The organism is Streptomyces sp. B6B3 (assembly GCF_039871525.1).
In the GTDB taxonomy this organism is placed as follows: domain Bacteria; phylum Actinomycetota; class Actinomycetes; order Streptomycetales; family Streptomycetaceae; genus Streptomyces.
Genome location: NZ_JBDPLU010000005.1, coordinates 57,672 through 173,014 on the forward strand (window position 1 = coordinate 57,672; position 115,343 = coordinate 173,014).

Below are 115,343 nucleotides of genomic sequence, written 5' to 3' on the forward strand. Positions count from 1 at the left end.
GCACTGGGAGCAGAAGCAGGCGGCGGTCATGGCGTACGAGCGGGTCACGCTGTACGGCATCCCCGTCGTCGCGGACCGGAAGGTCAACTACGGCCGGATCGACCCGGAGACCTGCCGCGAGCTGTTCCTCCGGCACGCCCTGGTGGAGGGCGACTGGCGCACCCAGCACCGGTTCTTCCACGACAACCGCAAGCTGCTCGCCGAGGTCGAGGAGCTGGAGCACCGCGCCAGGCGCCGCGACATCCTGGTGGACGACGAGACGCTGTACGACTTCTACGACCAGCGGATCCCCGAGGACGTCGTCTCGGGCGCGCATTTCGACGCCTGGTGGAAACGGGCCCGCCGGGACGACCCGGACCTGCTGAGCTTCGAGAAGTCGATGCTGATCAACGAGCGGGCGGCCGGCATCACCAAGGCCGACTATCCGGACGTCTGGCGGCAGGGACCGCTCCGGCTGCGGATCACGTACCAGTTCGAGCCGGGCGCGGACGCGGACGGCGTGACCGTGCACGTTCCGGTGCAGGTGCTCAACCAGGTGACGCCCGAGGGGTTCGACTGGCAGATCCCGGGTTTGCGGGAGCAGTTGGTCACGGAGCTGATCAGGTCGCTGCCGAAGCCGATCAGGCGGCACTGCGTTCCGGCGCCCGACGTGGCCCGGCGGTTCCTGGCCGAGACGGCGGAGCCGACGGACGGCGAGGGGCTGCGGACCGCGCTGGCCCGGGCGCTGACCCGGAGGACCGGACAGCGGATCGAACCCGAGGACTTCGACGTCGACCGGGTGCCCGACCACCTGACGATCACCTTCCGGGTGGTGGACGAGCGGCGCCGCCGGCTCGCCGAGGACAAGGACCTGACCACGCTGAAGCAGCGGTTGCGGCGGGACGCCCAGGCGGCCGTGGACCGGGCGTTCGCCGGCCCGCCCGCCGACGGGCGCCGCGGCGGCCGCGGCGGGGGCCGTGAGGGGGGTCGAGGGGCCGAGGGGGGCCCACGCGGCGACGGCGCGGGAGAGGCCGCCACGACCGAGCCTGCGGGCCCGCCGGCCTGGCGGGGCGAGGGGCTGACCCGCTGGACCGTCGGCGCGCTGCCGCGCACCGTGGAGACCCGGCGCGGCGGGCAGCCGGTGAAGGCGTTCCCCGCGCTGGTGGACGAGGGCGCGACGGTGGCGGTGCGGCTTTTCGACAGCGCGGCCGAGCAGGCCGTGGCCATGCGCGCCGGCACCCGCCGGCTGGTGCTGCTCAACCTGCCCTCGGATCCCGCGAAGTTCGCCCTGGACCGGCTGGACAACGTGGCGAAGCTGGCGCTGGCCAGCGGCCCGCACGCGAGCGTGCGGGAGCTCTTCGACGACTGTGTGGCGGCCGCCGCCGACCAGCTGGTCGCGGCCCGCGGCGGGCCGGTCTGGGACGAGGAGTCCTTCGGCAAGCTGCTCGACGGGGTGCGCGCCGACATCGTCGACGTGACGCTGCGGGTCGTGCGGCAGGCCCGGGAGGTGCTGAGCGCCTGGCAGGCGTGCGAGCGCCGGCTGACCACGCTGACCAGCCCGGTGCTGCGGCCCTCGGTGGCGGACGCGCGGGAGCAGATCGCGGCGCTGGTGCACCCGGGGTTCGTGACCGAGCACGGCGCCGCGAGGCTGCCCGACCTGCTGCGGTATCTGACCGCCGTGGACCGGCGGCTGCAGCAACTCCCGCAGCACGCGGAGCGGGACGCCGCCCGGATGGCGAAGGTGCGGCAGATGCGGGACGAACTGGACTGGCTGATCGAGCAGTTCCCACCCGGGCAGCCGCTGCCCGAAGGGGTCGGCGCGATTCGCTGGATGATCGAGGAGCTGCGGGTGAGCTACTTCGCGCACGCGTTGGGCACCGCGTACCCGGTCTCCGACAAGCGGATCCTGAAGGCCGTCGACGCGCAGACCCCGGCGCGCGCCAGGTGACCCCGACGCCCGTTTCCCGCCCCACGCGTGCCCGCTTCGCGCCCGCGCGCGGGCCGCGCGGGACCGGCCCGGGGGGCGATTCGCGGGAGACGGAGGCGCTGCGGTAAGGTCCCCAAGTCGCTTCGCGCGACCTGGTCCTGTGGAGCAGTTTGGAGTGCTCGCCACCCTGTCAAGGTGGAGGCCGCGGGTTCAAATCCCGTCAGGACCGCACACGAAGAGACGATGTTCGCCCGGATCCCGCTACAGGGGTCCGGGCTTCTTGTATGGGGTAGGCATCCATCGCGCGGGGTCTCGTGGGGCCCCGTCCGGGCGCTGCCCGGGCGGCACGGAGGTGGGCTCCGCGCTCCATCGACGGGCGGGTGTTTCACTACCTCAGCGCTGGTGCGAGGGGCAAGGCGCGCGAGCTGTGACGGGAGTCACGCAATCCGATTGCGGGGCGAGCTCATCTGACCCCGTAGAGACACGTGCCAATTTAATATGTGCAATTGCACGGCGCTCGGAGCGGGCCGCGAGGGCCGTCCGGGAGGGGCCGGGGGGCGCCCGGGAGCAGACGCAGATCGCGCCGGACTCGGCGGAGTCCGGCGCGATCAGTGAGCCAAGCGGGCCGGAGTGGGGGCTCCGGAGCCTGGTATTACGGGTGTTGCTCAGCTCTCGCCACGCTGCTGCGGGATGCCCGCGAGCAGCGCGCGCACCTCCGCCTCGCGATAGCGGCGATGCCCTCCGAGCGTGCGGATAGACGTGAGCTTGCCCGCCTTTGCCCAGCGTGTGACCGTTTTCGGGTCAACGCGGAACATCGTGGCAACCTCAGCCGGGGTCAGCAGCGGCTCGGCATCAGGGGTGCGAGCGGTCATGAGCGGCCTCCTCGGGAGAACCGAACCATCACGGTTCTTTCCTCTAAATTCTGCACCTTGACCCACGTTGCCCGAAATGGCGGACGCGGGCCGAGTCGGTTATAGGACGAACGGCTTGTCCTCGGCACTACAACTACACCATCCGTCCAGCCGGGTCGGCCAAACCGATGGAATTGCCCTCTCAGGTGTTCAACCTCGGCGGAAGCCGATGGACCATGCCATAGCGGACAGTCACTCGACCGTAACGATCAGTCACATCGTGATGAGTCGTCACCAGTTCCACCAAGGAGCGAAATACCGATCTATCCGCCGAGGTGGGGGCGGATAGCAGGAGCCCGGGTGGACTCCTTGTCCTATTTTGACACGAGGAGAGCGCTTGAAGGCAAGACTTCCGTAGAGTGCCATCCGTCACGCTTGGGGGTCCTTGGGGGACTTTAGTCCCTTGCCGGGATCAGTTGGCGAACTGGCGCTCGCGCACCGCCATCCAGCGATCGGTGAGCTCCTCGTACCGCCGGCTGGCGTCGTCCAGGTCTCCCCGAGCCAGCGCCGCCAGGCCCTCGGCCACCTCGGAGACCGAACGGTCCGCCGCCAGATCCTCCTCGGGAATCGTATAGACCAGTCCGCCGTAGTCCAGTTCGACCAGTGATCTGGGGTGAAACTCCTCCAGCCACCGACCCACATCGGTGAGCGCCTCGCCCAGCGGCCCCTGCGGCATCGCCCGGCGCACCGTGCGCAACCCGCGCGCCACCCGGCGCCTCGCCTCCACCATCGGCGTGCGGTAGCGCAGGCTCGGCACGGAGGGGTCCACGGCCTCCCCCCTGCGCCGCCCACCGCCCTCCGCGCGCCCCGCGCTCCGGCGCTCCCCGCCCGCTCCCTCCGTGGGCTCCTCCGTGGGCTCCTCCGTGGGTTCTGTCCCGGGCTCTCCCCCGGGCTCGCTACCTGGCTCGCTGTTTGGCTCGCCGCCTGGCTCACCCGCGGCGTCCGCGCCGGCTCCCCCGGCCGGGCCCTCGTCCTCCCGGTCCGGCTCGCCCGCCTTGCGGAAGATCCGCTCCTCCTCGGTGAAGAGCGCGAACCACCGCACCGGCACATGCCACAGCGCCGACCTGATCCACGGCCTGGCGTCCGGGTTCCGCTCCCGCCAGCGGTCGTACTCCTCGGTGGCCCGGTCGCGCTGCGCCGGCGGCAGCACCGCGTCGACCACCGGCTGGGGCATCAGCCAGTGACCCACCTCGGCCATCGCCTGCCAGGCGCGCAGCCGGGTGCGCCACGGGCAGACGCAGACCACGCCGTCCACCCGGGCGACGTAGGCGTCCCCGCTCTCGCGCACCGGCGCCGCCCGGGGCGGCATCGCCAGCAGTTCGGTCATCGCCTCACGCAGCTCGTCCTGCACGCCCGGCAGCCGCTCCCGGGCGGCGTACTCCGCCCAGTAGGACCTCTCCGGTTCGGGAAAGGCCGCCAGCGGCTCGTAGACCCTCAGGAACGCCGCGTAGGGAACCTTCGGCACACCACCCTCCCTTGCTCCCTCGCTACCCGCACCACCACGTAGAGGAGGTGAGGCTCTGCCCTGATCCTCCCGCCGATGGGGGCAGTGTGACCATCCCGAGGGCTCCTTGGCGCGCGCGTCGCCGTAGGCTCATCCCACCGACGCTCTCCACACCCATCCGGAGGGCACCGCCTCGACCTACAGGAGTCACCACCGTGACTGACGTACGTCCCGCCGCCGGCTCCGTGAGCCCGGCCGAGGCCGGCGTGCTCGACCTGCTGTACCGCTCCGACCAGGGCGGCCACGAACAGGTCGTACTGTGCCAGGACCGGCCCACCGGGCTGCGCGCCGTGATCGCCATCCACTCCACGGCACTCGGCCCCGCGCTGGGCGGCACCCGCTTCCACCCCTACCCCGCGTCCGAGTCCGGCGGCGCCCGCCCCGAGGAGGCCGCGCTGCGCGACGCGCTCAACCTGGCGCGCGGCATGAGCTACAAGAACGCGCTCGCCGGCCTGCCGCACGGCGGCGGCAAGGCCGTGATCCTCGGCCATCCCGAGCACGACAAGTCCGAGGAGCTGCTCCTCGCCTACGGCCGGTTCGTCGCCTCGCTGGGCGGCCGCTACGTCACCGCGTGCGACGTCGGCACCTACGTCCCCGACATGGACGTCATCTCCCGGGTGTGCCCGTGGACCACGGGCCGCTCACCCGAGAACGGCGGCGCCGGCGACTCCTCGGTGCTCACCGCCTACGGCGTCTTCCAGGGCATGCGCGCCAGCGCGCGGCACCGCTGGGGCTCCGCGGACCTGGCCGGGCGCACCGTGGGCGTGGCCGGCGTCGGCAAGGTCGGCCACCTGCTGGTCGACCATCTGGTGGAGGCCGGCGCCCGGGCGGTGATCACCGACGTGCGCCCCGAGGCCGTGCGCCGGGTGCTCGCCGCGCACCCCGGCGGCGAGGTCTCGGCCGTCGCGGACACCGAGGAGCTGATCCGGGTCCCGGGCCTGGACGTCTACGCGCCCTGTGCGCTGGGCGGCGCGCTGAGCGACCGCACGGTCCCGGTGCTGACCGCGGGCGTGGTCTGCGGCGCCGCCAACAACCAGCTGGACCACCCGGGGGTGGAGAAGGACCTGGCCGACCGGGAGATCCTCTACGCGCCGGACTACGTGGTGAACTCCGGCGGGGTGATCCAGGTGGCGGACGAGATCAACGGTTTCGACTTCGCTCGTGCGAAGGAAAAGGCCGGCCACATCTACGACACCACCCTGGAGATCTTCGAACGCGCGAGCGCCGACGGCGTGCCCCCGGCGGTGGCCGCCGACCGGCTCGCGGAGCAGCGGATGGCCGCGGCGGCCGGCCGATGACCACACCGATGACCAGGCCGACGACCACGCACCGCGTCGCCCCGGACGCCGCGCGTGTAACACGCGTCACTCCCCATATCGGCCGAGGCTCCTCCGGACGGACCCTCGGGGCGAGTCGGGTGACAAAAGACGGTAAAATCGGCCCTGACCAGCATGGAGAGGGCCATCGGGCGGCCGGCGAAGGGCCCGGGTCCTGTGGACGGCGTACCGCAGGCCCCCGGAAGCAGGTACGGTTGAAGCCCGATGGACCGGGCGCTCGTCGGAGGGCCCGCTCTCAATCATGAACGGATGTCAACACTCCGGGGCCGTTGCGCCCCGTCGTTGAGGGGGTCGAGCCAATGGGGCGCGGCCGGGCCAAGGCCAAGCAGACGAAGGTCGCCCGCCAGCTGAAGTACAACAGCGGCAGGACGGATCTGTCCCGTCTGGCCGAAGAGCTGGGTGCATCATCGACGCCGGACCGGCCGTCGAACGGTGAGCGGGTCGAGGAAGACGATGAGCTGGACGACGACCTGTACGCACGGTACGCGGAGATGTACGACGAGGAGGACGAGGACGAGGACGACGGCTCCTCCGACGCGTCGTCGTCTCCGAAACGGCGTGGCGCCTGACGCCTGAGGCCGCTGCTTCGGCTTCCTCCGGCATCGCTGTGCGCGGCTGACCCGGTCCGGCATCGCCGGGCCGGGCTCTGTGCTGTCGTGACGCCGTCACGCGGCGTCCGCGCTCCCTTCCGTCCCGTGCGCCGCCGCGCACGCCGGCGCGCGCCCCGGTGCGTCAGCCCTGGTAGTCGCCACGCAGCGTGACGCTTCCTCCCGCCGCGGGCCCTGCCGCGGGCGGGCCGTCGGCCTCCGCGATCTCACCCATCACCCAGGCCGGGACGCCGCGTCCGGCCAGCAGTTCCAGGGCCGGCGCCACGGACGCGGGCGGCAGCACCGCGACCATCCCCACCCCCATATTGAACGTTCGTTCGAGCTCGGCCCGTTCGACCCCGCCCAGCTCGCCGAGCAGCCCGAAGACCGGCGCCGGCGCCCAGGTTCCCCGGTCGATCCCGGCCCGCAGGCCGGCCGGCAGCACCCGGGCCAGGTTGTTGGCCAGCCCGCCGCCGGTGACGTGTGCGAAGGCGTGCACCGCGACCGCGTCCCGCAGCGCCAGGCAGTCCAGGGCGTAGATCCGGGTGGGCTCCAGCAGCTCCTCGCCCAGGGTCCGGCCGAACTCCGGCACGTGCCGCTCCAGCCGCCATCCGGCCCGCTCCAGGAAGACGTGCCGGGCCAGCGAGTACCCGTTGGAGTGCAGGCCCGAGGAGCCGAGCGCGAGCACCACGTCGCCCGCCCGCACCCGCTCCGGGCCGAGCAGCTCGTCGGCCTCCACCACGCCCGTGGCGGCGCCGGCCACGTCGTACTCGTCCTCGCCGAGCAGCCCCGGGTGCTCGGCCGTCTCGCCGCCGACCAGGGCGCAGCCGGCCAGCACGCAGCCCTCCGCGATGCCCCTGACGAGGGCGGCGACCCGCTCGGGGTGCACCTTCCCGACGCAGAGGTAGTCGGTCATGAAGAGCGGCTCGGCGCCGCACACCACCAGATCGTCGACGACCATCGCGACCAGGTCCCGGCCGATGGTGTCGTGCACGTCGAGGCGCTGGGCCACGGCCACCTTGGTGCCGACGCCGTCGGTGGCGGAGGCGAGCAGCGGACGGCGGTACCCCTTCAGCGCGGAGGCGTCGAAGAGGCCGGCGAAGCCGCCGAGGCCGCCCACGCTCTCCGGCCGCTGGGCGGTTGCCACCCACTTCCGCATCAGCTCGACGGCCGTCTCGCCGGCGGCGATGTCCACGCCGGCCGCGGCGTAGCTGGCGCCGGGCGCGGCAGGGCTGCCGCCGGGCGCCGCGCCCAGGTCGGCGCGGGGGACCTCGTTGGTCATCGGTGCTCTCTCGGGTCGTCGTGGTCCGGTCGTCGTGGTCCGGTCGTCGTGGTCCGGTCGTCGTGGTCCGGTCGTCATGGCTCGGTCGTCGTTGGCCGTCGTCTCGGCTCACGGGTGCTGGATCGGCGCTGGTTCGGGGTCCCGCCCGTGGCCCGCCGGTGTGGACCCGGCGGGCGGTGCGGAGCTACGGACGGCGCAGCGCGTCCGCGGCCCCCGGCCCCGTGGCGAGCAGCGGGAGCTGCTCCAGGACGTCCTTGCCGAGCCGGGCGGGGTCGGGCAGCTCCATCGGGTACTCGCCGTCGAAGCAGGCGCGGCACAGGTTCGGCTTCGCGATCGTGGTCGCCTCGACCATCGCGTCCAGCGAGATGTAGGCGAGCGAGTCGGCGCCCAGCGAGGCGCCGATCTCGTCCACGGACAGCCCGTTGGCGATCAGCTCGGCCCGGGTGGCGAAGTCGATGCCGAAGAAGCAGGGCCACTTGATCGGCGGGGAGCTGATCCGCACGTGCACCTCGGCGGCGCCGGCCTCGCGGAGCATGCGGACCAGGGCCCGCTGGGTGTTCCCGCGGACGATGGAGTCGTCGACGACGATCAGCCGCTTGCCGCGGATGACCTCCTTGAGCGGATTGAGCTTCAACCGGATGCCGAGCTGTCTGATGGTCTGACTCGGCTGGATGAACGTGCGGCCGACGTAGGAGTTCTTCACCAGTCCCGAGCCGTAGGGGATGCCGCTGGCCTCCGCGTATCCGATGGCCGCGGGGGTCCCGGACTCGGGCGTCGGTATCACGAGGTCGGCCTCGGCCGGGGCCTCGGCGGCCAGCCGGCGGCCCATCTCCACCCGGGAGAGGTACACGCTGCGGCCGGCGATGTGGGTGTCCGGCCGGGCGAGGTAGACGTACTCGAACGCGCAGCCCTTCGGCTTTGCTTCGGCGAAGCGTGTGGACCGCAGCCCGTGCTCGTCGACCGCGATCATCTCGCCGGGCTCCACCTCGCGGACCACGGAGGCGCCGACGATGTCCAGCGCCGCGGTCTCCGAGGCCACCACCCAGCCGCGCTCCAGCCGGCCGAGCACCAGCGGACGGATGCCCTGTGGGTCGCGCGCGGCGTAGAGCGTCTGCTCGTCCATGAAGACGAAGCAGAACGCGCCCCGCACCTGCGGCAGCACCCGGGGCGCGGCCTCCTCGACGGTCAGCGGCGCGCCGGTCTCCTCGTCCACCTGGCCGGCGAGCAGCGTGGTGACCAGGTCGGTGTCGTTGGTCACCGCGGCGCCGCCGCCGCGGCGCTGGGCGCCGCGCCCGGGGAGCGCGGCGGCCAGCTCGGCCAGCTCGGCCGTGTTGACCAGGTTCCCGTTGTGGCCCAGCGCGATCGAACCGTGCCCGGTGGCGCGGAAGGTGGGCTGGGCGTTCTCCCAGGTGGGCGCGCCGGTCGTGGAGTACCGGGTGTGCCCGACGGCGAGATGCCCGACGAGCGAGCTGAGCGAGGTCTCGTCGAAGACCTGCGAGACCAGACCCATGTCCTTGAAGACGAGGATCTTGGCGCCGTCGCTGACGGCGATGCCCGCGGACTCCTGCCCGCGGTGCTGCAGGGCGTAGAGCCCGAAGTAGGTGAGCTTGGCGACCTCCTCGCCCGGGGCCCAGACGCCGAAGACGCCGCAGGCGTCCCGCGGCCCTTGCTCTCTGGGGGAGGAGCCGGGGTCGAGGTCGTGGCTGAGTCGTCCATCACCACGTCGCACAACCACGAGTCTAGGTCAGGAGACCCGTCCGACGGGAACCCCCGGGGTTGTGACGGACCCCACCCTGCCCTTCCCGAGCCCTTCCCGAGCCCTTCCGAGCCGGCTCACGGCCCGTCAGGCGAGCACCGGCAGCTGCTCGGCGAGCGCCGAAGCCCGTTCTCCGCTGGCCCGCAACCGCCCGGTGCCGGTGACCGCCGCCCAGGTGGTGCGGCCGGTGGCCAGCCGCACCCAGGTGACCGGATCGGTCTCGACGACGCTCGGCGGGGTGCCGCGGGTGTGCCGCGGGCCCGGCAGGCACTGCACCGCGGCGAACGGCGGCACCCGCACCTCGGTCGACGCGCCCGGCGCCTTGGCGGCGAGCGCGTCCGCCAGCACCCGGACCGTGATGGCCAGCGCCTGCCGGTCCAGGCGCACCTGGGCGCCGACCGCGCGGGCCAGGTCGTCGCCGTGCACCACCAGCTCGACGACCCGGGTCACCGTGAAGTCCAACGCCCGCATGGCGCCGAGCGCGTGCGGCAGCAGCAGATCCTCGCGGATCGCGGTCTCCAGCACGGAGTCCAGCTCCTCGGCGGCCGCGTCGATCGCCGCCACCTGGTCGGGGCGCGCCGCCGCGTCCCGCCGCGCGGACTCGTCCAGCCGGTCCGCGAGGGTCTCGTTGGCCAGCGCCCAGCGGTTCAGATCGGTCTCCGGCCGGCTGGCGATCGGCGCCGGTTCGGCCAGCAGCCGGGGCAGCGCCTCCATCTGCCGGGCGATGTGCGCCAGCAGGGTGCGCACGTCCCAGCCGGGCAGCCCCGAGGGCCTCGCCTGCTGCTCCGCGGTGAGCGCCGCCGCCGCCAGCCGCACGTTCTCCACCTGGGCCAACAGGGCGTCCCTGACCCGCTCGGGGTGGTAGGCGCGAAGCTTGCGCCGGACGGCACCAGACATGTGAGGGAGCTTACGACGAACCGCCGCCCGACGAGCGCGCGGCCGACGTCAGCAGTCGCGGCGGCGGACCGCCAGGAGGCCGCCCAGCACGAGGGCGACGGTCCACGCGGCGAGTATCCCCAGCCCGTACCAGGGGCCGATGACCTCGTCGGCCCGGCCGACCGTCATCACCTGCGCGCCGGCGTGATCGGGCAGGAAACGCGCCACCTCGCGCACGCCGGGGAGCGCGTTGGCAAGCGGGGAGAGCGCGAAAAGCGCGCCGAGGAGCAGGCTCAACGTGCGCGCCGTGGTGCGCAGCAGGGCCGCGACGCCGACGGCGAGGAGGCACAGCAGGGTGACGTAGAGGGGAGCGCCGAGCACCGCGCGCCAGGACGCGCCCTCGCCGAGCGGGACCCCGTGCGGGCCGAGTATCGCCTGCGACACGGGATAGGAGACGCCGACGCTGAGCAGCGACGCCGGCAGCACGACGGCGGTGACGGCGAGCAGCTTCCCGGCGTAGAAGAGGCGACGGTCGGGCACCGCGGCGAACGAGGTGCGGATCATGCCGCTGCCGTACTCGCCCGTGACCAGCAGGGCCGCGAACGCCACCAGCGCGAGAAGGCCGATCTGCAGGCCGACGAAGCCGGAGTCCACCGGGTGGAAGTCGTCGCTGAGCCGGTCGCCGCCGTCGTCCAGCTCCGCCCGGACGCTGGCGCAGCTGACCACGGTGAGGCCGACGGTCACCAGCACGGCGAACACGGGGGTGAGCAGGGTGCTGCGCAGGGTGCGGATCTTGGTCCACTCGGCGGCGAGGACCGCCGCGGTCGCGTTACTCGCCATCGCGGGCCACCTCCGTCCCGGCGGCGGCGCCGTCGCGGTGCTCGACGGCCGTACGGGACTCCGTGCGGGGGGCGGTGCGGTGCTGGGCGGCGTCGGCGGTGATGCGGAGGAACGCGTCCTCCAGCGAGTCCTTCTCGGCGGCCAGTTCGTCCAGGGTGATGCCGTGCTCGGCCGCGAGCCGGCCGACCTCCGAGGCGGAGACCGACTCCCCCGGCACGCTCAGGCCGCCGTCCGGCAGCCGTTCGGCCGGGGTGCCGGCCGCCGCCAGCAGCGCGGCGAGCCGCTCGGGCTCGGGCGTGCGGACCCGCACGGTCGGGGCGCAGTGGCGGGCGATGAAGTCGGCCATGCTGGTGTCGGCGAGCAGCCGGCCCCGGCCGATGACGACCAGATGGTCCGCGGTGATCGCCATCTCGTTCATCAGATGGCTGGAGAGCAGCACGGTGCGGCCCTCGGCGGCCAGCTCGCGCAGCAGCGTGCGGATCCACCGCACGCCCTCCGGGTCGAGCCCGTTGACCGGCTCGTCGAGCAGCAGCGTGGCCGGGTCGCCGAGCAGCGCGGCGGCGATGCCGAGCCGCTGGCACATGCCCAGCGAGTAGCCGCGGGCCCGGCGGTCCGCCGCCGCGTCGAGGCCGACGAGCGCCAGCACCTCGTCGACCCGGCGGCGCCCCAGGCGGTTGCTGCGGGCCAGCCAGCCGAGGTGGTGGCGCGCGGTGCGGCCGCGTTGCAGTCCGCCGGACTCCAGCAGCGCGCCGACGTGCCGCAGCGGCTCGCGCAGCTCGGCGTACGGGCGGCCGTCGATCAGCGCCCGGCCGCGGTCGGGGCGGTCGAGGCCGAGCAGCAGCCGCAGGGTGGTGGACTTGCCGGCGCCGTTCGGGCCGAGGAATCCGGTCACCCGGCCGGGGCGCACGGCGAAGTCCAGCTCGTCGACCGCGAGCGTGGCGCCGTACCGCTTGCTCAGTTCGCGTACTTCGATCATGTCTCGACTCTCCTCGCCGAACGGCCTCCGCCCATCGGCCCGGACGACGAGATGCCGGGTCCGCCCGGGAGCCGAGCCGGCGGCCCCGCCGGGCCCTCCGTCCACCCGTGGGTGGACCTCCCGGGGGTGGATGTCCCCGGGCGACCCGGGGGCTAGCGTGGCGACGTGGCGGGAAGCGAACGGGCGCCGGGTGGCGCGGGGCGGGACGCGGGCCCCGGCGCGGAACCACGGCGGCTGGGGCGCGGCGAACTGCTGGCGCTCGACGCGCTCGCCGGCGTCGCGCTGACCCTGCTGTTCCTCTCCCTCGCGCCGGTCCAGGGTCCGGAACGCGTGCCGGCGCCGGTCGCGCTCGGGCTGGCGGCGGCCATGGGGCTGCCCGTGGCGGCCCGCCGCAGGTGGCCGGTGCCCGTGCTGGGCGCGGTGACCGTCGCGTCCGTGGCGGCGGCGCTGCTCGGCGTGCTCGCCGAGCCGTTCCTGGCCGTCGGCTACGCGCTCTACTGGGTCGCGGTGACCAGCGCGGAGGTGCGCTGGCTGCCCACCCGGGTGGTCGGGGCGGCCAGCGTCGCGCTGGTGGTCGGCGCGCTGGTCGCCGGCACGCCGACCCCGGCGCAGCAGCAGCTGCCGGTGTACGTGCTGGGCGTGGCGCTGGCCGGGACGGCGTGGACCGCCGGCCGGGCGGTGCGGGAGCGGCGGGCCTACGCGGCGCGTTCCGCCCGGCAGCTCGCGACCCGCGCGGTGGCGGAGGAACGGCTCCGGATCGCCCGCGAACTGCACGACGTCGTGGCGCACCACATCGGGGTGATCGCGGTGAAGGCGGGGGTGGCCAACCATGTGCTGCCGGTGCGGCCCGAGGAGGCCGGCGACGCGCTGCGGGTGATCGAGACGGCGAGCCGGGGCGCGCTGGCCGAGATGCGCCAGCTGCTCGGGGTGCTGCGCGCGGAGCCGGCGGAGCCGGCGAGCCTGGCCCGGCTGTCCGGGCTGGTGGAGCACGCGGCCGCGGCGGGGGTGGCGGTCTCACTCCGCGGTGGCCTTGCCGGCCTGAGCGGGCCCGTGGAGCGCGCGGCGTACCGGATCGTGCAGGAGGCGGTGACGAACGTGATCAAGCACGCCGCGCCGACGCGCTGCACGGTCGTCCTGGAGACGGCCGACGACGGTCTGACGATCGAGGTGACGGACGAGGGAGCGCCTGGCGGCGCGGGCCGGGACGGCGGTACGGACCCCTCCGCCGGGCCCCGCGGCGCGGGTGACCCGGCCCCGGGCGGGGACCCCGGCTCGGACGCGCCCGGTGGGAGCGGGGGGCACGGCCTGGTGGGAATGCGGGAGCGCGTGGCCCGGCTGGGCGGTGAACTCTGGACCGGCCGCCGCCCACAGGGCGGCTTCACGGTCCGAGCCCGCCTGCCGCACTCGCACCCGGCGAACCCGGAACCCGCACCCGAAGCCCGACGCGCGCAGCCGCGCAAGGGCGAACCGACGGAGGACAGGCGGAGGGCAGCACAGCCACCAGAGCCACCGGCCGGCGGCGGCGCGGAGCCGGGCGCGGGGCCGCGCGCGGAACAGGTGGTGCGGGGCGGGGGGCGCGTGTGTGGCGGAGGTGCCTTGCGGGGGCGGGGCGGCGCGGAGGAGGGGGCGCGTGAGTGAGTCGGCGATCCGCGTGCTGATCGCCGATGATCAGGCGCTGCTGCTCGGCAGCTTCCGGGTGCTGGTGGAGGCCGAGCCCGGGCTGACCGCCGTCGGCACGGCGGCGAACGGCGTGGAGGCGGTGGAGCTGGCGCTGCGTCTGCGCCCCGACGTGGTGCTGATGGACGTGCGGATGCCAGAGATGGACGGCATCGAGGCCACCCGGCACATCTGCGGTGCGCCCGGCGGCGCGGGCGTCCGGGTGCTGATGCTGACGATGTTCAACCTCGACGCCTACGTCTTCGCCGCGCTGCGGGCCGGCGCCAGCGGGTTCCTGCTGAAGGACGTCTCGCCGGCCGAACTGCTGCACGGCATCCGGGTGGTGGCCGCCGGCGAGAGCCTGCTCGCGCCCGCGGTGACCGGCCGGCTGATCACGGAGTTCTGCCGGCAGCCCGAGGGCCCCGCGGTGTCGCCGCCGGAGCTGGACGGGCTGACCGCGCGGGAGCGGGAGGTGCTGGTGCTGGTCGCCCGCGGTCTGGCGAACGCGGAGATCGCGCAGCGCCTGGGCATCGGCACGGCCACGGTGAAGACGCACCTCGGCCGGCTGCTCGACAAGCTGGGCGCCCGCGACCGGGTGCAGCTGGTGATCATCGCCTACGAGACGGGCGTCATCACGCCGCGGGACCGCGCCTGACCGGCGCGGCCCCGCCCGTCGTGCCGATCGGTCCGTCAGCCGAAGAGCTCGGGCAGGGTGAGGACGTCCGCGGCCCCGCCCGTCGTGCCGATCGGGCTGTCAGCCGAAGAGCTCCGGCAGCGTGAGGACGTCCGCGGCCCCGCCCGTCGTGCCGATCGGGCTGTCAGCCGAAGAGCTCCGGCAGCGTCCGCTCGTGGGCCTCGCGGAGCTCCGCGAGCGGCAGCGTGAGGACGTCCGCGACCTCGACCGCGTCGCCGCCCACCGTGCCGATCCGGCTGGCCGGCAGGCCGTGCGCCGCGCAGAGCTCGGCGAACGCCGCCTCCGTGGCCGGCGGCACGGCGACCACCGCGCGCCCCGCCGATTCGGAGAACAGGAAGGTGAACGCGGTCAGCCCGTCCGGCGTCCGCAGGCTGACCCCGGTGCCGCCACGCAGGCTGGACTCCACGACGGCCTGCACCAGGCCGCCGTCCGAGAGGTCGTGGGCCGCGGCGACCAGGCCGTCCCGGGAGGCGGCGACGAGGACCTCGGCCAGGGCGCGTTCCCGCTCCAGGTCCAGCCGCGGCGGCAGCCCGCCGAGGTGGCCGTGCACCACCTGGGACCAGGCGGAGCCGCCCAGCTCGTCCGCGGTCTCGCCGAGCAGGTACACCGCGTGCCCGGCCTCCCGGAACGCCATCGGGGTGCGCCGGGTGACGTCCTCGATGACGCCGAGCACGCCCACCACGGGGGTGGGGTGGATGGCGGCCTCGCCCGTCTGGTTGTACAGCGAGACGTTCCCCCCGGTGACCGGGGTGCCCAGCGTCCGGCAGGCGTCGGCGAGGCCGCGGGTGGCCTCGGCGAACTGCCACATCACGGCCGGGTCCTCGGGCGAGCCGAAGTTCAGGCAGTCGGTGACGGCCAGCGGGCGCGCGCCGGTCGCGGCGACGTTCCGGTACGCCTCGGCCAGCGCCAGCTGCGCGCCGGCGTACGGGTCGAGCTTGGCGTACCGGCCGTTGCCGTCGGTGGCGACGGCGACGCCGAGGCCCGTCTCCTCGTCGACCCGGATGACGCCGCCGTCCTCCGGCTGGGCCAGCACCGTGTTGCCCAGCACGTACCTGTCGTACTGGTCGGTCACCCAGGACTTGGCGGCCTGGTTCGGCGAGGAGACCAGGGCCAGCACCTGGGCGCGCAGTTCCGCGTCGGTCGCCGGGCGCGGCAGCCCGGCCGGATCGTCGGCCTGCAGCGCGTCCTGCCAGTCGGGTCGGGCGTACGGCCGCTCGTAGACCGGGCCCTCGTGGGCCACGGTGCGCGGCGGCACGTCCACGATCTGCTCGCCGTGCCAGTAGATCTCCAGCCGGTCGCCGTCGGTGACCTCACCGATCACGGTGGCGATCACGTCCCATTTCGCGCAGATCTCCAGGAAGCGGTCGACGTTCTCCGGGGAGACGACCGCGCACATCCGCTCCTGGGACTCGCTCATCAGGATCTCCTCCGGGGTGAGCGAGGAGTCCCGCAGCGGCACCGTGTCGAGCTCGATCCGCATGCCGCCGGAGCCGGCCGAGGCCAGCTCCGAGGTGGCGCAGGACAGGCCCGCGCCGCCGAGGTCCTGGATGCCGGTGACCAGCTTCTCGGCGAAGACCTCCAGGGTGCACTCGATGAGCAGCTTCTCCTGGAACGGGTCGCCGACCTGCACCGCGGGGCGCTTGGCGGGCCCGGTGTCCTCGAACGTCTCCGAGGCGAGCACGGAGACGCCGCCGATGCCGTCGCCGCCGGTGCGGGCGCCGTAGAGGATCACCTTGTTCCCCGTGCCCGAGGCCTTGGCCAGGTGGATGTCCTCGTGCCGCATCACGCCCACGCACAGCGCGTTGACCAGCGGGTTCCCCTGGTAGCAGGGGTCGAAGACGACCTCGCCGCCGATGGTCGGCAGGCCCAGGCAGTTCCCGTAGCCGCCGATGCCGGCGACCACGCCGGGCAGCACCCGGCGGGTGTCGGGGTGGTCGGCGGCGCCGAAGCGCAGCGGGTCGAGCACGGCGACGGGGCGGGCGCCCATGGCGAGGATGTCGCGGACGATGCCGCCGACGCCGGTGGCCGCGCCCTGATAGGGCTCGACGTACGAGGGGTGGTTGTGCGACTCGACCTTGAAGGTGACGGCGTAGCCCTGGCCGACGTCCACCACGCCGGCGTTCTCGCCGATGCCGACCAGCAGCGCGTCGCTGGCCGGCGCCTTCTCGCCGAACTGCCGCAGATGCACCTTGCTCGACTTGTACGAGCAGTGCTCGGACCACATCACCGAGTACATGGCCAGCTCGGCACCGGTCGGACGGCGGCCGAGGATGTCCCGGATCCGCTGGTACTCGTCGGGCTTCAGGCCCAGCTCGGCCCAGGGCTGGGCGGCGTCCGGGGTGTCGGTGGCGTGCTTGACGGTGTCAGCGACGCGGGGGCGCGGGGCGGGGGAACGCATCAGGCGACCAGCTTCGTGAGTGCCGAGATGACCGAGGTGAAGAAGCCGAGGCCGTCGGTGGTCGGTCCGGTAAGCGGCTCGACGGCGTGCTCCGGGTGCGGCATCAGGCCGACGACGTTGCCCGCCTCGTTGCTGATGCCGGCTATGTCGCGGCGGGAGCCGTTGGGATTCAGGTCCAGGTAGCGGAAGATCACCCGTCCGGTGGCCTCCAGCTCGTCCAGGGTGCGCTCGTCCGCGACGTACCCGCCCTCGCCGTTCTTCAACGGGACGGTGATCTCCTGGCCCGCGGTGAAGTCGCCGGTCCAGGCGGTGGCCGTGCTCTCCACCCGCAGCCGCTGGTCGCGGCAGACGAAGTGCAGGTGGTCGTTGCGGGTGAGGGCGCCGGGCAGCAGATGGGACTCGCACAGCACCTGGAAGCCGTTGCAGATGCCGAGCACGGGCAGGCCGGCCCTGGCCTGGTCGATGAGGGTCTCCATCACCGGCGAGAACCGGGCGATCGCGCCGCAGCGCAGATAGTCGCCGTAGGAGAAGCCGCCGGGCAGCACCACCGCGTCGACCTGGCGCAGGTCGCGGTCGCCGTGCCACAGCGGGACCGGCTCGGCGCCGGCCAACCGGACGGCGCGCAGGGCGTCCCGGTCGTCGAGCGATCCGGGGAAGGTGACGACTCCGACGCGGGTGCTCACCGAGCTCCCGCCCCTTCGGCGGTCTCCTCCGCGGCGTCCTCGACGACGACCCGGTAGTCCTCGATCACGGTGTTCGCCAGGAAGGTGCCGGCCAGTTCCTCGATACGGGCGAGGGTGGCGGCATCGACCGGGCCCTGGAGGTCGAGCTCGAAACGCTTGCCCTGACGGACGCCCCTCACCCCCTCGAAGCCGAGCCTCGGCAGTGCACGCTGCACCGCCTGGCCTTGGGGGTCGAGGATCTCCGGCTTCAGCATGACCTCGACGACGACGCGAGCCACAGGTACTCCTGCTAGTTCTGGTGCTGGTGCTGGGTGCTGGTGGGCGCCGCGGGACGCGACACGGCCAGCGTACCCGGCCGGGTACTCGGTCACGTTCAGGTCTCGGCGCCGAAAACCCCTCCAAGAATCGAGGAGATAAAAGTAAAGTCACGGGTAGGGGAGCAGAGACTTTGCTACGCATTCGCGAGCCACTCGCGGCACAAACACCTGCCATATAGTTTAGAGAAACAGGCATCGCAGCACGTCAACCCGCTGATTGCGGAGCCGTACGGCAGCGATCCTCCCGAAAGGACCGATATCCGTGGCACAGCGTGTAGTGGTAACCCTCTCCGACGACATCGACGGCGGCGAAGCGGCGGAAACGATTGCCTTCGGACTCGACGGGAAGACGTACGAGATCGATCTCAGCACGGACAACGCGGAGAAGCTGCGGACCGCGCTCGCGCCGTTCGTCCAGGCCGGTCGTAAGCGGGCGAGGTCCGGCCGGACCTTCCACCACACGGAGGTCGCCCCCGATCCGCGGGCGGTGCGCGCCTGGGCGGAGTCCAACGGGTTCGGGGTGCCGACCCGCGGCCGGATCCCGAAGAAGGTCTACGACGCGTTCAACGAGGCCCACCCCACCGCCCGTTGAGCCGACTTGCCAGCAACCCCGGTCGATCGGCTAGAGTCTGGAGCGCGCCACGGGGCCTCGGCCGGAAGGTTCGAGTCCCGGTAGCCGCGCGGGTGTAGTTCAGTAGCAGAACACCCTCTTTCCAAGAGGGAGGCGCAGTGTGCGATTCCTGTCACCCGCTCCAGATCACTGCACCAGGTGCGGTACAGTGAGCGTCGTGCGGACGTGGCTCAGTTGGTAGAGCATCACCTTGCCAAGGTGAGGGTCGCGAGTTCGAATCTCGTCGTCCGCTCGTGAGGAAGGGCCCGATCTCTCAGGGATCGGGCCCTTCGCGTTGTGTGCGGTGTGTCCCCCATAGCCTCCCGACGGATCGCTGACATTTGTCATCCGGACCGGTGACAGCCGGCACTGCCCCCGGCCCTTCCCGGCCGGAACGCTGGAGGCATGACTTCGGCAAGGGCGACAGAGACGGTGATCGAGGCCGCCGGACTCCGGCGGCGTTACGGACCCGCGGGCCCCGGCGGCTTCGACGCCGTGCGGGGCATGAACTTCACGGTGCGGCGCGGCGAGGTCTTCGGGCTGCTCGGCACCAACGGGGCGGGCAAGACCTCGACGGTGGAGCTGCTCGAAGGGCTGGCCGCGCCGAGCGACGGCCGGGTCCGGGTGCTGGGCCACGACCCCTTCCGGGAGCGCGCGGCGGTGCGCCCGCGCATCGGGATCATGCTCCAGGAGGGCGGCTTCCCGGCCGAGCTGACGGCGCTGGAGACCGCCCGGATGTGGGCGGGCAGCCGGGCCGCGACCGCGGACGACACCGCGGGCGCGGCCGGCGAGGCGCTCGACCTGGTCGGCCTGACCGAGCGGGCCGGCGTCCGGGTGAAGCAGCTGTCCGGCGGTGAACGGCGCCGGCTCGACCTGGCCATGGCCCTGCTCGGCCGGCCCGAGCTGCTGTTCCTCGACGAGCCGACGACCGGCCTGGACCCCCAGGCCAGGAGCACCACCTGGCGGCTGGTGCGGGAGCTGCGCGACGCGGGCACCACGGTGGTGCTGACCACGCACTACCTGGAGGAGGCCGAGGCGCTGGCGGACCGGCTGGCCATCATGCGCGCCGGCCGGGTGGTGGTCGCGGGCACCCCCGAGGAGGTGATGGCGGAGCAGCCGTCCCGCATCCGTTTCACGCTGTCCGACCCGTCGCTGGCGGAGCGGCTGCCGGCGTCCATCGTGGCGGAGGCGGCCTCCACGGCGTACGGCGGCCGGGTGGAGGTGCGGACCCGGGCGCTGCAGCGCGACCTCACCGAGCTGCTGCTGTGGGCGCGGGAGCGGGACGTGGTGCTCGACGGCCTGGACGCGCGGGCCGCCACGCTGGAGGAGGTCTTCCTGCGGATCGCCCAGGCGCCCGACGCGCTCGGACACGAACACGAACACGGTCCCGGATACGGACACGACGACGTCGAGCACGACGAGGGGGAGGCCCCGTGGGACCCGAAGCAGGTGGCGCGATGAGCTCCCTGGACGCACGAGACCACGTACGAGACGACGCGCGTTCCCCCGCCCGGTGGGTCCGCCCGCCGGGTCCTGACGCCCGCCGCCGGCTGCGGACGTTGGGCCGCACGGAGCTGACGCTGCTGCTGCGGAACCGCACGGCGCTGTTCGTCTCGCTGCTGATGCCGGTCTCCATGGTGCTGCTGTCCTACTCCTCCTCCCGCCAGCTGGACCTGGCGGGCACCGGCCTCAGCCGGCACGAGGCGGTGCTGTCCGGCGGCATCGGCATGGTGCTGATGCTCGCCGTCTACCTGAACCTCGTGCCCACCTACGTGGCGCGGCGCGAGGAGCGGGTGCTCAAGCGGCTGCGCACGGGCGAGCTCACGGACGGCGAGATCCTGGTCGGCGCCGCGCTGCCCTCGGCCGTGCTCGGCGTGGCGCAGTGCGCGGTGCTGGTGGTGACCGGGGCGGTGGTGCTGGACATCGGGGCGCCGCGGCGGCCCGACCTGCTGCTGGCGGGGCTGCTGCTGGGCGTTGTGCTGCTGGCCGCGCTGGCGGCGGTGACCTCGGCGCTGACCAGGACGGTGGAGAGCGCGCAGATCACCGGCATGCCGCTTTTCATGGTGTCGGTGATGGGTTCGGGCCTCTTCGTGCCGTCCGAGGTGCTGCCGGACGGGCTGGCGCGGGCGTTCGCGGTGCTGCCCCTGTCACCCGTGGTCGACCTGGTCAAGGCCGGCTGGCTCGGGGGCATGGACGGCCGGGAGACGGCGGTCGCGCTGGGGCTGGCCGTGCTCTGGACGGGGTACGCGGTGTTTGCTGTGCGGAAGTGGTTCCGCTGGGACCCGCGGCAGTGAGGGAGTGAGCGAGATGCGTGGGCTGGGTCGACTGGTGCGGTTCCGCCACGTCAGCCAGCGGGCCCGGGTCGAACTCTGCACCCGGTGGGCGATCTACAGCTTCACGTTGATCGAGGCGCTCGTGATCGCCATGGTGCTGGGCAACACCGCCTCCGAGAGCACCGGCTGGGCGCTCGCCGTGGTCGGCGCGACCTGCGCCGCCCACGTGGCGCTGAACCTGTGGCTGACCCAGGTGGGGCTGCGCTACTACCTGGCGGCCGGCAGGGACGACGACGAGTTCCCCCCGGTCCTCGGCCGTCGGGGAGGTGCCGTCGGAACGGCGGCCGACCGGCCCGACCGGCTGATCGCGGCGCTGACCGGCACGACGCTGGCCGGCGTCGTCGCCGTCGTCGCCCTGGCCGGCGGCGGGCGGCTGCCCGACGACACCATGGTGGTGGGCAGCTACCTGGTGGTGTACTCCACGGGAACGCTGCCGTTGGTCGCCACGGCCCGGCAGACCGCGGGGCTGCTCGCGCTCCCGACCGCGGCGGGGCTCGCCGGCGCGGCGCTCGCCGGAGTGCCGGCCGTCAGGCTGGGGGCGACGCTGGCCGTCGGCGTCGGGGCCAGCCTGCTGCTGGGCGCCGCGTGCCGGCTGTCCGCGTGGACGCTGCGGGTCATCGACAAGCTGGACGCGGCGCGCGAGACCGAGGCGCGGCTGGCGGTCGCGGAGGAACGGCTGCGGTTCGGCCGGGACCTGCACGACGTGCTGGGCCGCAACCTGTCGGTCATCGCGCTGAAGAGCGAGCTGGCCGGGCAGCTCGCGCAGCGCGGCTCGCCGGCGGCGGTGGACCAGATGGTGGAGGTGCAGCGCATCGCCCGGGAGTCGCAGCGGGAGATGCGGGAGGTGGTGCGCGGCTACCGGCGGGCCCAGCTGCACGGCGAGCTGGCCGGGGCGCGCGGCGTGCTGGAGGCGGCGGGCATCCGGTGCCGCATCGAGGACGGGGACAGCGCGGCGCTGCCCGAGCCGGTGCAGTCGGCGCTCGGCTGGGTGGTGCGCGAGGGCACCACCAACATGCTCCGGCACGCGCAGCCGAACCACTGCACGGTGCGGTTGCGCCGGGCGCCCGGCGGTCTGGTGGTGCTCGACATGGAGAACGACGGCGCGCCGCCGCTTGCCGCAGGGCCGCTTGCCGCGGCGGGGCCAGGAGAGGGCAGCGGGCTGGCCGGACTGCGCGAACGGGTGACCGCGCTGGGCGGTTCGTTGACGGTGGAACGGGGCCCCGGCGACACGTTCCGCCTCCGGGCCGCCTTGCCGGCGTCAGGTGGCCGAACCACGGTGGCCGGGACTGACGGGACGAGCAGGACCGCCGGCAGGAGACGGATGCCCGGAACGGCGGAGCCGGACGAGACGGCCGAGACCGGACAGGGGCCAGGAATGGCGGAGCCAGACGCGGCGGCCGGAGCGGACCAGACGGCCAGCACGGACGCGACAGACGAGACCGCCAGGACAGCCGGTGGACAGGAACCCGGAACGGCGGGGCCGGACGAGGCGGACGAGACCGGGGAGGGGCCCGGGGCGGCGGGGCCGGACGGGACGGGCAGCACGGACGGGATGGGCAGGATGGGCGGGTTGGATCAGGTGGAGAGGACGGACGGGCCCGGGGCGGCGGGGGCGGGGCGTGGGGGGGCGGGGCGTGAGTGACGAGATTCGGGTGCTGTTGGCCGACGACGAGCACCTGATCCGCGGGGCGTTGGCGGCGCTGCTGGCGCTGGAGGAGGACCTGCTGGTCGTCTGCGAGGCGGCGTCGGGACCCGAGGCGTTGGCCATGGCGCGGGCCCACCGGCCCGACGTGGCCGTGCTCGACCTGCAGATGCCGGGGGCCGACGGCGTGGCGGTGGCCCGCGCGTTGCGGGCCGAGCTGCCCGAGTGCACCACGATGATCGTCACCGGACACGGGCGGCCGGGGCATCTGAAGGGCGCCCTGGCGGCGGGGGTGCGGGGCTTCCTGCCGAAGACCGTGTCGGCGCAGCGGCTGGCCGAGATCATCAGGTCCGTGCACGCCGGGAACCGCTACGTGGACCCCGACCTGGCAGCGGACGCGATCAGCGCGGGCGACTCCCCGCTGACCGCCAGGGAGGCGGAGCTGCTGGAGCTGGCGGCGGACGGCGCGCCCGTCGCGGAGATCGCCGAACGCGCCGCGCTGGCCCAGGGCACGGTCCGCAACTACCTGTCGGCGGCCGCGGCCAAGCTCGGCGCGGAGAACCGCCACGCGGCGGTGCGCATCGCCCGGGAACACGGCTGGTTGTAACCGAGAACGAGCACAGCAGGGAGGACGATCTCATGAGCCCGCAGTGGGTGATCGCCGTCATCGCCATCGCCATCGTCGCCTGGCTCGCCTGGCGCGAGTGGGGCGGCCGGCGCCGCCGATGAGACGTCCGCGCCGGCCCGGCCGTCAGTCCCAGGGCAGCCCGGTCAGCAGCCGGTAGACCTCGGCGTAGCGCGCCCGGGTGTGCCGCACGACCTCGTCGGGCAGCGGGGGCGGCGGGGTCTCGCCCGTGTGGTCCCAGTCAGAGGCCGGCGAGGCCAGCCAGTCGCGGATGATCTGCTTGTCGTAGGGCTTCTGCGGCCGGCCCGGCTGCCACTCGCTCTTCCGCCAGAACCGCGAGGAGTCGGGGGTGAGCACCTCGTCGGCCAGGACCAGCGGGCCGGGAGTCCCGTCGGGGTTCTCCGCCCGGCCGAACTCGAACTTCGTGTCCGCCAGCACGATGCCCCGGTCCCGGGCGATCTCCCGGGCCCGGTTGTACGCGGCGAGGGTGGTCTGGCGCAGTTGGGCCGCGGTCTCGGGACCGACCTCGCGGGCCACGTCCTCGTAGCTGATGGCCTGGTCGTGGTCGCCGACCGCCGCCTTGGTGGTGGGGGTGAAGATGGCCGCGGGCAGTTCCGAGCCGTCCTCCAGACCCTCGGGCAGCGCGAGGCCGCAGACGGTGCGGTGCCTGCGGTACTCGGCGAGTCCGGAGCCCGTGAGGTAGCCGCGGGCCACGGCCTCGACCGGGACCATCCGCAGCGGCTGGACCGTGACGACCCGTCCGGCCCAGTCGTCGGGGGCGCCCGCCGGCGGGTCGGTGGACAGCAGGTGGTTGTCCACCAGATCGGCGAGTTGGTCGAACCACCAGAGCGAGAGCCGGGTCAGGATCCGGCCCTTGTCGGGGATCTCGGTGGGCAGCACCCAGTCGTAGGCGGAGACCCGGTCGCTGGCCACCATCACCAGCTCGCCGGCCTCGTTCCGGTAGAGATCGCGCACCTTGCCGGTGTGCAGGTGTACAAGTCCCGGTACCTGCGCGGGCTCGGGCTTGTCGACGAATCCTGGCACGGTGCCTCCCGGGGGCGTGGTGCGGGGCGAGGGCGGCCCACGCGGTGACCATTGTCCCCCAAGGGCGGGCAATCCCCGCAGCGGGCGGCCGCGTGGGGCAGGGGACCGGCAGCGGGCGGCTCAGTCCCGTTTGCAGATGCGGTCGAGCAGGTTCGCGGTGGCGCGTTGGATCCGCGGGTCGGTGTGGCCGGGGCGGGCCAGCGCCGGCGACCAGGCGAACGTGCCGGCGGCGAAGACCCAGGCACCGCTGGGCGCCTGATAGAGCGACGTCTCCTGGTGGCGGCGGGCGCCGAACGCGTCCCGGTAGGGGGAGTGGGCGAGCAGGATGCGGCTGTCGTAGTCCGGAAGCTGGGTGCGCGGGAAGTACCGGTCGGCCTCGCCGGCCACCAGCCCCGCCAGTTCGTCGCCCTCCCTGGCGCTGGTCGCCTCCCACAGCCAGTGGTCGGCGTTGCGCACCACCAGGGGATGGGGGTGCGGGACGCGTCCGGCGTACTGGACGCCGAGCAGCGTCTGCTCGGGATCGCCCTGCTCGCGCCAGAGCAACGGCCGGCCGGGGCCCTGCCGCTTCCGGCACAACAGGAGACGGTCGGGGTCGCCCGCGGGCAGCGGGGCCAGCGACACCTGCCAGTACATGGTGTTGGCGGAGAGGAAGACCAGCGAGGTGCCGCTGTCGCGCGCCCGTTCGACGGCCCGGCGCATCGGCACCGACCAGTACTCGTCGTGGCCGGGGAAGACGAACCCGCGGTAGCGCGACGGCTTCACCCGACCCGCCTGCAGGTCCCGGGCGGTGGCGTAGGCGAGGTCGTAGCCGTAGCGCTCGGCCCAGCGGATGAAGTCGTAGGCGTGCCCGGCGTGCAGCGGCAGGCCCGCGCCGGCGTAGGGGCGGTCGAAGCTCAGCGCGCAGGACGCCTCGGCCTCGTCCAGCAGCCGTCCCTCCCCGTCCCAGGCGTGGTAGAGGCTGGCGCCGCCGCGGCCGTCCTCGGGGAAGAGGTTGTACGCCTGCCAGGTGATGTCGGGCAGGCACAGCAGCAGGTCGGCCGGCCGGTGGTCGCGGACGGTGAACGGCACGTGCGAGCGGAAGCCGCCGTCCGCCGTGGTGAGCACCGCGACATGGGCGCCGGGACGCCAGTCCTCGGGGATCTGCAGGCGCCAGGAGAGCCACCAGTGGTGGCAGGAGACGGTGCGCTCGACGACCATCGGATCCGGCTGGCGGATGCCCATCAGCTTCGGGCTGCGGACCAGCAGCCGGGCGCCGTCGCCGGCGAAATACCCGATCCGGTAGACGTCGATGGTGAACTCCTGCGGCGGCGTGACCGTGACCCGGAAGTCGATGGACTCGCCGGGCGCGACCGACCCCTGCGGTGTGAATCCCTTGATCTGACAGGCCACGTCGTCGGCTATCCGGGGGCCGACGGCGCGCCGCGTGCCGCGCCGGGCCGGGCGGGGGGCGGGCAGCGCGGCGCTGGCCGCCGGGACGGCCGGACGCACGGGGCCGAGCCCCACCTGGCAGAAGTAGTGCTCGCTGCCGCGCAGCCAGGGCAACGGGCCCTGGGCGCGCGGATCGGACACGGCGTCGGTGGCGGAACCCGACTCCCAACGGTCGACGCTGCCGCGGCCCGGCGCGGCCTCCGGCACCCCGTCGGCGTCCCGGGGCCCGGGAAACTCGCGAAGCTCGGAGGGCTCGGAGGGCTCGGAGGGCTCGGAGGGCTCGGAGGGCTCAGAGGGCTCAGAGGGCTCAGAGGGCTCAGAGGGCTCGGAGGGCTCGGAGGGCTCGGAGGGCTCGGGAAACTCACCGGACCCGCCCGGCGCGCCGGGCTCGTCCGAGGCGCGGTCCGCGGGCCCCTGCTCCGAGAGGTCGGGGCACTCCGTTCGCCCGCTGTGCTCCGTGCTCACTCCGACCCCCGTCCAGTCCCACCCACGGTTGGCGCTGTCCGGCCGCCCGAGGCACGCGATCGCGTTGCCGCATCCAGGACATCACATCTCGCACGTGAACTGTCACCGTTCGTCGTGAAATGGCTGGAGATGTTTGCCCCTTGACCGCGGCTCCACTTGCCCCGACCTTGCCCCGACCTCGCCCGGACAGCGCCTAGACCAGCCGCACCGGCTTGTCCGAACGCACCCCGGCCTCGGCCAGCCAGGCGCGCAGCGGCTCCGGATCGCCGTCCTCCACCAGGCTGTGCACCGGACCCGCCAGATCGTTCCGCCGGCGACCGCCGGAGAGCAGCACCGGGCCGTCCAGCCAGTCCAGGCCCGGGGCCGCGGCCGTGGTGTCGGAGGCGGCGCAGCAGACGGCGGCCGACACGTGTTCGATCAGCAGCTCCTGCTCGGTGCACGGCGGTTGCAGCGGGAACGCCAGGGGCAGCGCCCCTCCCCCGGTCTCGGGCCTGGTGGGCCAGCCCGCCGCGCCCGTCCCGGCCTCCGGCTGGGGGGTCGCGCCCCCGGGCCGGGCGGCGTGCGCGGCCTGCGCCCGCGCCGCCTCGGCGCTGACCCGGGCGGCGAGCCGTCCGGTGCCCTCGCCGGCCGCCTCCGCGAGCCGCTGCACGGCATACGCCAGGGTCGGCGTCTCCTGCGCGTCCAGCGCGGCGAACAGCCGGGCCGCCTGGTCCCGCCAGATCCGGTCCACCACCTCGTCGGGATAGGCCGGCCAGTCCACCGGCGCCCATTCGGCCGGCGGCGACTCCGGTATCCCGTGGAACAGCCGGGCGGCCAACAGCGAGATCTCCTCGTCCACCGCGCCCGGCTCCTCCAGCAGGTCGCAGGCCGGCCGCTCGCCCAGCCGGGAGGCGAAGCCCTCGGCGAGCCGGTCCCTGCGGGACAGCTCGGTCAGTGCGGACACCACCCCGGCGTCCAGCCGGCGCGGCCAGCGGCCGGTGCGCCAGGCGGGCAGCGCCACCCGGGTCAGCAGCCGGTCCCAGCCGGCGTACGCCAGGCCCACCTGCTCCTGGGCGACGATCCGCAGCCCGTGGTCCACGGTCCGGGCGCGGGCCGCCGCGGCCGCGGCCACGCCGCGCTCCATCTCCGCCGAATGCTCCGCGGCCCCGCGCAGCAGCACCCGGCAGATCGAGCCGGCCGAGCGGAGCAGCGGGCGCCGGGCCGGCGAGGCGTCGGTGGCCAGCGCGATGGTGGCGTCCCAGGCGCGGACGCAGCGGCGGGCGGCGGCGATGTCGGGGTGAGCCGAGGGGCCGGTGCCGGCCACCACGGGCGCGAGCAGGGCGCGGAGCTCGGCCACCCGCATCCACCACAGGAACGGGGAGCCGATCACCAGCACCGGCCCGCCGGAGCCGGCGCCACCGGGGCCGCTCCGCGGCCGGAAGCCGAAGAGGAACCGGTGCCGGCGCCCCCGCGGCCGGCCGGCCGGCTCCTCCAGCCAGCTGTCGCAGTCGGGGGTGAGCGCGACGCCGCCGGGCGGCGGTACGTCGAGCCGGTCCGCCAGCTCCCGTATCAACCCGTGCAGGGCGGGGGCGGCGCGCTCCGGCACCTCGATGGTGGGCGTCACCGGGGGGCGGGCGCCCGTGACGACCGCGCCGACGGCGACGGCGAGCGCCAGCGTGAGCGCGGCGAACGCGACCACCGCCCAGCACAGCGCGGGCGGCGCCCCGGCCGCGACGAGCACCACCGCGACGGCGGCGGGCAGCAGCATGAGCGCCAGGGCTCCGTTGCGCACGCGGAGCACGGCGAGCGCGTGATCCCGCGCGGAGTACGTGCCGTTGCGCTGCGCCATGCCCCTGCCCTCCGCCGTGCCGATGCCGATGACTCCTGGTGTCCGCGATCACAGCTCAACCACTGCTCACCACTGTGACACCGGCCAATGACAGCGCAACGTCGCGCTGGGCCGTTCGCCGTAGCGGCGAGGCGGAAGACGCTGCGCCGCACCATAGTTGGGCCCGCGGGACCCGTCAGTAACTCGGCCCATCGATCACCCGATGGAGGGGCTATGGGGAAAGCTTGGCGCCGTTCTTCGGCGCTATTCGGCCAGCTGGCGGGAATCCGCCGAATCCGGCGCCGAATCCGCCCCTGACCCGGACGCCTCGCGGGTCTCCCGCGCCTCGCGCGCGGCCCGTTCGGCGATGTCCGTGCGGTGGTGCGAGCCGTCAAGACGGATCCGCGCCACCGCGCGGTACGCCAGCTCCCGGGCGGCGGTCAGGTCGGTTCCGGTCGCGGTCACCGACAGCACCCGCCCGCCGGCGCTCACCACCTCGCCGTCCGGTCCGCGCCGGGTGCCCGCGTGCAGCACGTAGGCGTCGGGGCCGTCCTCGGCCGCGACCTCGTCGAGCCCCGCCACCGGATCGCCGGTGCGCGGCTCGCTCGGGTACCCCTGGGCGGCGACCACCACCGTGACGGCCGCGCCCTCGCTCCAGCGCAGCGACGGGAAGCCGGCCAACTCGCCGGTGGCCGCGGCGTGCAGCAGCCCGCCGAGCGGGGTGCGCAGCCGGGCCAGCACCGCCTGCGTCTCCGGGTCCCCGAACCTGGCGTTGAACTCCACCACCCGCACGCCCCGGCTGGTGATCGCGAGCCCGGCGTAGACCAGCCCGGAGAACGGAGTACCGCGCCGCCGCAACTCGTCGACGGTGGGCCGGATCACCGTCTCCACCACCTCGTCGACGAGCTTGGGCTCCGCCCACGGCAGCGGCGAGTACGCGCCCATGCCCCCGGTGTTCGGGCCGCGGTCGGCGTCGTAGGCGCGCTTGAAGTCCTGCGCCGGCTGGAGCGGCACCACCGCCTGCCCGTCGGTGACCGCGAAGAGCGAGACCTCGGGCCCGTCGAGGAACTCCTCGATGACCACCCGGCCTCGCTGGTCGCCTCCCTCGTTCCCCCGGGCGCCCGCGGGAGCGGACGCCAGGCACGAGCGGGCGTGCGCGCGGGCGCGCTCCAGCTCGTCGGTGACCACGACGCCCTTGCCGGCGGCGAGCCCGTCGTCCTTCACGACGTACGGCGGCCCGAAGGCGTCGAGCGCGTCATCGGCCTCCTCGGCGGTGACGCAGACGTAGGAACGGGCGGTCGGCACGCCGGCGGCCGCCATGATCTCCTTGGCGAACGCCTTGCTGCCCTCCAGTCGGGCGGCGGCGGCGGACGGGCCGAAGACCGGGACGCCGGCCTCGCGCACCACGTCGGCGACGCCGGCCACCAGGGGTACCTCGGGGCCGATCACCACCAGGCCGGCGTCGATCCTGGTGGCCAGCGCGGCCACCGCCGCGCCGTCCCCCGCGTCGACCGGGTGAACCTCCGCCACCCCGGCGATGCCGGCGTTCCCCGGCGCGCAGTGCAGCGCGGTGACCTCGGGGTCGCGGGCGAGGGCGTGGCACAGGGCGTGTTCGCGGGCTCCGCCGCCGATGACAAGGATTCGCACACCGGCAGCGTAGGCCCTGGTGGCCCGCTAGCTGAAGACGATCATGGCGCCCTGGGCGAGGCTCCGGGTCGCCGCGGCGTGCAGGCCGAGCCAGACGTGGCGCTCGCGGGCGAACGGCCCGTCGCCGTACGCGGGGCGCGCGGCCGGCTCGTCCAGGCGCGTGGGGCGGGACGGCGGCTCGGGAGCGGGCGGCGGATTCTTCGGGTCGATGTCGAGCACCGGCGCCACCGCCTCCAGCTCGCGCAGCAGGCCGTGGCTGGAGCCGAGCGGGCCGCCGCCGGCCAGCAGCGAGTCGTTGACCAGCGGATGCGGGAAGTCGAGCGGGACGTAGCAGCCCGCGTGGTCGAAGTGCCAGACCAGATGGGCCTGCTGCGCGGCCGTCTCGAACATCTCCAGCAGCTGCTGGTAGTCGCCGTCCAACCGGTCGGCCGGGGTCACCGGCAGGCCGCTGAGCTGCAGCAGGTACGCGCGGCGCAGCAGGTGCAACGCGGCGTAGTCGAAGCCGGCCACCGGCGCGACCTCCCCCGAGGTGCCGGGCACGTAGCCGTGCACCGGCACCGGCGGCAGCCCCGCCTCGGCCAGTGCCCTGTCGTACTCGGCGAGTTCCTCGGCGAAGGGGTTGTCGGGGCTGTGGCAGAGCACGTCGACGAGCGGCACGAGCCACAGGTCACAGGCCACGTACGGGCTCACTCTCGGTCCGGCGGAGCTGGGACGGGGGAGGGGCGTGCGGCGGCGGGACGATGCACGCGGGAGACACACGCGCCGCGCGCGCCGTCGCGGGTTCAGGGACAGCGTAGAGGTCCACGAGCCGGCGCGGCCCCCCGCTGACGCGTCCCGGGCCGCCGGCTCAGGGCTCCGGCCAGGCCGCGGTCAGCTCCTCGGCCATGCTCAGCGCGTGCGCCCGGTGGCCGCGCAGCAGCCGCTCGGTCTCCGGAACGTCCCGGCGCTCCACCGCGTCGGCCAGCTCCGGGTGGGCGGCCCACAGCCGCCCGGCCAGGTCGCGCTCGCCGCCCTCCCTGGTCAGCCGACGCAGCCGCGGCACGGCGAACGCCCAGCAGCGCACCCGCAGCCGGTCCAGGAACTCGCTGATGTGCGGATTGCCGAGCAGCGCGTCGAGCTCCCGCCAGAAGCGCAGGTCGTAGGCGATGAGCACGTCCAGGTCGCCGGCCAGGGCGGACTGCCGGGCGGCGGCGGCGCGGCGGCGGATGGAGGTGAACGCCTCGGGCGCCGCGGCCGGCAGGGCGCGCGCCGGCTCGTGGTGGAGTATCCCCTTCGTCACCAGGGTCTGGGCCTCGACCAGGTCCCGGAAGTCGGCGAACGTGTAGTGCCGGATCCGGAAGCCGCGATGCTGCTCTATCTCCAGCAGCCCCTGGGCCGAGAGGTCGACCAGGGCCTCGCGCACCGGCGTCGCCGAGACGCCGTACTGCTCGGCGATCTCCCGGACGGTGAACTCACCGCCGGGCGCGAGCCGTCCGGCCAGGATCTCCTCCCGGAGGGCGTCGGCGAGTTGTTCCCGCAGGGTGCTGCGTTGAATCACGGCGGTCAGCCTACAGAGTGCCGGCTCAATTGACAGCATGTTGTCTACATGACAGGATGTTGTCATAAGCGAAGGAGAGCACCATGGCCAGCGACACGACCTCCACCACGGGCACCGACCGGAAGACCGTGCACCTCGGCGTCTACGACGGGCTGGCCGACTGGGAGCCCGGGCACGCCGTCGCGACCCTGCGCGACCGCGGGTACCGGGTGCTGACCGTCGGGGCCGACCTGACGCCGGTCACCACCAGGGGCGGCCTGCGGTTGCTGCCCGATCTGGCGCTCGACGCGCTGCGCCCGGCCGACAGCGCGCTGCTGATCCTCCCCGGCGCCGACCTGTGGCTGACCGGCGAGGGGCTGGCGCCGTTCGGCCGCGCCGCCCGCGCCTTCCTGGCCGCCGGCGTGCCGGTGGCGGCGATCTGCGGCGCGACCGCGGGGCTTGCCAAGGAGGGGCTGCTGGACGACCGGGCGCACACCAGCGCCGCGCCGGAGGTGCTGGCCATGACCGGATACGCGGGTGCCGCGCACTACCGGGAGACCGACGCGGTCACCGACGGCGACCTGATCACCGCCGGCCCCACCGACCCCGAGGCGTTCGCCCGGGAGATCCTCGCCCGCCTCGGCGCGTACGAGCCGGAGGTGCTCGACGCCTGGTTCCGCCTCTACGCGCACTCCGACGCGACCGCCTACCCGGTCGTGGCGGCCGCCGCGGAGGTCACGGAGGCCGCCAGGTGAGCGAGCGAGGCGCCCAGGGCCTGCTGTCCGGGTCCGCGCTGACCGTGTTCCGCCTCAACGGGCAGCTCCTCGCCGTGGCCGACCGGCTCGCCGCGCCGGCCGGGCTGACCGCGGCCTGGTGGCAGGTGCTCGGCGCCGTGCTGCCCGCGCCCCTGCCGGTGTCCGGGATCGCGCGCGCCATGGGCATCACCCGGCAGAGCGTGCAGCGCATCGCGGACCTGCTGGTGGAGCGCGACCTCGCGGCGTACCAGCCGAATCCGGCGCACCGCAGGGCGAAGCTGCTGGGGCCGACCGCGGCCGGCCGGGCGGCGGTCGCGCGCATCGATCCCGGCCACCGGGAGGTCGCCGAGCGGCTCGCGAAGGAGCTGGGTGGGGAGCGGGAGTTCGCGGCCGCGCTGGCCGCGCTGACCCGGCTCTCCGAGGCCCTGGAGCGGCTGGAGGTGCCCGATCGGGCAGTGTCCTCGGCCGAGTTGTGATCCGTCTGGGACACCACCGGGCTGAGTCTGCGCGCGCGGCGGCGTTATTCTCGCCTGCCAGTGCGCGCCACGTATCCGGGAGGACGACCGCAGATGGACCCGCTCAGGCCGGAGGACCCGCGGACGATCGGCTCGTACCGGCTGCTCGGCAGACTCGGCGAGGGCGGGATGGGTCAGGTGTACGCGGCCCGTTCGGCCCGCGGGCGCACGGTCGCCGTGAAGCGGGTCCAGCCCGCGCTGGCCCGCGAGCCCGAGTTCCGCACCCGTTTCGCCCAGGAGATCGCCGTCGCGCGGCGGGTCGGCGGCCGGTGGACCGCGCCGGTGCTGGACGCCGACACCGAGGCCGAGGCGCCCTGGGTGGCCACCGGCTACATCGCGGGGCCCACGCTGCACCGCGTGGTGGCGGAGGACTACGGGCCGCTGCCCGAGTCCTCGGTCCGCTTCCTGGCCGCGGGGTTGGTGCAGGCGCTGCGCGACATCCACCGGACCGGGCTGGTGCACCGCGACCTCAAACCGGGCAACGTCATGATCACCATCGACGGCCCGCGGGTCATCGACTTCGGCATCGCCCGCGCCCTGGACGTGGTCACGGGCGGCGGGCTCACCCGCACCGGGGCGGTGATCGGCTCGCCCGGCTTCATGTCCCCCGAGCAGGTGCTCGGGCAGCGGGTCACGCAGGCGGGCGACGTCTTCTGCCTCGGCTCGGTGCTGGCCTACGCCGCCACCGGGCAGCTGCCGTTCGCCCCCGGCGGGAGCGGCGCGCACGCGGTGATGTTCCACATCGTGGAGAAGGACCCCGAGCTCGACGTGGTGCCCGCGGGGCTGCGCGAGCTGATCGCCGACTGCCTGCGCAAGGCGCCGGAGGACCGACCCACCGTCGCGGAACTGCTCCAACGAACGTCCGAGGACGCGACGCCCGCCGGGCCCTGGCTGCCCGCCGAGGTGCTGGCCCAGCTGGGACAGCAGGCCATCGCCCTGCTGGACAGCGAGGACATGGAGGCAGAGGCGGAGGCGGATTCCGTGTCGGCCGGGTACCCGCCGACGGCGCGGTCCGCGTCGCCCGCGCAGGACCCGCGGCGGGCGGGGGCGTCGCCGGCGGACGAACGGGACGCGCCGGCCGGGGCAGCCGCCTCGGGTGGCGGGCGGGCCGACGCCTCCTCGGGCGAACGGGACTCGCGGTACGCCGCGACCGCGCCGGCCGTTGGCGGCCGGCAGCACGCGGGTGCCGTGCCGGCGGCGCCACACGGCCCGGGCCCGGAGGACCGGGGCGCGGCGTCCCCCACCGAGGTGGCGCGGCAGCCCACGCGGGCGGCCGGAGCACCCGGCGCCGCCACCGGGGACAGGGCGACGGCCAGCCTCCGGCCGCGTTCCGGGGCCTCCCTCGGGACGACGCCCGCCCGTGGGCTGAACGGGCTGTCGATCGCGGCCTGCCTGCTGCTGGGCGCCGCCCTGCTGTTCGCCATGATCAGTCTGGACAGGATCGCCGACCTCTACGTCCAGCTCGGCAACTGGCGGGGGACGGGCGAATGGGCCGACGGAACGGGGGAGGTGGCCGACTGGGAGAACACCACCTCCTCCCTGGCCACCTCCTACAACCTGCTGCTCCTGGTCAGCGCCCCGGTGTGGGCGGTGTGGTTCTGGCGGCTGTGCCAGAACGCCGAGCGGCTCGCCCCGGGACGCATCAGGTACGGCGCCGGCATGGGTGCCGCGTGCTGGTTCATCCCGGTCGGCCTGCTGTTCCTGCCCAAGCAGATGGCCAACGACGTCTGGCGCGCCTCGGGTGGCACGCCGGAGCCGCCGCGGCACGCGTTGAACGCCTGGTGGTGGTGCTGGCTGACGCATCTCGTCTGTCTGGTGCCCCTCTTCGTCTGCTGGGAGTACTGGGACACGACGGACTCGCTGCGGGAGGCCCGCATGGTCACCGTGGCCGGCGCCGCGCTGCACCTGCCGCTCCTGGCTGCCGCGATCACCGGCATCGTCTTCGTGCGCCGGATCACCGTGTTGCAACGCGCGGCGCTGGCCGCCGCCGGCGGCGGGGCCGGGACCCCTCCCCGGCCTGCCGTGGTCGACTGACGGGGCACCGTCCGGTCCGCACCACTCGCAACGCACGGGAGTTCGCGCACATGGAAGCCCTGAGGCCACAGGACCCGCACCGGATCGGCCCGTACCGGCTGCTGGCCAGGCTCGGCGAGGGCGGCATGGGGACCGTCTACCTGGCCCGTTCCACCCGGGCCCGTACGGTCGCCGTGAAGACCATCAAGCCGGAGCTGGCCAGCGCCCCCGACTTCCGGCGGCGCTTCTCCCGGGAGATCATCGCGGCGCGGCGGGTCGGCGGGCGGTGGACCGCGCCGGTGCTGGACGCCGACACCGAGGCCGAGACCCCCTGGGTCGCCACCGGCTACATCGCGGGGCCCTCGCTCTACCAGGTGGTGTCGCACGACCACGGCCCGCTGCCGGAGCGCAGCGTGCTGCTGCTGGCCGCCGGTATGGCCCAGGCGCTGAAGGCGATCCACGACGCGGGGCTGGTGCACCGCGACCTCAAACCGTCCAACGTGCTGATCACCGTGGACGGCCCGCGGGTCATCGACTTCGGCATCGCCCGCGCCCTGGAGGCCGCCGCCGGCGAGGGCATCACCCGGGCCGGCGCCGCGCTGGGCTCGCCGGGCTTCATGTCCCCCGAACAGGTGCGCGGCCAGCGGCTGACCCCGGCCAGCGACGTCTTCGGCCTCGGCTCGCTGCTCGCCTACGCGGCCACCGGGCGCACCCCCTACGGCAAGCTCGACACCTCCCCGCACCTGCTGTCGTACCGCACCGTCGAGGAGCCGCCCGACCTGACCGGGGTGCCCGAGGGGCTGCGCACGCTGATCTCCGACTGCATGGCCAGGAGCGCCGCGCAGCGCCCGCCGCTGGAGCGGCTGCTGGCGTACCCGCCGCCGGGCCCGGGCACCGGACCCTGGCTGCCCGCCGAGGTGCTGGCCCGGCTGGGCCGGGACGCCGCCTCGCTGCTGGACTCCGAGAACCCGCGGACCCTGGCGGCCGCGCCGGCGCGGCGGGAGCCCGCGGGCGGCCAGGAACCCGGACCGCCGGCGCCCGGGGGAGCGTCCCCGGCCGGTGGGGTGCCGGCGCTGCCCGCGCCACCCCCGTCGCCGTCTCCGTTCGCGGCCGCGCCCACGCCCGGCGCGCCCACGCACGCGCCGACCCCGCCGGCGGCGTCCGGCGGCGGTTCGGGGATGGGGACGCCGCCCAGGGTTCCCGTCCCGAAGGAGGAGCTCCCGTTCCACACGCCGTACGTGTCCCGTCCTGCCCGGTCCCGCCGCCTGCTGCTGGGGCTGGCGGCCGGGGTGGCGCTCGCGGTGCTGGGCGTCGTCGGGGCGGTGGCGCTCACCGGCGGCGACGAGGAGGAGTCCGGCGACTCCGCGAACGGCGGGCAGTCCGCCGGCGACTCGGCGGCGGACGGCGCCGCGGTAGCCGACGGCTATCTCGGCGCCTGGCAGGGCGAGTACGGCTCCCAGGGCGAGACCGGCTGGAAGGCCCTGTGGTTCGAGATCCGCCAGGGCGAGCAGGGCGGGAGCGTGGGCACGGCCGTCGTCAGCTACATGGACGCGACGTGCGTGTACGACCTGACGATGCAGTCCTTCGACGAAGGGCTGCGCTTCACCGAGGTCGCCGACTACAGCGTGCCGGAGGCCGAGATCCAGGAGCTCTGCCGCGGCGGCGGCACCGTCCAGTCCCTCATGCTGCAGGACGACGGCGACCTCCTGTGGACCAGCGCCGACCAGCAGGCGGTGCTCCAGCCGGCCGGCGAGGGCGGCCAGGACGTGGTCCCCGAGTCGCTGGTGGACTCCTGGTACGACGAATTCTCCACCGACGAGGTGGAGAACGGCATCGACGACGTCACCATCGCCCAGGGCGCGGTCGGCGACACGGTGCTGCGGTGGGACTGGGTCGAGGACGAGATGAGCTGCCTGACCGAGGCCCGGCTGGCCCAGGTGGACGGGGACCGCATCCTGCTGGCGCCCGGCGAACTGGACCCGGCGGAGAGCGACGAGGACTGCTTCGGGTGGAGCACCGCCTGGGCGTGGACCGACTCGCAGGGCGTGCTGTACATCCAGTGGACCGACGAGCCGTACGAGGACCCGTACGAGATCTTCCACGACCGGTGACGGCGCCGGTGACGGCGCCTCGGACGCATGACGTTTGAACGGTCAACTTCCTGTGCCGGTGCGGCAGACGGAGGTACAGGATCGTGACAGAGGAGAGACCGGCAACGGACTCGCGTGGTCCACTGTGGGACGCGACCCCTATCCTCGGTCACGCAAACAACGTTCGAACGGGGGAGTCAGTCCCACATGGAACCGCTAGCACCGCATGACCCGCACCGGATCGGCCCGTACCGGCTGCTGGCCAGACTCGGTGAGGGCGGCATGGGCACCGTCTACCTGGCCCGTTCGGACCGTGGGCGCACCGTCGCCGTCAAGACCATCATCGGCACGCTGGCCAGCGAGCCCGACTTCCGGCGGCGCTTCGCGCAGGAGATCACCGCCGCGCAGCGGGTCGGTGGCGAGTGGACCGCCCCGGTGCTCGACGCGGACACCCAGGCGGCCACGCCCTGGGTCGCCACCGGTTACATCGCGGGTCCCTCGCTGCACCAGGTGGTGTCGCACGACCACGGCCCGCTGCCCGAGCGCAGCGTGCTGCTGCTGGCCGGCGGCCTGGCCCAGGCGCTGAAGGCGATCCACGGCGCCGGCCTGGTGCACCGCGACCTCAAGCCGTCCAACGTGCTGATCACCATCGACGGCCCGAAGGTCATCGACTTCGGCATCGCCCGCGCCCTGGAGGCCAATCCGGGCGAGGGCCTGACCCGCACCGGTGCCACCGTCGGCTCCCCCGGTTTCATGTCGCCCGAGCAGGTGCGCGGCCAGCGGCTGACCCCGGCCAGCGACGTCTTCTGTCTGGGCTCGCTGCTGGCCTTCGCGGCCACCGGCCGGACACCGTTCGGCGCCCTCGACTCGGGCGTGCACGTGCTGATGTTCCGCATAGCCGAGGAGCTGCCCGACCTGGCGGGGGTCCCCGAGGGTTTGCAGCAGCTCATATCCAGCTGCCTGGCCAAGGAACCGACGCAGCGGCCCACGGTCGAGCAGCTGTTGCAGTTCCCCGCGCCGAGCGGCGGCGCCGGCGAGCCCTGGCTGCCCGGCGGGCTGGTGGCCCAGCTGGGCCGGGAGGCCGTCTCGCTGCTCGACTCGGAGAGCCCGGAGAGCCGCACCGACACCCCGGCGGTGCAGGCCCCGCCGTCCTACCCGAACCAGCCGAGCCACACCTCGCCGCCCACCCCCGCGCCCTCCCCGTACAACCAGCCGCCGACGGCGTCGTACCAGACCCCGCAGCCGCAGCCCCAGCCGCAGCAGGCGATGCACACCCCGGCCCCGCCGGGATTCGGCTCGCCGTCGCCGTACGGCGGCGCGCCCCAGCAGCCCACGCCGTACGGGAGCGGGCCCTACGGCACGCCGCCCCCGGGCGGCCAGCGGCCCAACAGCAAGCAGCCGATGTACATCGGGCTCGCGATCGTCGCGGTGCTCGCCGTCATCGGCGTGATCGCCGTGGTGGCGCTGTCCGGCGGCGGTGACGACGACAAGCCGTCCGACGACAACACGACTCCGGTGGCCGACGACACCCCGATCGACGACGGCTATCTCGGCACCTGGTGGGGCGAGTACGGGACCGCGGGCGAGGACGGCTGGAAGGCCCTGTGGTTCGAGGTCCGGCAGGGCCAGGAGGGCGAGTCCGTCGGCACCGCCACCGTCACCTACCACGACGCGATGTGCGTGTACGACGTGCAGCTCGACTCCTTCGAGAACAAGCTGAACTTCACCCAGGTCGCCGACCACAGCATCCCGGAGAACGAGGCTCAGGAGACCTGCCGGGACAACACCACCGTCCAGTCGCTCAAGCTCCAGGAGAACGGCGCGATGCAGTGGAGCGGCGACGGCCAGCAGGCGACGCTGCAGGCGGCCGGCGACTCCGGCCAGGACGTGGTGCCCGAGACGCTCGTCGGCGACTGGTACGACGAGTACACGATCGATGGCGAGGTCGAGTACGGGCTCGACGAGGTCACCGTGGAGCAGGCTGCGGTCGGCGAGCACGTGCTCCGCTGGTCGTGGACGAGCGATCCGGTCGGCGACGACCCGCAGATCACCTGCGTCACGGAGAACGAGTTGGCCGGGGTGGACGGGGACCGGATCCTGCTCTCCCCCGACATCCTGGTCGCGGACGAGAGCGACCCGTCCTGCGTCGCGCAGAGCAGCGTGTGGGTGTGGACGGAGACCCAGGCCGGCGACACCACGCTGAACTTCCAGTGGACGAACAACCTGGACGACGATCCGTACCTGGTCTTCGACGACCTCGGCGCCCACTGAGGGTCCCTAACGATTCGGTGTTGGCCGCGTCACGACTTCGCACGGCGGTCAACCCGAAGGCCCTGGCGGGAACCGATTACGGTTCGGCCTCTGTCCTCCCGAGTGTCTACGGGCGCCCGTATTCTCATGAGGCTTACCGGAGCGAAGAGGAGTAACACAGCATGAAACCGCTCGGGCCGACGGATCCCCAACGCGTGGGCCAATACCGGCTGCTGGGGAAACTTGGTGCCGGCGGGATGGGCAGCGTGTATCTCGCGCGCTCCGACCGCGGGCGCACCGTCGCAGTGAAGCTCGTCCAGCCGGAGCTCGCTCGCCAACCGGAGTTCCGGCGTCGCTTCCAGCAGGAGGTCGACGCCGCGCGCCGGATCGGCGGTGAGTTCACCGCCCCGGTGCTGGGCGGCGACACCGAGGCCGAGACGCCGTGGGTGGCCACCGGGTACGTGGCCGGACCCTCGCTGCACGAGGTCGTCACCACCACCTACGGCAACCTGCCGGCACGGACGTTGCGGATCCTGGCCAACGGTCTGGTCAAGGCGCTGCGCGACATCCACGGCGCCGGCGTGGTGCACCGCGACCTCAAGCCGTCCAACGTGCTGATCACCATCGACGGCCCGAAGGTCATCGACTTCGGCATCGCCCGCGCCCTGGAGGCGACCGCCGGCGAGGGCCTGACCCGGACCGGCGCGGCCGTCGGCTCCCCCGGGTTCATGTCGCCCGAGCAGTGCCGCGGCGAGACCGTGACGGCCGCCAGCGACATCTTCTGCCTCGGCTCGGTGATCACCTTCGCGGCCACCGGGCGCACCCCGTTCGGGGACGCCAACAGCCCGATGACCGCGCTGATGCTGGCCATCGTGCAGGGCGAGCAGGATCTGTCCGGGGTGCCGGAGAACCTGCGCGGCCTGGTGGAGAGCTGCCTGGCACAGGACCCGGCGCACCGGCCCTCGTTGGACCAGCTGCTGCGCTGGACCGAGGCGCCGATGGACGACGACGCCTCCGAGCCGTGGCTGCCCGGCGCGCTGATCGCCACCCTGGGCCGGCACGCCATCGAGCTGCTCGACTCCGAGGACCCGCTGCAGGCGCCGCCGTTGCCGTCGTCGCAGCCGCCGCCGGCGATGCCCGCGACCCCGCCGCCGGTCACCCCGCTGCCGGGTGCCGCGAGCCCGCCGCCGAGCGCGCCGAACTACCAGGCGACGCAGTTCGCGCCCAGCACGCCCCCGCCGGGCGCCCACGGCACCCCGCCGCCCAGTCCGGCGCCGCCCGGGAACTCCGGCGTCGACTACGCGCAGACCATGACCTCCGCGTCGCCGCCGCCCGGGTACGGCACGCCGCCGCCGGCCGGTTACGGCTACCCGCAGGGCACGCCGCAGGGCGGCTACGGCTACCCGCAGCAGGGCGCGCCCGGGACCCCGACGCCCGGCTACGGCGCGCCCAGCACGCCGCACGGCCACGCGGTGAACACGCCGTACCAGATGCACGCCCCGGTCGGCCCCGGCGGCCCCGGTCACGGCGCCCCGGGCAACAACCAGAAGAAGACCATCTACATCGTGGCCGCCGCCGCGGTGGTCGCGGTCGCGCTGATCGTCGGCCTGGTCGTCGCCCTGGGCGGCGGGGACGAGGAGGACGACCCGGAGGCCGGCAGTGGCGGCACCGGATCCTCCGGCGAGCCCACCGACGAGCCGACGGACGAGCCCACCGACGAGCCGCTGCCGACGGCGGACCCGAACGCCTCGGTGCCGTACGAGCTGGTCGGGGCCTGGGAGGCCGAGTTCACCGACAGCGAGGGCAACGCGATATTCCGCCGGATGGAGATCACCGAGGGCTCCGGGGGCCAGCCGGTCGCCACGACCTGGAACGTGTATCCCGACGCGATGTGCGTCGGCGCCGGTAACCTGCTGACCTCCGACGGCTCGACGACCATCACCATCAGCAGCGAGATCACCAGGACCGTGCCGTCCAGCGACTCGTGCGAGGCCTACGGCGAGCAGACCCTGACGCTGAGCGGCGGTTCGGTGCAGTGGAGCAACGCCGACGGCGACTCGGCCCTGCTGGCGTCGTCGCCCGCCCAGCCGGGCTCGGACGCCATGCCCTACGGGTTCGGCGAGTACACCGCCACCACCGCGGACGGCGTCGCCCTGGACATCGTGGTCGAGACCATCGCGGCCGTAGGCGAGTTGGCCGTCACCTACACGGACTCGGCGTCCGGCTGCACGTGGGAGGCCGAGATGGTCACCGGTGACGTGGCCGGCGACCGGTTCATCGCCAGTCCCGGCGAGGTGACCGTTGGCAGCTGCGATCCGCTGCCGGCCTACGAGGTGCGGAACTACTACGACGACGACTACACCGAGCGGCTGGACTTCACCCGGCTCGACGAGGACACCCCGTCGTTCACCACCGACTGATCCGCGGAGCGTGACGGGCGGCCCGGCCGCCCGTCACGCCCGACGGGTCGGCGGACGGGTCACAGGAACGGCCTGACCTGGATGGTCTCCTCGCGGCCCGGGCCCACGCCGATGGCGGAGACCGGGGCGCCGGAGAGGTCCTCGACGGCGCGGACGTACGCCTGGGCGTTGGCCGGCAGGTCCTCGAAGCGGCGGGCCTTGGAGATGTCCTCGCTCCAGCCCGGCAGGTACTCGTAGACCGGCTCGGCGTGGTGGAAGTCGCTCTGGCTGTACGGCATCTCGGTCATCTGCCGGCCCTCGACCGAATAGGCCACGCAGACCGGGACGCGTTCGAAGCCGGTCAGCACGTCCAGCTTGGTGAGGAAGAAGTCGGTCAGCCCGTTGATCCGGGTCGCGTAGCGGGCGATCACCGCGTCGAACCAGCCGCAGCGGCGGTCCCGGCCGGTGGTGACGCCCACCTCGCCGCCCACCGTGCGCAGGCGCTGGCCGTCGGCGTCGTGCAGCTCGGTCGGGAAGGGTCCCGCGCCGACCCGGGTGGTGTACGCCTTGAGGATGCCGATCACCCGGCTGATCCGGGTCGGCCCGACGCCCGAGCCGGTGCAGGCGCCGCCGGCGGTCGGGTTGGACGAGGTGACGAACGGATAGCTGCCGTGGTCCACGTCGAGCAGCGTGCCCTGGCCGCCCTCGAAGACCACCACCTTCTCCTCGTCGATGGCCTGGTTGAGCACCAGCGCGGTGTCGCAGACGAACGGCGCCAGCCGGTCCGCGAAGCCGAGCAGCTCCTCGACGACGGCCTCGGCGGCGATGGCCCGCCGGTTGTAGAGCTTGGCCAGCAGCTGGTTCTTGAGGTCGAGGGCCGCGTCGACCTTCTGCCGCAGGATCGACTCGTCGAAGAGGTCCTGCACCCTGATGCCCTGCCGGTTCACCTTGTCCGCGTAGGCGGGCCCGATGCCCCGGCCCGTGGTGCCGATGCGCCGCTTGCCGAGGAACCGCTCCGAGACCTTGTCCAGGGTCTGGTGGTAGGACGTGATGAGATGGGCGTTACCGCTGATCAGCAGCCGGGAGGTGTCGACGCCGCGCGCCTGCAGGCCGTCCAGCTCGGCGAACAGCACGGACAGGTCGACCACCACGCCGTTGCCGATGACCGGCGTGCAGGTCGGGGAGAGTATTCCGGAAGGCAAGAGGTGCAGCGCGTACTTCTGGTCGCCGACGACCACGGTGTGGCCCGCGTTGTTGCCACCCTGGTAGCGCACCACGTAGTCCACCGAACCGCCCAGCAGATCGGTGGCCTTGCCCTTGCCCTCGTCACCCCACTGGGCGCCGAGCAGCACAAGTGCGGGCACAGGCGTACACCCCTTTCGAGCGGGGAAGCTACGTGAGTGCTGCCCCGGATCGACGAAACCCCTGGCGCAATCGCGACAGGGGCTCTTGCACAGAGAGCTTACGGGACACGCAGCCGGGAGGCGAACAGGTGCTCATCGTGATCGACCCGACGGCCCGGCGCACGGACGGTGAGTCGGTTCGGATCGCCAGAGACGTACTGTGCGCGGGTGCGACCGATGCCACGGTGTGCCTACTCGACCGGCCCCAGGCGCTGGCCCAGGCGCTGCGTCGCCGGGTCGGGCGCGGCCGGCGCGTGGTGATCGTCGGGGACGACCGGGCGCTGCTGCGCGCGGTCCGGGTGCTGCATCTGCACGGCCGGCTCGCCGCGAGCCCGCTGGCGGTGGTGCCGGTGGGTCCTGGGCCCTCGGTGGCGGTGGCCAGCGCGCTGGGGGTGCCGACCGACGCGGTGGCCGCCTCGCGCGCGGTGCTGACCGGCACCGACCAACGCCTCGACCTGCTGACCGACGACACCGGCGGCGTGGTGCTCGGCGCGCTCGGCATCCCGGCCCCGCCGGCGCGGATGTGGTGGCCCACCGTGCACCGGCCGCGGCGACGGCTGCGGGTGGAGGCCGACGGCCGGGTGCTGGCCGACGTGGACCGGCCGGTCTCCGGGGTGTCGGTGCGCGCGGCGGGCGGGCTGGCCGAGGTGGTGGTGCGGCCCTGCCCGGACGACGCCGACGTGACGGCGCGGGCCACGTCGGTCACCGTCTCGGGCCCGGCGTTCAACTACCGGGCCAACGCGGTGACCCAGGGCCCGACCCGCACCCGCACCTGGACCGTGAGCCCCGACGCGCTGTGGCTCACCGTGCCCTTCGCTCCTCCGAGGTAGCGGCCTGGTGCGCGCGCCAGCGGTCCAGCAGACCGGCCAGCTCGCCGTCGAGGAACTCGATGAACTCCTCCATCTCCGCCAGCCGGTGGTGCGCGGCGGAGCCCTCGGGCACCACACCGAGGCCCGCCTGGAGGGTCTGCGACCAGCGCTTCAACATCACGTCGCGGCTCATCAGCGACTCGTACCAGGCGTTCTGGTACAGCCGGTACCGCTCCCGCCGGGAGCCGGGCTGGCGCTCCCGGCTGAGCAGGTGGACCTGCGCGAGGTAGCGCACGGCGCCGGACACCGCGGCCGGTGAGACCTGGAGGCGGCGGGCCAGCTCGGCGGCGGTGAGCGCGTCCTCCTCGGAGACCATCAGACAGGCGAAGGCTCGGGCGCCCATCCGCTGCATGCCGGCCTCCACGAGGTCGGACGCCAGCCGCTCCATGAAGGTCGCGACCTCGGGCCCGAGCTCGCCTGCCGGCTCCGCTGAGGGACGTGGATCGATCACGGAGCCATCCTCCCACTTCCCCCCGGGACCATATTCTTGGCACTATCTTAACTTCACACTTTTCTGAAAGTACAGTACGCTCGCGGCCATGACCAAGGCAACCAACGACGCCATCGCCGTCCAGGGGCTCGTGAAGACCTTCGGCCAGACCCGCGCCCTGGACGGCCTCGACCTGGAGGTGGCGGCCGGCGAGGTGCACGGGTTCCTCGGGCCCAACGGCGCCGGCAAGTCCACCACCATCCGCGTGCTGCTCGGCCTGCAGCGCGCGGACTCCGGCAGCGTGCGGATGCTCGGCGGGGACCCCTGGGCCGACGCGGTCCGGCTGCACAGACGGCTCGCGTACGTGCCGGGCGACGTCGAACTGTGGCCCAACCTCACCGGCGGCGAGGCCATCGACCTGCTCGCCCGGCTGCGCGGCGGCCTGGACCCGGCCCGCCGCGCGGAGCTCATCGAGCGGTTCGACCTCGACCCGTCCAAGAAGGGCCGCACCTACTCCAAGGGCAACCGGCAGAAGGTGGCGATCGTCGCCGCCCTCGCCTCGGACGCGGAGCTGCTGCTGCTCGACGAGCCCACCGCGGGCCTGGACCCGCTGATGGAGGTCGTCTTCCAGGACGTCATCAACCAGGCGAAGGCGGACGGCAAGACGGTGCTGCTGTCCAGCCACATCCTGGCCCAGGTGGAGAAGCTCTGCGACCGGATCAGCATCATCCGGCTCGGCCGCGTCGTGCAGTCCGGGACGTTGCAGGACATGCGCCACCTCACCCGCACCACCATCGAGGCCGAGACGAACGAGCCGGCCACCGGGCTCGCCGACCTGCCGGGCGTGCACGACGTCAGCGAGCGGCACGGCGCCGTGCACTTCACCGTCGACGGCAACCACCTCGACGGCGCGGTGCGCCACCTCACCCGCTTCGGCATCCGCAGTCTGGTCAGCCACCCGCCCACGCTGGAGGAGCTGATGCTGCGGCACTACGGCGACGAGCTCAGCGCCAACGGCCACCCCGTCGACCAGACGGCCGGAGCGACCCGATGACCACCGCCACCGCCACCCCCGTCGCGGTCTCCCGCGACACCGCCCGCGGGCGCGGCAACGCGCTCGCCGGCACCGGCACCCTCGTGCGGTTCGCGCTGCGCCGCGACCGGATCCGGCTGCCCGTCTGGCTCGCCGCCCTGGTCTTCACCACCGTCTCCTCGGTCTCCAGCTTCGAGTCCACGTACGCCGACCCCCAGGACCGCCGGGACATCGCGCGCACCATGGACAGCCCGGCCGGCCTCGCGATGACCGGACCCGAGCACTACCTCGACGGCGGATACGACTTCGGCGCGATGACGGGCCACCAGATGCTCGGCTTCATGGGCATCTTCATCGGCCTGATGAGCGTGCTCACCCTCGTCAGGCACACCAGGAACGAGGAGGAGACCGGCCGTGCCGAGCTGCTGCGCGCCGGTGTGGTCGGCCGGCACTCCCACCTGGCGTCGGCGCTCGTCGTGGTCTGCGGCGCCAACCTGCTGCTCGGCCTGCTGCTGTGGGGCAGCCTCGGCTCCATGGGCCTGGCGGGGATGGACAGCACGGGCTCGCTGCTCTACGGCGCCGCCAACGCCGCCATCGGCATCACCTTCGCCGGCATCGCGGCCGTCACCGTGCAGATCACCACGTTCTCCCGGGGCGCCTCCGGCATGGCGCTGGGCGCCATCGGCATCGCCTACGCGCTGCGCGCCACCGGCGACGTGGGCGCCGACTTCCTGTCCTGGCTGTCGCCGATCGGCTGGATCCAGCGCACCTACGTCTACCTCGACGACCGCTGGTGGCCGCTGTTGCTGAACCTCGCGCTGGCCCTGCTGACCGCCGCGGCCGGGTTCGCGCTGAGCACCCGCAGGGACGTGGGGTCCGGGCTGCGCCCGCCGCGCCCGGGGCGGCCCACGGCCACCGACGCGCTCGCCCGGCCGGTGGGCTTCGCGGTCCGGCTGCACCGCGGCGTGCTGTTCGGCTTCGCCGCCGGGCTGCTGCTGTTCGGGCTGATGTACGGCTCGATCCTGGGCGACGCCGAGGAGATGATCGAGGACATCGACTCGCTCCAGAAGAGCATCGCCGAGCTCGGCGGCTCCTCGGTCGCCGAGTCCTTCGGCTCCGTGGTGATGAGCATCCTGGCGATCATCGCCGCCTCGTACGTGGTGATGGCGACGCTGCGGCCGCGGGCCGAGGAGACCGGCGGCCGGGCCGAACCGGTGCTCGCCACCGGCGTCTCCCGGGACCGCTGGCTCGGCAGCCACGTGGTCGTGGCGCTGGTCGGTGGCACCCTGGTGATGCTGCTCGGCGGCCTCGCCTTCGGCGTCTCGGGGGCGGCCTCGGCCGGCGAGAGCGACCTGTTGTGGAAGCTGACCGGCGCCTCGCTGGCCTACGCGCCGGCGCTGTGGCTCACCGCCGGCATCGCGGTGCTGCTGTTCGGCTGGTGGCCGCGGGCCGCCGCCGCTGCCTGGGCCGTGCCCGCCTACTCGTTCCTGACGGTCTATCTGGGCGAGATCATCGAGATGCCGGACTGGCTGGCCAACCTGTCCCCCATCGGGCACGTGCCGCAGCTCCCGGCCGCGGACCTGGACCTGGTGCCGCTCGCGGTGCTGACAGTGCTGGCCGCCGGCTCGATCTGGTGCGGCCTCCTCGGCTTCCGGAGGCGGGACCTGGAGTCCAAGTAGCACCTCGGGCCCACGACCGCCCGGCCGTCCCCGGCCTCGTGCCTCGCTCACGGGACGGCCGGGCGTCGTCGTCCCGAACGGCCCAGCGAGACACCCGCTGGGACGCACTCCGGGTGCGCGCGCGGTGACGCGTTGTTGTTATGGGTGACGATCCTCCCCCAGGGCCCCGCGGCCCTGGGGGAGTGCCGCCGACGCCCCGGAGGTCATCAGTCCCATGAAGAAGTCCCCGCGCTCAAGATCTCTGTGCCGGCTGACGGCCGCCTCCGCCCTGCTCGCCCTCGGCATCGCCGGTCCCGCGACCGCGGCCCGGGCCGTGCCGGCCGACGACACGCCCGCGCCACTCGTCGTCTCGCCGAGCGCCGCGGGCGCGGGGAGCGCGGTCACCGTGCGGGCGGCCTGTCTGCCCAGCGGCCCCGCGCGCTCCGAGGCGTTCGAGGAGAACGTCGCGCTCCGGCAGCACGACGACGGGACCTGGTCGGGCGTCGGACGGCTGCGGGCCAGCGGGCTGCAGATCGGCCGGGCCTATCCGGTCACCGTGCTGTGCGCCGACGGCGTCACCCTGAGCGCCACCCTGTCCACCACCGCCGGCACCCCGGACGACTACCTCCCGGGCCACCCAGGACCAGGCGCCGCCGCGGCCGGCTTCGGCGACGACACCACGGGCGGCGACACCCAGGCGACGGCGCTGGCCGTGGGCGGCGGCGTGGCGGTGGCCGGCGCCGTCGCCTATCTCCTCCTCGCCCGGCGCCGACGCGCCCAGCACCGCTACTTCTGAGGAGGCCGGCGTGCCCGTCACCCCCCGGCGCCGCCGGGCGACCAACGGCGCGGCCACCACCGCGCCCCGGAGCCGGCAGCGGCGGCACGCGGTGCGCAGCCGCCGCCTGGAACTGGCCGCCGCCGCCGTCGCCAGCATCGCGGGCCTGTGGGTCGGCCTGTGCGGCCCGACCGACGCGGCCGACGAGCCCGGCACCGCCGTGCTGACGGGCCCTCCGGAGCATCCCTAGGTCGTGCGGGGCGTCCGGGGCATCCGGGTCGTCCGGCTCCTAGGACAGCTGCTCCGCCGCGGTCGGCGAGCTCTCCCGCAGGAAGGTGGTGCAGCGCTCGTACTCCTCCTGCTCACCGATGGCCTGGGCGGCCCTGGCCAGGGCGTGCAGCGCGCGCAGGAAGCCGCGGTTCGGCTGGTGCTCGAACGGGATCGGCCCGTGTCCGCGCCAGCCGTTCCGCCGCAGCGCGTCCAGGCCACGGTGGTACCCGGTGCGGGCGTAGGCGTACGACTCGACGGCGCGGCCCTGCGCGAACGCGTCGTCCGCCAGCTGCGCCCAGACCAGCGAGGAGGCCGGGTACTTCGCGGCCACCTCGGCCGGAGCCGTGCCGGCGTCGAGCAGCTGGCGCGGCTCCGGGTCGTCGGGCAGGTGGGTCGGGGCCGGACCCCCGAGCAGGTTCTCGTGTTGCGACATGGGGTCCAGTCTGCCGTCTCCGGCACGCCGTCCCCACGCTGCCCCACGACGGCCCACGCGGGCCGCACGAGGGTCCGGGTCAGCTCACTTGAGCCGGGTGCCGGTGGACCGCAGGTCGCCGCACGCCTGGGTGACCCGCTCGGCCATTCCGGCCTCGGCGAGCTTGCCCCAGCTGCGCGGGTCGTACGTCTTCTTGTCGCCGACCTCGCCGTCCACCTTCAGCACGCCGTCGTAGTTCCGGAACATGTGGTCGGCGACCGGCCGGGTGAACGCGTACTGGGTGTCGGTGTCCAGGTTCATCTTGACGACGCCGTTGCCCAGCGCGGTGCCGATCTCCTCGCGGGTCGAGCCGGAACCGCCGTGGAAGACGAAGTCGAACGGGTTCTGCTTGCCGTGCGCCTCGCCCACGCCGTCCTGGAGGTCCCGCAGCAGCTCGGGCCGCAGCACCACGTTGCCCGGCTTGTAGACGCCGTGCACGTTGCCGAACGAGGCGGCCAGCAGGTACCGGCCGCGCTCGCCGAGGCCCAGCGCCTCGGCCGTGCGCAGCGCGTCGTCGACCGTGGTGTACAGCTTGTCGTTGATCTCGTGGCTGACGCCGTCCTCCTCGCCGCCGGTCGGGGTGATCTCGACCTCGAGGATGATCCGGGCCGCGGCGGCCTTCTCCAGCAGCTCGCTGGCGATGTCCAGGTTGTCCTTCAGCGTCTCGGCCGAACCGTCCCACATGTGCGACTGGAACAGCGGGTTCTCGCCCCGGGCCACCCGCTCGGCGGAGATCGCCAGCAGCGGCCGGACATAGCCGTCGAGCTTGCCCTTCGGGCAGTGGTCGGTGTGCAGCGCGACGTTCACGGGGTACTTCTCGGCCACCACATGGGCGAACTCCGCGAGCGCCCGGGAGCCGCTGACCATGTCCTTCTGGTACTGGCCGCCGAGGAACTCCGCGCCGCCCGTGGAGATCTGCACGATGCCGTCGCTCTCCGCCTCGCTGAAGCCGCGCAGCGCGGCGTGCAGGGTCTGCGTCGAGGTGACGTTGATGGCGGGGTAGGCGAACTGGCCCGCCTTCGCCCGGTCGAGCATCTCGTTGTAGACCTCAGGGGTCGCGATGGGCATCTCCACTCCTTAGGGAGTCCACAGGGCTTCGGGGCGTCGGGACGTCATCGTCGGGCCCCATACTCCCAGACCAGCGAGACCCCGGTCAGCCGAGGCCCAGATCGGCCAGCCGATACGCCGGGAGGTAGGGCAGCCCGGCCTCCGCCACCGCGCCGGCGGCGCCGCGTTCCACCACCACCGCCACGGCCACCACCTCGGCGCCCGCCTCGCGCGCCGCGGCCACGGCGGTCAGCGGGGAGCCGCCGGTGGTGGAGGTGTCCTCGACCACCAGCACCCGGCGGCCCGCGATGTCGGGGCCCTCGATCCGGCGCTGCATGCCGTGCGCCTTCTGCTCCTTGCGCACGACGAAGGCGTCGAGCCGCCGGCCGCGCGCCGCGGCGGCGTGCAGCATCGCCGTGGCCACCGGATCGGCGCCGAGGGTGAGCCCGCCGACCGCGTCGTAGGCCAGCTCCGCGGTGGTGTCCAGCATCACCCGGCCGACCAGCGGCGCGGCCTCGGCGTCCAGCGTGACGCGGCGCAGATCGATGTAGTAGTCGGACTCCAGCCCCGAGGAGAGGGTCACCCGGCCGTGGATGACGGCCTTCTCCGTCAGCTGCCGCAGCAGCTCGTCGCGCGCGTCGCTCATGTGGCCGACCCTACGCGAGCCCTACCCGAGCGACCGCCACGTCCAGGTGGTGCTGACCTCCAGCGGTTCCAGCGGCGTGACGAGGTGCGGATGGCTGTTCAGGCCGTCGGGCGGTCCGGTCTGCGGTTCGACGCACACCGCCTCGGGCAGCTCGTCGTAGACCACCACCCACTCGGCACGGCTCGAAACGGTCAGCTCCAGGCGGCCCGGCCAGGTCAGGGTGGCGCGCACCCCGTCCGGCATGCCGAAGCAGTCGTCCCACGGTCCCGGGCGCGGCGGGATGCGGCGGCCCGTCGGCAGGTGGTCCTCGCCGCGCTCCTCCTGCCAGCCCGGGGCGAAGTCGATCTCCACGTCCGGGCCTCCGGGGTCCAGCGAGCGCAGGAACCACGGGTGCCAGCCGGCCTGCGCGGGGAACGAGGCGCCGAGCGTCTCCACGCCCAGGGTCAGGGTGACCCCGCCGCCGTCCTCGGCCAGCTCCACCAGCTGCGTCACCCGCCCCGCGTACGGCCAGGGCTCGCCGAGGTCGCAGACCAGCGCGGCCGAGGTGGCGTTCGAGCTGACAACGCGCCACTCCAGATGCCGCACGGTGCCGTGGATGGCGTTGGGACCGGCGTCCCGTGGCACCTGGTGCACCGTGCCGCCGTCACGAAAGCGTCCGTCCCGCATCCGCCCGCACCAGGGCACCATCAGGAAGGAGCCGAACCGGTCGCCCTGGCGGAGCAGTTCGGTGCCGGCCACCCGCAGCGAGGAGATCCGCCCGCCCTGGTCGGGTCGGAGCTCGAGGTCGCAGCCGCCGGCGCTGAGGCGTATGGCGCCCTCCGCGTCGTCGCGGGCCGTGGCATCGCGATCCGGGGCGCCGGTTTTCGTATGTGGGATCGTCACCCCACGACGATAACGATTCAGAGTCAGTAAATCCTAATAGACTCTCGGCCGCTCTCGACGGCGCTCAACGGCGTCGCCGGAGCACCCGGCGTCCCACCACCACGGCGGATGCCACCGCGAGCGCCGCCACGGGCGCCGCCCAGCGGAGCACGGCGGCGGTCGCGGGCGCCCGGCCGGGCGCGGGCCGGGGGGCGTACCGGCCGCGCGGCGGGGCGTGATCCACCTCCTCCGCGCTGCGCCCGATCATGGTGCGCCTGGCGACGTCCGCCTCCGGCTCCGCCGGCGCCCCGGGCCTGGCCAGATCGCCCGTCAGGTCGTCGGCGAGCTGGTCCCCGAACGGTTCGTCCTCGGCCGCCTCACCTTCCAGCGGGGAGCCGTCCAATTCGGACTCCAGCTCGGCGTCCAGCTCCGACTCCAGATCGGCTCGCGGGTCCAGGGTCGGGGACGGAATCTCCGGGTCCGGATGCCCGTGGCGAAAATCGGACTCCTGGCTCGGGGCCGACGGGGTGCCGGGCTCCGCGCCGGTCTCCGGGGCCGGGATCCCGGGAATGGCGGGCTTGTTGTCGTCCGGCGCGCCGATCCCGCCGCCGGGCTCCAGCGTCCCGGGAGGCGCCTCCATGGACGGCGGCGGCTCCGCCGCGCCCAGCTCCTCGGCCAGCCCTTCGGCCAGCGCGTCGGAGAACCGGTCGAGCAGGCGGCGCGCCGCGGCGTCGCGCTGTTCGGGCTCGACGCCGGCCAGCCGGCCGGTGGCCTCGACGGCGCCGGTGAAGACGAGCGTCGTCCCGGTCCCGGTCGGGTCGGGGCGTGCGACCACCGAGAGGGTGAGCCGGACGGTGCCGGAACCGCGCGATTCGGCGGCCTCGGCCTCGACCACGAGTCCCTCGCCGCGCTCGGAGACCTGTAGGTCGCCGCGGTAGGTGATGGTGGATCCCCCGACGCGGACCCGCAGCCGGGCGTCCCGCAGAGCGCTCTCCTGCCCGGGCTGGAACCCCGGGAGGCATCCGGCGACGCGCTCCGGATCGTCGAAGGCACCGCGCACCGTGGAGGCGGAAAACGGGACATAGACCTCGTGCTCCATGGCGCGGAGCCTACCTACTGAGGAGCACGACGTAACCCGCCCACGCATCATCCGTCTCAAACAGCCCCGGCCGCCCCGCGATCATCAGCCAGGACCGGCGTCCGGGGCGGGTTCCGACTGCCGACGGTCCGCCAGCTCCCGGGCCGCGGCGTCCTCCAGCGGCCCGACCACCGAGGAGAAGCCCAGCAGCGCGGCCACCACCCCCGCGTTCACGGCGAACAGCACCCGCCGGGCGCGGACGCTGAGGTCCCGCCGGAACAGCCACAGCACCACGGCGCCCCCGGCCAGCACGTTCACCACGCCGGTGAGCAGCGCGGCGGTCAGCTGGCCCAGTATCGGCAACAGGAGAAAGGGGAAGGCGAGCCCGCCGAGCAGGGCGCCCACGTAGTCGGCGGCGGACAGGTCGGCCACCGCCCGGCCCGGGTCCTGCGCCCTGATCCGCTGGATGAGGGTCATCAGCAGCGGCATCTCCGCTCCGATGAGCACCCCCATGGCGAGCGAGAGGGCCACCAGCATCGGGCGGGACTCGCCGAAGAGCACGAAGCAGAGGTAGAGCGATATCGCCGAGCTGCCCCCGACCAGCGCCAGCACCGCCTCGACCAGCCCGAAGTTGCGCGAGGCCCGGGTCCGCAGCCGCTTGGCGGCCAGGGACCCCAGGCCCATGGCGAAGACCATCAGCGACAGCACCACGGAGGTGTGCGTGACGGTGTCGCCGACCAGATAGTCGGCCATGGCGATGAGCTCCAGCTCGTACACCAGTCCACAGGCGGCGCAGACGAAGACGGCCACCAGGACCAGGAAGCGCCCGACTGCCGCGCGCACGGGCAGCTCCACGGCGCCGGGGACGGCAGCGGGGAGCGGCGCCTCGCCGGTGCCCGCCAGGGCGGATCCCCGTGCCGCGGGCTCTGACGTGTCGATCATGATCCGAACGGTACGTCACGCTTAGGGATCATTTTGTCACCCACAAGGGTGGATTCGGGGCGAACCACTAGTCACCGGGCGCCCGACTGTGAGTCGCCGAGCCCCAGCCGGGTGCGGGTGGCCACCAACCGCCGCTCCTGGGGGTACGCGTGCCACGTACGCCAGTGCACCTGGGGCCCCTGGCGCTGGGCGAGCAGCGCGGTGAACGCGTTCGGATCGCCGGGAAAGACGCCGGCCAGGCCGTGCGGATGTTCGGCCACCAGTGCGAGCAGCTCCTGCGCCCGCCCCGCGAACGAGCCGGCGCTCAGGCTCTCCACCCGGGCGGCGAACTCGTACTCGAAGTTCCCCAGGCGCTTCGAGACGCCGAGCGGCAGGGGCGTGTTGCTCCCCGGCATGCAGGCCACGGTCTCCGAGCAGCTGCCGGCCGAGGACTCCAGCAGCACCTGGTGCGAGGCCCCGAGCACGCGCAACTGCACGGTGGTCTCGGTGAGTTGAAGGTCGAGCGTGGCCAGCGAGGGCAGTGGCTCCCTGCCCAGCGCCCAGGCCAGATCGTTGGCTCGGGTGTCGATGAAGGAGGTCTGGATCGTGGTGAGCATGGGACGGCTCCCGCATGCACGCAGTGGAGGATCGTGCGAACCGACCTTCGGAGCGTGTCCGGCAGCCGGCCGCGCCGGATCCGCGTCGTGCGCCGGCCCGGCGTCAGGCCGGACAGGCTGGCCAGAACACGGGACCCGGCTACGGGTTCACCGAATCATGGAACACGTGGCCCCCACCGCGTTTTTACCCAACTTCACCAGGTTTCCATCCGCCAGGGGACTGAGGGGCTCAGGTGTTCCCCGACCGGTTGACCGCATTACGAACACCTGTGCACGGTTTACGCGTGTACCACTCGTCGAAATGTCCCTTTGTGGTTGAGAATCAGATGAAATGCTGGTCACAGCTCAGAGTGCTTCACATCTCGGCTGCACAACGGTCACCCGGGCACACTTGTTCATGCTGCATTCTGTGAGGAAGCTCTCCGCAACTTCACACCCGAAGTCACACACCGCGGAAGGCCCGAGATGACCCGATTCGGCACATCGTCGAAAGTCATCGCGGCCATGCTCGGAGGGGTCCTTGTCCTCTCCGCGTGTGGCGGCGACGACGAGGAGAGCGAAGAGAACGGCAGCAGCGCCAGTGACACCGTAACGCTGGCGGAAGCCCAGCCGTTCCAGAGCTACAACAACACCACGGCTGCCGCCAACTCGTCGATGAACAGCACCGTCATGAACTGGGTTCACGGCGGTTTCTGGCAGTTCGGCGGCGAGGACGGTCAGGTGACGCCGGACGAGGCGTTCGGCACCTACGAGAAGACCTCCGACGACCCGCTGACCGTCGAGTACACGATCAACGACGAGGCCGCCTGGTCCGACGGCGACTCGATCGACTGCGACGACATCCTGCTGTGGTGGACCCAGCAGAGCGGCGCCATGGACGGCCTCTTCTCCGCCATCGGCACCGACGGCGTCGAGGACACCGAGATGCCGGACTGCGAGGCCGGCGGCAAGTCCTTCGAGCTGGTCTACGACACGCCCTACGCGGACTGGTCGTCGAACGGCCCGAGCCACGGCAACACCTCGATGATGCCGGCGCACGTGGTGGCGGAGCAGGGCGGCCTGACCCCCGAGGAGTTCCTCACCGCGCTCCAGGAGGGCGACGCCGACGCGCTGCAGCAGGCGGCCGAGTTCTTCAACACCGGCTGGGTGATCAACGGCGCGCTGCCGGACCCGGCGCTGATCCCGTCCTCCGGCCCGTACATGCTGACGGACTTCGTCGAGGGCCAGTCGGTGACGCTCACCGCCAACGAGAACTACTGGGGCGAGCAGCCGGCCACCAAGAACATCGTCATCCGCACCATCGCGGAGGAGGAGCAGGTCCAGGCCCTGCAGAACGGTGAGGTGGACATCATCCACCCGCAGCCGACGGTGGACCTGGCCCAGCAGATCGAGCAGGCCACCGGGAGCACCATCTCCTCCGAGGTGGGCAACCAGTACACCTACGAGCACCTGGACTTCAACTTCAACTCCGGCCCGTTCGCCGAGTCCAAGGAGCTCCGTGAGGCGTTCGCGCTCTGCGTGCCCCGGCAGCAGATCGTGGACAACCTGATCGCCCCCGTGGTCCCCGACGCCGAGCCCAAGGACATCCGCAACATCGCGCCCTGGGACCCGGGCTTCGAGGAGGTCAACCAGGCCGTCTCCGAGCCGCTGGGCGAGTACGGCACCCAGGACATCGACCGGGCCCGGCAGATCCTGGAGGACGAGAACGCGGTCGGCACCACGATCCGCCTGGAGACCCTCGACCTGCAGCGCCGCAACGACGCCGGTCAGCTGATCAAGGCCGCGTGTGACGAGGCCGGCTTCAACGTCGAGTTCGTGTCCGCCGCGGACTTCTTCGACACCGAGGGTGGCCTGGCGCAGAACACCTTCGACGTGGCGATGTTCGCCTGGATCGGCTCCTCGCTGTTCTCCGAGTGGAACTCGACCTACCAGACGGTCACCGAGTGCACCCCCGAGGGCAAGGGCAACAACAACGGTTGCTACTCCAACCCCGAGGTGGACGAGCTGCTGGACGAGCTCATGCGGACCTCGGACCAGGACGAGGCCATCGGCATCGTCGGTGAGATCGAGACCATCCTCTGGGACGACCTCGTGACCATCCCGCTGTACCAGCACCCGGGCATCACCGCCTGGAACTCCGCGGTGCAGAACGTGGTCCCGAACCCGACCCAGACCGGCGTGGTGTGGAACATGCCGGAGTGGACCAAGGGGTAGGCGCCGCTGAACCCCCGCCCGGCTCACCACCCCGGTGAGCCGGGCATACCACACGACATCCACAATGGAGCGACGCGCGGGGCCGGGGGCCTCACCCCCGGTCCCGCGTCCGCGCCCCAGGGCTCAACCCGCGTAATCCCCCCATAAAGCCACAAACGCCCATTCGACCCCGACCCGCCCAACCCCCCTCGATCCCTCAGGAGTCAGCGCCATGCTCGTGTTCATCGCGCGGCGGCTCTTCGTCTCAATCTGGGTCTTCCTCGCCTCCACGGTCGTGATCTTCTTCCTCGCGACCAACATCAGGGACCCGCTCGCCCAGGCCAGACAGCTGCCGGACGCGGCCAGAGAGAGCGCGATCGCCGAGATCACCGAGCGCCTGCACCTGGGGGACCCGCTCCTCGTGCGCTACTTCCGCTGGCTCGGTGACGCCCTGACCGGCGACCTCGGCAACAACATCACCGGCCAGAGCGTCAACACCCTGCTCGAGGAAGCCTTCACCGCCACCCTGCAGCTCGTGCTCGGCGCCATGGTGCTGGCCATCGTCGTCGGCATCACCATCGGCGTGATCGCCGCGCTGCGCCAGTACAGCGCCCTGGACCAGGGCACCACCTTCATCGCCTTCATCTGCTTCTCGCTGCCGCTCTTCTGGACCGCCACCCTGCTCAAGGACTTCCTGGCGATCGACTTCAACGACTGGCTGGCGGAACCCGAGATCTCCTGGACCTTCACCCTCGGCATGGCGCTGATAGCCGGCCTCATCGGCGGCGCGCTCGTGGTCGGCGACCGGCGCACCCGGCTCACCGTCTTCGGCGGCACCCTGCTGCTGACCGCGGTGCTGCTGCGGGTGCTGTCCGCCACCGAGTGGTTCGCCGACCCCGGCCTCGGCTTCGTCATCGTGGCGCTCACCGCGGTGGCCGGCGCCGCCGGCTTCACCTCGCTGGTCAGCGGACTGGAGTGGAAGCCGCCGCTGCAGGCGGCGCTGGTCGCCGCCGGCCTCGGCATCGTCGCCTACTTCGCGCTCGGCGAGGTGCTGGAGGACCCGACGCTGGTCACCATCGCGCTGCTCGCGCTGCTGACCGCCGGCATCTGCTTCGGCGTCGGCTGGTACCTCGGCGGCGACCTGTACCGGCGGTCCGCCATCCCGGCCGCGATCTTCACCGGCCTGTTCGCCGGCGCCCTGATCTTCGTCGACCGGATGCTCAGCTCCTTCGAGGGCTACAGCGAGTCGGTGGCCGGCCGCCCGATCTCCACCATCGGCGCCGAGACCCCGAACTACGAGGGCACCTTCTGGGAGGGCGGCCTCGACTCCTTCGGCCACCTGGCGCTGCCCACCCTGGCGCTGGTGCTGCTCTCGCTCGCGCAGTACACCCGCTACACCCGGGCGAGCATGCTGGAGGTCATGAACCAGGACTACGTGCGCACCGCCCGGGCCAAGGGCCTCGGCGAACGGGCCGTCATCACCCGGCACGTGCTGCGCAACGGCCTGATCCCGATCACCACCCTCGGCGCGTACGACGTCGGCGTGGTGCTCGGCGGCGCGGTGGTCACCGAGACGGTCTTCGGCTGGCGGGCGATGGGCACGCTGCTGCTGACCGGCATCGACACCGGCGACCCGATGCCGATCATGGCCTTCTTCCTGGTCACCGGCGGCGCGATCGTGGTGTTCAACATGCTCGCCGACATCATCTACGCCTTCCTCGATCCCCGCATCAGGCTGTCTTAGGAGGAGCCCGCCATGACCGAATCGAAGACAGCCGGCCCGACCGACACGACCGGCACGAACCGGCCGACCGCCGACCCGCGGGCCGGGGCGGGCGGCGGCACCAGCGCCGCCGAGGCCGCCGTCGCCCAGGGCATGAACGTCGTCGCCCGCACCCAGGGTCAGCTGGTGCTGCGCCGCTTCCTGCGGCACAAGGGCGCGCTGGCCGGCATGTTCCTCTTCGCCGCCGTCGTGGTGCTGGCCGTCACCTCCATCGGCGCCGGGCCGATACCCGGGTGGTGGGACAAGGACCCCACCGCCACGGGCACGGTGGTGGGCGAGGGGAAGCCCAGCCTCTCGGTGCTGCCCGAGTTCCTCGGCGGCGGCGGCATGCACCTGGGTGAGCACCCCTTCGGCCAGGACAACATCGGGCGCGACTACTTCGCGCTCACCATGCGCGGCACCCAGGTCTCGCTGACCATCGCGGTCATCGTGGGCATCTTCGCCACCCTGGTGGGCACCCTGGTCGGCGCCGCCGCCGGCTACTTCCGCGGCTGGACCGAGTCGGTGCTGATGCGGCTCACCGACGTCGTCATCGCCATCCCGACCCTGCTGCTGGCCGGCCTGATCGGCGTCATCGTCGCGGACAAGGGCATCGTCCTCTTCGCGATCTTCCTCGGCCTGGCGCTGTGGACCCAGACCGCGCGCCTGGTGCGCGGCCAGGTGCTGTCGCTCCGGGAGAAGGAGTTCGTCGAGGCCGCCCGCTCGGTGGGCACCCCGGCGCACCGGATCATCTTCAAGCACATCCTGCCGAACACCGTCGGCATCATCATCGTCGCGGTGACGCTGGCCATCGCCACCGCGGTGCTGACCGAGAGCGCGCTGTCGTTCGTCGGCCTCGGGGTGCAGCCGCCGGACACCTCGCTCGGCCGGCTGATCACCGACTACCGGACCGCGCTCAGTGTCCGCCCCTGGTTGTTCTACTGGCCGGGCGTGTTCATCATCGCCATCGCCCTCTCGGTGAACTTCATCGGCGACGGGCTGCGCGACGCCTTCGATCCCCGACAGACCCGGGTGCGTGACTGATGTCGATCACTCCTGAGCTCAACGCCGAGATGCCGCGGCCGGTCCCCGGCGGCGCCGCGGTCACCAAGAGCGCCGAGGAGGTGCACGCCGCCAGGACCCTGGCGGACTCGCGGCCTCCCAGCGACGAGGAGATCCTCTCCGTCCGGGACCTCACGGTGTCGTTCCCCACCGACGACGGCCTGGTCAAGGCCGTCCGCGGCGTGGACTACACGCTGCACGCCCGCGAGGTGCTGGGCATCGTGGGCGAGTCGGGCTCCGGCAAGTCCGTCTCGTCGATGGCCATCATGGGCCTGCTGCCGAAGAACGCCCGGGTGACCGGCAGCGTCCGCTACCGCGGCCAGGAGCTGCTCAGCATCCGGCCCAGGGAGCAGCGCTCGCTGCGCGGCCGGAAGATCGCGATGATCTTCCAGGACCCGATGACCTCGCTCAATCCGGTCCGCACGGTCGGCGACCAGCTCGCCGAGGCGGTGCTGGCGCACCATCTGGTGCCGCGCCGGCAGGCGCTGGGCCGGGCCAGGGAGATGCTGGACCTGGTCGGCATCCCGCAGGCGGAGAAGCGGCTGCGGGCCTACCCGCACGAGTTCTCCGGCGGCATGCGGCAGCGCGTGATGATCGCCATGGCCATCATCAACGATCCGGACGTGATCATCGCCGACGAGCCGACCACCGCGCTCGACGTCACCGTGCAGGCGCAGATCCTGGAGAAGCTGCTGGAGGTCAAGGACGAGGTCAACGCGGCGATCCTGATGATCACCCACGACCTCGGGGTGATCGCCGGCATGGCCCACCGGACGCTGGTGATGTACGCCGGCAAGCCGGTGGAGATCGCCGAGACCGACCAGGTCTTCTACCACCCGCGGATGCCGTACACCGCGGGGCTGCTCGGCTCGATCCCCTCCCTGGAGGGCGAACGGGACGAGCGGCTGCGGCCGATCGCCGGCGCGCCGCCGTCGCTGATCGCGCTGCCGCCCGGCTGCCCGTTCTCGCCGCGCTGCCCGCTGGCCACCGACGTCTGCCGGGAGACCGAGCCCGAGCTGACCGACACCGACGAGGGCGTCCGTGGCAGCCACCGGGCCGCCTGCCACCACAGCGACCAACTGGCGGCGGTCGAGGACCCCACGGAGTTCTTCCGCCAGGCGGCGGCCGTCCCGGCCCAGGCCTCCGCCACCGAGGACGCCGAGGACGCCGCCGCTTCCGACGAGTCCGAGCGTTCCGACAACAGCGAAAGCGAGGAGGGGCGATGACAGCCGACGTGAAGCTGGCCAAGGCCCCCCAGCGGCCGACACCCGACCCGGACGGCGAGCTGCTCAGGGTGACCGACCTGGTGGTCAACTTCCCGGTGCGCGGCGGCGGTCTGATCCGCCGGGTCGTCGGGCAGGTGCAGGCGGTCAGCGGCGTGTCGTTCTCCGTCAGCGCGGGCGAGACGCTGGGCGTGGTCGGCGAGTCGGGTTGCGGCAAGTCCACCACCGGACGCGCCGTGCTCCAGCTGATCAAGCCCACCGCCGGCTCGGTCCGCTTCGACGGACAGGAGATCACCGGTCTGGGGTCCGCCCAGCTGCGGGCGGTGCAGCGCAAGGTCGGCATGGTCTTCCAGGACCCCTACGCCTCGTTGAACCCGCGGCTGCCGGTGAACGACATCGTCGCGGAGCCGTTGAAGGTGCAGGGCGCGTGGCGCAACGGCGGCAAGGCGCGGGTCGCCGAACTGCTGGAGTTGGTCGGTCTCAGCCCGGAGCACGGCAACCGGTACCCGCACGAGTTCTCCGGCGGCCAGCGGCAGCGCATCGGCATCGCCAGGGCGCTGGCGCTCTCGCCCAAGCTGCTGGTGCTCGACGAGCCGGTCTCGGCGCTCGACGTGTCCGTGCAGGCCGGCGTCGTCAACCTGCTGGAGGACCTGCAGGACCAGCTGGGCGTGGCGTACGTCTTCATCGCCCACGACCTGTCGGTGGTCCGGCACATCTCCGACCGGATCGCCGTGATGTACCTCGGCAAGGTGGTGGAGACCGGCGCCCGCCAGGACGTGTACGAGCGCCCCGCGCACCCGTACACCCAGGCGCTGCTGTCGGCCGCCCCGCTCGCCGACCCCAGGAAGGAGCGGCAGCGCCGGAGGACGGTGCTGACCGGCGACGTGCCCAGCCCGCTGGACCCGCCGAGCGGCTGCCGCTTCCGGACCCGCTGCTGGAAGGCGCAGGAGATCTGTGCCACCGAGGAGCCCGCGCTGGTGGACCGGGGGTCGGGTCACCCGGTCGCCTGCCACTTCGCCGAAGAGGACTCCTCGGTGGTCTGACGGGTGTGAAGCCTGTCGCCTTCCAGCAGCGTCACCCACCGGCGGCCTGCCACGGCGTCCCAGCGCCTCCCACGGCGTCGCCGGGAGCGGCCGGGAGCGGCCGGGAGCGGAGGAGCCCCAGGCCCCCGGGGCACGAGGGAGCCCAGGGGGCCTGGGAAGCCGGGGCGCGGCCCCGGGTCACCCCTCCGGACCCGGGACCGCCGTCGGCCCGCCGGTGCCTTCAGGACCAGCCCTCAGGCTGTCCCGGGGGAGGACAGCCTGAGAGGGCGTCGGACGCCGCCGCCGACGGCGTCGGCGGCCGGACCGACCGCCGACGCCGCGCTCACCCCCCGCGCGCCTCCGGCGTTGGGAAGACCCTGTCGTACCGACCTTTCCGAAATCTTGAAGCCCGCTGACCCGGTCGTCCGGGGCATGCCGGGGCACGTCCCGGCGGACGCGCCGACGCCGACCATCGTTCGCCGATAACCCCGAACCGGTAGGGAGGACGGCGGCGACAATGGAGGCACAGGAGGCATCGTGCGCTGCCGGGCGGGAACGATCGGGAGGGTCGAGACACACATGCCTGAGATACGGCTGTTGGGCACCGTGGAGGTGCGTGCCCCCGACAACGGCCGCGCCGTGGCCGGGCCGCAGCTGCAGCGCAGCGTTCTGGCGATCCTGGCGATGGTCCCGGGGCGTCCGGTGACGGCCGAGGCGCTCATCGACCGGGTCTGGGGCCATCAACCGCCGGAGAACGCGCGGGACGTGCTGTACACCTACGTCTCCCGGCTCCGCCGACTGCTGCGGGAGGCCGCGGCACCGGACGCGGACGACGCCGCCGGCTCGGTGCGCCGGGTGGCCGGCGGCTATCTGCTGGACGTCCGGGCGGAGGACGTGGACCTGCACCGGGCCCGCGCGTTGGCCGCCAGCGCCCGGGAGTTACGCGACCGGCCGGGCGGCGCCGAGCCGGCGGCGGAGCTGCTCCGGGAGGCCACCGAGCTGTGGCGCGGCGTTCCGCTGTCCGGGCTCAAGGGGGAGTGGGCCCAGCGGGTGCGGGCCAGCCTGGAGCAGGAGCTGGTGACGATGCTCACCGACCGCTTCGACCTCGAGCTGCGCCTGGGGCGGCACGCGGACGCGGTGGGCGGGCTGCTGACGGCGCTGCTGGAGCATCCCCTGGTGGAGCCGCTGACCGGACAGCTGATGCTGGCGCTGTACCGGTCGGGCCGGCAGTCCGACGCGCTGGAGGCGTACGCGCGGACCCGCCGGCTGCTCGTGGCGGAGCTCGGCGAGGGGCCGGGACGGGCGCTGAGCGACCTGCACCAGCGGATCCTGCGCCAGGATCCGACGCTGGACCACCGGCCGGACGCGGGACCGGCCGACGCGGAGCAGGCCGACGCGGCCGCCGCGGAGGGCGCCGAAGCGGCCGAGCCGCGGTCGTCGTACGGGCCCGCCATCCGCCCGGCGCAGCTGCCGCCGGACGTCGCCGGGTTCACCGGTCGAGCGGACTGTCTGGAGCGGCTGGACCGGCACCTCGACGCGATGCCGGACGAGGGCGGCGGCGCCTCCGGGCCCGCGGTGATCACCGCGATCGTCGGCACGGCCGGGATCGGCAAGACCACCCTGGCCGTGCACTGGGCCCACCAGGCGGCCCCGCGCTTCCCCGACGGCCAGCTGTACGTCAACCTCAGGGGCTTCGACCCGTCCGACGCGGCCGTCGCGCCGGAGACGGCGCTGCGCGGCCTGCTGGAGGCGTTCCACGTGCCGCCCGCCCGGATGCCCGCCGGTCTCGACGAGCTGTCGGCCCTCTTCCGCAGCGTGCTGGCCGGCCGTCGGGTGCTGCTGGTGCTGGACAACGCCCGCGACGAGGCACAGGTCCGGCCCCTGCTGCCGGGGGCACCCGGCTGCCTGACCGTCGTCACCAGCCGGAACCAGCTGCCCGGGCTGGTCGCCGCCACGGGGGCCAGCCAGCTGTCCCTGGAGTTCTTCACGCCCGAGGACGTGCGCGCGTTACTGGCCCACCGGCTGGGGGCCGACCGCCTGGCGGCCGAGTCGGCGGCGGTGGACGAGATCGCCACCCGGTCCGCCCGGCTGCCGCTGGCCCTGGCCCTCGTCGCCGCCCACGCCGCCGCCCGCCCGGGGATCCCGCTGTCGGCCCTGGTCGACGAGCTGCGCACGGACTGCGACAACGGCCCACTGGACGCCCTCTCCAGCGGCGACACGGTCACCGACATGCGCGCGGTGTTCTCCTGGTCCTACCGTCTCCTCAGCCCGGAGACCGCCCGGCTGTTCCGGCTCATCGGTCTGCACCCCGGCCCGGAACTGGCCACGCGGGCGGCGGCGAGCCTGGCCGGGCTGCCGGTGGCGCGCACCAGGACGCTGCTCCGGCAGTTGGCCGGCGGCAACCTGATCGGCGAACGCGCCGGGGACCGGTACACCGTGCACGACCTGCTGCACGCCTACGCGTCCGAGCTCGCCGACGCGACCGACCCGGAGGCCGAGCGGCGGGCGGCCGTCCGGCGGGTCCTCGACTACTACCTGCACTCCACCCACGCCGCCTGCCTGGCCTCGTGGCGGAACCGGGACCAGATGGCCGAGATCGAGCCGCCGGAGCACGGCGTGGCGCCCGAGCGCTGCCACGACGCGTTCCAGGCCCTCGACTGGTTCACCGAGGAGTGGCGGACGCTGGGCGCCGCGGTCCGGCTGGCGGTGCGCACCGGCCACGACCGCCACGCGGCCGAACTGGGCCTGCGCGCCGGCAACTACCTGGACCGCAACGGCCACTGGCCCGAGCAGGCGGAGCTGCTGGAGACCGTCGTGGCCGCCACGCGACGACTCGGCGACACCACGCGGCAGGCCCAAGCCCTCTGCGACCGAGCGCGTGCCCAGCTGCGCCTGGGCCGCCTGGACGGGACCGAGCGAGACCTGACGGCCGCGCTCGAGCTGTACCGCGCCGACGACGACCTCGACGGTCAGGCCGCCACGCACCACTACTTCGGCTACCTGTCCGAGCATCGTGGCGCGTTGACCGAGGCGCGGGACCACATGGCGCAAGCGCTGGGCCTCTACCAGGCGACCGGGAACGGACTCGGCGAGGGCCGGGCGCTCAACGGCATCGGCTGGACCCACGGCCGGCTCGGCGACCACGAACGGTCGCTGAACTACTGCCGCAGGGCCCTCGCGATCCAGCAGCGGCTCGGGGACGCGTACGCCCTCGGCATCACCTGGGACAGCCTGGCCAGGGCCCATCACGCCGCGGGCGACTGGGACGAGGCCGTCCGCTGCTACCGGCGGGCGCTCGACATGCTCCAGTCGCCGGACGGCGCCGACCCGACGAACCTCGCGATGGCGTTCACCGGGCTCGGCGACACCCACGACAGCGCGGGCGACCGGGACGCGGCCAGGGACGCGTGGCGCCGCGCGCTGCGCGTCTGGGAGAGGCTGCGGCACCCCGAGGCCGACCGGCTCCGGGCACGGCTGTCCGGCGACGGCTAACGGCGACGGCTAAGGGTGCCGGCCAACGGTCAGGTGTCCTGCTGGTCCTCCGTGGCGCCCGACTCCTCGTCCGACTCGACCGGGCCCAGCTGCTCGGTCAGCCACTTGTCGAACTCGATCGAGGCGCGCACCCAGCTGACCATGCTCGACACGAAGTGGTCCAGGGCGACGCCGACCCCGATCAGCATCTGCACCTCGCCGATCAGCCGGACGGTGCCCTCGTCGCTGGTGTGGGTGTAGACCTTGGGCCAGAGGGTGCGCCGGTTCCAGTCGTCGAGGCTCTCCAGCAGCTCCGGCTTCTGGTCCAGGGTGTGCGGCCGGTCGTAGAAGGTCCGCACGGACAGCACCTGCTGCTGGTTCTCCCCGCGGAACATGAAGTACGTGCGGAAGGACTTCCAGGGCGCGACCACGTCGCCCTGCTTGTCCTCCGTGTGCTTCAGCTTCATGCGGTCGAGCAGCTGCTTGATCAGCGCCTTGTCCGGCACGACCGGGGCGGTCGGGGCCGCCGGCTGGCCGCCCTGGTTCGCGGCGGCGGGCTGCTGCCCCGCCGCCGGCTTCGCGGCCTGGTCACCCTGTTGGTCGGGCTCTGGCTTCTTCGACGCACTTCCGAAGTTCGGAATCGCGGACGGATCCATGGACACGGAGATGGTCCCTTCGTACGAGTGCGACGGACGGAGCCGGGGCGGGCTCCGGTGTGGGGGTACCTCCCTGGGCGGCCAGGGCCCGGGGAGGCTCGGGCGCTGTCCATCCTCCACCATGCCCGCCCCCGTCTGGCAACCAGGCGGGGGCGGGGCGGAGATCCGTCCGATCAGCCGGCGTCCTCGACGCCGGGGGCCGCCGGCTCGGCCCGCTCGATGCTCAGGCCGCCGTCCAGCGCCGCGTCGACCCGGACCGTGTCGCCGTCCCGCACCTCGCCGGACAGGATCCGGCGGGCCAGCGGGTCGCCGATCGAGGTCTGCACCAGTCGCCGCAGCGGCCGGGCGCCGTACGCCGGATCGTTCCCCTCGTCGGCGAGCCAGCCGAGGGCCAGCGGCGTGACGTCGAGCGTGAGTCGCCGGTCCGCGAGCCGCCGCTGCAGCGCGTCGATCTGCAGCCGGGCGATGCGGCCCAGCTCGTCGCCGCCGAGCGCCTGGAAGATCACCACGTCGTCCAGCCGGTTCAGGAACTCCGGACGGAACGCGGCGCGCACCGCCGCCAGCACCTCCTCGCGCCGCTCGTCCGGCTTCGCCAGCGGGTCGATCAGGTGCTGGCTGCCGAGGTTGGAGGTGAGCACCAGGATGGTGTTGCGGAAGTCCACGGTCCGGCCCTGGCCGTCCGTGAGCCGCCCGTCGTCCAGCACCTGGAGCAGGATGTCGAAGACGTCGTGGTGCGCCTTCTCCACCTCGTCCAGCAGCACCACCGTGTACGGACGGCGGCGCACCGCCTCGGTCAGCTGGCCGCCCTCCTCGTATCCGACGTAGCCGGGGGGCGCGCCGACCAGCCGGGCCACCGAGTGCTTCTCGCCGTACTCGCTCATGTCGATGCGGACCATGGCGCGCTCGTCGTCGAAGAGGAAGTCGGCGAGCGCCTTGGCCAGCTCGGTCTTGCCGACGCCGGTCGGGCCGAGGAAGAGGAACGAGCCGGTGGGCCGGTCCGGGTCGGCGACCCCGGCGCGGGCTCGGCGCACCGCGTCGGACACCGCGCGCACCGCCTCCGCCTGGCCGATCAGCCGGCGGCCCAGCTCCTCCTCCATCCGCAGCAGCTTCTCGGTCTCGCCCTCCAGCAGCCGCCCGGCCGGGATGCCGGTCCAGGCGGACACCACGTCGGCGATGTCGTCGGGGCCGACCTCCTCCTTGACCATGGACGGCGCGACGCCGCCCTGGGTGGCGGCCTGTTCGGCGGCCGAGGCGTCGGCCAGCTCCCGCTCCAGCGCCGGGATCTCCCCGTACAGCAGCTTGGACGCGGCCTCGAAGTCGCCGTCGCGCTGGGCGCGCTCGGCGATGCCGCGGGTCTCGTCGAGCCGCTCCTTCAGCTCGCCGACGCGGTTCAGGCTCTGCTTCTCCTTCTCCCAGCGGGCGGTGAGGCCGCGCAGCTCCTCCTCGCGGTCGGCCAGCTCGCGCCGCAGCCGGGCCAGTCGCTCCTGGGAGCCGGGGTCGGACTCGTTGGCCAGCGCCAGCTCCTCCATCTTCAGCCGGTCGACGGCGCGCTGCAGCTCGTCGATCTCGACGGGCGAGGAGTCGATCTCCATGCGCAGCCGCGAGGCGGCCTCGTCCACCAGGTCGATGGCCTTGTCGGGCAGGAAGCGGGAGGTGATGTACCGGTCGGAGAGGGCCGCGGCGGCGACCAGCGCGCTGTCCGCGATCTGCACCTTGTGGTGCGCCTCGTACCGGCCCTTCAGGCCGCGCAGGATGGCGATGGAGTCCTCGACGCTGGGCTCGGCGACCAGCACCTGCTGGAACCGGCGCTCCAGCGCGGCGTCCTTCTCGATCCGCTCCCGGTACTCGTCCAGCGTGGTGGCGCCGACCATCCGGAGCTCGCCGCGGGCCAGCATGGGCTTCAGCATGTTCCCCGCGTCCATGGCGGAGTCGCCGCCGGCGCCCGCGCCGACCACGGTGTGCAGCTCGTCGATGAAGGTGATGATCCGACCCTCGCTGCTCCTGATCTCCGCGAGGACGGCCTTCAGCCGCTCCTCGAACTCGCCGCGGTACTTGGCGCCGGCGACCATGGCGCCGAGGTCGAGCGAGACCAGCCGCTTGTTCTTCAGCGACTCGGGCACGTCGCCCTTGACGATGCGCTGCGCCAGGCCCTCGACGACGGCGGTCTTGCCGACGCCGGGCTCGCCGATCAGCACCGGGTTGTTCTTGGTGCGGCGGGAGAGCACCTGCACCACGCGGCGGATCTCGTGGTCGCGGCCGATGACCGGGTCGAGGCGGCCCTCGCGGGCGGCGGTGGTGAAGTCGGTGCCGAACTTCTCGAGCGCCTTGTACGTGCCCTCCGGATCGGGCGAGGTGACCCGCTGGCCGCCCCGGCTGGCCTGGAAGGCGGCCAGCAGCTTCCGGTCGCTGGCGCCCTGGCCGGTCAGCACCTCGGCGGTCTGGCCGCCCTTGGCGGCGAGGCCGATCAGCAGATGCTCGGTGGAGACGTACGCGTCGCCCAGCTCGGTGGCGCGCCGCGCGGCGTCGGAGAGCACGGCGAGCAGCTCGCGGTTGGGCTGGGGCTTCGCCACGGACGCGCCCTGCACCTTGGGCAGCCCGCCCAGCAGCCGTTCGGCGCCCGACCGCACGGCCGCCTGGTCCGCCTCGACGGCGGCCAGCAGGTCCTGGATGTTCTCGTTCTCCCGGCCTTCGAGCAGGGCCAGCAGCAGGTGCGACGAAGTGATGTCCGGGTGCCCGTCCCGGAGCGCGCGGTCGTTCGCCGCGCTGATCGCGTCCCGGCTCCTGTTGGTCAGCTCGGCGTTCACGTCAGCGGTACTCCTCCGTGTCCGTGGGCGTGTCGATGGGGTGCTGGATGCCCCCGCACGACCCGGCTCAAGTCTGCCACAGTCAACGTGCGATAAGTTGAGTCTATTCCACTCAAGGTGTTTCTCGCGCCGTGGTCGCGGGGTGCGTCACGTTCGTCCGATGATCAGAACAGACACCAGGGCATGCGGAACAGCCCGGGCGGGTCACGAGAACGCGAGACCGCGCGGGGTACGGGGACGTCGCCAGATGCGCCGCGGGCTGCCGCGGGCGCCGGGCTCAGCCGCCGCCGGCCTCGGCGAGGAGCGCGCGGGCCTCCTCCGGGAACGGCCGGCCGACGACGTGGCCCTGTCCGGAGCCGACGGACATCACGGCGAGCAGGGTGCCCGACTCGGCGCCCGCGTCGTAGTCCGTGAGCCAGGGGCCGCCGCTGGATCCCGCGGTCATGTCGCAGTCCTCCAGCAGCAGGCCGCCGACGTTGGGCTCCTCGGCCTCGCCCTCGGCCAGCACGTCGGTGAGGCCGGAGCAGTAGTGCAGGGACTCGCCGTCGTAGGGGTCGACGGCCGGGTAGCCGAGCACCGCGACCTCGCCGCCCTCGGGGACCGGCTCGTACGCCAGCCGGTTGGCGCCCTGCGCCTCCTGGAGGGTCTCGCCGCCGCGGGTCGCCACGGTCAGGAAGGCGTAGTCGTGCGGCAGGATCGCGTGCACGCCGCGCGAGACGTCCCAGTCCTCGGGCGTGTGGACCGCCGAGACCCGCCAGCCCTCCTGCCGGTACCGCTCCAGGTCGTGGTCGTAGTCGGGCACGAACCACGCCTCCTCGGGCGGCTTCGGGCCCTCGGGCGGCAGCACGCAGTGGGCGGCGGTGGCGACGACGCTGCCGTTCGGCGCGTCGACGACCGCGCCCGAGCAGACCCCGAGCCGGCCGCCGCCGATCTCCCAGATGATCTTGCCCACCGTCTCGACGGAGCCGTCCGCCCACGGCTCGGCCGCGCCGGCCGGCGGGGCGGCGGGCCCGAGCAGGCCGAGCGCGCAGGCGGTGGCGACCGTGACGGCCGCCGCGGACGGTGACCGGTGGGGGACTGGCTCGGCGCTCATGGCCTTTACGGTCGACGCGACACGCGGGGCTGTCCAATCGCCCTCACCCGATCGTGTGGCGGCGCGCCGCGCATCGGCGTGCGGCACCGGCGCGGCCACATGGCAAAAATGTGGCAATCGGATATCCCACGCGCATTGACTCCGTCACCCCAGCATCAGCATGCTCATGCCCATCTCATGCCCTCTCATGGCGATCTGATCCGGAGGCACCCTTGCGAGGAGCGTCCAGACCCACCCCACAGACCCGCCGGACCGTGCTGCGCGCCGCCACGGCCGGCGCGGCCGTCGCCGCGGCCGTTCCGTTGCTGCCCACCGGCGCCGCGGCCGCCGACGCCACCACCGACACCCGGACCGACACCCGGACCGGCGTCCCGACCGGCGACGCCGGCGACGCGACGCTGCAGGCCGCGTTCGCCGAGGCCGCCGAACGCTACGGCGTACCGCCGCACGTGCTGCTCGGCGTCTCCTACCTGGCGTCCCGCTGGGACGCGCACGGCGGCGCGGCCAGCGTGTCCGGCGGCTACGGCCCGATGCACCTCACCGACGCGGCGACCGCGCTGGCCGCGTCCGGATCGTCCGCCGGCCACCACGCCGACACCACGGAGGACCCGCGCGGCGACGCGGCCCGGCCGCTGGCGTCCCGGAGCCGGGCGGCTACCCGGGCCGTGGCCGCGGGGGCCACGGCGGTCGCCGCCGTCGAACTCCCGGCGGCGCTGCGCACCCTGGACCGCGCCGCCGCCCTCACCGGCCTGTCCCCCGCCGAGCTGCGGGCCAGCAGCGCGGCCAACGTGGCGGGCGGCGCCGCGCTGCTGGCCGAGACCCAACGCTCCCTCGGACAGCCGCTGAGCGACGATCCGGCCGACTGGTACGGCGCCGTGGCCGGCTACCCGGCGACGGACAGCCAGCGAGCCGCCGAGGTGTTCGCCGACGAGGTCTACGCCGTGATCAACGCCGGCGAGCGGCGGACCACGGACGAGGGTCAGCGGGTGGTGCTGGAACCGCTGGCCGTCACCCCGCGGACCGGGACCGCGCGCGCGCTCGGCCTGCCGGAGCCCGCCCGCGACCCCGACGTGGAGGCCCCGCCGTCGGTGTCCTGCGAGTGGCTGCCCGCGCCGTACCAGGAGTTCGGCGACGGCGACTACGGCAACCACGACAAGGCGAACCGTCCCGAGTCGCAGCAGGTCGACTACATCGTCGTGCACGACACGGAGGCCACCTGGCAGACCACCCTGGAGCTGGTGCAGGACCCGGAGTACGTGTCCTGGCACTACAGCCTGCGCTCCTCCGACGGCCACATCGCGCAGCACCTGGCGACCCGCGACGTGGGCTGGCACGCCGGCAACTGGTACGTCAACGCCAAGTCGATCGGCCTGGAGCACGAGGGCTTCCTGACCGACCCCGACGCCTGGTACACGGAGGCGATGTACCGCGCCTCGGCGAAGCTGGTGCGCTACCTGGCCAGGAAGTACGACATCCCGCTGGACCGGCACCACATCCTCGGCCACGACCAGGTGCAGGGCACCACCACCGCCGGCATCCCCGGGATGCACACCGACCCGGGCCCGTACTGGGACTGGGTGCACTACTTCGACCTGCTCGGCGCCCCCCTGCGGCCCACCGGGGGACGGCGCTCGGGCCTGGTGACCATCGCGCCCGACTACGACCGCCACACCCCCGAGTACACGGCCTGCGTGCCCGAACAGCCCGACGCGGCCTGCGCCCCGCACGGCTCCAGCGCCGTGCGGCTGCACACCGCACCCGCGCACGACGCGCCGCTGGTCCGCGACGTCGGGACCCACCCGGACGGGGACGGCGAGTCCGGCACCGGCGTCAACGACGTGGGCGCCCGGGCCACGGCGGGCATGCGGTTCGCGGTGGCGGACCGGCGGGGCGACTGGACGGCCATCTGGTACCTCGGCCAGCGGGCGTGGTTCCACGATCCGGCGGACGCGCCGACCGCGCTGCCCGCCGAGGGCTGGGTCGTCACCGGAAAGCGCGGCGCCACGACCATCCCGGTCTACGGCCGCGCCTACCCGGAGGCGGCCGCGTACCCGGAGGGAATCCCGGTGCAGACGGTGAGCCCGCTGGTCTACGAGATCCCGGCCGACCAGCGGTACTCGCTCGGCCTGCGCACCCCGAGCGAGTACTACTGGGCCGTCACCTTCGACCCGACGAACCACCAGGTGGTGCGCGGCGAGGAGTACTTCCAGATCCAGCTGGGACACCGCATCGGCTTCGTCCGCGCCGCCGACGTGCGGGTGCGCTGGGCCGGCTGACGGCCGCGCGAACCCGGTGTCCGGCCCGGCCACTCCGGGTCCGGGCGCCGGGTGCCGCCCCGGCCAACTGGGCGTTAGGCTGCGGTCGATGCGCCGTCAGCTCCGCGAGACCCCGTCGTTCGCCGCCCCGCCGCCGGCCCTGCTCGGCGCGGCCGCGCTGGCCGCCGCGCTGCTCCTCGCGCTGATGCTCACCGTGGCCGTCCGCGGCGGCGACCCGTTCGCCCTGGACACCTCGCTGCACACCTGGGCGGTGGACTGGCGCACGCCGACCAGGAACGACGTGTTCCGGGTGGTCACCGACAGCGGGGACGACGTCCCGCCGATGCTGCTGGCGGCGGCCGCGGCGGTGCTGTACGTGCGCGGGCGGCGCTGGTGGCTGGCCGCGCTGGCCGGGGTGCTGGCGCTGACGCTGGCCCAACTGCTGCGGTTCGGCCTGGTCAACCTGCTGGGCCGGCCCCGGCCGCCGCGCGCCGAGATGCTCGCGGACCCCAGCACCCCGTCGATGCCGTCGGGACACACCAGCACCTCGGCGCTGGTCGCCATCGGCGTCGCGGTCGTGCTGCTGCCGTACTGCCACCACGTCGCGACCCGGGCGCTGGCCGTGGCGGTGCCGCTGGCCTACGCGGTGTCCGTCGGCTTCAGCCGGGTCTACCTCGGCGTGCACTGGGCCACCGACGTGCTGGCCGGCTGGTGCTACGCCACCGCGGTCTGCTGCCTCGCGCTGCCGGCCCTGGGCGGGGCGCTGCGCCGGCTGACCGGCGATCCGGACCGCCCGGGCGAGCCGGGCGGACCCGGCGAGTCCCAGGCGCCCACCCGCTGGTTGTGAGCCTGAGGGCCACCACCTGAGGGCTACCAGATGGTCGTGAAGCCGAGCCGCAGCCGCTCCTCGTCCGTGACGTCGGTGGCGCCGGCGCGGACCCGGTCGATCTCGTCGGCGGTCAGCGCCCGGCCGTAGATCCGCACGTCGTCCAGGCCGCCGTGGAACAGCTCGGCGTAGTCGGGGCGGGCGCCGAGGTGGATGGTCCACACGCCGCTCGGCGAGATGTCGCCCGCCGGCGCGGCGGCGCTCACCGGCTGCCCGCCGTCCACCACCAGCGACAGCCGGCCGTCATCGCGGCTGAACACCACGTGGTGCCAGGCGTTGTCGTTGTAGGCCTGGGAGGTGCTCACCGAGGCGGAGCCCGAACCGGTGTCGATGGCGGCGCGGATGCGGTCCTCCGCGGGCTCCGCCCGCAACCAGAACTGCTGGTCCCCCGCGCCCTGGCCGTAGCCCCAGAGGATGGGATGCGCCCCGCCGTCGTCCCCGTACCTGAACCACGCGGCGACGGAGAAGTCGCCCGCGCCCAGGTCCAGGCTGGCGGGGCAGTTGATCAGCCGCAGGTAGTCGTCCTCGCCGTCCGGGTCGCCCGTGCCGCCGAGCAGGATGGCCGAGCCCGAGCCGCGCGAGCCGAGCTCGGCGCCGCCGTGCACCACCGCGTGGTTGCCGTTGCCGCTGCTGTCGCTGGTGCGCGGGAAGCGCAGCTCGGTCTCGCCCTCGTCGAGCTCGGACTCGCTGAACGCGGTGAAGTTCATGGTGCCGTGCGAGCTGCCCTCGCCGGTCTCGTAGAGCAGCCCGATGTCGCCGTTCTCCAGCAGCGTCAGGTCGGAGTAGCCGGCCCGTTCCGGGTGGATCACGGTCCCGGAGGTCTCCCAGGTCGCGCCGTCGTCGTGGGAGGAGCGGATCGACATGACCCGCCGGTCGGGGACCGCCTCCAGGCCCGGCCGGGCCGGGGCGGAGAACAGCATCCTGTCCCCCAGCGAGAGCAACGAGCCGGAGACCGGCGGGGTGTCGAGGTTCGGGATCGGGGTGAAGCCCGCGGCGGTGAAGCTGGCGCCGCCGTCCAGGCTGGACGCGGCCAGCCGGTGGTCCCTGGTGCCGCAGGTCTGGGCGGCCCGGGCGTTGACGTACAGCGAGCCGTCGGCCCTTTCGGCGACCGTGAGTTCGCCCGGGTTCGCGGTGGGGTCCGTGGTGTCGTACACGGCGCCCAGCTCCCAGGTCAGGCCTCCGTCGTCGCTGTGGTAGAGCTGCGCGCCCGACCGGCCGTCGCTGGTGTCGTGGTCACCCGGCACGATGAGGCGTCCGGCGTGCTCCCCGTGCCGGAGCTGAATGCCGTGGCCGGGACCGGTGGAGACCCAGGTCCAGGTGTCCGGTTTGAGGTCGGCGAGATCCTCGCCGTCCTCCCAGTCCTGGCCGTCGTCGGTGCTGAACACGGCGTGCAGGCTGCGCGGTCCGCGCACCCGGTCGTCGCCCTGCTGGGTCCAGGTGTTGTAGGCGAAGAGCAGGGAGATCCGCCCGCTGTCCGCGTCCACCACCGGCACGGGATTGCCGAAGCCGCCGTTGTCGCCGGCGCCGCGGAGCACGTCGATCGGCCCCCAGGTGCGGCCGCCGTCGGTGGAACGCCGCAGCACCAGGTCGATGTTGCCGACGTCCGAGCAGTCCGTGACGCGGCCCTCGGCGAACGCGAGCAGCGTGCCGTCGTTGGTGGTGACGATGGCCGGGATCCGGTAGCAGGCGTAGCCGCCCTCGTGGTGCACGTACGGCTGGCTGATCGCGTCGTCCGGCGGCGCGGCCTCGGCAGGTCGCGCGGTCGGTCCGGCCACCACCCAGCAGGCGCCGACGAGCAGCGCCAGCACCATCGCCCCGAGCCGCGCACGGCCCGTCCCTCGCAGCATCCTCAGCACGCTGCCCGAGGCTACGGGCGGCTCCGTGGGCACACCAGACGCGGCGTCAGTTTCGGCGTGATCGCGTCAGTACCGCGTCCGCCGGGTGCCGCCGGTGGTAATCCCCGGCAAACGCCCGGCGAACGCCCGGGGTCAGAGCTCCTCGAACGGTGGGGCGTAGCGGAACGGGCCGCGCGGGGCGGGCAGGTGGGTGGCCAGCCGGCGGGCCTGGAAGTACTCGCCCCAGCCGGGGTCGGGCGAGACGACGCCGAGCTCCGCGGCCGGCCGGAAACCGTAGCGGCCGTAGTACTCGGGGCTGCCGAGCAGCGCCACCAGCGGCTCGTCGAGCGCCTCGGCGGCGCCGAGCACGGCGTGCACCAGGGCCAGGCCGACGCCCCGGCGCTGCCGGTCGGGCCGCACGCTCAGCGGCCCGAGGCCCAGCACCGGCACGTCCCCGACGTGTCCGCGGGTGCACACCACATGCCCGACCACCTCGGGGGCCGGGCCCGCCGCCGGCGCGGGGTCCGTGGCGACGAGCGACAGCGCGGCGAGCCAGCCGTCGCAGGCGCGCAGCCGGTCGAGCAGGTCGGCCTCCAGCGGCCGGCCGAAGGCCGCCTCGGCCACGGCGCGGACGGCGGGCGGGTCGGCGTGGGTCTCCCGGCGGACGATCATCGGCCCAGTATGGGGAGACGGCCCCGGGCGGACCACCGACTTTCCGCGGCTCGTGGGGACAGCGCCGCGCGCCGCCCCCGGACTCCCGGCCGTCTCAACGGAGCTGGGGCAGTTCCACGGCGAGGTCGTCCAGGCCGAGCGAGCCCAACGAGAGCGCCGCCATGTGCCAGGACTTCAGGTCGAACTCCTCGCCGCGCCGGCCCGCCGCCGCGCGCGCCGCCTCGCGGCCCGCCACCCAGGCCCGTTCGCCCAGCTTGTAGCTGATGGCCTGGCCGGGCATGCCGAGGTAGCGCACCAGCTCGGACCGCGAGTACTCCTCGTCGTGCCCGGTGTGCGTCATGAAGAAGTCCAGCGCCAGCTCCGGCGTCCACAGCTCGCCCGGGTGGAAGCTCTCGCCCTCCGGGATCCGCAGCCCCACGTGCATGCCGATGTCGATGATCACCCGGACCGCGCGCAGCATCTGGGCGGACAGGTAGCCGAGCCGCCGGCCCGGGTCCGTCAGGTAGCCGAGCTCGTCCATCAGCCGCTCCGCGTACAGCGCCCAGCCCTCCCCCGAGGCGCTGACCGAGCCGATGCTGGCCTGGTAGCGGGACAGCTGGTCCTGCACGTACACCCAGTGGGCCAGCTGGAGATGGTGTCCGGGAACGCCCTCGTGGTACCAGGTGGAGACGAGGTGCCAGACCGGGAAGCGGGTGGCGCCCATGGTCGGCAGCCAGGTGCGCCCCGGCCGGGAGAAGTCCAGGGAGGGTCGGGTGTAGTACGGGGCCGCCGCGCTGCCGGGCGGGGCGATCATCGCCTCCACGTGCCGCAGCGGCTCGGCGATGTCGAAGTGCCGGCCGCCCAGTTCGTCGATCGCCTGGTCCATCAGCTCCTGCAACCAGCCCCGGATCGCCGCCTCGCCCTCGACGGCCTCGCCGTGCTCCTCCAGGTGGCGCATGGCGGCCAGCGGCGACTCGCCGGGCAGCACCCGGTCGGCGGCCTCCCGCATCTCCGCCGCCAGCCGGTGGTACTCCTCCCAGCCGAACGCGTAGGCGTCCGCCAGGTCCAGGTCGGCGCCCGTCCACTGGCGGGCGCCGAGCAGGTAGCGCTCGCGCCCCACGGCGTCGGGGGCGTCGGCCACCACGGGCGAGGCCAGGTAGTGCCCGCGCAGGAAGTCGCGGATCTCCGCGAGCCCCTCGGTGGCCACCCCGGCCGCCGCGTCGAGTTCGGCGCGCAGCGCGTCCGGGGCGGAGGAGGCGAAGTCCCGGTACCAGTCGGCGGCCAACCAGGTGTCGAGCTGGCCCGCCACGGTCTCGGCCTGACGCGCCGCGGCGGGCAGGCCGCGGGTCAGGCCCTCGTCCAGCGAGGCCAGGTAGCCGCGCGCGGCGCCGGGCACGTTGCGCATCCGGCGGCCGATGACGGCCCAGTCGTCGGCGGTCTCGGTCGGCATCAGCAGGAAGACCGAGCGGAGCTGCTGCACGGGGGAGAAGAGGTTGCTGACCAGCCGGAGGTGCTCGCCCGCGGCGTCCAGGTCGAGGGCCGCGGTCAGCCGCTCGCGCAGCAGGCGTGCGGCGCGACGCTCCGCCACCGGCAGCTCGTCGGGGGATCCCACCGCGTCCAGTTCGGCGAGCGTCGCGCGCTGGGCCGCGGCCACGGCGGCACGGCCGTCGGGGGAGTAGTCGGGGAGTGCGTCCTGGCCTGGGCGGTTACCGAGCTGGGTGGCGACGGTGGGCTCGAGGTCTGAGAGGGTTTCGACGTAGGCGTCGGCTATCTGGCGTGGAGTGGTTGGATGGCCGGGATCGATGTTTTGCATCGCGTAATCCTCATACAGTCTTTTGATTGAAGGAAGTACCGGTTGTTCGACGAGCTCATCGGTCGGGAGCACGCCGTCGGGGCGCTGCGGGCCCATGTCGAGCGGGCCGTGGCCAGTCACGGCGGGCTGGTGCTCGTCACCGGGGAGGCGGGCATCGGCAAGACCACTCTGGTCACCCGCGCCGCCGAGGAGGCCAGGCGGCTGGGGGCGCTGGTGCTGGGCGGGGCCTGCTGGGACGCCGAGAACGCGCCCGGCTACTGGCCCTGGGTGCAGGTGGTCCGCGCGATGCGCCGCTCGGCGGACGCCGACGCGTGGGCCGAGGCCCGCGAGGAGGCGGGCGACGCGCTCGGCGTGCTGCTGGGCGAGGCGCCGACCGGCGACGGCGCGGGTGGGCCGGAGGGCTCCCGCGGCACCGACGGCACCGACGGCGACCAGAACTTCGAGCTCTCCGACGCGGTGACCACGCTGCTGGTCACCGCCTCGCACCGGCGGCCCGTGGTGGTGGTGCTCGACGACCTGCACTGGGCGGACGCCGCCTCGCTGCGGCTGCTGCGCTTCGTGGCCCAGCACACGTGGTTCGAACGGCTGCTCCTGGTCGGCACCTACCGCGCGGAGGACGAGGCCCACCGGGAGGGACCCGCCACCGCGCTCGGCCCCCGGGCCACCACCATCAGCCTCGCCGGTCTGGAACCGGCGGAGGTCGGCGCGTTGATGGCGCGCACCACCGGCCACGAGCCGGACCCGGCCCTGGTCGCCGAGGTGCACCGGCGCACCGGCGGCAACCCGTTCTTCGTCGAGCAGACCTCCCGGCTGTGGCAGAGCGGGGGCGCGGTCGCCGCCATTCCGCCCGGCGTGCGGGACGCGGTGCGCCGGCGCCTGCGGCTGCTGCCCGAGCCCGTGGCGGGACTGCTGACCGGGGCGGCCGTGCTCGGCCGGGAGTTCCACCGGCAGTTGCTCGCGGCCGCGGAGCGGGTGCCGGTACCCGAGGCCGACCGGCTGCTCGACCAGGCGGCGGCCGCACGGCTGGTGACGCCGCTCGGCGCCGGACGATTCGCCTTCGCACACGATCTGGTACGCGAGACGCTCTACGAGGAGCTGGCCCCCGACCGGGTCGCGGAGCGGCACGCCGCCGTGGTGCGCGCCCTGGACCGTCAGCCGGGGCTGGCCGCCAGGATCGGCGTGCTGCCGGCCGAACTGGCCCACCACGCCCATCTGGCCGACCGTGCGCTGCCGCCGGCCCGGGCCCTGGAGCTGCTCCGCGAGGCGGCCACGGATGCCACGGGCCGGATGGCGTTCGAGGAGGCCACGGGGCACCTGCGCCGGGCCTACGAGCTGGCCGCCGCGGTGGATCCCCGGCGCCGGGTGACGACCGGACTGATCCTCGGGCAGCAGCTGATGCACGGCGGCGGCGAGGCCACGCGGGCCGAGGCGTGGACGCTGATGCACGAGGTGGTGTCCGAGGCGCGGGCGCTGGACGACCCGGAACTGCTCGCCCGGGTGGCGCTCTCGCTGTACCAGACGGACTCCTGGATCGGCCACGGATCCGGGCCCGGTGAGCTGACCACCGAGGTGCTGCGGGAGGCCATCGAGCGGCTGGCCCCGGGAGACGCCCCCGCCGGAGCCGGGCCGGTGCCGGGCGCGTCCGTGCACCAGCTGGTCCGCCAGCTGACCGTGCGCAGCGCGGTGTTGGCCCGGCGGAGCGCGGACGACGACGCGCTCGGCTTCAGCCTCGCCGCCCGGCACGACGCGCTGTGGGGCCTGGGCACGGCGGCGGAGCGGGCGGCACTCACCGCCGAGATGGTCGAGGTGGCGCGGCGCACCGACGACGCGGAGCTGGAGCACTTCGGCATGTCGCTGCGCTGGGTGGCGCTGCTGGAGCTGGGCGATCCCGGCTACCAGCGGCAGTTCGCGGCGTTCGTGGCACGGGTCGAGACGCTCGGCGTCCCGCGTTTCCACTTCTCCGCGGTGATCGACCGATGCATCATCGCGACGCTCCAGGGGCGGCTGGCGGAGGCGGACGAGCTGCAGCGGCGAGCCATGGAGCTGGGGCACGAGGAGGAGGGTCACCACGAGCACTTCACGGCGTTCTCGCTGCATCTGCGGTGGGCGATCCTGCTGTTGACCGGCCGGTTCGAGGAGCTCGGCGAGCTGCACGCCTCACTGACCACGAAGCGGTATCCGCATCCCGAGCTGATCGCCGGCCTGACCGCCGCCCGGCGCGGCGACACGGCGACGCTGCTCCGGGTGCACGACGACCTGGCGGGGCGGGCCGAGGAGCTGCCGCGCAGCGTGCGACCGATGTGGCTGCGGCTCCAGGCGCAGGCCGCGGCGGCGTCGCGGGACCCGGTGCTGTGCGCGCGGGCCCGGGCGGCGCTGGAACCGTTCGCCGGGCTGTGGGCGGTGTCGATGTGGGGCTTCGACGTCGGCGGGCCGATCTCGCTGTGGACGGCGCTGCTGGACGCGGCCGAGGAGCGGTGGGACGCGGCGATCGAGGGCTTCACCGCGGCGGCCCGTTCGGCGGACCTGCTGCGGGCCCGGCCCTGGGCGTTGATCGCCCGGGGTCATCTCAGCGACGCGCTCGCCGCGCGGGCCGGGCCCGGCGACGCGGAGGCCGCGACGGCCCTGCGCAACGAGGTCACCCGCGAGTCCGCCGCGCTGGGCGTCCCACCCGACACCCTCCGGCTTCCCGCCGGACCCTCGCCGACGGCACCCCGACCCTGGAACGCGCCCGGCCCCGGGCGGCCCGGGGAGCCCCATGCGGACCGGCCGCGCCCCGGAGCCGCCGCCGGCGGCCCGCTCCCGATCGACCGAGCGAAGCCGGAGACGGGCCCCGGGGCCCCGGCCCGGGACGGTCACCAAGGGGATCGGCCGGCCGACACGCACGGCCGGCGGGCCGAGCGACCAGAGCCGGAGGCCCGAGGGCCGGAGCCAGAGGCCGGCTCCGGGGCCCCGGCCGGGGACGGTCACGAGGGCGACCGGCCAGCCGACGGCCAGCGGGCGGAACGGCTGGGGCCGGGTGCCGGCCCCGGGGCTACCGGCTCGGGGGGAGGCACGGCCTCGCCCGGCAAGGGCAACGTGTTCCGGTTCGACGGGGCGGTGTGGGTCCTGACGTTCGCCGGGCGGACCGTGCACCTGCCGGACGCCAAGGGGCTCCGCGACCTGCGGTATCTGCTCGGGCGGCCGGGAACGGACGTGCCGGCGACGGAGCTGGCCCACCCGGAGGGCGGCGCCGAGGCCGTCGCCGCCCACGCGATGGGCGGCGACCCCGTGCTCGACGACGAGGCCAGGGCCCGCTACCGGCGCCATCTCGCCCGGTTGGACGAGGAGATCGAGCGGGCCGACGCGCTGGGTCAGGACGACCGCGCGGCCGGGCTCGACCGGGAGCGCGCCGCGCTGCTGGACGAGCTGCGCGCCGCCGCCGGCCTGGGCGGGCGGGCCCGCCGGCTGGGCGACGAGGCGGAGCGCGCCCGGAAGGCGGTGACCGCCAGGATCCGGGACACGCTCCGCCGTCTCGACCAGCACCATCCGGAGCTGGCCGGCCATCTGCGGGGCTCCGTCACCACCGGCGCCCGGTGCGCCTACCGCCCGCCCGACCGGGACGCCGCGCCCTGGACGCTCTGACGTCGGCTCCGGGAGCCGGGCTCCGAGAGCCGGCTACTTGCGGTTGTAGAGCCGCATGGTGAGCGTGCCGAAGACGGCCACCAGCACCGCGCCGGCCACCAGCACCCAGCCGACCTCGCCGGCGTCCACGTCGCCCTCCATCAGGCTGCGCACCGCCGCCACCAGGTGGGTCACCGGGTTGACGTCGACGAACGCCTGCAACCAGCCGGGCATCGTCTCCGGCTCGACCAGGATGTTGCTCAGGAAGGTCAGCGGGAACAGCACCATCATGCTGACGCCCATCACCGACTTCTCCGAGCGAAGCAGCAGACCGAACATGGTCCACACCCAGGAGAAGGCGAAGGAGAAGGCGACCAGCAGCAGGATCCCGGCGGCCACGCCCAGCGGCCCGCCGTCCGGCCGGTACCCCATCACCAGGCCGACGACGAGGATCACCACGGAGGCCATCGAGTACCGGAAGGCGTCGCCCAGCAGGTACCCGACCATCGCCGAGGGCCGCCACACCGGCAGCGTGCGGAACCGGTCGAAGACGCCCTTCTCGATGTCGGTGTTGACCGCCACCCCGGTGTACATGGTGGTCATCACGACGCTCATCACCATGATCCCGGGGAGCAGGAACTGCAGGTACTCGGTCGTCGAACCGGCCAGCGCACCACCGAACAGGTAGGTGAACATCAGCGTCATCATGATCGGGAAGACGGTGACGTCGAAGAGCTGCTCGGGCACGTGCTTGATCTTCAGCATCGCCCGCCACCCGAAGGTCACGCAGGCGGACAACGCGCTGGGGCGGGACGGCCGCTGGCCCGGGGCCAGCACGGCCTGGATCGTCTCCACCTCGGGGACGTAGGCGTCGGCGGCCTCGCCCGCGTCCTGGTCCTTCTTCGTGGTCGTCGCGGTGGTCATGCCACGGCCTCCTTCTCGCCGCTCGTCTGATCGCTGTCCGTGCCGTCGAGCGCGCCGCCGTCGGCGGCCCCGTCCGTGCCGTCTCCCGTGCCGTCGCTCCCGCCGGTCTTCTTGCCGGTCAGGGCCAGGAACACCTCGTCCAGGCTGGGCTGCCCCAGGGAGAAGTCGTCGACGGTGATGCCGTGGTGGGCCAGCTCGGCCAGGGCCCGGGAGGCCCGCTCGGCCGCGCCGGCGTCGCCCCCGCCGTTGCCCATGACCCGCGCGGTGAGCGCCACCGGGTCGGCGTCCAGCTGCACGGCGGTGCCCAGCGCCTCGGCGAGGAGCCGGCGCGCCTCGGGACGGTGCTCCGGGTCGCGCAGCCGCACGTGGACGGCGCCCGATCCGATCGAGGACTTCAGCTGTCCCGGCGTGCCCTCGGCGATGACCCTGCCGGCGTCGATGACGGCTATCCGCCCGGCCAGCCGGTCCGCCTCGTCCAGGTACTGGGTGGTCAGCAGCACGGTCGTGCCCTGCGCCACCACGGCCCGGATGATGTCCCAGACCTGGTTCCTGCTGCGCGGGTCGAGGCCGGTGGTGGGCTCGTCGAGGAACAGCAGGTCGGGGGTGCTCAGCAGGCTGGCGGCGATGTCGATCCGGCGCCGCATGCCCCCCGAGTAGTTCTTCACCTGGCGGGTCGCCGCGTCGGTCAGGCCGAACGCCTCCAGCAGCGCGGACGCCCGGTCCCTTGCCGCCGGCTTGGAGTAGCCGAGCAACCTGGCCAGCAGCACGAGGTTCTCCGTGCCGGTCAGGTCCTCGTCCACCGAGGCGTACTGGCCGGTCAGGCTCACCCTGGCGCGGACCGCGTCGGCCTCGCGGAGCACGTCGTGGCCGAAGACGCGGGCCTCGCCGTCGTCCGGCCGGAGCAGCGTGGCCAGCATCCTGACCGTGGTCGTCTTGCCCGCGCCGTTGGGGCCGAGCACCCCGTAGACCGTGCCGGCCGGCACCACGAGATCCACGCCGTCGACGGCGCGGTTGTCGCCGAACACCTTGACGAGACCCGACGTCTCGATCGCCGGCCCGCTCTGCTTGGTACTCATCCCCTCATCTCTCCTCTGTCTCTTTTCCTCGTTCTTCCGCGGTTCTTTCCTCGGTCGAGGCACGGCATCAAAGTCGTCTACTGATAGGACCGGCGTCGCGGCGAAAACTAAGCGACGTACGGGCGGCGACTTCGCGCCTCCCGCAACGCCACCCCCCACCAGCCGAGTTCGTCGAGGAGCGCGGTGGCCGCGTGGCCCAGGCCCTCCGGGAGGGTCTGCTCCGCGCCCCCGGCCAGCAGGTCGAGGCTCACGCCGTCCCGCATCGTCACGGTGTGCAGCTCCGTGAAGACCGAGCGCAGCGCCTCGACCGCGTACAGCCCGTGCGAGTTGCTGCCGTACGAGACGAAGCCGACCGGCTTGGCGTGCCACTCCTCGTACGCGTAGTCGATGGCCTGCTTCAACGAGGCCGGATAGCCGCGGTTGTACTCGGGCGTCACCACGACGAACGCCTCGGCCCGCGCCACGGCGTCGGTGAACCTCAGCATCTCGGGCGTCGGCTCGGTCGGATGTCGGGACGGGAAGTCGAACTCGACGAGGTCGAGTACGTCCACCTCCACGTCCGGCCGGATCCGCGCCCGTTCGACGAACCAGGCCGCTATCCGGTCGCCGACCCGGCCCGGCCGCGTGCTCCCGACGATCACCCCAAGACGCAACGGCTGCAACGCCGCCCACCTCCTCTCACCCGTCAGGCGCGAGACGCGGGCGAGCGCCCGCCAGATCGGATCTGGCGGGCGCTCGCGCGGCGACGGCAGAGCGGTCAGGCGCCGGACCGGTGCCGGCGCAGCCGTTCGGCCAGCGGCAGCGGCGGCTCGTCCAGGCCCGTGGACGAGCCGCTCGCCAGGTGCGCGCACCTGCCCCGGCAGGCGAGCAGTTGCCTGCCCTCGTGGTGGGCGGAGACCACCGCGTCCGACCGCCGCGGGTCCCGGAGGTCGGTGCCGCAGATGACGCAGGACAGGCCGGCCGCCATGTCCGCGGTCGGCTCGTAGCGGTGACGGTTGCGCCTGAAGATCGAGTCCGGTGAGTACATGCTGCCCACATCCTGCTCTGTCACGAAGAAGGTGCCGGGCTGGTCCCGGCGGTCACGTACGGGAGGCGGGGCACGAGCGGGGAACGCGAGGCGTCGCCGCGGGGGTCCGCCCCCGGCCCGGATCCCGTGGCTCCGGCTAGCCGTTCTCCGAGAGCGACGCCGGATCGGATGCCAGCATGCGAGGAACGCTCGGTACGGCCACCGTACCCTCACGCCCGGTTTCGGGGCGCACGCCCGGGGGCAGGTCAGGCGGGCCCGCGCGACCGGAGTCACCGCCACACTTCTCGCTCGAACGGGGGCGAGGTACCGTGAAGTGATACGAGGCGGACGCTCCTCCGCCCGGCGTTCGCCGCATCGCGATTCACACGCTGTCTCCCGACCGGACGTCCGTCCCACTCCGGTGCCCGGCCGCTCGCGTTTCCGGCACCGATCCCGGCTCGAAGGAGACCGACGTGACCTCCGAAACCGTCATCACGCAGATCCCGCCCGATCGCGACGGGACGCCCGACCCGGCGCCCGGGCGTCGGGGCAGCGACTACGCCGTGCTGTCCCGCAGGGTGCGGAAGACCGGGCTGCTGGAGCGGCGGCGCGGATACTACTCCGCGAAGGTGGCGGTGAACCTGCTGCTGCTGGCGGCCGGCTGGACGGCCTTCGCCCTGATCGGGTCCTCCTGGTGGCAGCTCGGCATCGCCGCGTTCCTCGGCGTGATGTTCACCCAGACCGCCTTCATCGGGCACGACGCGGGTCACCAGCAGATCGCCGCCTCGAAACGGGTCAACGGCCTCCTCGGCCGCCTGCACGGCAACCTGCTGGTCGGGCTCAGCTACGGCTGGTGGATCTCCAAGCACAACCGGCACCACGCCCATCCGAACCAGGTCGATCGGGATCCCGACATCGCGGACGGTGCCATCGCCTTCACCGAGGAACAGGCCGGTCGTCGCCGGGGAGCGTACGCGTGGCTGGCCCGACACCAGGCCTGGCTGTTCTTCCCCCTGCTGCTGCTGGAGGGGTTCAACCTGCACGTCGCCAGCATCCGCACCCTGCTCCGGCGCGGTGGGGTCTCCACGGGGACCAGGCTCGCCGAGGCCGGTCTGCTCGTGGCCCATCTCGGCGGCTATCTGACCGCCCTGTTCTGGGTGTTGTCGCCGCTCCAGGCCGTCTGCTTCCTGCTCGTGCAGCAGGGTCTGTTCGGGCTGTACATGGGATGTTCCTTCGCCCCGAACCACAAGGGGATGCCGATGTTCGCCAAGGACGACAAGATCGACTTCCTCCGGCGACAGGTGCTCACCTCGCGGAACATCCGGGGCCGCCGCCTGACCGACTTCGTGCTCGGCGGGCTGAACTACCAGATAGAGCACCATCTGTTCCCGTCCATGCCGCGGCCGAACCTGCGGCGTGCCCAGGAGGTCGTGCGGGCGTTCTGCGCCGAGCACCGCATCGCGTACCACGAGACCGGGCTGTTCCACTCCTACGCCCAGGTGCTGCGGCACCTCCACACGGTCGGCGGACCGCTGCGGCCCGAGTTGGAGTACTAGCGCGACCGCGTGTTCGACGGGCCGTTGCGGCCGGGGAGTACAGTTGACATGTCGAGAGTCCCTCGCATGTTGGCGTCCCGCCGGCGTCGTTCTCGATCGAACCGCGACACCCGGGCCCAGGCCCGGAGACGGTCATGTCATGGCCGAAGCCACGGATCAGACGACCTCACCACCTCCTCGACGGTCCTCACGCCTCTCACCACGGCGGCGCCTCGCGCACACCGACCGATCGCGCCTGCCAGGCCCGCGGACAGCGGCCCGTCGTCAGCGGCCCCACTCGACACGCGAAGGACCAGGACCATGACGGCTCCACATCCCGGACCACACGACTTCGACGCGGCGCCGACGCACACGGCGGCGGCCCGGAACACCCCGGGCCTCGCGCGCCACGGAGGCCCGTTCGGCCGCCGTCGAAGGCGAGGCGTCCGCGACACGTGCCCCACGTTGGGGGTCTTCCGGCACGACGGGGCCCGCCGGACGCTGGTGACCCTGACCGGCGAGATCGACCTGGTGTCCGCACCGCCCCTGCGCGAGGAGCTCCAGCGCTGTCTCCTCGACGGCTACCGCACCGTGGACGTCGACCTGCGGGCCGTCACCTTCTGCGACTGCAGTGGCGTCAACGCGTTCCTCGCCGCCGCTCACCACACGGCGTCCGCCGGCGGGTCGTTGCGGCTGCGGTACCCCTCAGCCGCGCTGACCAGGTTGTTCGCGCTGACCGGCACCAGCTTCCTCGTCGCCGACGATCCCTCCGCCCGACGCCGGACCGGCCTCCCGCCCCCGGCGACCGCGGCATCGGACGGTGCGCCGTGACCCCCGGTCCCCGGTCGAGGCCGCCGCAGCGCCCGGTGCACGCACCGGGCAGGCTGTCGACCGCGCGGCTGCGCCCGCTGAACCGCCGGCAGGCCGAGGAGATGCGGGACGACCTGGCCGATCTCTACGTGCAGTGCACCGGCACCGGCACCGCGCCCGCGCACGCGCACGCGTACCGCGGTCGGGAGCGGTTCCTGCACCGGCTCGCCGGAGACCTCAGGCAGCCGGGGTTCGGCATGATCGTGGCCGAGACGACCGCCCTGGCGGGCTACGTCTTCGGGTTCTCCGTGGGACGCGAGGGCACCTGGTGGCGCGGCTTCCACGGCTCTCCGCCGCAGGTCGTCGAACGCCTCACCGCGGCCGGTCAGGTCTTCGCGGTCACGGCCATCGTCGTCCACCCCCACGAGCGCGACCGCGGACTCAGCGGCCGGCTCCAGCGGCGGCTGCTCGCCGACCACCACGCCGCGCTCGGCGCCACCCTGCTGGCCCGCGTCGACGACGACGCCTACAGCGGTTTCACCGCCCTGGGCTGGCACCAGATCGGCGAGGTCCACCGGCCGTTCGGCCCCGCCGTGCTCAGGGCGCTGGTGCTGCCGCTCGGCGATCGGACGACGGCGGCGCTCCACGACCTCACCCGCCGGGGACGCCCACAGCACCGCGGCTGACGCCCCGGCCCGGGCCCCCGAACCGCCCGGCGGTCCTCGTGCGGGTCAGCGCGTCGACGGTCTCTCGACCTCGGCACGGTGCGGGTAGCTTCACCCCCATGCATGCGATCACGATTGCCGAGCCGGGTGGACCCGAGGCGTTGACCTGGACCGAGGTGCCGGAGCCGGTACCGGGTCCGGAGGAGGTGCTCATCGACGTGGTGGCCGCCGGCGTGAACCGGGCCGACCTGCTCCAGCGCCAGGGCTTCTACGATCCGCCGCCCGGCGCCCCGCCCTATCCGGGCCTCGAGTGCTCGGGACGGGTGGCGGCGGTCGGCGCCGGCGTCGCGGACTGGTCCGTGGGCGACGAGGTCTGCGCGCTGCTGGCCGGCGGCGGCTACGCCGAGCGGGTCGCGGTGCCGGCGGGCCAGGTGCTGCCGGTGCCGGAGGGCCTGGACCTGGTCAGCGCGGCGGCGCTGCCCGAGGTGACCTGCACCGTGTGGGCCAACGTCGTCATCACCGCCGGGCTGCGCCCCGGCGAGACGCTGCTGGTGCACGGCGGCGGCAGCGGCATCGGCACGATGGCGGTGCAGCTCGGCAAGGCCATCGGCGCCCGGGTCGCGGTCACCGCGGGCAGCGCCGAGAAGTTGGCGCGCTGCCGCGAACTGGGCGCCGACGTCCTGATCAACTACCGCGAGCAGGACTTCGTGGCCGAGCTGCGCCGGGCCACCGACGGACGCGGAGCCGACGTGATCCTGGACATCATCGGGGCGCGCTACCTGGGCCCGAACGTCGAGGCGCTGGCGCCCGGCGGCCGCCTCGCGGTGATCGGCCTCCAGGGCGGCGCGAAGGGCGAGGTGCACCTGGGCGCGCTGCTCACCAAGCGCGCCAGCATCTCCGCGTCCTCGCTGCGGGCCCGGCCGGTCGACGAGAAGGCGGCCGTGGTGGCCGAGGTGCGCGCGCACGTCTGGCCGCTGCTGTCCGACGGCCGGGTGCGGCCGGTGGTGGACCGCCGGCTGTCGCTGCCCGAAGCGGCGGAGGCGCATCGGGTGATGGAGGGGGGCGAGCACACCGGAAAGATCCTGCTCATCCGGTGACACCCGGCCCGGCAGGCCGCTCCCGCCTCTCGCGCCCCACGCCCAAGATGCCGCCTTCGCCCTTCTATGTGAATCTGATGACATTGCTGGGCGGAGTGCGACGGAGGACCGGGAACCGTGAGGGCGTGGGCGGGAATCGCAGTGGCCACGGCGGCCGCCGTGGCCGCTCTGGCGCCCACCACCGCCGGCAGCGAGGACGCCGCCTCGCACCATCTGCCGGCCCACGAGGAGCGGATCCAGGAGCACCGGGAGGACCGGGAGAACCGGGAAGACCTGGCAGACCTGGCAGACCGGGAGGACCTGGCGGACCGGGACGGCCCGGGGGCGACGGGAACGGGCCCCGAGGAGGCCGAACCGGCCAGCGACGCCGCGGACGCCCGGACGCCGGCGCCCGCCACCGGCGAACAGGCGGCCGGGTCGCTGCCGCAGACCGGCCCCGTGGTGCCGGTCCTGCCGCTCGGCGCCGGTCTGACCTGTCTGGGGCTCGGCCTGGCCATCATCGGCCTCCGGATACGCAACGGCTAGCTGCGGTCCCGCGGCAGAACGGCGCCCCGGGACCGCGAACGGATCTTGCGAGGCGGCGGCATACCCGGTAGAGACACGCGGTATGTCGATTCGCTTCGGGCTTCTCGCCCTGCTGAACGCCGGCCCCCGGTACGGCGCCCAGCTCCGCGCCGAGTTCGAGGCGCGCACCGGCGGCACCTGGCCGCTCAACATCGGCCAGGTGTACACCACGCTGGCCCGGCTGGAGCGGGACGGCCTGATCTCCCCCGTCCACGAGGCGGAGGCCAGACAGCAGCCGTACGCCCTCACCGACGCCGGGCGCCGGGAGCTCGCCGGCTGGTTCGAGCGGCCCGTGGACCGCGACCAGCCGGCCCGGGACGAGCTGGCCATCAAGCTGGCGATGGCCGTCGGCACGCCGGGCCTGGACGTCTCCGCGCTCATCGGGACGCAGCGCGAGCACACCCGGCGGGCCGTCCGCGAGTACACCAGGCTCCGGGCCAGGGCGCTGGCCAACGAGCCGGACTCCCCCGACGACGTCGCCTGGCTGCTGGCGCTGGACCGGCTGATCCTGGCCGCCGAGGCGGAGGACCGTTGGCTGGACGGCTGCGAGTCCCGGCTGGCGCGGCTCGCCTCCCACCGGCCCGGCTGAGCTCCCCCGGGTGGCGGAGCGCGCGCGGGAGGCCAGCGCCCGAAGGACGGGCAAGTTCGTCACCGGCGTCAACAGGCCCGTCACGATCGTTCGACACGATCGGTATCAGCAACCTCACCGTCACGACATCTGGGGGAACTGATGACCACCACGCCCGTGCTGCTGCTCCGCGGCGTCGGCCACCCGGACGCCCTGCGCGGCGTCGACCTGGTCGTGCAGCCCGGCGAGTTCGTCGCCGTGCTGGGCGCGCCCGGCGCGGGGAAGTCCACGCTGCTCGCGCTCGCCGCCGGCCTGGCCACGCCCGCCACCGGGCAGATCCTCATCGACGGCGCCGACCTCGCCGCGCTCGGCCGGCCCGAGCTGGCGGAGCTGCTGCTCGGCCGCGTCGCGCACATCCCGCAGCAGTCCGAGGCCGCGCTCGACCCGACGCTGACCGCCGTCGAGAACATCGCGCTGCCGCACGAGCTGTCCGGATCCCCCGCCCACCTGGCGCGCCAGCGGGCGCTGACCATCCTGCTGGAGCTGGAGCTGGCCGAGATCGCCGAGCGGCTGCCCGAGCAGCTGTCCCCCGCGCAGCGCCAGGCGGTGAGCGTGGCCCGCGGCCTGGTCGGGCAGCGGCATCTGGTGCTGGCGGACGAGCCGGCGGTCGGCCTGAACGGCGAGCTGGCCGACACCGTGCTGGCGATGCTCCGGCTGCGCCGCCCGTCCCGGGCCGCGGTGCTCCTGGCCACCAGCGACCCGGAGCACGCCGCGTGGGCGGACCGGGTGCTGCTGCTGCGGGACGGCGTGCTCTCGGACGCCGCCGCCCGCGCCGACGTCCCCGACCTCGCCGACGTGCCCGACGCCACGGCGCCGGCCGCGCCCGGTGACCCGGCGGGACCCGCCCTGGCCGTCGGCTCCGGCGCCTGATCCCCGGGGCCCGGCGCGCCGGCGGATCGGGGCGTTCGCGCAGCTCAGCGCGGGGATACCGGCCCGCGCCCGCCCCCGCCGGCGGATGGCCGCGGCGCTCCGTGGTCCCCCTCGCTGGGCGGGTCCGCTGATCCACGTTGCATGATGGAGACATGACTCAGCCGAGGAACGAACCACCGCAGGACACCCCGCAACAGGTTCTGGTCGTGGGACCGGACGGGATGGCCCTGGGCAGCACCGCGCCCAGGGGGAACGGGGAGGGCGAGGACGAGGGCCGCTCGGAGACCCCGCTCACGGAGATGGTGGAGCAACCGGCGAAGGTCATGCGGATCGGCAGCATGATCAAGCAGCTGCTGGAGGAGGTGAAGGCCGCGCCGCTCGACGAGGCCAGCCGGGCCCGGCTGAAGGAGATCCACGCCAGCTCGGTGAAGGAGCTGGAGGAGGGTCTGGCCCCCGAGCTGGTCGAGGAGCTGGACCGGCTGTCGCTGCCGTTCACCGACGACACGGTGCCGACCGACGCGGAGCTGCGCATCGCCCAGGCACAGCTGGTCGGCTGGTTGGAGGGCCTCTTCCACGGCATCCAGACCGCGCTCTTCGCCCAGCAGATGGCCGCCCGCGCCCAGCTGGAGCAGATGCGCCGCGCGCTGCCGCCCGGGGTGCTGGCCGGCGAGGGCGAGCCGCATGACGACGACGCCCAGCGCAACGCCCGCTCCGGCCCTTACCTGTGAGCCACCCGGCAGTTGTAAGGCACACCAACAGGGGGTGAACGCTCGCCGAACCCTCGCCACGGCATGCCCTCAACTCCCGCCCGCGCTCGTATGTTTGTCCACCCGGGCGGGGTGATCCGGGCGGCGGTGCGAGGGGGAGGCGGTCGTGGAGGGCATTCCGTGGGAGATAGCGCTCGCCGTCGCCGGTGTCGTCGTCCCGATCTGCGCCGCCCTCTGGGAGTTCGTCTTCGTCGGCCGCAAGCGGCTCGGCTACCGCGTGCAGATGGACACCACCGCCACCGAGGCGGTGCACTCCGAGCACGCGGGAGCGCTGAACCGGCTGGAGGAGGAGGCCGGCCGGCCGCTGGACCAGCCGTCGTTCGTGCTGCTGCGGATCGAGAACAACGGCAGCACCCACATCGACTCGGACGACTACGCCACCCTCCCCGACGACCGGGTCGGCCTACGGATCGAGTTTCCGGGGCGCAAGGTCGCCGGCATGGTGGTGACCGAGCTCAGCCACCGGTACCTGGAGGGGTGCTTCGGCCCCGACTCGGGTCTGGGCGTGCGGGACGGCCTCATCGAGCTGCCCAAGGTGCCGCTGAACCGCAACACCCACTACAAGGTCCTGGCCGCCCTGGAGCGCGAAGGTGACGGGCCGTCCGGCCCTCCGCCGCGCGAGTTCCCGAAGCCCGAGGTGGTCGGCGGCATCACGGGCGGCGCCGGCAGCGGCGGCCTGAAGGAGACGAGGAGCCACACCGGCGTCTCCCGACCGGCGATCGCGCTGATCTGCTTCCTGATGGTGGTCGTCGTGGGCCAGTTCGGGGTGTCGCTGGCCGACGAGGACGCGGCCCCGCTGGACTGCGCCACCGGTGACCTGACGGTCGTCGGCTCCACCGCCTTCGCGCCGGTGCTGCGGGAGGCCGCGGCCGCGTACCACGGCACCTGTCCGGACGCCGGCATCGACGTCCGCACCGAGGGCAGCTCCGAGGGCCTGATGGAGCTCGACGCGGCCGGCGAGTCGCGGAGTGACGCCCTGCTGGCGTTCACCGACGGCGCGAAGGACGGCGACTTCCCGCGGCTGCTGCCCCGCCCCATCGCCTTCTCCCTCTTCACCCTCGTGGTCAACAGCGCGGCGGGCGTCCAGGAGTTGTCGCTCGACGACGTGCGGCGGATCTACGCGGGCGAGGTGCGCACCTGGTCCGAGCTCGGCGGCAACGACGTGCCGGTCCGGCTGGTCAGCAGGGAACCCGGCTCCGGCACCCGGAAGACGTTCGAACAGCGCGCGCTCGACGGGCGGTGGGACGGCAACGTCAACTCCCTCGACTGCCTGGAGGTGGGGGAGGGCGCCGAGCCCGGCGTGGTGCGCTGCCAGCGCGACTCCACCAGCGAGGTGCTCGACACCGTGGCCTCGACGCCCGGCCTCCTCGGCTACAGCGAGGCGGGCGCGACCGCCGGCCGCGACGATCTGCTGCGGGTGTGGATCGACGGACACGAGGCCACGCTGGAGGCCGCCGACCAGGGCGCCTACCCGCTGTGGCAGACGGAGTACGCCTACACGTACGGCGAGCCCGCCGCCGACTCGGTGGCCGCCAGCTTCCTGCGTTACCTCACCAACGAGGTCGGCCGGGACATCGTCCGCTCGCACGGCCACCGGCCCTGCGCCGAACTGCGCAACCCCGTGCTCTGTCAGCCCACCTGAGCGGCGCTACGGTGCCGCGGCGAGCTCCGCCGTGAAACGGTCGACGCGACGCCAGGCGTCGGCGCACGCCTCCCGCCGTTCGGCCGCGGCGCGGTCGAAGAGGGAGTGCGGCGCGCCCGGATAGGTGTGCCGGTCGACGCGGGTGCCCGCCGCCGTGGCGCGCTCGACGAAGGCGTCGAACCGCTCGGACGGCGTCGCGGCATCCGCACCGGCGAGCAGCATCAGCAGCGGCACGGCGAGCTCCTCGACCCGGTCGTCGGCGACCCTCGGAATGCCTCCCCCAGGCCCAGGGGCCTGGGAGGTGCCCCCATCGCCGATCGACCCCGCCAGGCCGACGCGGTCCGCGGCGGCGGACAGCCGCCAGGACTGCCGCGGGCAGGGCGTGATGGCCGGGAAAGGTGGAGCCGTCGGCGGACGTCAGCTCGACGGGTCCGGCCGCGGCGATCTCCCCCGGTTCGGCGACCCCCGGCGGACGTGCCTTCGTGTCGTGGCACATGGCAGCACGCCAACCCCTGACGGGGCGTCATCGCGTTCCCGGCCCGAAACGCCCGGCGGCCCGGTCCCCCCGTTGGGCCGGGCCGTCGCACGCGCCGGCCGGAGCCGACGCCGCTCGTGGGTTCAGTAGGTGGTGCTGCTGTACTCCTGGACCGTGCCGTCGGACCAGTTGACGACGAGCGTGGTGCCGTCATAGGTCAGCGAGGCGTCCATCGCGGCCCACTCGACCGTGCCGTACACGCTGCACTCGCTGAGCGTGATCGCGCCGTCCGTGGCGGTGCCGTAGCAGATGTCGCCCTCCTCCCCGGCGTTCTCCATGAACATCACGTCGCCGCTCGTCACGGACAGCGTGCTGTCGGTGGCGCCCAGGCCGTCACCGGTGAACCAGGTGCCCTCCAGGTCGGCGACCGTCGGGGCGCCGCCCCCGCCGCCCCCGGTGCTGGTGTCGGCGTTCTCCTCCTCGCTCGGCACCGCGATGTCGCCGCCGGAGTCCTCGGACCCGCCGGAGCCGCCGGAGTCCTCGGCGCCGGGGATCTCGATGTCCTCAAGCCCCTCCAGCTCCTCCGGCACCTCGGTGTTCTCGCCGCCTCCGCCGAAGCCACCGCCGAACGCGCCGCCGCCCTCGTCGTCGTCGCCGCAGCCGGTCAGCGCGAACGCCATCACCGCGGCGACGGCGGGCAGGGTGAGCCGTATCGCCTTACGCATGAGATCCCCTCGTATGTTCGAACGATCTCAGGCAGATTAGCTGCCCGGAGGGGTGGGTAACCTGGCCAGTTACGGACCTGTGGCCGTGGACGCCAAACCGGCACGATTGTGATCGGCCAGTGGAAGACGCGGAGGACGACCCAGGTCACGCACTGACGCGAACGGCTCGGGGCCGGCGCGGCGGCCGGCCCCGAGATGTCGCGGACGTGCTTACTGGTCGGTTTTCGGTCAGCTCCAGACGATGAGCCGCCGCGGCTGCTCGAGAACGGCGGCCACGTCCGCCAGCACCCGCGAACCCAACTCGCCGTCGACCAGCCGGTGGTCGAAGGAGAGCGCGAGCGTCGTGACGTGCCGGGGGCGCACCTTGCCCTTGTGCACCCAGGGCTGGAGCTTGATCGCCCCGAACGCCAGGATCGCGGACTCCCCCGGGTTGAGGATCGGGGTGCCCGTGTCGATGCCGAAGACGCCGATGTTGGTGATGGTGACGGTGCCGCCGGCCATGTCCGCGGGCGTGGTCCTCCCCTCCCGCGCGGTGGCGACGAGGTCGCCCAGCGCGCGGGCCAGCTCGGGGAGCGACTTGGCGTGCGCGTCCTTGATGTTCGGCACGATGAGGCCGCGCGGGGTGGCGGCCGCGATGCCGAGGTTCACGTAGTCCTTGTAGACGATCTCCTGGGCCTCCTCGTCCCAGGAGGCGTTGACGTCGGGGTTGCGGCGGATCGCCAGCAGCAGCGCCCGGGCGACGAGGAGCAGCGGGTTGACCCGCAGCCCGGCGAGGTCCGGATCCTCCTTCAGCCGGGACACCAGCCGCATCGTGCGGCTCACGTCCACGGTCACGAACTCCGTGACGTGCGGCGCGGTGAACGCGCTGCCCGCCACCGCCTGGGCGGTCGCCTTCCGCACGCCCCTGATCGGCACCCGGCGCTCGCGCGGCGCCGCCGCGGTCGCGGCGGGCGCGGGTTCGGCGACCCGCTCGGGCGCGGGTTCGGGCTCGGGCCTGGCGGCGGCGTGGACGTCCTCCCGGGTGACGACGCCGTTCGGCCCGCTCGGCACCACGGCGCTCAGGTCCACGCCCAGGTCCTTCGCCAGCTTCCGCACCGGCGGCTTCGCCAACACCCGGACCCTGCCGGGCGCCTCCGCGGCGGGGGCTGCGGAGGATCCCGCGACGGGCGCCACCGGGTGGCCGTCGACCGGGGCGCCGCCGTTGGCCGACGGGGCGGCGCGGGGGACGGCGTGCGGGCCGCCGGGCGGGGTCACGCCCTGGTGGGCCGGGGCCTTGCGGGGACGGCGCCGCGCGGAGCCGTCGGAGACGCCGTAGCCGACGAGGACCGGCTCGCGCTCCTCCTCGCCCTCCCCTGGCTCCTCCGCTCCGGCGGGCGCCGACGGGCCCGGGGAGGGCTCCTCGTCCCCTCCCGAGGGGTCCGTGTCGACCGTGATGATGGACGTGCCGACGGCGACCGTGGCGCCCTCGGCCGCGTGCAGGTCACGCACGACGCCGTCGTACGGGATGGGCAGCTCGACCGCGGCCTTGGCGGTCTCCACCTCCACCACCATCTGCCCGTCGGTCACCGTGTCGCCCGGCTGCACCAGCCACTTGAGGATCTCGGCCTCGGTCAGGCCCTCGCCCACGTCGGGCATGGGGAAGTCGCGGTAGCGGCCCCCGCGTTCGGTTGCGGCCATGGTCACGATTCTCCTCAGCCTCTCTCAGTACGCCAGCGCGCGGTCGACGCCGTCGAGCAGCCGGTCGAGCCCGGGAAGGTACTCCTCCTCGACGCGCGCCGGCGGATACGGCGCGTGGAAGCCGCCGACCCGCAGCACCGGCGCCTCCAGGTGGTAGAAGCAGCGCTCCGTGATGCGCGCCGCCACCTCCGCGCCGGTGCCGAAGAAGACGGGCGCCTCGTGCGTCACCACGAGCCGCCCGGTCTTCCGCACCGACGCGCTGAGCGTGTCGAAGTCGATGGGCGAGATGGACCGCAGGTCCACGACCTCCAGCGAACGGCCCTCCTCCTCGGCCGCCGTGGCCGCCTGCAGCGCGGTCCGCACCATGGGACCGTACGCCGCGATGGTCAGGTCCGTGCCCTCCCGCACCACCCGCGCCGCGTGCAGCGGCCCCGGAATGCCCGCCGTGTCCACCTCGCCCTTGTCCCAGTACCGGGACTTCGGTTCGAAGAAGATGACCGGATCGTCGCACTCGATGGCCTGCTGCAACATCCAGTACCCGTCGGAGGCGTTGGCGGGCGTGACGATCTTCAACCCGGCGACGTGCGCGAACAGCGCCTCGGGCGACTCGCTGTGGTGCTCCACCGCGCCGATGCCGCCCGCGTACGGGATGCGGATGACGACCGGCAGCCGCACCATGCCCAGCGCCCGGGCGTGCATCTTGGCGAGCTGCGTCACTATCTGGTCGTACGCGGGATAGACGAAGCCGTCGAACTGGATCTCCGTGACCGGGCGGTAGCCGCGCAGCGCCAGGCCGATGGCGGTGCCGATGATGCCCGACTCGGCGAGCGGCGTGTCGATGATCCGCTCCTCGCCGAAGTCCTTCTGCAGGCCGTCGGTGACCCGGAAGACGCCGCCGAGCTTGCCCACGTCCTCACCCATGACGAGGACCTTCGGATCGTTCTCCAGGGCGGTCCGCAGGGACTGGTTGATCGCCTTGGCGAGCGGCAGCTTCACCACCGACTGTTCCGTGGACATCAGCGGCCCTCCTCGTGGTCGGCGAACGACGCGAGGTACGCGGCGTACTGGGCTCGTTCCTCGTCGACCAGGGCGTGGCCGTCGGCGTAGACGTTCTCGAAGATCGACATGCTGTCCGGGTCGGGCATGGTCCTGATGGTCTCCCGCACCCGGCGGGCCAGCGCGTCGCTCTCCCGCTCCAGCTCCGCGAAGTAGTCGTCGTCGGCGAGCTTCTCCTGCTCCAGCAGGCGACGCATGCGGAGGAGCGGGTCCTTGGCTTCCCAGGCCTCCAACTCCTCCTTGTCGCGGTACCTGGTCGGATCGTCGTTGGTGGTGTGCGCGCCCATGCGATAGGTGAACGCCTCGACCAGCATCGGCCCCTGGCCGGTGCGCACGTGCTCGGTGGCGGCGCGGGTCACGGCGAGCACCGCGAGCACGTCGTTGCCGTCCACCCGCACGCCGGGGAAGCCGTAGCCCTGGGCGCGCTGGTAGATGGGCACCCGGCTCTGGCGTTCCGTGGGCTCGGAGATGGCCCACTGGTTGTTCTGGCAGAAGAAGATGACCGGCGCGTTGTAGACGGCGGCGAAGGTGAACGCCTCGGCCACGTCGCCCTGGCTGGACGCGCCGTCGCCGAAGTAGGCGACCACCGCCGCGTCGGCGCCGTCCTTGGCCACGCCCATGGCGTACCCGGTGGCGTGCAGGGTCTGCGAGCCGATCACGATGGTGTAGAGGTGGAAGTTGTGCTCGTTCGGGTCCCACCCACCGTGGTTGACGCCCCGGAACATGCCGAGCAGACTCGTCGGGTCCACCCCGCGGCACCAGGCGACGCCGTGCTCGCGGTAGGTGGGGAAGACGTAGTCGTCCTCGCGCAGCGCGCGTCCCGAGCCGATCTGCGCCGCCTCCTGGCCCAGCTCGGAGGGCCACAGGCCCAGCTCGCCCTGGCGTTGCAGCGTGGTGGCCTCGGCGTCGAAGCGCCGGGTGAGGACCATGTCGCGGTACAGACCGCGCAGCTCCTCGGGGGTGGGGTCCAGGGCGTAGTCCGGGTGCTCGACCCGTTCACCCTCCGGAGTGAGCAGCTGCACCATCTCCGGCCGGTTCCTGGCCCTGGTGCTGCGCTTCCTGCCGTTGCTCGTGCGGCGCGACGCGCCACGTGCGGTGCTGGTCTCCGCGGTCACTCGTGCTCCTCCGTCGGTCTGGCCCCCGGGATCCGCCGGGCGGCCATGGGGTACCTCCCAGGCCGAAGGGCCTGGGGGAGGCTCGCGCGGTCCGTGCGGCGACGCACGGGGGTGGGTGCGACGCGGACGGAACCGAGCGGTCGTACGTCCCGTTCGTGTCCCGTGCAACGGCCCCATGAGAGCACGGTATCCAGTGACTCCACAACCCAGGAAAGCGCCCCTGACCTGCGGATTTACCTGGAAATCCAAGTAACTGGTCCGCGTCGCCTTCGTGGCCGGGGAACGGCACTGGTCCTAGCCTCGCAGGGCCTTGGGACACTTGCACGTTAACCCGGCTGGGCGGGCACGGGAAGCCTGTGTGACACTGGCAGTGTGCGGCAAGACGGAAAAATCATGGTATTTCTCGTCGACGACCACGAGGTGGTCCGGCGCGGCGTGCACGAGATGCTGTCGATGGAACCGGACATCGAGGTGGTGGGCGAGGCGGGCACCGCCGCGGAGGCCACGGCGCGGATCCCGATGACCCGGCCGGACGTCGCCGTGCTGGACGTGCGGCTGCCGGACGGCAGCGGCGTCGAGGTGTGCCGGGAGGTGCGGTCCCGCGACGAGTCGATCAAGTGTCTGATGCTGACGTCGTACGCGGACGACGAGGCGCTCTTCGACGCGATCATGGCGGGCGCCTCGGGATACGTCCTCAAGGCGATCCGCAGCTCCGAGCTGCTGGCGGCGGTGCGCGACGTGGCGGCGGGAAAGTCGCTGCTCGACCCGGTCGCGACCCAGCGGGTGCTGGAGCGGCTGCGCGGCGGCGGCGACGAGGGCGACGAGCGGCTGGCCCGGCTCACCGACCAGGAACGACGGATCCTGGACCTGATCGGGGACGGCCTGACGAACCGGGCGATCGGCGAGGAGCTCCGCCTGGCGGAGAAGACCATCAAGAACTACGTCTCCAGCCTGCTGGCCAAGCTGGGCATGGAGCGCCGCTCCCAGGCGGCGGCCTTCGTGGCCCGCCGCGACGCGGAACGCCGGCGCTGAGCCCTTGCCGGGCGATCCCGCGGGCCCCCGCGGCGAGTCGCACCGGCCTTCTCCCGGGGCCGCGCCCCGGCCCCGTGCCGCACGCCTTCGCCCTCCCGGGCACGGCCCGGTGGGGGGTGCGGGAGCACGGAATCAGTCGCAGAAGGCGTCGTGGACGGCGGGGGTGTGGTGGGTCCACCAGCTGACGAGGGCCGCCGTGGCGGCGAACTGCGCGTCGGCGCGGTGGTCGTTGCGCTCGTAGTGCCAGCGCAGGATCCAGAAGTCGTTCAGCCGCTCCCACCACACCCGGTGCACGGCCTCGGCCAGCTCCGCGGCGTCCGTGCAGGTGCCGTGGCGGTAGGCGCGGGCGTAGGCGCGCACCTTGTCCAGCTCCAGGCCGCCGTCCGGGCGCAGGAAGAAGATCGCGGCGGCGCGCACCACCTCCTCCGCGCGCGGGCGCACGCCGAGCCGGTCCCAGTCGATGATGGCGGCGGGTTCGACCGGCCCGTCCGGGCCCGGCCCCTCCGCCCGGTAGAGCAGGTTCAGCGGGTGGAAGTCGCCGTGCACCCAGCCCCACGGGGGCGCCTGCCCGCCGTGCGGCCGGCGGTGCGCGTGCCGGCCGAGCAGGTCGCGGCGCTCCAGCAGCCGGCACTCGGCGAGCTCGTCGAAGCCGCTGCGGCGCGCCCGGCCGCGGATCCGGGCGAGGAGCCGCTCGATCAACGCGTACGTGTCGGCCGGGTCGGCGGACGCCGGTGCGGGCGGCGGCCGCCGGGCGGCTAAGCCGGTCGCGCCCCGTCCCGCCACGGCCGCCGGCTGGGCGCGCTGCGCCGGCCGGCTCAGATGGCCGAGGTGGGCGACGGGGCCGACATAGCCCATGATCTGCCCTATCACGTGCTCCAGCCCCCGGTGCACCCGGCCGAGCAGCGCGCCGAGCCGGCGGCACTCGGAGGGGCTGAGCTCCGCCCCGGCCCGGTGCCGGCCGTCGACCCAGGGATGCAGCGCGTAGCGGCGCCCGCGGTGCACGGCGACGGTGTGGCCGTCCCGGTCGGCCAGCGGCGGCGCCACCGGCAGCCCGAGCGAGGCCAGCGCGGCGGTGGCGCGGTGCTGCTGCGCCAGATGCGGGACGGCCTCGGGGTCGTCGACGTCCGGATCGCCGTCGAGGTGGTGCTTGAGGAAGAAGCGGCCCCGGGTGGTGGCCAGCCGGTAGCCGCGGTTGAGCAGCCCTTCGGAGAGCGGCTCGCAGGCCAGCGGCTCGCCGGCCCCGTAGCGGCAGAGCAGCGCGGACAGGGTGCGCGCGGAAGGCGGCATCGGATCAGGGGTCGATCAGGGAAGCGAGCCGCCCACGGACGTGCCCTCGTCCTCCTCCTCGGTGGGAGTGGGGTCCGGCTCCGTCTCGTCGTCGTCCGGCGGCGTCTCCTCGTCCGGCGGCGTCTCCTCGTCCGTGGACGACTCGTCGTCGGTGGGGGTCTCCTCGTCCGTGGACGACTCGTCGTCCGTCGGAGTCTCGTCGTCGGTCGGCGTCTCGGACTCGCTGGGCGTGACCTCGTCCGTCTCGGTCACCGTGGGGGTGCTCGGGTCGGTCGGGACGTAGTCGTCGTCCTCGCTGGTGCCCTCGTCGGTGTTCTCGGTCTGCGGGTCCGCCGTCTCGTCGTCCTCCGGCTGGCCGCCCCCGTTGTCCCCGGGATCCTCCGTCTGGGTCTCCGTGCCGGTGCCGCCGCCCTCCTCGTCGCCGCCGAGATTGGCCGCGACCAGCACGCCCGTGCCGATGGCCACCACGGCGAGCAGCGCGACGAGGAGCAGCCGGCCCCGACGGCCGTCGCCGCCCGACCGGCCGTGGCCCCTGGTGTGGTCGCCGTCACCCGGCTGGCCGAGCAGCATCGGCGACGCGAGCTGGCCGGTGGCGGCCAGGCCCGCGGGCACCCGGGCGGTGCTCGCGGTGGCGCCGGGGGTGCCCATCGGCGGGGTCATGCCGGTGGAGACGGAGCCGGTGTTCCACAGGCCGCCGGTGTGCGAGCCGTGCTCCTCCAGCATGCGCAGCGCGTACTGCACCATGCCGCGCATCTCCTCGGCGGACTGGAACCGCTCGCCGGGGTCCTTGGCCAGCGCCCGCATCACCAGGCCGTCGAGCTCCGGCGGCGCGGTGGCGGCGATCTCGGAGGGCGGCCGGGCGATGTCCTGGACGTGCTGGTAGACCACGGACAGCGGGGTCTCGCCGACGAACGGCGGACGCAGCGCGAGCAGCTCGTAGAGCAGGCAGCCGACCGCGTACAGGTCGGAGCGGATGTCCACGGTCTTGCCGAGCGCCTGCTCGGGCGAGAGGTACTGCGGGGTGCCCATGACCATGCCCGTCTGGGTCATGGTCTGGGAGGCGCCGTGCAGCGCGCGGGCGATGCCGAAGTCCATCACCTTGACCGTGCCGGTGTCGGTGATGATGACGTTCGCCGGCTTGATGTCGCGGTGCACGATGCCGTGCTGGTGGCTGTAGCCGAGGGCCTCCAGCACGCCGGAGACGATGACCAGGGCCTGCTCGATCGGCGGCGCCTCGGCGTTGATCAGCAGCTCGCGGATGGTGCGGCCGTGCACCAGCTCCATCACCATGTACGGCACCATCGTGCCGCGGGTGGTGCCGATGCGCAGGAACTCCTCGCCGGAGTCGTAGACCGCGACGACGGCGTGGTGGTTGAGCCCGGCGACGGACTGCGCCTCACGCGTGAAGCGGGCCTTGGAGGTCGGGTCCTCGGCGAGGTCGGCGCGCAGCAGCTTGACGGCCACGGGCCGGCCGAGCCGCACGTCCTCGGCGGCGAAGACCTCCGCCATGCCGCCCCGGCCGAGGCGGTGGGTCAGGCGGTAGCGCCCTTCGCCGACGAGCCCGTTGTTGCCGTACATCTCGGGCGTATCGGGCACCTCGCTGCCGGCCGCCGCGGGCTCGTGGTCGTCAGAGCCCGAAGCGCCTTGCTGGTGTGCCATCAGTCCTCGCCGTAATCGCTGGTTCGCGACTGCCATCAAACCCGTTCCGGGGGCGCGCTGACAAGTTGGGTGGACAGGGGGCGACGGCGTGTGCGTGGGGTGGGCGGGACGCCGGGGGAGGCGGTCACGGTACGGACAACGTGCTTGACGTGAAGGGGCGCTCGGGCAGACTTGGGGCGAAAACCGGGGCATCGTACCGGCGGCGCCGGTCCGTATCATGCGCGCGGGGCACCCACGACCCGGCCTCACCGCGCCAAGGGGGAACAGACAGATGAGTGACCACGCCGCACCGCCGCCGCGGGACTTCTCCGGCCGCACCGTGGGGGGCGGCCGCTACCAGCTGCGGGACCTGCTGGGCCGGGGCGGCATGGCGTCGGTGCACCTCGCCTGGGACACGGTGCTGGAGCGGCAGGTCGCGATCAAGACGATGCACTCGGACCTGGGCACCGAGGACGCCTTCCGGGAGCGCTTCAAGCGCGAGGCGCAGGCCGTGGCCAAACTCACGCACACCAACATCGTCTCGGTCTTCGACACCGGCGAGGACCGAATAGACGACGTCCCGGTGCCGTACATCGTCATGGAGTACGTCGAGGGCGACCCGCTGCGCGGCGTGCTGGAGGAGGACATCGCCCGGTACGGCGCGATGCCGGCGGAGAAGGCGCTGGCGATCACCGGGGACGTGCTGGCCGCGCTCGACATCAGCCACGAGATGGGCCTGGTGCACCGCGACATCAAGCCGGGGAACGTGATGCTCACCCGGCGCGGCGTGGTGAAGGTGATGGACTTCGGCATCGCGCGGGCGATGCAGTCCGGGGTCACCGCCATGACCCAGACCGGCATGGTCGTCGGCACCCCGCAGTACCTGTCCCCCGAGCAGGCGCTCGGCCGCGCCGTGGACGCGCGCTCCGACCTGTACTCGGTGGGCGTGATGCTCTTCGAACTGCTCACCGGCCGCCTGCCGTTCGACTCGGACTCGCCGCTCGCCGTGGCGTACGCGCACGTCCAGGAGGAGCCGCCGGCGCCCTCCTCGATCAACGCCTCGGTGCCGCCGCCGATCGACGCCATGGTGGCGCGGATGCTGGCGAAGAACCCCAACGACCGGTTCCCGAGCGCCGAGGCCGTGCGCGCGGAGATCCTCCGGATCGCCGGCACCGCGAGCGGCTCGATGCCGCGGATCGTGCCGGGGGCGCCGGCCCCCGGTAACAGCGGGGCGGGCGTGGCCCAGGCCGTCTTCCCCGAGTTCGGCTCGCCGCACCAGCCACACCAGCCGAACCAGTCGCACCAGCCGATGAGCCCGTACGGCCCGCCGCACACCCCGGCGTCCCTGGCGCACCCGCCGGCGGGGCAGCCGCCGCAGACCCCGACCCCCGGCTGGGGCCACGTCCCCGGCGCCCAGCCGCCCGGCGGGCCCTACTCGGGTCCGGCCACCCCGGCGCCCGGCGGCGCGCCGGCGACCCCTCCGCCCTACCACGTCAGCCCGCAGCACCCCCAGCCGGCCGGCTCCGGCGGCGGGCGGAACGGCACGCTGATGGTGGTGGCCGCGTCGGTGGTGGCGATCGCGCTGGTCGCGGTGGTGGCCGTGGTGGTGATACTCAACGGCGGCGACGACGGCGGCGATCCGCAGGCCGACCCCGGCGGCGGCGGCGAACAGACCGGAGGCGAGCCGACGCGGGAGAGCACGGCGGAGGCCACGGAGGACGAGCCGCGTTTCCAGCCGGGCGACCCGAACAAGACCATCGACGCGTCCGAGTGCACCGACGCCTACGAGTACTACGACCAGGACGAGTACCCGGGCGCGGTGCAGCTACCGGACTTCTACGACGTGCACATCGACTCGGTGAAGGCGTGCATCCGGGCGGCCGGCTGGACCTACGACGAGGACATCACGTACAAGGACGAGGTGCTCAAGGGCGAGGGTATGGTCGTCGACCAGACGCCCGCCGAGTTCGAGCCGTTCATCCCGGACGAGGACGTCATCAAGCTCACCGTCTCCACCGGGCACGAGCCGGAGTGATCCGCCAGTGATCCGTCTGGGGACTGTCAGGGCGTGACGGAGAAGTTCGTGAGGATGCGGTCCGCCAGGTCCTGCTCGCCCTCGATCTTCAGCCGGTCCGCGACCTTCTTCGGCCGGGTCCGCCCGCAGGCCAGCCGCGCGAAGGTCTCCCAGTCCAGGGTGAAGGTGACCAGCGGGCCGAGCGAGGGGCTGCCGTCCACGGTGCCCTGGCCCTGCTCGTTCACCCGGACCGTGCGCAGGAACTCCACGGGCCCGTTGACGTCGAAGACCACCGCGGACCTCTTCGGCGCGCCCGCCTTCTCGGCGACGACCCTCGGGAGTTCGGAGATCAGCACGTCGCGGGCGAGGTACGCCGCGGCCGAGTCGATGTTCCCCGGCTTGCCCAGCGCGCGCCGCAGGTCCTGCTCGTGCGTCCACACGTCGAAGGCGCGCAGCACGAGGAACGCGGCCAGGGTCTGCTTTCCGTAGATGGGGTGGGTGACCGTGTCCTCCGCCTTGCGCCGCTCGTTGCGAAGTTGCCGGGAGCGCCGAATGATCGTGTACTCCAACTCGCCGGTCATCTCGGGCCCGGTGTGGTGCCGGCGGACGTCGACCTGCACCTCCATGTACCGCTTGGCCTCGTTGGTGACGTGGTACAGGTCGCGGGGGAGGGTGTGGATGGGGCGCGGGTCGCCGAGCGCCTCGCACTCCATGCCGATGACGTGGGAGACGATGTCGCGCACGGACCAACCGGGGCATTCGGTGGGGCGGTTCCACTCCCCGTCGACCAGCGAGGAGACGAGCTCGGATATGGCCTCGATGGACTGGGTCCAGGCATCGATGGATGGCTGAAGGCTCGGCTGCACGGTCACGGGACCCCTCGTGGCGGTTGTCGCTGGCGCTGGCTTGGGTGTTCACACGTTACGCTGCGCGGGGGCAGCCGGTGAATGGTTTCCCGCCCCTCATCAGATCCTAGGGGCAAATCCCGCAGGCGACGGGGCGGCGAACGGGCGAGGCCGGGCCGCGCCGCCGTGCAGTGCGGCGCGGCCCGACCCCGTGAGCTCCAGCATGGCCGCCGCGTTTCACGATCGTGTGACGACGGCCCACCGGGGGTGCCACGGTGTCCCGCGCATCCTACGCCACCGGGCCGGCCGGGAGGGGTCGTCCCAGACGGCTCAGTGGGCGAGGAACGCGGCCAGCATGCCCGCGAGTTGGTAGGGGTCGCTGGACCCGCACAGCTCGCGGGCGGAGTGCATGGACAGGATCGCCACGCCCACGTCCACGGTGGCGATGCCGTGCCGGGCGGCGGTGATCGGGCCGATGGTGGTGCCGCAGGGCAGGGCGTTGTTGGAGACGAAGGTCTGGTAGCCGACGCCGGCCCGCTCGCACGCCTCGACGAACCGGGCCCGCCCCGAACCGTCGGTGGCGTACCGGTTGTTGACGTTGACCTTGAGCAACGGGCCGCCGTTCGGCACCGGGTGGTGTCCCGGCTCGTGCCGGGCCGCGTAGTTGGGGTGCACGGCGTGGCCGGTGTCGGAGGAGAGGCAGACCGAGGCGGCCAGCGCCCGGGCCCGGTCCTCGACGCCGCCGCCGCGGGCGTGCACCGAGCGCTCCAACACGGTGCCGAGCAGCGGACCCTGGGCGCCGGTGTCGGACTGGCTGTCGCTCTCCTCGTGGTCGAAGGCGACCAGCACCGGGATGTGCGTGGGCTCCTCACTCGTGCCGGCGCCGACCACCGCGGCGAGCGCGGCGGTGCCGGCGTGCACGGACAGCAGGTTGTCCATCCGCGGGCCGGCCAACAGCTCCCGGTCGAGGCCGAGATAGGCGGGCGGCTCGACGCAGTGCGTCATCAGGTCCCAGCCGATGACCTCACCCGGCGACAGCCCCGCCTCGGCCGCCAGGAACTCGATGAGCTCGCCCTCGCGCGGCCGGCCGGTGCCCCAGATCGGCGTCATGTGCTGCTGCCGGTCCAGCCGCAGCCCGTCGTTGTTGACGCCGCGGTCGAGGTGGATGGCCAGCTGCGGCACCCGCAGCAACGGCCGGTCTACGTTGACCAGCACGCTCCCGCCGCCGCGCAGCGACAGCCGGCCCGACAGGCCCAGGTCGCGGTCCAGCCAGCTGTTGAGCAGCGGGCCGCCGTAGATCTCCACGGCGACCTGCTTCCAGCCGTGCGCGCCGGTGTCGGGCACCGGCTTGACCCGCAGGTTGGGCGAGTCGGTGTGCGCGCCGACGATCCGGAACGGGGTGGCGGGCGTGGCGTGCTCCGGCACGTACCAGGCGACGAGCGCGCCGCCGCGCAGCAGGTACCGGCCGCCGGCCGCGCCGTCCCAGGCGACGGTCTCGTCGACCTGGCGGAACCCCGCCTTCTCCAGCCGCGCCGCCGCCCCCGCGACCGCGTGGTACGGGGAGGGCGAGGCGGCCAGGAAGGCCATCAGGTCGTCGGTGTGCGCGCGATCGAAGCGGCCGGCGGGAGCAGTCATGCCCTCCACGATACGAACCCGCTCGCCGCCGTGGCGCTCCGTCCGTCGGAACGCCGCCAGAACGCCGTCAGAACGCCTCCTCCGGCAGCTCCATCAGCGACAGGTCGGTGGTCTCGGCCGCCGCCCTGGCGACCGCGACGCCGGGCAGCACGGTCTGCGCGAAGAACCGCGCGGCGGCGATCTTGCCCTGGTAGAAGGCGCGGTCCTGCCGGCCCGCGTCCGGCAGCTTCGCCGCGGCCACGGCGGCGCCGCGCAGCAGCAGGTAGCCGACGACGACGTCGCCCGAGGCGAGCAGCAACGGCGTGGTGTTCAGCCCCACCTTGTACAGCGAGTTGACGTCCTTCTCGGTGGCCGCCAGGTCGGTGAGCAGCACGCCGACCATCGCCTCCAGCTCGCCCGTGGCGGTGGTCAGCTGGTCGCGCGCGGCGGCCAACTCCTCCCCGCCGGGCGCCTCGGCCAGGAACTTCCTGATCTCCTCGGCGAGCGCGGTGAGCGCCACCCCCTGGTTGCGGACGATCTTGCGGAAGAAGTAGTCCATGCCCTGGATCGCCGTGGTGCCCTCGTAGAGGGTGTCGATCTTGGCGTCCCTGAGGTACTGCTCGATCGGGTACTCCTGCAGGTAGCCCGAGCCGCCGAGGGTCTGCAGCGACTCCGCGAGCAGCTGGTAGGAGCGCTCGGAGCCGTATCCCTTGACGACGGGGAGCAGCAGGTCGTTGAGCGCCTCCTCGACCTCGGCGTCCTCGCCGGCCGCCTGCTTCACCACGATGCTGTCCTGCACGCTGGCGGCGTACAGCACCAGGGCGCGCATGCCCTCGGCGTAGGCCTTCTGCGTCATCAGCGAACGGCGGACGTCGGGGTGGTGCGTGATGGTGACGCGCGGCGCGGCCTTGTCGGCGAACTGCGTGAGGTCGGGGCCCTGCACCCGGTCCCTCGCGTAGTCCCTGGCGTTCAGGTAGCCGGTGGAGAGGGTGGCGATGGCCTTGGTGCCGACCATCATCCGGGCCATCTCGATGACCCGGAACATCTGGCGGATGCCGTCGTGCTTCTCGCCGAGCAGCCAGCCCTTGGCCGGGCGGTCGTGCGCCCCGAAGGTCAGCTCGCAGGTGTTGGAGACCTTCAGGCCCATCTTGTGTTCGAGGTTGGTGGCGTAGACGCCGTTGCGCTCGCCGAGCTCGCCGGTCTCCCAGTCGAAGTCGTACTTGGGCACCACGAAGAGCGACAGCCCCTTGGTGCCGGGCCCGTGGCCCTCGGGGCGGGCCAGCACCAGGTGGATGATGTTGTCCGTCAGGTCGTGCTCGCCCGAGGTGATGAAGCGCTTGACGCCCTCGATGTGCCAGTGCCCGCCGTCCTGCGGGATCGCCCGGGTGCGGCCCGCGCCCACGTCGGAGCCGGCGTCCGGCTCGGTGAGCACCATGGTCGACGACCATTCGCGGTCGATCATCAGCTGCGCGATGTTCCGCTGCTCCTCGGTGCCCTCGGCGTGCACCACCTGGGCGAAGGCGGGCCCGGAGGCGTACATCCAGATGGCCGGGTTGGCGCCCAGCACGGCCTCGGCGGCGGCCCAGACCAGGGAACGGGGCGCGGTCTCGCCGCCCAGCTCGTCGCCCACGCCCAGCCGCCACCACTCGGCGTCCATGTACGCGCGGTAGCTGCGCCGGAACGCCTCGGGCACCGGGGCGGCGTGGGTCTCGGGGTCGAAGACCGGCGGGTTGCGGTCGCCCTCGACGTACGAGGCGGCCAGCTCGTTCTCCGCCAGCCGGTAGATCTCCGCGAGCACGCTGCGGGCGGTCTCCACGTCGGTCTCGGCGAAGGGCCCCGAGCCGTACACGGACTCCCGGCCCAGGACCTCGAACAGGTTGAACTCGATGTCGCGGAGGTTCGACTTGTAGTGGCCCATGGCGGCGACTCCGTAGGTGCTCGTAGGGTGCGCTCGGTGCTCGTACCGACAGGTAACACCCATCATGCTACCCGGCGGTAATAAGACGCAAGGGGAATCCGGGCCCGTGAACCGGACGGGAGGCACGGTAGCGGCCCAATCTCAGTAGGCTTCCAACCATGTATGGATACGACCAGTCCGCCTATGTGGGCCCTCAGCAGCCCTACGGCGTACCACAACAGCCGTCCCCCGACGGCTACGGGGGGCAACAGTTGTATCCCGAGCCCCCGCCCCAGGCACAGGCGCAGCCCGCCGCCCAGGCCGCGCCCCCCGCGCCGCCCTCGCTCGCCGACGCGCTGCGCGCGTACACCTCGGGTGCCCTGTCCACCGAGGAGTTCCACGACGTCTTCCTCGCCGCCAAGATCTACTGCCCGCGCGGCGAGAACCCGGGCTTCCTGGCCCTGCACAACACCCAGCAGCCGGTGATCCCGCTGTTCACCTCGCTCAAGGAGCTCCGCCGCTACGCCGGCAAGGACTCCAGGTACTTCACCGTGACCGGCGGCGAGGTGCTCGACCTGCTGCCCACGGGCTACGGCTTCGCGCTGGACATGGAGGGCGAGCACCGCATCGTGATGGACGCCAGGGCGGTGGAGGAGATGGTCGACTACACGATGCGCCGGATGTACGGCTGACCGCCGGACCGCGACGGTTCGCGACCGAGCCGCGACCGAGCCGCGACGGACCCGCGCGTGGCCGGAGCGTGGCCGAAAGTGACACCCCCTCGGTTCGCCCTCACGATCCCGGGTACCCGCCGTCGTCCGAGAGCGGAACGAGGTGAAGGGCATGTCGTCCAACGGAGTGAAGACGCGCATCTTCGACGAGGTGCACATCGGCAGGGGTGTCCGGCCGGTGGCCCAGCACGGCTACGTGACCGTCGAGGACGGGATGATCACCCTCCTGGGGTCCGACCGCCACCTGATCGAGAGCGCCCCGCTGAGCCGGGTGAGCGCCACCGAGGCACGCTTCACCGACGGCCGGACGCTGCACATGCGGGTCAACGGCACCCGCTACAACGTCTCCCCGCGCTGGGGTGACCGCGCCGGCCGCCTGCTGCGCCCCGGCCGCCCCGAGGACGTGCGGCGCGAGGCCGAGGAACTGCTGGAGCTGATCGAAACCGAGGGCGGCGACGTCAGCTGAACGCCGGCGGGCGTCGGCGGGCCTCGGCGGACACCGGGCCGGATCGGCGGGAGCGTGACGCTCAGCCGCTCCGGCCGGCCGCGTGTAGGTATCCCATCAGCTCCTGGAAGGTCTGCCATCCGCCGTCGCCGAGCGGGTAGTACAGCCCGGCGCCCACCCTCGCCGGGGCGGTGCCGGCGAGCGGCGGGTCCGCGGCGCGGTCCCGGCCGACCTCCCGGACGCCCTCGGCGCCCAGCACGAAGGCCAGCGGCACGGGCGGGGTCTCCAGATGGGGCGGCACGGTCAGGTCGCCGCGCGCTCGGCGGCTCTGTACCAGCAGCGACACCAGCCCGTGCTCGGCGACCAGCTCCGTCGCCACGGCCCGGAGCTCCCCCTCGTCGGGGGCCCGCCGCGCCAGTGCCAGGGTGACGTCCTCCTCCACGCCGCCCGTCGTGCGGGCGACGCGAAGCGTGGCGATGCCCGGCCGTTCCGGGTCGCCGACGGCGACGAACCAGGTCGATGCCGGCGCCCGGCGGCGGGCCAGATCGGTGAGCTCCTGGCGGGACCAGGGCAGGGTGGCCGGCTCCGCCGTTCCCCACGCCTGCGGCCCTGACGCGTCCGTCAGGCGGCGCCAGACGGACTCCAGCGCGCCACCGAGCACCAGCTCCCGCTCGGCCCGGCCCCGGGTGACGAACGTCAGCACGAGCTGGTGCCCCGGCTCACAGGTGGCCGCCTCCCGCGTGGCGGTGACGAAGGCCGGGGACGCGGCGCCGGTCGCCGCGAAGGCGCCGTCCCGCCAGCGCAGCTCGGCGCCGGAGAGCCCGTCGTGATACCCGCCCGCCCCGTCCCGCACCACCCACCGGTTCGGCAGCCCGGACAACGCGGCCCGGGTCGGCAGCGTCAGCCGCACCCCCCGCGGCGTGACGATCTGCAGCGCCCGGCCGCCGGCCGTGGCCGCCCGCAACGCGTCGGCGAGCCAGGCGGTCATCGCCACCACGGGCCGGTCCTGGATGACGGCGACCGCCTTCCCGGTCAACACGTCGACGGCCGGCTGGGCGGCCGCGGGGCGGGCCGCCGCCGTCACATCCGGCACGACCGCCGCGCCGCCGTCCCGGGCGGTCGCGTCGGGCGGCCACACAGTGCCACCCAGCAGGGACACCAGCCGGGTGGCGATGGTGCCCGCCAGCTCCGCGCCCCCCTCGACCGCGGTCGCGGCCCGGACCTCGGTCCACCAGACCGGTGCCGGCACCCGCACGCCCAGCAGCCGCTCGGCCTCGCCGGCGGCGTGCACCAGCATGGGGGCCTCCACGGACACCAGCGGCCTGCCCTCGGAGTCCAGCAGCTGGATCACCGCGTCCTCGGTGCCCGGCGCCGTCGCCACGCGCGTGTCGGCGCCGCCCGAGGCGAGCCCCGCCACCAGGCTCCAGGCGTCCGGCATCCGTTCGGTCAGCGCGATCACGTCGGTGGTCACCGCTTCGGGTCCCCCGTGTCCTTCGTGAGATCGGGACGGTCAGGGCCGTCGGACTCCGTGTCGAGTTCCCGGTCCACGGCCGTCTGGACGATCCTGGCCGGCTCGCCGCGGCGGACGAACGTGCCGCGACCGGCCTGGCGCGGGGCCGCGTAGACGCCGGGAAGGAGCTGGCCCTCCGTGCGGTTCCCCGACATCACCAGGGCCGTGCCGCCGCTCTCCCGCAGCGCGGTCAGGAACGGCTCGTACAGTGCCCGGGCCGAACCGGCCACCCGCCGGGTCACCACGAAGTGCAGGCCGATGTCCTCGGCCGAGGGCACGTACGGAACGAACGGCGCCAGCGGCTGCTGTCCCGCGGTGGTGAGGTTGTCGTAGTCGTCGACGAGGACGACGATGCGCGGGCTCGGCACGACGGCCCGCCCCGCCGCCAGCGCTTCGGGCGGCGTGGAGTCGTCCGGCATCCGCTCCTCCAGCTGCCGCGCCACCCCGGTCGCGAGCCGCGCCGCCAGCCGCGCGTTGTGCGCGTAGCCGCCGCGGTACGGTTCGGGCACCACGCTGTGCAGCCCGCGGCGCGGATCCATGACGGCGAACACCAGCTCCTCGTCCGAGTACCGCTCGACCAGGCCGCGGACGACCACCTTCAGCAGGTTCGTCTTGCCGCACTCGCCGTCGCCCAGGACCAGCAGATGGTGGTCGCGGTGGAACAGGTCGAGCAGCACCGGGCGCAGCGCCGTCTGGTCCAGGCCGATCGGCACCCGTTCCGGCTCGGCCGCCGGGGACGGCAGTCGCCTGACCGGCAGCCGCGCCGGCAGCACCCGCACCGGCGGGGCGCCCGTCCCCGACCAGGCGACGCGCACCGCGCGCACCGCCCGCTCCACGGCGACGCCCAGCTCGGCGCCCTCGGCCAGGCCGTCGACGCGGGGCAGCGCGGTGTGGGCGAAGAGCTTGCGGTCGGTCAGCACCCGTCCCGGCTCGTCCGGGCTGAGCGTCTGGGACAGCTTCCGGTCGATGCCGCTGTCGCCCGGATCGTTGAGCCGCAGCTCGATCCGGGTGCCGAAGGCCGACTGGTTGGCGATGCGGGCGTCGTTCCAGCGCAGCATGGAGGCGACCACGTGGATGCCGTATCCGCCGCCGCGGCGCAGCAGCTCGGAGACCGCGTCGTCGAGCTCCTCGAAGTCCTGGCGCAGTGCGCCGAAACCGTCGACGACGAGCACCACGTCGGGCGGTCCCAACTCGGGCAGCCGGCCGGCCGCGCGCAGCCGCCGCAGGTCGTCGACCGAATCGACGCCGTGCTCGCGGCACGCCTCCTCCCGGGCGCCGAGCATCATCCGGATCTCCTCCACGGTGCGCGTCGCCCGCTCCCGGTCGGCCCGGCCCGCCACCCCGCCGACATGGGGCAGCCCGGCCAGCGGCGCCAGGCCCCCGCCGGACAGGTCCAGGCCGTAGACGGCGACCTGCCGCGGGGTGTGGCTGAGCGCCAGGGAGAGCATCAGGGTGCGCAACAGGGTCGTCTTGCCGCTCTGCGGCCCGCCGATGACGGCGGCGTGGCCGCCCGAACGCGTCAGGTCGAGCAGCCAGGGGCCCTGCCGCTGCCGCGCCGGATCGTCCAGCAGGCCCAGCGGCACCCGCATCGGCTGGTCGTGGTCCGGCCCTGAGGCGGCGAGCCGGGAGAAGCGCAGGCCGTCCCTCCCCGTGCGCAACGGGCCGGCCACCGCGTCCAGGGCCAGTGCCTCGGGCAGCGGCGGCAGCCAGATCCGCAGCACGGGCGCGGCGGCGCCGGCCACCTGCTCGACCACGGTCGACAGCAGGGTCGGGCCCACCGTGCGCCGGGCGGGCGCCGTCGGTGCCGCGTCCCGCGCGTCCTGGTCCTCGCCGGGCGCACCGGGGTCGGCGGCGGCGTCCGCGAGCGAGTTGTACGCCGGGTACGGCAGCACCGGCGGACGCTCGTCGCGCGCCGCCTGCGGCAGCGCGGGGCCGCGGTAGGGCCCTGAGACGTAGCTCGCCTTGAACCGCTCGTAGACGCTGGTGTCGACCTTCAGGTAGCCGAAGCCGGGCATCGGCGGCAGGTGGAACGCGTCGGGGGAGTCCAGCACGGTGCGCGACTCCTCGGTGGAGAAGGTGCGCAGACCCAGCCGGTAGGAGAGGTAGGTGTCGAGGCCCTTGAGCTTGCCCGCCTCGATGCGCTGGCTGGACAGCAGCAGGTGCACCCCGATGGACCGGCCGATCCGGCCGATGGACAGGAACAGCTCGATGAAGTCCGGCTTGGCGGTCAGCAGCTCGCCGAACTCGTCGATGACGACGAACAGGTGCGGCAGCGGCGCCAGCTCGGGACGCTGGGCGCGGGCCGCGGCGTAGGTGGCGATGTCCGGGATGTCCCCGGCGTCCTTGAGCACCTGCTGGCGGCGCTTGATCTCACCCGCCAGGCTGGCGTGCACCCGCTCCACCAGCCCGGCGCGGTTCTCCAGGTTGGTGATGACGCCCGCGACGTGCGGCAGCGGCGCGAACGGGGCGAAGGTGGCGCCGCCCTTGTAGTCCACCAGGACCAGCGACAGGTCCTCCGGCGGATGCGTGGTGACCAGCGCCAGCACCAGCGTGCGTAACAGCTCGCTCTTGCCGGAGCCGGTCGCGCCCACGCATAGTCCGTGCGGGCCCATTCCCAGCTCGGCGGACTCCTTCAGGTCCAGCAGCACCGGCTCGCGGTCGTCGCCCAGCCCGATCGGTACCCGGAGGAACGACTGGTCACCCCGGCGTGGCGCCCACAGCCGCGTCAGCTCCCCGGTCGCCAGCGCCCCCGGGTCCTCGATGCCGAGCTGTTCGGCGAAGTCCACCGGGCCCGACAACGGGGTCCCGGCGGCCGACGACTCCGGGGTCAGCCGCAGCGGGGCCAGCATCCGCGCCAGCCCCAGGGCCCCGGCCGCGGTCACCCCCGCCGTCCTGCCCCGGATCACCACGGGTTCCGCCTCCTCTCCGGCCGCGCCGCCGCCGGCCCCGCCGGTGTCCCCACGGAGGTCCTCGACGGTGACGGTGCCGTCCTCGGTCGCCGTGATGCGCACGGACACCCGGTCGGGCTCGTGGGTCCGATCCGCGAGCAGGTGGAGCACCGTCACGCCCATGTCGGCCAGCGACACCGCGTCGTCGGGACGGGGCAGCTCGTGCGCCGGCTCGCCGTGCCTGTCGCTCACCACCACCAGCCGCCTGACCAGGCGCAGCGCCTCCCGGGTGGCCAGGCCGCGGCGCAGCTCCGAGGCGTAGGCCGCGCGCTGCCGCAGCTCGCCCGCCAGTCCCCGGGCCAGCTGGCCGGTGGAGGCGGCGATCCGGCGCGCGTTGACCGGGCCGTCCCAGGACTGGGCGTCGAGGACGTGCGGCAGCCACTTCAGCCATTCCCAGTCGGCGGCCAGCCGGTCCGGCGGAGCCACCAGTGCGAGCGCGAGGTCGTCGGGCGCGTGGGCGGCCGCGGCCTGGACGACGAGCGTGCGGGCCACCCGCAGCACCGCGGCCCGGTCCCCGACGACGCTGATGTCGCCGGCCCGGTCCAGCCGCACGGTCAGCGGCATCTCGGGCGCGGTCGCGAAGCGTTCGACCAGGCCGGCGGCCTCGTTGAGCATGAACGGGTCCGGTGGGGTGAGCACGGTGCCGCTGCCGCGCTGCAGGGTGAGACGCCGCACCGGCACCTCACCGGTGCCCAACCGCACCCGCAGGAAGTCCGCGTCCTGGCGCCGTCGTTCCCAGAGCCGGGCCGGATCACGGACCAGGTCGTAGAGGGCCTCGGGCAGCGGGTACAGCACCCGGGCGGTCGCGCGTCGCTCGCGGTCCTCGGCGGCCAGCTCGTCCCGCAGCTCCTCCAGATACTCCAGGTATCGCTCGCGTTGGGCGCGGCGGGTGCGCTGGGCCTTACCGCGCTGGGAGAACAGCAGCGCGACGCCGCCGATGACGGCGACGACGAGGATGATGGCGCCGAGCGCCGCGAACTGGCTGCTGCGGATGACGGTCATCATCACGACCGAGCCCATCACGCCCATCATGGGCAGCAGGGAGGTCGCGGCGGAGCCCGACTTGCCCTCGGGAAGGTTCGGTGGCGGCTCGACGTGGCGGTCGGCCGGTGCGGGCAACGGGCGGGTGGTGCGTGCGGGCCGGTGCACCTGACGCGTGCTCATCGCCCGGTCCTCCCCATCCTCGTCCTCGTCCTGTTCTTCGTTCTCGTTCTTGTTCTCGTTCTTGTTCTCAGCGCCGCGTGGTCCGGGCCGGCTCAGTGCCGGACCGCGCGGTCCATCGTCTCCGCCGCCAGTCGCGCCGCCGCCTCGCGCATCCCCTGCCCCAGGCGCTCGGTGCGGATCTCGCCGCCCGCCGCCAGCGACCGGTCGTACGGCAGCGGGATCACGCACGCGCCGCCGACCTCCAGCCGCGTGGCCGCCCACCGCTCGTCGAGCGTCGTGTCCGGGGAGGTGCGCACCAGCGCCACGACGGTCGTGGCGAGGATTCCGGCATCGAGGCTCGCGGCCCAGTCGAGGACCCACCGGGTGGTGGCGACGCCCTCGGGCGTGGCGGGCGCGACCAGCACCCGCGCCTGGGTGGTGGCCAGGGCCAGCCGGGCCACCTCCGCCGGCAGCGTCTCGCAGTCCACCACGGTGGTGCCGAAGAAGCGCCGGAGCGAGGTCACCACCGTCCAGTACGACTGGGTGTCGAGCGGTCCGTCCACCGCGCCCCGGCTGCCGGGCAGCAACCAGCCACCGTCGAACGGCACGAGATAGCCCGTCACGTCGGTGATCCGCATCGACGGATCGATGATGTGCGCGACGTCCGCGCACGACCAGCGGACCTCTCGGGCACCCAGGCGGCGCGGCAGCGTGCCGAGGATCGCGTCGGCCTCCAGGGCCATCACCGGGTCGGTCCGGTAGTGCCCGAACGTGAGGGCCAGCAGCGCCGCGACCGTGGACTTCCCCGCCCCGCCGCGGATGCTGGTGACGGCGATCTGACGCCCGGTGGTGATCGGCTGCTGGATCATGCGGGCCAGCTGGGCGAGGCCCTCGGTCTCCCCGGCCGAGGAGGACAGCAGGCGCCTGGCCGCGCTGACGGCGCGCCGCCCGAACGAGTCCCCGTGCCTCGCCCGGATGACCTCCTCGTCGCCGGTCACGGGCTGCGCCGTGGCCGGCAGCGGGCTCGGCGACGGGCCCGGCCGGGCGATCCCGGTGGGCGGTGGCCAGTCCGGCCGCGGCTCGGACCACCGCACGGGCGGCTGCGCCTGCGGAGCGCCAGCCGGCGCGGAGCCTGCCTGCGAGGGCTGAGCCGGCGGGGGCGCACCCGGCGGGCCGCCAGCCGGCGAGGGCGGGCCCTCCAGGGGCGGACCCTGCGCGGTGCCAACCTGCGGGGACCGAAGCGGCGAGCGCTGAGCCTGGGGAGCCGGCCGGGGCGGTAGCGGCGGCACGACGCGCGGCTCCGCCCGTCGGCCATTCACCGCTCCAGCGACGGTGCCCTCCGCGGCTCCCACGTCGCCGGAACCAGCTCCAGGGCCAGCCCCGGAGCGTGCCGGCCCAGCGGCTCGCGGCATGGCGCGCGGCTCCGCCTGTCGGCCACTCCCCGTACCGCCGGCGGCGCCGGCCACGGCACCCGGTTCTTCCGAGCCGACCACGGCCCGTGGCGCGTCGGCACCCGCCACCGCCGCCGCATCCCCCGCCCCGCCCGGCTCCGCGCCAGCGGCCTCGCGCATCTCCCGGAGCACCTCCCCCTGCCAGCTGCCTCGCCCGCCCTCTCCGGCCATCAGAACGTGTCCAACAGCCGGCCGTACACCCCGAACGCGCCGACGGCCACGGGAATCAGCACCACCACGGCCAGCGACTCGACCATGTTCATGATGCGTCGCAGCCGCACCCGCACGTGGTCCGGCGGGTGGACCATGTGCAGCGCCAGCGGCAGCAGCGCGACCGCGCACACCACGACGAGCGGCCCAGCCGGCTCTCCCGACTCCCCCGCCCACACCACGACGAGCCGCACCGCGAGCACCGCCCCGGCCGCGAGCAACGCGACCACCTCGACGGCCAGCGGATACGCCCGGGCCCGCGAGACCAGGATCAGCGCCAGCAGCACCGTCACCGTCACGGACCACCAGGTGGGCCCCTGCGGCGGCGCTCCGGCGCTCCCCGCCCGCTCGCCGACCGCGAGCCAGCCCGCCACCGCCGCCGAGGCGGCCGTCGCCACGACCGCCAGCGCGAGCCCGCGGTGCGTAGCGGCCAGGGCCGTGTCCACCCGGTGCCGGCTCACCGAGGCACCTCCGGCGCGCGCGTCGTCGAGCCGGGTCAGTCCCGAGGTCATCAGCGCGTACCGGGGCAGCAGCCCCAGCATCAGCACCGACGTCACCCCCAGCACCACCCCGCCGCGGTCGTCCTGCTGCGTCAGCACCGTCGCGAGCGCCCAGCCGCCCAGCAGCAGGCCCACGGCACCGGCCCCGACCAGCCCGCTGCGCCCGAGACCGGCGAAG

Annotated in this window: 91 protein-coding genes, 3 tRNA genes and 1 pseudogene (2 of these 95 cut by a window edge); 46 read left to right on the forward strand and 49 right to left on the reverse strand. The window is 73.6% G+C overall.

What is annotated here, in order from left to right:
* Both hrpA and ABGB06_RS12790 read left to right on the forward strand, forming a co-directional pair.
* Nucleotides 1–1,927, forward strand: partial view of an ATP-dependent RNA helicase HrpA gene (hrpA, locus tag ABGB06_RS12785; protein ID WP_347588497.1) — the end only. It extends 2,213 nt beyond the left edge of the window; the window shows 1,927 of its 4,140 coding nt (coding positions 2,214–4,140); the start codon falls outside the window, past its left edge; the stop codon is at nt 1,925–1,927.
* Nucleotides 1,928–2,060: 133 nt separating this feature from the next.
* Nucleotides 2,061–2,135: transfer RNA gene (locus tag ABGB06_RS12790), tRNA-Asp, on the forward strand.
* A 436-nt stretch (nt 2,136–2,571) separates the two neighbouring features.
* Here ABGB06_RS12790 and bldC read toward each other — a convergent pair.
* Together bldC and ABGB06_RS12800 are read right to left on the reverse strand one after the other, a co-directional pair.
* Entirely contained in the window at nt 2,572–2,778 is a 207-nt protein-coding gene (gene bldC, locus ABGB06_RS12795; protein WP_347588499.1) for a developmental transcriptional regulator BldC, read from the reverse strand.
* Between the two features lie 451 nt (nt 2,779–3,229).
* Nucleotides 3,230–4,282 (reverse strand): hypothetical protein, encoded by a 1,053-nt coding sequence (locus ABGB06_RS12800; RefSeq protein ID WP_347588501.1) that lies wholly within the window; start codon nt 4,280–4,282, stop codon nt 3,230–3,232.
* 224 nt (nt 4,283–4,506) lie between these two features.
* On the opposite strand from ABGB06_RS12800, the gene ABGB06_RS12805 reads away from it, so the two are divergent.
* Both ABGB06_RS12805 and ABGB06_RS12810 read left to right on the forward strand, forming a co-directional pair.
* Entirely contained in the window at nt 4,507–5,619 is a 1,113-nt protein-coding gene (locus ABGB06_RS12805) for a Glu/Leu/Phe/Val dehydrogenase dimerization domain-containing protein (RefSeq protein WP_347589150.1), read from the forward strand.
* A 338-nt stretch (nt 5,620–5,957) separates the two neighbouring features.
* Nucleotides 5,958–6,227 carry a DUF3073 domain-containing protein gene (locus tag ABGB06_RS12810; protein ID WP_347588503.1) on the forward strand — a complete coding sequence of 90 codons (270 nt, stop codon included), beginning with the start codon at nt 5,958–5,960 and terminating at the stop codon, nt 6,225–6,227.
* A 163-nt stretch (nt 6,228–6,390) separates the two neighbouring features.
* Here the strand turns inward: ABGB06_RS12810 and purM are convergent, their stop codons facing one another.
* The 5 genes from purM to ABGB06_RS12835 all read right to left on the reverse strand — a co-directional run bounded on the left by purM (nt 6,391) and on the right by ABGB06_RS12835 (nt 11,975).
* Nucleotides 6,391–7,527 carry a phosphoribosylformylglycinamidine cyclo-ligase gene (gene purM, locus ABGB06_RS12815; protein WP_347588505.1) on the reverse strand — a complete coding sequence of 379 codons (1,137 nt, stop codon included), beginning with the start codon at nt 7,525–7,527 and terminating at the stop codon, nt 6,391–6,393.
* 184 nt (nt 7,528–7,711) lie between these two features.
* Nucleotides 7,712–9,256 carry an amidophosphoribosyltransferase gene (purF, locus tag ABGB06_RS12820; RefSeq protein ID WP_347588507.1) on the reverse strand — a complete coding sequence of 515 codons (1,545 nt, stop codon included), beginning with the start codon at nt 9,254–9,256 and terminating at the stop codon, nt 7,712–7,714.
* 114 nt (nt 9,257–9,370) lie between these two features.
* Nucleotides 9,371–10,180, reverse strand: coding sequence for a sterol carrier family protein (locus ABGB06_RS12825; protein ID WP_347588509.1), 810 nt, complete (start codon nt 10,178–10,180; stop codon nt 9,371–9,373).
* A gap of 48 nt (nt 10,181–10,228) precedes the next feature.
* The gene (locus ABGB06_RS12830; protein WP_347588511.1) at nt 10,229–10,999 is read right to left on the reverse strand and encodes an ABC transporter permease; all 771 of its coding nucleotides are present in this window, start codon (nt 10,997–10,999) and stop codon (nt 10,229–10,231) included.
* The gene (locus tag ABGB06_RS12835) at nt 10,989–11,975 is read right to left on the reverse strand and encodes an ATP-binding cassette domain-containing protein (RefSeq protein WP_347588513.1); all 987 of its coding nucleotides are present in this window, start codon (nt 11,973–11,975) and stop codon (nt 10,989–10,991) included. Before ABGB06_RS12835 ends, ABGB06_RS12830 begins: the two co-directional genes overlap by 11 nt.
* A 165-nt stretch (nt 11,976–12,140) precedes the next feature.
* Between ABGB06_RS12835 and ABGB06_RS12840 the strand changes: the two genes are divergently transcribed.
* Both ABGB06_RS12840 and ABGB06_RS12845 read left to right on the forward strand, forming a co-directional pair.
* Entirely contained in the window at nt 12,141–13,613 is a 1,473-nt protein-coding gene (locus ABGB06_RS12840; RefSeq protein WP_347588515.1) for a histidine kinase, read from the forward strand.
* Complete coding sequence (locus ABGB06_RS12845) at nt 13,606–14,286, forward strand: response regulator transcription factor (protein WP_347588517.1); 681 nt, start codon at nt 13,606–13,608, stop codon at nt 14,284–14,286. Before ABGB06_RS12840 ends, ABGB06_RS12845 begins: the two co-directional genes overlap by 8 nt.
* Before the next feature lie 163 nt (nt 14,287–14,449).
* Here ABGB06_RS12845 and purL read toward each other — a convergent pair whose 3' ends face one another.
* Genes purL through purS form a run of 3 tightly spaced genes read right to left on the reverse strand, consistent with a single transcriptional unit; the run spans nt 14,450 to nt 17,684 of the window.
* Nucleotides 14,450–16,723 (reverse strand): phosphoribosylformylglycinamidine synthase subunit PurL, encoded by a 2,274-nt coding sequence (gene purL, locus ABGB06_RS12850; protein WP_347588519.1) that lies wholly within the window; start codon nt 16,721–16,723, stop codon nt 14,450–14,452.
* On the reverse strand, nt 16,723–17,406 hold the full coding sequence (purQ, locus tag ABGB06_RS12855; RefSeq protein ID WP_347588521.1) for a phosphoribosylformylglycinamidine synthase subunit PurQ: 684 nt from the start codon (nt 17,404–17,406) through the stop codon (nt 16,723–16,725). Before purQ ends, purL begins: the two co-directional genes overlap by 1 nt.
* Nucleotides 17,403–17,684, reverse strand: a complete 282-nt coding sequence (purS, locus tag ABGB06_RS12860; protein ID WP_347588523.1) for a phosphoribosylformylglycinamidine synthase subunit PurS — start codon at nt 17,682–17,684, stop codon at nt 17,403–17,405. Before purS ends, purQ begins: the two co-directional genes overlap by 4 nt.
* A gap of 301 nt (nt 17,685–17,985) precedes the next feature.
* Here purS and ABGB06_RS12865 point away from each other — a divergent pair, with 301 nt between their 5' ends.
* From ABGB06_RS12865 to ABGB06_RS12895, 7 genes are all read left to right on the forward strand, one after another.
* Nucleotides 17,986–18,315 (forward strand): Lsr2 family protein, encoded by a 330-nt coding sequence (locus tag ABGB06_RS12865; protein ID WP_347588525.1) that lies wholly within the window; start codon nt 17,986–17,988, stop codon nt 18,313–18,315.
* An 88-nt stretch (nt 18,316–18,403) separates the two neighbouring features.
* Nucleotides 18,404–18,478: transfer RNA gene (locus ABGB06_RS12870), tRNA-Gly, on the forward strand.
* Between the two features lie 35 nt (nt 18,479–18,513).
* Nucleotides 18,514–18,586, forward strand: a tRNA-Gly gene (locus ABGB06_RS12875).
* Nucleotides 18,587–18,738: 152 nt separating this feature from the next.
* A complete protein-coding gene (locus tag ABGB06_RS12880) occupies nt 18,739–19,794 on the forward strand; it encodes an ABC transporter ATP-binding protein (protein ID WP_347588527.1) in 1,056 nt (351 codons plus the stop codon).
* Nucleotides 19,791–20,627 carry an ABC transporter permease gene (locus ABGB06_RS12885; RefSeq protein ID WP_347588529.1) on the forward strand — a complete coding sequence of 279 codons (837 nt, stop codon included), beginning with the start codon at nt 19,791–19,793 and terminating at the stop codon, nt 20,625–20,627. The genes ABGB06_RS12880 and ABGB06_RS12885 overlap by 4 nt, the downstream gene beginning before the upstream one ends.
* Before the next feature lie 13 nt (nt 20,628–20,640).
* On the forward strand, nt 20,641–22,308 hold the full coding sequence (locus ABGB06_RS12890; protein WP_347588531.1) for a histidine kinase: 1,668 nt from the start codon (nt 20,641–20,643) through the stop codon (nt 22,306–22,308).
* Nucleotides 22,301–22,915 carry a response regulator transcription factor gene (locus ABGB06_RS12895; RefSeq protein ID WP_347588533.1) on the forward strand — a complete coding sequence of 205 codons (615 nt, stop codon included), beginning with the start codon at nt 22,301–22,303 and terminating at the stop codon, nt 22,913–22,915. The genes ABGB06_RS12890 and ABGB06_RS12895 overlap by 8 nt, the downstream gene beginning before the upstream one ends.
* Before the next feature lie 144 nt (nt 22,916–23,059).
* Here ABGB06_RS12895 and ABGB06_RS12900 read toward each other — a convergent pair whose 3' ends face one another.
* The 6 genes from ABGB06_RS12900 to ABGB06_RS12925 form a co-directional block, all read right to left on the reverse strand.
* Nucleotides 23,060–23,977 carry a phosphoribosylaminoimidazolesuccinocarboxamide synthase gene (locus tag ABGB06_RS12900; RefSeq protein ID WP_347588535.1) on the reverse strand — a complete coding sequence of 306 codons (918 nt, stop codon included), beginning with the start codon at nt 23,975–23,977 and terminating at the stop codon, nt 23,060–23,062.
* 120 nt (nt 23,978–24,097) lie between these two features.
* Nucleotides 24,098–25,612, reverse strand: coding sequence for a N,N-dimethylformamidase beta subunit family domain-containing protein (locus ABGB06_RS12905; RefSeq protein WP_347588537.1), 1,515 nt, complete (start codon nt 25,610–25,612; stop codon nt 24,098–24,100).
* 451 nt (nt 25,613–26,063) lie between these two features.
* Entirely contained in the window at nt 26,064–27,698 is a 1,635-nt protein-coding gene (locus tag ABGB06_RS12910; RefSeq protein WP_347588539.1) for a hypothetical protein, read from the reverse strand.
* Nucleotides 27,699–27,941: 243 nt separating this feature from the next.
* Nucleotides 27,942–29,324, reverse strand: a complete 1,383-nt coding sequence (gene purD, locus ABGB06_RS12915; protein WP_347588541.1) for a phosphoribosylamine--glycine ligase — start codon at nt 29,322–29,324, stop codon at nt 27,942–27,944.
* Between the two features lie 27 nt (nt 29,325–29,351).
* The gene (locus tag ABGB06_RS12920; protein ID WP_347589152.1) at nt 29,352–30,002 is read right to left on the reverse strand and encodes a hypothetical protein; all 651 of its coding nucleotides are present in this window, start codon (nt 30,000–30,002) and stop codon (nt 29,352–29,354) included.
* A gap of 169 nt (nt 30,003–30,171) precedes the next feature.
* On the reverse strand, nt 30,172–30,900 hold the full coding sequence (locus tag ABGB06_RS12925; RefSeq protein WP_347588543.1) for a GntR family transcriptional regulator: 729 nt from the start codon (nt 30,898–30,900) through the stop codon (nt 30,172–30,174).
* Nucleotides 30,901–30,944: 44 nt separating this feature from the next.
* On the opposite strand from ABGB06_RS12925, the gene ABGB06_RS12930 reads away from it, so the two are divergent.
* The 6 genes from ABGB06_RS12930 (at nt 30,945) to ABGB06_RS12955 (ending at nt 40,883) form a co-directional block, all read left to right on the forward strand.
* Nucleotides 30,945–31,595 carry a DJ-1/PfpI family protein gene (locus ABGB06_RS12930; RefSeq protein ID WP_347588545.1) on the forward strand — a complete coding sequence of 217 codons (651 nt, stop codon included), beginning with the start codon at nt 30,945–30,947 and terminating at the stop codon, nt 31,593–31,595.
* Entirely contained in the window at nt 31,592–32,071 is a 480-nt protein-coding gene (locus tag ABGB06_RS12935) for a MarR family transcriptional regulator (RefSeq protein ID WP_347588547.1), read from the forward strand. Before ABGB06_RS12930 ends, ABGB06_RS12935 begins: the two co-directional genes overlap by 4 nt.
* A 93-nt stretch (nt 32,072–32,164) precedes the next feature.
* Nucleotides 32,165–34,144, forward strand: a complete 1,980-nt coding sequence (locus ABGB06_RS12940) for a protein kinase (protein ID WP_347588549.1) — start codon at nt 32,165–32,167, stop codon at nt 34,142–34,144.
* 50 nt (nt 34,145–34,194) lie between these two features.
* Nucleotides 34,195–36,234 carry a serine/threonine-protein kinase gene (locus tag ABGB06_RS12945; RefSeq protein WP_347588551.1) on the forward strand — a complete coding sequence of 680 codons (2,040 nt, stop codon included), beginning with the start codon at nt 34,195–34,197 and terminating at the stop codon, nt 36,232–36,234.
* Nucleotides 36,235–36,420: 186 nt separating this feature from the next.
* Entirely contained in the window at nt 36,421–38,484 is a 2,064-nt protein-coding gene (locus ABGB06_RS12950) for a serine/threonine-protein kinase (protein WP_347588552.1), read from the forward strand.
* Nucleotides 38,485–38,645: 161 nt separating this feature from the next.
* A complete protein-coding gene (locus ABGB06_RS12955) occupies nt 38,646–40,883 on the forward strand; it encodes a serine/threonine-protein kinase (RefSeq protein WP_347588553.1) in 2,238 nt (745 codons plus the stop codon).
* Between the two features lie 59 nt (nt 40,884–40,942).
* On the opposite strand, the gene ABGB06_RS12960 is transcribed toward ABGB06_RS12955, so the two are convergent.
* Complete coding sequence (locus ABGB06_RS12960) at nt 40,943–42,226, reverse strand: adenylosuccinate synthase (protein ID WP_347588554.1); 1,284 nt, start codon at nt 42,224–42,226, stop codon at nt 40,943–40,945.
* A gap of 137 nt (nt 42,227–42,363) precedes the next feature.
* Between ABGB06_RS12960 and ABGB06_RS12965 the strand changes: the two genes are divergently transcribed.
* Entirely contained in the window at nt 42,364–43,095 is a 732-nt protein-coding gene (locus ABGB06_RS12965) for a diacylglycerol kinase (protein ID WP_347588556.1), read from the forward strand.
* Here the strand turns inward: ABGB06_RS12965 and ABGB06_RS12970 are convergent.
* Nucleotides 43,067–43,585 carry a MarR family transcriptional regulator gene (locus ABGB06_RS12970; protein ID WP_347588558.1) on the reverse strand — a complete coding sequence of 173 codons (519 nt, stop codon included), beginning with the start codon at nt 43,583–43,585 and terminating at the stop codon, nt 43,067–43,069. The genes ABGB06_RS12965 and ABGB06_RS12970 overlap by 29 nt on opposite strands.
* An 88-nt stretch (nt 43,586–43,673) precedes the next feature.
* Between ABGB06_RS12970 and ABGB06_RS12975 the strand changes: the two genes are divergently transcribed.
* The 4 genes from ABGB06_RS12975 to ABGB06_RS12990 all read left to right on the forward strand — a co-directional run bounded on the left by ABGB06_RS12975 (nt 43,674) and on the right by ABGB06_RS12990 (nt 47,280).
* On the forward strand, nt 43,674–44,618 hold the full coding sequence (locus tag ABGB06_RS12975; RefSeq protein ID WP_347588560.1) for an ABC transporter ATP-binding protein: 945 nt from the start codon (nt 43,674–43,676) through the stop codon (nt 44,616–44,618).
* Nucleotides 44,615–46,276, forward strand: coding sequence for an ABC transporter permease (locus ABGB06_RS12980; protein WP_347588562.1), 1,662 nt, complete (start codon nt 44,615–44,617; stop codon nt 46,274–46,276). Before ABGB06_RS12975 ends, ABGB06_RS12980 begins: the two co-directional genes overlap by 4 nt.
* 214 nt (nt 46,277–46,490) lie before the next feature.
* On the forward strand, nt 46,491–47,051 hold the full coding sequence (locus tag ABGB06_RS12985; protein ID WP_347588564.1) for an LPXTG cell wall anchor domain-containing protein: 561 nt from the start codon (nt 46,491–46,493) through the stop codon (nt 47,049–47,051).
* 10 nt (nt 47,052–47,061) lie between these two features.
* The gene (locus ABGB06_RS12990) at nt 47,062–47,280 is read left to right on the forward strand and encodes a hypothetical protein (protein WP_347588566.1); all 219 of its coding nucleotides are present in this window, start codon (nt 47,062–47,064) and stop codon (nt 47,278–47,280) included.
* Between the two features lie 39 nt (nt 47,281–47,319).
* Here the strand turns inward: ABGB06_RS12990 and ABGB06_RS12995 are convergent, their stop codons facing one another.
* The 7 genes and pseudogenes from ABGB06_RS12995 to ABGB06_RS13025 all read right to left on the reverse strand — a co-directional run bounded on the left by ABGB06_RS12995 (nt 47,320) and on the right by ABGB06_RS13025 (nt 52,942).
* The gene (locus tag ABGB06_RS12995; RefSeq protein WP_347588568.1) at nt 47,320–47,733 is read right to left on the reverse strand and encodes a DUF3151 domain-containing protein; all 414 of its coding nucleotides are present in this window, start codon (nt 47,731–47,733) and stop codon (nt 47,320–47,322) included.
* A gap of 84 nt (nt 47,734–47,817) precedes the next feature.
* Entirely contained in the window at nt 47,818–48,840 is a 1,023-nt protein-coding gene (fbaA, locus tag ABGB06_RS13000; protein ID WP_347588570.1) for a class II fructose-bisphosphate aldolase, read from the reverse strand.
* A gap of 85 nt (nt 48,841–48,925) precedes the next feature.
* A complete protein-coding gene (gene pyrE / locus ABGB06_RS13005; RefSeq protein ID WP_347588572.1) occupies nt 48,926–49,465 on the reverse strand; it encodes an orotate phosphoribosyltransferase in 540 nt (179 codons plus the stop codon).
* A gap of 21 nt (nt 49,466–49,486) precedes the next feature.
* A complete protein-coding gene (locus ABGB06_RS13010) occupies nt 49,487–50,275 on the reverse strand; it encodes an aldose 1-epimerase (RefSeq protein WP_347589154.1) in 789 nt (262 codons plus the stop codon).
* A 136-nt stretch (nt 50,276–50,411) separates the two neighbouring features.
* Nucleotides 50,412–51,425 (reverse strand): SRPBCC domain-containing protein, encoded by a 1,014-nt coding sequence (locus tag ABGB06_RS13015; protein ID WP_347588574.1) that lies wholly within the window; start codon nt 51,423–51,425, stop codon nt 50,412–50,414.
* A 165-nt stretch (nt 51,426–51,590) separates the two neighbouring features.
* Nucleotides 51,591–52,346 (reverse strand): annotated as a pseudogene (locus tag ABGB06_RS13020) (spermidine synthase); the annotation flags it as partial.
* Nucleotides 52,347–52,417: 71 nt separating this feature from the next.
* Nucleotides 52,418–52,942: a DUF2617 family protein gene (locus ABGB06_RS13025; protein ID WP_347588576.1), complete on the reverse strand. Its 525-nt coding sequence runs from the start codon at nt 52,940–52,942 to the stop codon at nt 52,418–52,420.
* 504 nt (nt 52,943–53,446) lie between these two features.
* Between ABGB06_RS13025 and ABGB06_RS13030 the strand changes: the two genes are divergently transcribed.
* From ABGB06_RS13030 to ABGB06_RS13055, 6 genes are all read left to right on the forward strand, one after another.
* Nucleotides 53,447–55,156, forward strand: coding sequence for an ABC transporter family substrate-binding protein (locus ABGB06_RS13030; protein ID WP_347588578.1), 1,710 nt, complete (start codon nt 53,447–53,449; stop codon nt 55,154–55,156).
* Between the two features lie 211 nt (nt 55,157–55,367).
* Nucleotides 55,368–56,879, forward strand: a complete 1,512-nt coding sequence (locus ABGB06_RS13035; RefSeq protein ID WP_347588580.1) for an ABC transporter permease — start codon at nt 55,368–55,370, stop codon at nt 56,877–56,879.
* A 12-nt stretch (nt 56,880–56,891) separates the two neighbouring features.
* Nucleotides 56,892–57,941: an ABC transporter permease gene (locus tag ABGB06_RS13040; RefSeq protein WP_347588582.1), complete on the forward strand. Its 1,050-nt coding sequence runs from the start codon at nt 56,892–56,894 to the stop codon at nt 57,939–57,941.
* Nucleotides 57,941–59,185 (forward strand): ABC transporter ATP-binding protein, encoded by a 1,245-nt coding sequence (locus tag ABGB06_RS13045; protein ID WP_347588584.1) that lies wholly within the window; start codon nt 57,941–57,943, stop codon nt 59,183–59,185. The genes ABGB06_RS13040 and ABGB06_RS13045 overlap by 1 nt, the downstream gene beginning before the upstream one ends.
* Nucleotides 59,182–60,225 (forward strand): dipeptide ABC transporter ATP-binding protein, encoded by a 1,044-nt coding sequence (locus tag ABGB06_RS13050; RefSeq protein ID WP_347588586.1) that lies wholly within the window; start codon nt 59,182–59,184, stop codon nt 60,223–60,225. Before ABGB06_RS13045 ends, ABGB06_RS13050 begins: the two co-directional genes overlap by 4 nt.
* A 558-nt stretch (nt 60,226–60,783) precedes the next feature.
* A complete protein-coding gene (locus tag ABGB06_RS13055) occupies nt 60,784–63,696 on the forward strand; it encodes a BTAD domain-containing putative transcriptional regulator (protein ID WP_347588588.1) in 2,913 nt (970 codons plus the stop codon).
* A 29-nt stretch (nt 63,697–63,725) separates the two neighbouring features.
* Here ABGB06_RS13055 and ABGB06_RS13060 read toward each other — a convergent pair whose 3' ends face one another.
* The 3 genes from ABGB06_RS13060 to ABGB06_RS13070 form a co-directional block, all read right to left on the reverse strand.
* The gene (locus tag ABGB06_RS13060; protein ID WP_347588590.1) at nt 63,726–64,337 is read right to left on the reverse strand and encodes a YbjN domain-containing protein; all 612 of its coding nucleotides are present in this window, start codon (nt 64,335–64,337) and stop codon (nt 63,726–63,728) included.
* A gap of 167 nt (nt 64,338–64,504) precedes the next feature.
* Entirely contained in the window at nt 64,505–67,135 is a 2,631-nt protein-coding gene (clpB, locus tag ABGB06_RS13065; protein WP_347588592.1) for an ATP-dependent chaperone ClpB, read from the reverse strand.
* A 277-nt stretch (nt 67,136–67,412) separates the two neighbouring features.
* Nucleotides 67,413–68,228: a trypsin-like peptidase domain-containing protein gene (locus ABGB06_RS13070; RefSeq protein ID WP_347588594.1), complete on the reverse strand. Its 816-nt coding sequence runs from the start codon at nt 68,226–68,228 to the stop codon at nt 67,413–67,415.
* Between the two features lie 212 nt (nt 68,229–68,440).
* On the opposite strand from ABGB06_RS13070, the gene ABGB06_RS13075 reads away from it, so the two are divergent.
* Both ABGB06_RS13075 and ABGB06_RS13080 read left to right on the forward strand, forming a co-directional pair.
* Nucleotides 68,441–70,504, forward strand: coding sequence for a peptidoglycan recognition family protein (locus tag ABGB06_RS13075; protein ID WP_347588596.1), 2,064 nt, complete (start codon nt 68,441–68,443; stop codon nt 70,502–70,504).
* 88 nt (nt 70,505–70,592) lie between these two features.
* Complete coding sequence (locus ABGB06_RS13080; protein ID WP_347588598.1) at nt 70,593–71,330, forward strand: phosphatase PAP2 family protein; 738 nt, start codon at nt 70,593–70,595, stop codon at nt 71,328–71,330.
* A 23-nt stretch (nt 71,331–71,353) separates the two neighbouring features.
* Here the strand turns inward: ABGB06_RS13080 and ABGB06_RS13085 are convergent, their stop codons facing one another.
* The 3 genes from ABGB06_RS13085 to ABGB06_RS13095 all read right to left on the reverse strand — a co-directional run bounded on the left by ABGB06_RS13085 (nt 71,354) and on the right by ABGB06_RS13095 (nt 75,668).
* Nucleotides 71,354–73,216 carry a sialidase family protein gene (locus ABGB06_RS13085; protein WP_347588599.1) on the reverse strand — a complete coding sequence of 621 codons (1,863 nt, stop codon included), beginning with the start codon at nt 73,214–73,216 and terminating at the stop codon, nt 71,354–71,356.
* Nucleotides 73,217–73,357: 141 nt separating this feature from the next.
* Entirely contained in the window at nt 73,358–73,876 is a 519-nt protein-coding gene (locus ABGB06_RS13090) for an N-acetyltransferase (protein WP_347588601.1), read from the reverse strand.
* A gap of 94 nt (nt 73,877–73,970) precedes the next feature.
* Entirely contained in the window at nt 73,971–75,668 is a 1,698-nt protein-coding gene (locus ABGB06_RS13095; RefSeq protein WP_347588603.1) for a DUF885 domain-containing protein, read from the reverse strand.
* 42 nt (nt 75,669–75,710) lie between these two features.
* Between ABGB06_RS13095 and ABGB06_RS13100 the strand changes: the two genes are divergently transcribed.
* The gene (locus tag ABGB06_RS13100; RefSeq protein ID WP_347588605.1) at nt 75,711–79,289 is read left to right on the forward strand and encodes an AAA family ATPase; all 3,579 of its coding nucleotides are present in this window, start codon (nt 75,711–75,713) and stop codon (nt 79,287–79,289) included.
* 33 nt (nt 79,290–79,322) lie between these two features.
* On the opposite strand, the gene ABGB06_RS13105 is transcribed toward ABGB06_RS13100, so the two are convergent.
* The 4 genes from ABGB06_RS13105 to ABGB06_RS13120 form a co-directional block, all read right to left on the reverse strand.
* Nucleotides 79,323–80,192, reverse strand: a complete 870-nt coding sequence (locus ABGB06_RS13105) for an ABC transporter permease (protein WP_347588607.1) — start codon at nt 80,190–80,192, stop codon at nt 79,323–79,325.
* Nucleotides 80,189–81,268, reverse strand: a complete 1,080-nt coding sequence (locus ABGB06_RS13110; RefSeq protein ID WP_347588609.1) for an ATP-binding cassette domain-containing protein — start codon at nt 81,266–81,268, stop codon at nt 80,189–80,191. Before ABGB06_RS13110 ends, ABGB06_RS13105 begins: the two co-directional genes overlap by 4 nt.
* Before the next feature lie 107 nt (nt 81,269–81,375).
* On the reverse strand, nt 81,376–81,957 hold the full coding sequence (locus tag ABGB06_RS13115; protein ID WP_347589156.1) for an NAD(P)H-dependent oxidoreductase: 582 nt from the start codon (nt 81,955–81,957) through the stop codon (nt 81,376–81,378).
* A 68-nt stretch (nt 81,958–82,025) separates the two neighbouring features.
* Nucleotides 82,026–82,295: a hypothetical protein gene (locus ABGB06_RS13120; RefSeq protein ID WP_347588611.1), complete on the reverse strand. Its 270-nt coding sequence runs from the start codon at nt 82,293–82,295 to the stop codon at nt 82,026–82,028.
* Nucleotides 82,296–82,747: 452 nt separating this feature from the next.
* Between ABGB06_RS13120 and ABGB06_RS13125 the strand changes: the two genes are divergently transcribed.
* From ABGB06_RS13125 to ABGB06_RS13165, 9 genes are all read left to right on the forward strand, one after another.
* Nucleotides 82,748–83,830: an acyl-CoA desaturase gene (locus ABGB06_RS13125; RefSeq protein WP_347588613.1), complete on the forward strand. Its 1,083-nt coding sequence runs from the start codon at nt 82,748–82,750 to the stop codon at nt 83,828–83,830.
* Nucleotides 83,831–84,130: 300 nt separating this feature from the next.
* Nucleotides 84,131–84,640 (forward strand): STAS domain-containing protein, encoded by a 510-nt coding sequence (locus tag ABGB06_RS13130; protein ID WP_347588615.1) that lies wholly within the window; start codon nt 84,131–84,133, stop codon nt 84,638–84,640.
* Entirely contained in the window at nt 84,637–85,305 is a 669-nt protein-coding gene (locus tag ABGB06_RS13135) for a hypothetical protein (protein WP_347588617.1), read from the forward strand. The genes ABGB06_RS13130 and ABGB06_RS13135 overlap by 4 nt, the downstream gene beginning before the upstream one ends.
* Before the next feature lie 98 nt (nt 85,306–85,403).
* Nucleotides 85,404–86,381, forward strand: a complete 978-nt coding sequence (locus ABGB06_RS13140; RefSeq protein ID WP_347588619.1) for an NAD(P)H-quinone oxidoreductase — start codon at nt 85,404–85,406, stop codon at nt 86,379–86,381.
* A gap of 141 nt (nt 86,382–86,522) precedes the next feature.
* On the forward strand, nt 86,523–86,906 hold the full coding sequence (locus ABGB06_RS13145) for a hypothetical protein (RefSeq protein ID WP_347588621.1): 384 nt from the start codon (nt 86,523–86,525) through the stop codon (nt 86,904–86,906).
* Nucleotides 86,907–86,988: 82 nt separating this feature from the next.
* A complete protein-coding gene (locus ABGB06_RS13150) occupies nt 86,989–87,534 on the forward strand; it encodes a PadR family transcriptional regulator (protein WP_347588623.1) in 546 nt (181 codons plus the stop codon).
* A gap of 141 nt (nt 87,535–87,675) precedes the next feature.
* Nucleotides 87,676–88,443 carry an ATP-binding cassette domain-containing protein gene (locus tag ABGB06_RS13155; protein WP_347588625.1) on the forward strand — a complete coding sequence of 256 codons (768 nt, stop codon included), beginning with the start codon at nt 87,676–87,678 and terminating at the stop codon, nt 88,441–88,443.
* A gap of 152 nt (nt 88,444–88,595) precedes the next feature.
* Complete coding sequence (locus ABGB06_RS13160) at nt 88,596–89,171, forward strand: bacterial proteasome activator family protein (protein ID WP_347588627.1); 576 nt, start codon at nt 88,596–88,598, stop codon at nt 89,169–89,171.
* Between the two features lie 145 nt (nt 89,172–89,316).
* Nucleotides 89,317–90,852, forward strand: coding sequence for a substrate-binding domain-containing protein (locus ABGB06_RS13165; RefSeq protein ID WP_347588629.1), 1,536 nt, complete (start codon nt 89,317–89,319; stop codon nt 90,850–90,852).
* 6 nt (nt 90,853–90,858) lie between these two features.
* Here ABGB06_RS13165 and ABGB06_RS13170 read toward each other — a convergent pair whose 3' ends face one another.
* From ABGB06_RS13170 to pdhA, 5 genes are all read right to left on the reverse strand, one after another.
* Nucleotides 90,859–91,239: a dienelactone hydrolase family protein gene (locus ABGB06_RS13170; protein ID WP_347589158.1), complete on the reverse strand. Its 381-nt coding sequence runs from the start codon at nt 91,237–91,239 to the stop codon at nt 90,859–90,861.
* 231 nt (nt 91,240–91,470) lie between these two features.
* On the reverse strand, nt 91,471–92,052 hold the full coding sequence (locus tag ABGB06_RS13175) for a hypothetical protein (RefSeq protein ID WP_347588631.1): 582 nt from the start codon (nt 92,050–92,052) through the stop codon (nt 91,471–91,473).
* Between the two features lie 228 nt (nt 92,053–92,280).
* Nucleotides 92,281–93,729: a dihydrolipoamide acetyltransferase family protein gene (locus ABGB06_RS13180; RefSeq protein ID WP_347589160.1), complete on the reverse strand. Its 1,449-nt coding sequence runs from the start codon at nt 93,727–93,729 to the stop codon at nt 92,281–92,283.
* A gap of 24 nt (nt 93,730–93,753) precedes the next feature.
* Nucleotides 93,754–94,746 carry an alpha-ketoacid dehydrogenase subunit beta gene (locus tag ABGB06_RS13185; RefSeq protein ID WP_347588633.1) on the reverse strand — a complete coding sequence of 331 codons (993 nt, stop codon included), beginning with the start codon at nt 94,744–94,746 and terminating at the stop codon, nt 93,754–93,756.
* A complete protein-coding gene (gene pdhA, locus ABGB06_RS13190) occupies nt 94,746–95,900 on the reverse strand; it encodes a pyruvate dehydrogenase (acetyl-transferring) E1 component subunit alpha (protein WP_347588635.1) in 1,155 nt (384 codons plus the stop codon). The genes ABGB06_RS13185 and pdhA overlap by 1 nt, the downstream gene beginning before the upstream one ends.
* Nucleotides 95,901–96,272: 372 nt before the next feature.
* On the opposite strand from pdhA, the gene ABGB06_RS13195 reads away from it, so the two are divergent.
* Nucleotides 96,273–96,932 carry a response regulator transcription factor gene (locus ABGB06_RS13195; protein ID WP_347588637.1) on the forward strand — a complete coding sequence of 220 codons (660 nt, stop codon included), beginning with the start codon at nt 96,273–96,275 and terminating at the stop codon, nt 96,930–96,932.
* Nucleotides 96,933–97,064: 132 nt separating this feature from the next.
* On the opposite strand, the gene ABGB06_RS13200 is transcribed toward ABGB06_RS13195, so the two are convergent.
* On the reverse strand, nt 97,065–98,219 hold the full coding sequence (locus ABGB06_RS13200; protein WP_347588639.1) for a phosphotransferase: 1,155 nt from the start codon (nt 98,217–98,219) through the stop codon (nt 97,065–97,067).
* Between the two features lie 15 nt (nt 98,220–98,234).
* Complete coding sequence (locus tag ABGB06_RS13205) at nt 98,235–99,878, reverse strand: protein kinase (protein ID WP_347588641.1); 1,644 nt, start codon at nt 99,876–99,878, stop codon at nt 98,235–98,237.
* A 271-nt stretch (nt 99,879–100,149) separates the two neighbouring features.
* Here ABGB06_RS13205 and ABGB06_RS13210 point away from each other — a divergent pair, with 271 nt between their 5' ends.
* Nucleotides 100,150–101,892, forward strand: coding sequence for a protein kinase (locus ABGB06_RS13210; RefSeq protein WP_347588643.1), 1,743 nt, complete (start codon nt 100,150–100,152; stop codon nt 101,890–101,892).
* Nucleotides 101,893–101,918: 26 nt separating this feature from the next.
* On the opposite strand, the gene ABGB06_RS13215 is transcribed toward ABGB06_RS13210, so the two are convergent.
* The 3 genes from ABGB06_RS13215 to ABGB06_RS13225 all read right to left on the reverse strand — a co-directional run bounded on the left by ABGB06_RS13215 (nt 101,919) and on the right by ABGB06_RS13225 (nt 106,248).
* On the reverse strand, nt 101,919–102,743 hold the full coding sequence (locus tag ABGB06_RS13215) for a maleylpyruvate isomerase family mycothiol-dependent enzyme (protein WP_347588645.1): 825 nt from the start codon (nt 102,741–102,743) through the stop codon (nt 101,919–101,921).
* A 303-nt stretch (nt 102,744–103,046) separates the two neighbouring features.
* The gene (locus ABGB06_RS13220) at nt 103,047–104,351 is read right to left on the reverse strand and encodes a M18 family aminopeptidase (protein ID WP_347588647.1); all 1,305 of its coding nucleotides are present in this window, start codon (nt 104,349–104,351) and stop codon (nt 103,047–103,049) included.
* A gap of 67 nt (nt 104,352–104,418) precedes the next feature.
* Complete coding sequence (locus ABGB06_RS13225; protein WP_347588649.1) at nt 104,419–106,248, reverse strand: acyl-CoA dehydrogenase; 1,830 nt, start codon at nt 106,246–106,248, stop codon at nt 104,419–104,421.
* Between the two features lie 158 nt (nt 106,249–106,406).
* On the opposite strand from ABGB06_RS13225, the gene ABGB06_RS13230 reads away from it, so the two are divergent.
* Entirely contained in the window at nt 106,407–106,919 is a 513-nt protein-coding gene (locus tag ABGB06_RS13230; protein ID WP_347588651.1) for an SseB family protein, read from the forward strand.
* Nucleotides 106,920–107,070: 151 nt separating this feature from the next.
* Complete coding sequence (locus ABGB06_RS13235; protein ID WP_347588653.1) at nt 107,071–107,424, forward strand: hypothetical protein; 354 nt, start codon at nt 107,071–107,073, stop codon at nt 107,422–107,424.
* 61 nt (nt 107,425–107,485) lie between these two features.
* Here ABGB06_RS13235 and ABGB06_RS13240 read toward each other — a convergent pair whose 3' ends face one another.
* From ABGB06_RS13240 to eccD, 4 genes are all read right to left on the reverse strand, one after another.
* Nucleotides 107,486–108,874 carry a DUF6177 family protein gene (locus ABGB06_RS13240; protein WP_347588655.1) on the reverse strand — a complete coding sequence of 463 codons (1,389 nt, stop codon included), beginning with the start codon at nt 108,872–108,874 and terminating at the stop codon, nt 107,486–107,488.
* The gene (gene eccCa, locus ABGB06_RS13245; RefSeq protein WP_347588656.1) at nt 108,871–113,025 is read right to left on the reverse strand and encodes a type VII secretion protein EccCa; all 4,155 of its coding nucleotides are present in this window, start codon (nt 113,023–113,025) and stop codon (nt 108,871–108,873) included. Before eccCa ends, ABGB06_RS13240 begins: the two co-directional genes overlap by 4 nt.
* 92 nt (nt 113,026–113,117) lie before the next feature.
* Nucleotides 113,118–114,002, reverse strand: a complete 885-nt coding sequence (locus ABGB06_RS13250) for a hypothetical protein (RefSeq protein WP_347588658.1) — start codon at nt 114,000–114,002, stop codon at nt 113,118–113,120.
* Between the two features lie 623 nt (nt 114,003–114,625).
* Nucleotides 114,626–115,343, reverse strand: partial view of a type VII secretion integral membrane protein EccD gene (gene eccD / locus ABGB06_RS13255; RefSeq protein WP_347588660.1) — the 3' portion only. Its footprint extends 680 nt past the window's final position; only the last 718 of its 1,398 coding nucleotides appear in the window; its start codon lies beyond the right edge, outside the window; its stop codon occupies nt 114,626–114,628.

What these genes read in the sequence shown, in the direction of transcription:
- bldC (WP_347588499.1), bottom strand. Translation starts at nt 2,778, where the DNA reads ATGACCGCTCGCACCCCTGATGCCGAGCCGCTGCTGACCCCGGCTGAG.
- ABGB06_RS12810 (WP_347588503.1), top strand. Translation starts at nt 5,958, where the DNA reads ATGGGGCGCGGCCGGGCCAAGGCCAAGCAGACGAAGGTCGCCCGCCAG.
- purM (WP_347588505.1), bottom strand. Translation starts at nt 7,527, where the DNA reads ATGACCAACGAGGTCCCCCGCGCCGACCTGGGCGCGGCGCCCGGCGGC.
- ABGB06_RS12825 (WP_347588509.1), bottom strand. Translation starts at nt 10,180, where the DNA reads ATGTCTGGTGCCGTCCGGCGCAAGCTTCGCGCCTACCACCCCGAGCGG.
- ABGB06_RS12830 (WP_347588511.1), bottom strand. Translation starts at nt 10,999, where the DNA reads ATGGCGAGTAACGCGACCGCGGCGGTCCTCGCCGCCGAGTGGACCAAG.
- ABGB06_RS12835 (WP_347588513.1), bottom strand. Translation starts at nt 11,975, where the DNA reads ATGATCGAAGTACGCGAACTGAGCAAGCGGTACGGCGCCACGCTCGCG.
- purL (WP_347588519.1), bottom strand. Translation starts at nt 16,723, where the DNA reads ATGCGTTCCCCCGCCCCGCGCCCCCGCGTCGCTGACACCGTCAAGCAC.
- ABGB06_RS12880 (WP_347588527.1), top strand. Translation starts at nt 18,739, where the DNA reads ATGACTTCGGCAAGGGCGACAGAGACGGTGATCGAGGCCGCCGGACTC.
- ABGB06_RS12885 (WP_347588529.1), top strand. Translation starts at nt 19,791, where the DNA reads ATGAGCTCCCTGGACGCACGAGACCACGTACGAGACGACGCGCGTTCC.
- ABGB06_RS12890 (WP_347588531.1), top strand. Translation starts at nt 20,641, where the DNA reads ATGCGTGGGCTGGGTCGACTGGTGCGGTTCCGCCACGTCAGCCAGCGG.
- ABGB06_RS12910 (WP_347588539.1), bottom strand. Translation starts at nt 27,698, where the DNA reads ATGGCGCAGCGCAACGGCACGTACTCCGCGCGGGATCACGCGCTCGCC.
- ABGB06_RS12925 (WP_347588543.1), bottom strand. Translation starts at nt 30,900, where the DNA reads ATGCTGTCAATTGAGCCGGCACTCTGTAGGCTGACCGCCGTGATTCAA.
- ABGB06_RS12930 (WP_347588545.1), top strand. Translation starts at nt 30,945, where the DNA reads ATGGCCAGCGACACGACCTCCACCACGGGCACCGACCGGAAGACCGTG.
- ABGB06_RS12940 (WP_347588549.1), top strand. Translation starts at nt 32,165, where the DNA reads ATGGACCCGCTCAGGCCGGAGGACCCGCGGACGATCGGCTCGTACCGG.
- ABGB06_RS12945 (WP_347588551.1), top strand. Translation starts at nt 34,195, where the DNA reads ATGGAAGCCCTGAGGCCACAGGACCCGCACCGGATCGGCCCGTACCGG.
- ABGB06_RS12950 (WP_347588552.1), top strand. Translation starts at nt 36,421, where the DNA reads ATGGAACCGCTAGCACCGCATGACCCGCACCGGATCGGCCCGTACCGG.
- ABGB06_RS12955 (WP_347588553.1), top strand. Translation starts at nt 38,646, where the DNA reads ATGAAACCGCTCGGGCCGACGGATCCCCAACGCGTGGGCCAATACCGG.
- ABGB06_RS12975 (WP_347588560.1), top strand. Translation starts at nt 43,674, where the DNA reads ATGACCAAGGCAACCAACGACGCCATCGCCGTCCAGGGGCTCGTGAAG.
- ABGB06_RS12980 (WP_347588562.1), top strand. Translation starts at nt 44,615, where the DNA reads ATGACCACCGCCACCGCCACCCCCGTCGCGGTCTCCCGCGACACCGCC.
- ABGB06_RS12985 (WP_347588564.1), top strand. Translation starts at nt 46,491, where the DNA reads ATGAAGAAGTCCCCGCGCTCAAGATCTCTGTGCCGGCTGACGGCCGCC.
- ABGB06_RS12995 (WP_347588568.1), bottom strand. Translation starts at nt 47,733, where the DNA reads ATGTCGCAACACGAGAACCTGCTCGGGGGTCCGGCCCCGACCCACCTG.
- fbaA (WP_347588570.1), bottom strand. Translation starts at nt 48,840, where the DNA reads ATGCCCATCGCGACCCCTGAGGTCTACAACGAGATGCTCGACCGGGCG.
- pyrE (WP_347588572.1), bottom strand. Translation starts at nt 49,465, where the DNA reads ATGAGCGACGCGCGCGACGAGCTGCTGCGGCAGCTGACGGAGAAGGCC.
- ABGB06_RS13015 (WP_347588574.1), bottom strand. Translation starts at nt 51,425, where the DNA reads ATGGAGCACGAGGTCTATGTCCCGTTTTCCGCCTCCACGGTGCGCGGT.
- ABGB06_RS13025 (WP_347588576.1), bottom strand. Translation starts at nt 52,942, where the DNA reads ATGCTCACCACGATCCAGACCTCCTTCATCGACACCCGAGCCAACGAT.
- ABGB06_RS13030 (WP_347588578.1), top strand. Translation starts at nt 53,447, where the DNA reads ATGCTCGGAGGGGTCCTTGTCCTCTCCGCGTGTGGCGGCGACGACGAG.
- ABGB06_RS13035 (WP_347588580.1), top strand. Translation starts at nt 55,368, where the DNA reads ATGCTCGTGTTCATCGCGCGGCGGCTCTTCGTCTCAATCTGGGTCTTC.
- ABGB06_RS13040 (WP_347588582.1), top strand. Translation starts at nt 56,892, where the DNA reads ATGACCGAATCGAAGACAGCCGGCCCGACCGACACGACCGGCACGAAC.
- ABGB06_RS13045 (WP_347588584.1), top strand. Translation starts at nt 57,941, where the DNA reads ATGTCGATCACTCCTGAGCTCAACGCCGAGATGCCGCGGCCGGTCCCC.
- ABGB06_RS13050 (WP_347588586.1), top strand. Translation starts at nt 59,182, where the DNA reads ATGACAGCCGACGTGAAGCTGGCCAAGGCCCCCCAGCGGCCGACACCC.
- ABGB06_RS13055 (WP_347588588.1), top strand. Translation starts at nt 60,784, where the DNA reads ATGCCTGAGATACGGCTGTTGGGCACCGTGGAGGTGCGTGCCCCCGAC.
- ABGB06_RS13070 (WP_347588594.1), bottom strand. Translation starts at nt 68,228, where the DNA reads ATGAGCGCCGAGCCAGTCCCCCACCGGTCACCGTCCGCGGCGGCCGTC.
- ABGB06_RS13080 (WP_347588598.1), top strand. Translation starts at nt 70,593, where the DNA reads ATGCGCCGTCAGCTCCGCGAGACCCCGTCGTTCGCCGCCCCGCCGCCG.
- ABGB06_RS13085 (WP_347588599.1), bottom strand. Translation starts at nt 73,216, where the DNA reads ATGCTGCGAGGGACGGGCCGTGCGCGGCTCGGGGCGATGGTGCTGGCG.
- ABGB06_RS13090 (WP_347588601.1), bottom strand. Translation starts at nt 73,876, where the DNA reads ATGATCGTCCGCCGGGAGACCCACGCCGACCCGCCCGCCGTCCGCGCC.
- ABGB06_RS13095 (WP_347588603.1), bottom strand. Translation starts at nt 75,668, where the DNA reads ATGCAAAACATCGATCCCGGCCATCCAACCACTCCACGCCAGATAGCC.
- ABGB06_RS13105 (WP_347588607.1), bottom strand. Translation starts at nt 80,192, where the DNA reads ATGACCACCGCGACGACCACGAAGAAGGACCAGGACGCGGGCGAGGCC.
- ABGB06_RS13110 (WP_347588609.1), bottom strand. Translation starts at nt 81,268, where the DNA reads ATGAGTACCAAGCAGAGCGGGCCGGCGATCGAGACGTCGGGTCTCGTC.
- ABGB06_RS13120 (WP_347588611.1), bottom strand. Translation starts at nt 82,295, where the DNA reads ATGTACTCACCGGACTCGATCTTCAGGCGCAACCGTCACCGCTACGAG.
- ABGB06_RS13130 (WP_347588615.1), top strand. Translation starts at nt 84,131, where the DNA reads ATGACGGCTCCACATCCCGGACCACACGACTTCGACGCGGCGCCGACG.
- ABGB06_RS13140 (WP_347588619.1), top strand. Translation starts at nt 85,404, where the DNA reads ATGCATGCGATCACGATTGCCGAGCCGGGTGGACCCGAGGCGTTGACC.
- ABGB06_RS13150 (WP_347588623.1), top strand. Translation starts at nt 86,989, where the DNA reads ATGTCGATTCGCTTCGGGCTTCTCGCCCTGCTGAACGCCGGCCCCCGG.
- ABGB06_RS13155 (WP_347588625.1), top strand. Translation starts at nt 87,676, where the DNA reads ATGACCACCACGCCCGTGCTGCTGCTCCGCGGCGTCGGCCACCCGGAC.
- ABGB06_RS13160 (WP_347588627.1), top strand. Translation starts at nt 88,596, where the DNA reads ATGACTCAGCCGAGGAACGAACCACCGCAGGACACCCCGCAACAGGTT.
- ABGB06_RS13175 (WP_347588631.1), bottom strand. Translation starts at nt 92,052, where the DNA reads ATGCGTAAGGCGATACGGCTCACCCTGCCCGCCGTCGCCGCGGTGATG.
- ABGB06_RS13180 (WP_347589160.1), bottom strand. Translation starts at nt 93,729, where the DNA reads ATGGCCGCAACCGAACGCGGGGGCCGCTACCGCGACTTCCCCATGCCC.
- ABGB06_RS13185 (WP_347588633.1), bottom strand. Translation starts at nt 94,746, where the DNA reads ATGTCCACGGAACAGTCGGTGGTGAAGCTGCCGCTCGCCAAGGCGATC.
- ABGB06_RS13200 (WP_347588639.1), bottom strand. Translation starts at nt 98,219, where the DNA reads ATGCCGCCTTCCGCGCGCACCCTGTCCGCGCTGCTCTGCCGCTACGGG.
- ABGB06_RS13205 (WP_347588641.1), bottom strand. Translation starts at nt 99,878, where the DNA reads ATGGCACACCAGCAAGGCGCTTCGGGCTCTGACGACCACGAGCCCGCG.
- ABGB06_RS13210 (WP_347588643.1), top strand. Translation starts at nt 100,150, where the DNA reads ATGAGTGACCACGCCGCACCGCCGCCGCGGGACTTCTCCGGCCGCACC.
- ABGB06_RS13220 (WP_347588647.1), bottom strand. Translation starts at nt 104,351, where the DNA reads ATGACTGCTCCCGCCGGCCGCTTCGATCGCGCGCACACCGACGACCTG.
- ABGB06_RS13225 (WP_347588649.1), bottom strand. Translation starts at nt 106,248, where the DNA reads ATGGGCCACTACAAGTCGAACCTCCGCGACATCGAGTTCAACCTGTTC.
- ABGB06_RS13230 (WP_347588651.1), top strand. Translation starts at nt 106,407, where the DNA reads ATGTATGGATACGACCAGTCCGCCTATGTGGGCCCTCAGCAGCCCTAC.
- ABGB06_RS13235 (WP_347588653.1), top strand. Translation starts at nt 107,071, where the DNA reads ATGTCGTCCAACGGAGTGAAGACGCGCATCTTCGACGAGGTGCACATC.
- eccCa (WP_347588656.1), bottom strand. Translation starts at nt 113,025, where the DNA reads ATGAGCACGCGTCAGGTGCACCGGCCCGCACGCACCACCCGCCCGTTG.